The organism is Nocardia arthritidis NBRC 100137 (genome assembly GCF_001612765.1).
In the GTDB taxonomy this organism is placed as follows: Bacteria; Actinomycetota; Actinomycetes; order Mycobacteriales; family Mycobacteriaceae; genus Nocardia; species Nocardia arthritidis.
In genome coordinates this window covers 113,293-228,635 of sequence record NZ_BDBB01000002.1, presented here as the reverse complement: position 1 = coordinate 228,635, position 115,343 = coordinate 113,293, and the positions used below count along the sequence as shown (strand labels likewise).

The following is a 115,343-nucleotide window of genomic DNA, read 5'->3' as shown; positions in this document are numbered from 1 at the left end:
TTCATTCAAGCGCGGCCGGGAAGCCGGAGCGCAACCAACCAGGGGCTATGGCGCAGCTGGTAGCGCACCACACTGGCAGTGTGGGGGTCAGGGGTTCGAGTCCCCTTAGCTCCACAGAAATAGCAGGTCAGGCCCGGTCTAAGACCGGGCCTGACCTGTTTCATTGTGTCTGGCCCCGCGGTTACCCCGCGTTTTGGTTGGGTCGTGTTTCAGCGGCTTGCTCCCGCCGCCGGACCCGAAAACGATCGCCGTGTTCGAGCCCCGCGAGCTCGGCCCGGTGTTGCGACGGCGAGTCGCAAGTTCTTGTCACAGTTCTCCCGGACGCACTGTCCTAGTTGTCGACACCACATGAACACCTGTCGAGACGAGGTTCGATTATGGACATCAGCACGGGTCACGCCATCGAGACAATGGACGATCTGCGTCGCCATCTGCAGTGGGCGATCGAGCTCGAGCACGCGACCATACCGCCGTACATGTGCGCGCTGTATTCGCTGGAGCCGGGCGCCAATGCCGAAGCGGCACAGGTCATCAGCAGCGTATTCGTAGAGGAGATGCTGCACTTGGCGCTGGCGGCGAATCTGCTCAATGCGGTAGGTGGCGAGCCCAAGCTCGACGCGCCCGAATTGCTGCCCGCGTATCCGCATCCGCTGCCGCACGGCGATCGATCCGTACAAATACAGCTCGCGCCGTTCGGTTCCGAAGCCCTCGAATTGTTCTTGAACATCGAACGGCCCGCCTCGGCGGACGCGCTACCCGAATCCGACGGCTACCACACGATCGGGCAGTTCTACGCGGCCGTCGAACTCGGTCTCATCTCGCTGGTCGACACCCTCGGCGAGGATGCCGTCTTCTGCGGCGACCCCGGTCGGCAGATCAACGAGATGCACTTCAACAGTGGTGGCGGACAGGTCGTTCCGGTGCACGATCTGAAGTCGGCGCTGACGGCGCTGGCCGAGATCGTCGAGCAGGGCGAAGGCGCGGCGCGGACCGAGGTGTGGGACGGCGAGAAGGACGTCTTCCATCCCGATCGCGACGAGGTCGCCCACTACTATCGCTTCCTCGAACTGAAGGAAGGTAAGCGGTTCCAGCTCGGTGACACCCCGCAGTCCGGGCCCACTGGTGAACCGATCCTGTTCGACCCCAACAAAGTGCTGCCGATGCGCCCCAACCCCCGCACCGCCGACTATCCGGAAGGCAGCGCGGTCCGCCTCGCGCAGGTGGAATTCAACAACACCTACTGCCTGCTGTTGTATCTACTCGAGGACACCTTCAACGGCAGCCCGTCGCTGATGCGGGATGCGGTGGGGGCGATGTACGCGTTGAAGTCCCAAGCCCAAGCGCTCATGAAGATGCCCAGCGGTGACGGCCGCACCACCGCGGGGCCGACCTTCGAGTACGTAGCGCCGCAGGATCGAGCGTAATCGAACGGCCTCGGCACAAGCACTGTCACAAAATCACCGCCTGCCCTGTCCTTGATATAGCGGAGTTTCGCTGGCCCCGCGGCAACGTCCGAACGAAAGGAATGAGCATGAAGATCGTCGTCATCGGCGGTACCGGCCTGATAGGCTCCAAGCTCGTCGCACGACTCGGTGAGCACGGCCACCAGGCGGTTCCGGCTGCACCCAATACCGGCGTGAACTCCATCACCGGTGAGGGAGTCAAAGAAGCACTGCAGGACGCGAACGTGGTGATCGACGTTTCCAATTCTCCGTCGTTCGCCGACAACGACGTGATGGAGTTCTTCCGGACCTCCACGACGAACCTGCTCGAGGCCGCCGCCGCGGCCGGTGTCGGGCATTACGTCGCGCTGTCGGTGGTGGGTTCGGAACGGTTGCCGGATTCCGGGTATCTGCGGGCGAAGGTGGCGCAGGAGGAGTTGATCGAGGGATCGGGCCTGCCGTACTCGATCGTGCGCGCCACGCAGTTCTTCGAATTCGCCGGTGGTATAGCGGATTCCGCGACCGTTGACGGTCAGGTGCGGCTCCCGGGTTCCAGTGTGCAGCCGATCGCCGCGGACGATGTGGCAGCCGCTGTCGGCCGTACGGCGGCGGGCGAGCCGAAGAACGGCACCATCGAGATCGGGGGCCCGGAGGTCATCGCCCTCGACGAATGGATCCGCACCGTGCTGAGCGCGCGGTCGGATGCGCGCACGGTGGTCACCGATCCCGAGGCCCGGTATTTCGGGGCGGTGCCGCAGCGCGAGCTGCTGCCCGGCAGCGATGCGCAACTGGCGCAGACGCGGCTGTCGGAGTGGCTGACCAGCAACTGAACTGTTCGCGCGGGCGGCAATCGGCCCGCCCGCGCGAACTGCCCCTTCGGAAGGGAACGAATCGATGCTCACATCCGGCGAACGTCAGATCGCGACGTCGGTGCTCGTCGTCGGCACCGGCGGATCCGGCCTCCGTGCGGCGATCGAACTGGCCGAGCGCGGCATCGACGTCCTGGTGGTGGGAAAGCGGCCGAAGGCGGACGCGCACACCACCCTCGCTGCCGGCGGCATCAATGCCGCGCTGTCGACCATGGACGTCGAGGACAGCTGGCAGCAGCACGCGGCGGACACGATCACCGAAAGCTACCTACTGGCGCGGCCCGATACCGCCCAGGTCGTCGCCGAGAACGCCGCGCGCGGAATCGAGGATCTCGAGCGCTGGGGCATGCCGTTCGCTCGCGAATCCGACGGACGGATATCGCTGCGATTCTTCGGCGCGCACACCTACCGGCGCACCGCGTTCGCCGGTGATTACACCGGCCTCGAGATCCAGCGGACCCTGGTGAACCGGGCCGCGCAGCTCGGCATCCAGATCATCGATACCTGCTATGTGACCCGAATCCTGATGCGTGACAACGTGGTTTTCGGCGCCTACGGTTTCGATCTCGACAGTGGCGAGCGCTACGTGTTCCGAGCCGACGCGGTAATCCTCGCCGCCGGGGGGCACACCCGCATCTGGCGTCGCACCTCTTCCCGACGTGATGAGAACACCGGTGATTCGTTCCGGCTCGCAGTCCTCGCGGGCGGCCGGATTCGTGACCCGGAGCTCGTGCAGTTCCACCCGTCCGGGCTCATCGAACCCGAGAATGCGGCCGGGACACTGGTATCGGAAGCCGCACGGGGAGAAGGCGGCATTCTTCGCAACGCCGCGGGAGAGCGCTTCATGCGGCGCTACGACGCGGAACGCATGGAACTCTCGACCCGCGACCGGGTTGCACTGGCCGCCTATACCGAGATCAAGGAGGGTCGAGGAACCCCGAACGATGCTGTCTGGCTGGATGTTTCGCACCTGCCTCGCGAAACGATCATGCAGCGACTGCCGCGCGTCTACCAGACGATGTTGGAGCTGCAAATGCTCGACATCACTCGCGATCCGATCGAAATCGCGCCGACGGCGCACTATTCCATGGGCGGAGTGTGGGTTCGCTCCGAAGATCACGGTACCGGCGTCGAGGGCCTCTATGCGATCGGCGAGGCATCGAGCGGTCTGCACGGCGCCAACCGGCTCGGCGGCAACTCGCTGATCGAACTGCTCGTCTACGGCCGGATCGTCGGCGAGGCGGCAGCGCGGTACTCGGCCGAGCTGGTCGCACAGCGTCGGTCCCACAGTGCGCTCGTCGAGGCCCGCGCCGAGATCGATGAGCTGCTGGCGGTCGACGGGCAGGAGAACGTACGGGCCCTGCAACGCGCCGTGCGCGACACCATGACCGAGCACGCCGGCGTGGTGCGCGACGAGACCGGGATTTGGGCAGGCTTGGCCGAACTCGACGAGGTCGAGGATCGAATGACGAATATCGGCGTGCACCCCGACGCCGCCGGGTTCCAGGATCTGGCGCACGCCTTCGATCTGAAGTCCTCGGTGCTCGCGGCACGCGCCACCTTGGAAGCCGCGCTGGAGCGACGCGAAACCCGTGGCTGCCACAATCGGTCCGATTACCCTGACCTGGATCCGGCGCTGCGGGTGAACCTCGTGTGGTCCGGTCCCGGCAAGCTCGAACGCGAGGAGATCCCCGCGATCCCCGACGATATCGCCCGGCTCATGCGAGATGTATCGACGGAAGGCAAATTGGTCGAATGACGGCGTCGTGTGGGCGCACTCGACACCCGCTGTTCGGTGCTGCTCGCTCAGCGTGGTTGCTGTATGCCACGCCACCCGCGTACGGCTGGCGCGAGTAATGTCGTGGCAGATGGTGTCCGAATCGAGGCGGGGGATATGAATCACGCGATTGCCGGTGGCGCCGGAACGACCGCGCGATGAGCGGACCCGCGGGTACCGACCTGGGTAAAGCCGTCGACGATTTCTCCGCGCACAAGGGCCGGCTGTTCGGCATCGCCTACCGAATGCTCGGCACTGTTGCCGACGCCGAGGACATCGTCCAGGACGTCTGGGTGAAGTGGCAGTCCTACGCCGACCGCGATTCCGTGCGTGATGTGGAGGCGTTCCTCGTCACCATGACCACCCGGCAGGCGATCAATGCCACGCAGACGGCGCGGGTCCGCCGGGAAACCTATATCGGCCCGTGGCTGCCCGAGCCCGTGGACACCAGTGCTGATCCCTCGCTCGGCGCGGAGCGCGCCGCGGCATTGGAAACCGCGGTACTGGTCGTCCTGGAGAAGATGACGCCGACCGAGCGGGCGGCGTTCGTCCTGCGGGAAGCTTTCGACTACCCCTACGGCCGGATCGCCGAAGTCCTCGAAATCAAGGAACCAGCCGCGCGGAAGCTGGTGAGCCGGGCACGCCAGGCCATCGAGTCCGACCGGCAAGTATCAGTCGACACCGTGCATCAGCGTCGTCTGCTCGCTGCCTTCTTGAATGCCGCGCGCGCCGGTGAATTCGATGAACTCGAGGCGCTTTTCGCCACCGATGTCGCCAGCTACTCCGACGGCGGCGGCGCGGTGCGCAATGCCTCGCGCATTCCGGTATTCGGACGGACGCGCGTGGCGAAGTACGTGGCCGCGTTCGCCTCACACTTCTGGACGGGGGTCGCCATCGACTGGGTCGACGCCAACGGTCGCGCGTCGGTAGTGATCAGCCGCGACGGAGCCCCCATCGCCTGGCTCGGGGTCGGTGCGGCCGACGACGAGACGATCGACCGGCTCTACTGGGTGTTCAACCCCGCAAAGCTCGGTCATATCGCCCATGTCGTCGCTGTTCCGGGGGACTCCGCCGCGCCGTGAAACATCATCGGCCCCTGGTTCAGCGCCTGCGGCACCCACGAATGGCGATCGTCGAGAAAACCACGGTCAGCGTCACCGTCTACGTCAGCGCCGCTGCATTCGTGATGGTGAGCTGTGCGAGTCAAGGTTCAGATATGGTGCGACCGAGATCGTCTTTATTCGGGCCGACTGTTGACCTCGATCGATGCCGTAGTTGATTTTCTGGCCGTTCCGCACGGGCCCATCGGCCGGTTCATCAGCTTTCTGCGGCAGCCCGGCCGGCAGCGCGCCCGGAGAAAATGCAGCCACCGAGGAAGGTTCCTTCCAGCGGATCTCGGCTCTGTGGGATACCGGTCTGCTCAATCTTCGGTTCGAAAGGGGACCACAATTCGGCCCGCTGGGTCTGCCTGAAAGCCTCAGTAAGAGGCGGTTCGAGCCAGCGCTCACCCCTCAAGATCTGGCCGACGCCGGTGGTGCTGTCGCGGTGTACATCAGCTCGGCGAACTTCACCAACCTCGGGCCGCGCAAGGGATCGGCACCCCGGCTGGCTCTGACCGATCTGGGAGCGCGTCGCAAGGTCATCAACACTTATGACCGGATCCGTAGATGGTGGGCGATGGGCGAATACGTAGAGCGGTGGAAAGACGTTACATCCGAGGTGCCTGCGTACTTGATCGGTGTCACCGGACCGCCGGCGCGCCGTTGGGTGTGGGGAGCGATCAACCTGGACTCGAAGGGGTGGGGCGACTCGCGGGAGTCGGATGGTCTCTACGAGCTTCCGACAGTGATCGCTGGCGAGAAGGTGTCGGTCCGTGATCTCGATGCCGGCAGTCTTCGAGGCCGGCTCATCGCGGAAGGCGAGGTCGGCGGCCGGGTTATGGATAACGGTCGACGGCAGTTCAACAAGATCAGGGCTGAGTACTTCGATGTGATCCCGACGACGTAGAGGGCACGCGGTGTACACGTGTTGACCGCGCCTGGACGGATACCTCGGCGTTGGCGGACGCTCGTCGTGAACCCTCGGGCCTGACCCGGCGAACGGCGCCCGATCCGCCGAGGCCCGGGATGTCACCGATCATCGTGGAGCCGCACATCGACAGCGATCGTCTTCGCCGGACAGCTCGGCTGTGCTGACAGCAGTCTGACGATCTCGAGGAGCAATCTCGGCCGTCCCGATGGAGACTTGAGCTGGCCCCCCGATTACCCCGCACTTTCGTCGCCGAGATGGTGTCTGGTGCTGCCGATGGATGACCGCCCGCGGATCTGAGCGACATTGGCGACGCCTCGTGTTCCCCTGATCAGGCCCCCCTTTTGGCGTCGCTGCCAATCTCAGTCGTAGTGGATAGGGACGCTGCGGTGCCGTCGGTGGAATTTGACGTTCTGGCTACCGGTCATTGGGGTTAGATGCACGGCGCGGGGTCCCTCGACGGGGCCCGAGTGGAAGCCGTACTGCCCGGTCCTGGCCGAAGTGTCTGCAACTCGGAGTGTAATCCCCTGTCGCTGAATCTAATTCGCTGCAACTGACGCCGATCGATCTGGCCACATCTGTCGAGTATCGGAGGAGATCGTTGGTGTGGACGTTGAACTTCGATCCTCCCCGGCCCGATGAGCTCATGACGCTCTACGTGGGGGTCAGGGGTTCGAGTCCCCTTAGCTCCACAAAAACACTAGGTCAGGCCCGGTTTCTAACCGGGCCTGACCTGTTTTGTTTGGCCCGACCCCACGGAAACCCCACAGTTTGCATTCTGGTTTGTATCGGATGGCCCGGTGTGTCGGTTAGAGGCGCGTCGCGGTGTGGACGAGGTCGGCAACGGCTTTGGATCTGCTGTGTGGTGGCCAAGCGATGACGGTCGTGACGGCCGGTGCGTCTGGCACGGGCACGACGGCATGATCGTCGCGCAGCTGGGTTCGCAGCGACTCGGGCACGACCGCGCAGGCCAGTCCGAGCGCGATCAGTTGGAATAGTTGGGTATGGTCGCGCACCTGCGGGCCGGGGCCGTCCGGATAGCTGCCATCCCGTCCAGGCCAGCGGGGCAGGGGCAGGTTCGTCAGGGTGCTGACCTCGGCCAACGGCACATGCGCCCGGTTGGCGAGGGGATGCCCGGCAGGCAGGACCACGACCTGCTGTTCGGTGTGCAGATCCTCGGTGTCGAATCCGGCTGTCGTGTCGTAAGGCCGGTGGAGCAGAGCAACGTCGGCACGCCCGTTGCGCAGCAGACTTTCCGGCTGGCCCGGCCCGCACAGCATCACCTCGACTGCCACGGCGCCCGGTTCGGCGGCGTAGGCGTGCAGCAGCTTCGACAACAGTTCGCTGGACGCTCCGGCCTTGGTGGCCAGCACCACACCGGGATGGTCGGTCGCGGCACGGCGGGTTCGCCGCTCGGCGGCTTCGACCGCGTCGAGCGCGATCCGGGCCTCCCGCAGCAGCACCGCCCCGGCCTCGGTCAAGGCGATGGCGCGAGCGGTGCGGTGCAGCAGGACGACTCCGAGCCGCCGTTCGAGCTGCTGGATGGCTCGCGATAGTGGTGGTTGCGCGATCGCGAGCCGTTGTGCCGCCCGTCCGAAGTGCAACTCCTCGGCCACGGCGACGAAGTATCGCATCTCCCGCGTCTCCACCAGGTCATGGTATCCGGCGATGACCACGACCAATACCCGTGCGGTATCGCCGCCGACCCGATCGGTCTTGGACGCCGCACCCGCAGCCGCAGCAGGATCGGCGGTATGAGTGAACAGGCGATTGCGCTGGTGACCGGCGCGAACAAGGGAATCGGATACGAGATCGCCGCTGGCCTGGGCGCGCTCGGCTGGCGAATCGGTGTGGGCGCGCGCGATCGACAACGCCGCGACACCGCGGTGGAGAAGCTGCTCGCGGCCGGGACCGATGCGTTCGGTGTGCCGCTCGACGTGACCGACGACGCAAGTGTGGCCGCGGCGGCCGAATTGATCGCCGACCATGCCGGAGGGCTCGATGTTCTGGTCAACAACGCCGCGATCACCGGCGGTATGCCGCAGACACCGACCACGGTCGATCCCGCGACCGTGCGAGCTGTCGTGGAAACCAACGTGATCGGGGTCATCCGGGTCACCAACGCGATGCTCCCGATGCTGCGCGCCTCGGCCTCACCGCGGATCGTCAACATGTCCAGCAGCGTCGGCTCGCTCGCCCTGCAAACCACACCCGGCATCGACATGGGCCAGGTTCCCGCCGCCTACTTGGCCTCGAAGACCTTCCTCAACGCCCTCACCATCCAATACGTCAAGGAACTGGGTGACACCAACATCCTGATCAACTCCGGCTGCCCCGGTTTCACCGCCACCGACCTCAACGGCTTTCGCGGCGTCCGTACACCGCAACAGGGTGCGGCCATCGCGATTCGCCTCGCGACCCTGCCCGACGACGGACCGACCGGCGGATTCTTCGACGACGCCGGAACGGTGCCCTGGTGACGGGCACCCCGGCGCCCACCATTCCCGTCCGCGAGGTCAGCCGGGCGTCGTGCATCGGAGGAGAAGCAAGACCATGGCAAAGGCAGTCAGGTACGACGAGTTCGGCGGAATCGAGGTCTTGCGGGTCGACGATGTCGACCGCTGCGTATGCCACTGAAGGAGTTGCCCAACTTTCCGCCGCTGGCCCGGAGCAGGCTGCGGTGCTCGATGTTCATTACCTTCAGGGCCAGGTTGGGTGGCAAGGCCAGGTTGGGTGGCAAGAGGTCTTCTACGTCGAGGTTCGGCCGGATGTCGATTCGGCCGGTCGGCGAGTATGAAACGAGTACTTGCAGGCAGTGGCCGAATACAAGGTTCAAGGCAACCAGGCTGGTCGAGTCGCAGCGGTGGCCGTGTGCTTTCTCGGCGGATCTGGGTAACCGGTCGATGTTCTGTGACCGGCCCCCGTGCCGCTGCACCCGTTGGAGAAGCATCATGACTGACACGAATCTCTCGCACGCCTCGTCCACCGCGGGTCGGATCGCCCAGAACGACATGTTCGCGCGGTTCGCCCGCGCGGGCTACGTCATGTCCGGCCTGGTTCATCTGCTGATCGGCTACATCGCCATCCGGCTCGCGCTCGGTGGCGGGGGCAGTGCTGATCAGTCGGGGGCGATGGCCGAGCTGGCCGCCAAACCGGGTGGGGTGGTCACCCTTTGGATCGGCGTGGTCGCGTTTGTGCTGATGGCGCTGTGGCGGCTGGCGGAGGCGGTCTTCGGCAAGGCGTCCGAGCCGGGCTCCGGCAGCTTGAAGTCCGAGGCGTTCGACCGGGTCAAGGCGCTCTCGCTGTCGGTTGTCTACCTCGCGTTCGCGATCACCGCTTTCCGTTTCGCGCGGGGGAGCGGACAGTCGAGCAGCAGTCAGAGCGTCGGGCTCACCGCGCGTCTGATGCAACACACGGCGGGAACGGTCGCACTGGTCGTGGGCGGGCTGATCATCATCGGGGTGGGCGGCTACCACGTGTACAAGGGAGCGAGCCGGAACTTCCTCGACGACCTCCGAGGGACCCAGGGCGCCTTCGTGCGGCGGCTCGGCACCGTGGGATACATCGCGAAGGGACTCGCCGTCGCCGCGGTCGGGTTGCTGGTCATCCTCGCCGCGACGAAAGACGATCCGAACAAGTCCGCCGGGCTGGACGGAGCCTTGAAGACGCTCGGCGCACAACCCTTCGGCGTGGCCCTGCTCCTCATCGCCGGGGTGGGCATCATCACCTACGGGCTCTACAGCTTCGTCATGGCCCGCAGCGCCAAGATGTAGGGCCGGTCAACGCACCGCGGTCAGCAGTCGGGGTTGCCGCCACAGGTTGTCGAGTTCCTCGGGGAGGTCCGGGACCGACCGCCCGTAGGACGCGGCCAGTTCACTCGGACTGAAGCAGCGCACCGACCAGCCGTGGCCGGACAGCCACTGCGCGGGGTCGGCCCGCTCGTCGTCGTAGAACAGTTCGGCCGGGTCGATGTCCCCGAACGGGTTGCAGCGGTCGAAATACTTCGTCTCGACGCTCGCGAAGCGTTTGACGTCGACGCCCGTCACGAAGCTCTCCACGGCGAGGTGGCTGCCGGGTGCGGACAGCTCGTCGATGTGCTCGAACAACCTGTCCTGTGCCGCGCCGGGCAGATAGGGCAGCAGCCCCTCGGCCGACCATGCGGTGGGCTCAACCGGGTGGAAGCCCGCGCCGCGCAGGGCGGCAGGCCAGTCCTCGCGCAGATCCACCGATACCGTGCGCCGCTGGGCCTTCGGTCGTGCGCCGTTCTCGCTGAGAACCTTCTCCTTGAATTCCAGGACCTTGGGTTGATCGATCTCGAACACCGTGGTCGCTGGGGGCCAGTCGAGGCGATGCGCTCGCGCGTCCAATCCCGCCGCGACGATCACGGCTTGCCGAACGCCGTCCGCGACGGCCGACAGGAAGAACTCGTCGAAGAACTTGGTGCGCACGCCCATGAACCCGGGCACCAGCGGTGTGTCCGCGAGCCGGGAAGGGTCGGCCAGCAGCCCGGTGAAATGCGGATGACCTGCCGCCGCCACGAACAGCGGCGCGAATTCGTCCTGGATCAAAGGATCGGGAGAGGCCGCCTCCAGCGCGCGGAACGTCGCCACACCCAACGCGGTGAGCCCGACGCTACTGACGATGTCCCAGACGTCTCCATCGGTTCGCATAGCCGCACCCGCTTCCCGTCAGCCCACCGCGGCGGTCTCGTGTTCCATGACTTCGCTGGCCGCTCGTTCGCCGGAGCGGATGGCCCCGTCGATCCAGCCGCACATCACCGCGGAACTCTCCGTGCCCGCCCAGTGGATGCGCCCGCACGGCTCGCGCAGCGCATGGCCGAATTGCGTGAGCACGCCGGTCGGCGCGTGGCTGAGCATCCCGCCGCCGGAGTACCGCTCGGCGCTCCAGTTCTGTTCGACGTAGTCGACGGGTGAGCCCGCCTTGCGGCCGAACCGCTCGGCGAGTGCGCCGAGTACGGCGCTTCTGCGTTCGGTTTCGTCGAGTCGGCCCACCTGTCGTGCGATGGGCCCCTCGATGATCACGCACAGCACCCCGGGACGTCCGGTGTCCGTGCACGCGTCGATGGTGACCGTGGCAGGCGAGCCCGGGGCGACCGACTGTCCCGACAGGCCGTCGTCGCGCCAGAACGGTTCGTCGTACACGGCGGAGACCTTGATGATCGAGCCGCTCGGCATGCGCTGATGCAGGAACGATCGGTCTACCGGCAACATCGGCCGGTAGGAGATCTGGCCTGCGATCGCGAGGGGGACGGCCACGATCGCCCGGCGCGCGCGCACGGTCAGATCGGTCGCGCGGACCGTGACTCCCTCGTCGTCCTGATGGATGCAGCGCACCGGCTGTGACAGGTGAATCGAATCGCCGAGTTCGGCCGCCATCGGCCGGTAGATCGCGCCCATGCCACCGACCGGCCGCGCATCCTGCGCCGCGTCTTTGACGCCGAGGACGAAGCTCGGCCCGCCGCCGGATGCCATCTGGTACAGCACGAAAAGCAGCGACACCTCCGACGCCGCCGACGTGTAGCAGCCGGCTATGGCCGTCTCGAGCAGATCGTGCGCGGGCTTGGACAGCACATTGCCTTCCAGCCAGTGCGCCAAGCTGACCTGATCCCACTTGTCGGCCTTCTTCGCCGACCACGGCGCTTCCAGGGGAACCGACTTGCACATATGCCCCAGTTCGAGGAACACCGCGCCGAGGTTCATCGCCGCCCACGGGCTCATGGTCCACGGGATCGTGCCGGTGTAGCGGTGCTGCTTGCCGTCGACGACCATCATCGCCTCGCCGTCGGTGTACTGCTTGTAGCTCGGTACCCCGTACTCGGTCATCAGTGCCCGGACGCGGTCTTGGCCCGGCCCGATCCAGGCGCCGCCGAGATCGATCCACGACCCATCGTCACGCACTCGGGTGAACGTGCGCCCCCCGAGTCGGTCGCGCGCTTCCAACAGCGCCACCGATCGGCCCGTTTGTTTCAGCCGCAGCGCGGCCGTCAGTCCCGCGAATCCTCCGCCGATTACACAAAAGTCGACGTCTGTCATGGCGTGCCGTCCTCGTGTCGCAGTAGCGCGCACGGCCGCCGTGTCACCTGCGCTCGACCGGAGCTCTCAGCACAGCGGGTGCATTCGTCTTCGATCAGGTCTACGCGTCGAATCTCAGGCAATTCTATAGCAAATTGCACTGGCCGGTCATCTCTCGCCATTTGCCGTACGGACGCTCGGCAAGCTGCCTACGCTTCGGATCTTGTTGTCCGACCGCCTGGAGCCCTTTCGATGACGATGTCCCCGTCCTCCGCGCACAGCCACGCGCCGCATGGTTCGCCGATCGATACCGACGGCCCGCGGATCCCTTTGTACTCCGCTGAATTCGCCGCGGACCCGCACGCCGCTTATCGCGAGATGCGGGCGCGGTACGGCTCGCTGGCGCCCGTGGAACTGGCGCCGGATGTTCCGGCGACCTTGGTGATCGGCTATCACGCCGCCGTGCGGATCGTGAACGACCCGGAGCACTTTCCGGCCGACCCCCGCACATGGCAGCAGGACATCGCCGCCGACTGCCCGGTGCTGCCGATGATGCAGTGGCGGCCGAACGCGTTGCGGAATGCCGGGGCCGAGCATGCCCGCTACCGGCAGGCCAACCTCGCGGGCCTGGAGAAGATCGACCTGTACGGCTTGCGCGACACGGTCGCGCAACTGGCGACGCCGCTGATCAACTCGTTCTGCGCGGACGGGTCCGCGGATGTGGTGCGCCAGTACGCGTTTCCGCTCTCCTTCGCGGTGCTGAACGCCATGCTGGGTTGCCCAGCCGAGATCGCCCAGCGTGCCGCCACCGGCATGGCCGCGATCTTCGAGGGTGTCGAGGCCGAGCGCGGGAACAAGATGCTCATCGACTCGCTGGGGGAGCTGACCCTGCTGAAACGCGCCGAACCCGGGGACGACATCACCACGCGCATGCTCCGGCACCCGGCCGGGCTGAGCGACACCGAAATGGTGCACCAGCTGGGCACGCTGTACGGCGCGGGCATCGAGCCCCAGCAGAATCTGATCGTCAACACGCTGCTGCTGATCCTCACCGACGAGCGGTTCGGCGGCAGTGTGCTCGGCGGCAGCCTGTCGACCCGGGACGCTCTGGACGAGGTGCTGTTCAACGATCCGCCGATGGCGAACTTCTGTTTCAGCTTCCCGAAGCAGCCGATCCTCATCGACGAGGTCTGGTTGCCCGCCCATCAACCGGTCGTGATCAGCATCGCCGCCTGCAATACCGATCCCGCGATCCGCGCCGGACGATTCGCGGGCAACCGTGCCCATCTCGCGTTCGGCGGGGGTCCGCACGCGTGTCCGGCGAATTCGCTGGCCTACCTGATCGCCCAGGACGCGATCGATCAACTGCTCGACGCCCTGCCGGAGATCCGCCTCGCGGTACCGCCCGGGGAACTGACCTGGCGGCCGGGCCCGTTCCACCGAGCGCTGACCGCTCTGCCGATCGTCTTCCCGGAGTCTTCGCCGCTGCCGCTGCTGTGAGCGACGGGAAACAACCGGACGCGATCGGCGCGAGTGTTTCATTCGCTCGAACTTGTAAGTTAGGCTCGCCGAACTTATCCTCTGTGCATGAAGGTTCGGCTCCAGCGCGCGCTCGCTCGGTCTCCGCGTCGATGGGTGGCGGCAATGGCGGTGGGCGCCATGGCATGCGCACTCACCGCCTGCGCCGCGACGGAGGCAGGCGCTGACGACCGGCCGGTGGTGCTCACCACGTTCACGGTGCTGGCGGATATCGCCCGGAACGTGGCGGGCGAGCACCTGACCGTGGAGTCGATCACCAAAGCGGGTGCGGAGATCCACGGCTACGAGCCGACACCGGGCGACATCAAGAAGGCGTCCAAAGCGGATCTCGTCCTGGACAACGGGCTGAATCTGGAGGCGTGGTTCGCCCAGTTCGTGTCCGACCTGCGGGTGAAACACGTCGTGGTGAGCGAGGGCGTCGCCGCGCTGCCGATCCGCGAGGACGCCTACCAGGGCAAGCCGAACCCGCACGCGTGGATGTCGCCGCACAACGCTCAGATCTACGTCGACAACATGGTGCGCGCGTTCGGCGAACTCGACCCTGCCCACGCGGCCGATTTCCGCGCCAACGCGGAGCGCTACAAGTCCGAGCTGCGCAAGGTGCACGACGAATTGACCGGCACCTTGAACGCCTTACCGCCGAACGAGCGCGCTCTGGTCACCTGCGAGGGCGCTTTCTCCTACCTGGCCCGCGACGCCGGACTCACCGAGAAGTACATCTGGGCGGTCAATGCCGAGCAGCAGGCCACGCCCCAGCAGATCGCGTCGGCCATCGACTTCGTCCGAGGTCAGCGGGTGCCTGCGGTGTTCTGTGAGTCCACGGTGTCGGACGCGCCGATGCGCCGGGTGGTCGAAGCCACCGGCGCGGCGTTCGGTGGCGTGCTGTACGTCGATTCGCTGTCGGAGGCAAACGGACCCGTGCCGACCTACCTGGCGCTGATCAGGCACGACGCGCAGACGATCGGTTCCGCGCTGACGGGTCGCCGTCCATGAGCACGCCCGCGATCGAGGTGCGCGGCGTCACCGTCCGCTACGGCGAGGTCCCCGCGCTCGAGAATGTGGATCTGACCGTGGACGCGGGGCGGGTGTGCGGTCTCATCGGGATGAACGGTTCCGGCAAATCCACCTTGTTCAAGACGATCATGGGTCTCGCCCGGCCCGACCGGGGGACGGTGCGGATCGACGGTGGCGCCCCCGTGACGGCGCGGCGGGCGGGAATCCTCGGTTACGTCCCGCAGAGCGAGGACGTCGATTGGACTTTCCCGCTTTCGGTGCGGGATGTGGTGATGACCGGGCGATACGGGCGGCTCGGTATCACCCGTCGGGCGCGCAGGGCCGATCGGGAAGCCGTCGCGCAGGCGCTGGAGCGGGTGGAACTGACCGATCTCGCCGACCGGCAGATCGGCCGGTTGTCCGGCGGGCAGCGCAAGCGCGCCTTCGTGGCGCGCGGACTGGCGCAGGGCGCGACCGTCCTGCTGCTCGACGAGCCGTTCGCGGGCGTCGACAAGCGTTCGGAGGCCACGATCACCGCGCTGCTGCGCGAGCTCGCCGCCGACGGCGCCACCATCCTGGTGTCGACGCACGATCTGCACGCCCTGCCCGGCCTCGCCGACGAGGCGGTGCTGCTGATGCGGACGGTGCTCGCCCAGGGCAGCCCCGATGTGGTGCTGCGCCCGGAGAACCTGGCCAGGGCGTTCGGCCTGGATGTGATGAACCGGGTGTGAGCCCGGCCGAGTGTGGGACGGACGCATGAGCTTCACCGAAATCTTCATCGACCCCTTGCGTTACGAGTTCATGGTGCGCGCGCTTGCCACCACCGTGACCGCGGCGCTGGTGTGCGCGGTGCTGTCCTGCTGGCTGGTGCTGATCGGGTGGTCGCTGATGGGGGACGCCGTCTCGCACGCCGTGCTGCCCGGCGTGGTGCTGGCCTACATCCTCGGGCTGCCGTTCGCGGTGGGCGCGATCGTGTTCGGGTTCCTGGCGGTGGCGTTGATCGGCGTGGTGCGCGACACCAGCCGGATCAAGGAGGACGCCGCCATCGGCATCGTCTTCACGACGCTGTTCGCGTTCGGTTTGGTGCTCGTCTCGGTGACGCCGAGCCAGACCGACCTGAACCACATCGTGTTCGGCAACCTGCTGGGTGTGAGCCGCGCCGAGCTGATCCAGGTGGTGATCCTGGCCGCGATCACCCTCGCCGCGCTCGTCCTGAAACGTCGTGACTTCACCCTGTACGCCTTCGACCCCACGCACGCGCACGCCATCGGCCTCAATCCCCGGCTGCTCGGCACGGCACTGCTCGGCCTGCTGGCCCTCACCGCCGTGGTCGCCCTGCAAGCGGTCGGCGTGGTCCTCGTGGTCGCCATGCTCATCATCCCGGGCGCGACGGCGTACCTGCTCACCGACCGCTTCGGCCGGATGCTGATCATCGCCCCCACCGTCTCGGTGACCTGCGCGGTGGCGGGTCTGTACCTGAGCTACCACCTGGACACGGCTCCCGGCGGGATGGTCGTGGTGGTCCAAGGACTGTCCTTCACGGCCGTGTACCTGTTCGCGCCCCGTCAAGGCGTGCTCGGTCGGCGGATCTTCGCGGCACGTCGCGCGGATTCGGTGAGCGCTTGATCGGCGACAACACGCCGACCGAAAGGCCGAGTTCCGTGCCGTCAGGACTGGATGTCGTTGCGGCCGAGCGATTCTCGGGGAAGCGCGCGAGCTTCGCGGACGCCGGTCGCGGATGCCGCTCTTCAACCAGCGCGTCCCTGCCGTCCGCGCCTTCCGGGCGCCGATGATCTTCGATCGGGTCCGCGGTTCTCTGCTGGGCGGAGCGGTGGGGGACGCGCTGGGGTGGCCCATCGAATTCCTGCGGCTGGAGCAGATTCGGCAGCGCTACGGCGACGACGGGGTGACGGGCTTCCTGCCGCAGCACGCCGTGGACGCACCGCAGCAGATCACCGACGACACCCAGATGACGCTGTTCACCGCGGAGGGATTGCTGCGGTCGCAGCCGGGCGCCGATCCGGTGCCCGCGCTGCGCCGAGCGTATCTGCGCTGGTTGCAGACCCAGCGTCAAGAGGAGCCCGCGCCGCACGTCGACGGGTGGCTGGCGAGTCTGCCCTTCCTGTACGCGACGCGCGCCCCGGGGAACGCGTGTATGTCCGGTCTGAACCAGCAAGCGCGGGGATACCTCGCGCCAGCGCCGCTGGGCGAACCCGGTCCGGTGAACGCGCATTCGAAAGGCTGTGGCACGGTGATGCGGTCCGCGCCGTTCGGGCTGGCCGGTGTGGGGCCGGACCAGGCGTTCACCACAGCGGCACGGGCCGCGCAGCTGACCCACGGACATCCCACCGGATATCTGGCCGCGGGCGCGTTCGCTGGACTGATCGATCGCGTGGTGACCGGTATCGAGTTGCCGATCGCGGTGCGCGAGACGGTCGATCAGCTTCGGGCCCATCCCGCGAGCGCGGAAACCGTGGAAGCACTGTCCCGGGCGGTCGAGTTGTCCGAGGGGGCGGTCTCCGCCGAACAGGTGGAGCAGGTCGGTGAGGGGTGGGTCGCGGAGGAGTGCCTGGCCATCGCGGTCTATTGCGCTCTGCACGCGGCCAGGACCGGCGATGTGCGCGCGGCGCTGCTGCTGTCGGTGAACCACTCCGGCGATTCCGATTCCACCGGTGCTGTGGCGGGCAATCTGATCGGCGCCGTGCACGGCGTCTCGGGACTGCCGATGGAGTGGGCGGCCGCGGTCGAGGGGCGCGATGTACTGGTCCGGGTCGCCGACGATCTCGTCATGAACTTCGGTCTCGGCGACCGGGCCGCGCTCGCCCCGCGATACCCCCGCGACGAAGGTCTGTGACGACGATCAGGACGAGGATTCCTCGCGCACTGCGTTCTCCGCTCCCGTGCCGTCCGGTCGTCGGCACACCTCGAGCACACGGTCGCGCAGCCATCGGTGCGCCGCGTCCGCCTCGAACCGGACGTGCCATAGCAACGACACCGTCACCTCGGGAGCGCGGAAGGGCAGGGTGAAAGAGCGCATCCCACGCCGCAGGACCGTGGTGTGGCGCTCCGGAACCGTCGCGACCAGATCCGAGGATCTCGCCAGCGCCAAGGCGGCGCCGAAGCCGTCCACGACCGTCACGACCTCCCGCCGGTGTCCGGTGGGGTGCAAAGCCTCGTCGACCAATCCCTCGTCCAGTCCGCGCCGTGAGACGTGCACGTGCCGCGCGGAGGCATAGCGGGCCGTCGTGATCATCCCGGCCCGCAGCGGATGCTCGCTGCGCACCACCCCGATGAACCGGTCGGCGAACAGGAACGTGCTCGCGATGTCCGGAGGCAGCGCGCGCTCGATCACGCCGACCTCCAAGTCGACGCCGCCATCGCGCAAGGGACCGGTGTCCTTCTTCGTCTTCTGCACGAAGCGCAGCCGCACGCCCGGCGCGGCGCGGCCGACCTCGGCGACCAATTCGGGGCCGAACCGCTCCACGAAACCGTCGCTGCTGCGCACCGTGAAGGTCCTGGCCAGCCCGGCCAGGTCCAGCGTGCCGGCCGGCCGCAACACCGCTTCGGCCTCCCGGACCAGGTCGCGTACGCGGTCGCGCAGTTCCACCGCGCGCGGTGTGGGCGTCAGCCCGCGGCCCGCCCGCACGAGCAGCGGGTCACCGGTGGCCCGGCGCAACCGCGCGAGCTGGCGGCTCATCGCCGACGGGCTGAGCGCGAGCCGTTCGCCCGCCCGGGTGACGCTGCCCTCCTCGAGCAGGACATCCAGAGTGATCAGCAAGTTCAGATCGGGCCGAGCCATGCGCACACGATCGCACAAGCTCGTTCGTGACATGGCGTTCGGTGCACAATCGGCTTTCCATTTGTGCGCCTTCCGCCAGGTGGGGGCGGGACCTAGCGTCCAGGGAGACACCCCCGATCGAAGAGGTCAGCGTCGTGAAACCAGCTCAACCACTCGTGCGGACATCGCCCGTTCACCCTGCACCCTCGGCCCGGCCGCTGCTCGCGCTTTCGCTGTCGATGCTGCTGCCGTCGCTGAGTATCAGCATCGCCAATGTCGCGCTGCCCACCATGGCGGTGGCGTTCGGCGCTTCCTTCCACCAGGTGCAGTGGGTGGTGATCGCCTATCTGCTGGCCACCACGTCGCTGATCGTCGGCGCGGGCAGGCTCGGTGACATCACAGGTAGACGACGGCTGCTGCTCGTCGGCATCGGCGTCTTCACCGGCGCGACGCTGCTGTGCGGTCTCGCCCCGAATCCGGCCGTCCTGGTCGCCGCTCGGGCGCTGCAAGGAGCCGGCGCCGCGTCCATGATGGCGCTGACGATGGCCCTCGTCGGCGAAACCGTCCCGAAGGACCGCACCGGCAGCGCCATGGGTCTGCTCGGGACGATGTCGGCGGTGGGCACCGCGCTGGGTCCCTCGCTCGGCGGAGTCCTCGTCGCCGCGTTCGGCTGGCGCGCCATCTTCCTGGTCATCGTGCCGCTCGGGCTGCTCACGATCGTCCTGTCGATGCGCGCGCTGCCCGCGTCCGCGCCGGAGAAGAAACCCGGGCGGTCGCGTTTCGACGTCCTGGGCACGTTGTTGCTGGCTCTCACTTTGGGCGCTTACGCCGCGGCCATGACGATCGAGGGGAGGTTCGGCCCGCTCGGTATCGGGTTGCTCGGCGCGTGCGCGGTGTGTCTCGGTCTGTTCGTCGTGGCCGAGCGCCGGGTGGAGGCCCCGCTGCTCACCTTCGGCATGTTCCGCGACCCTGTCCTCGCCGCCGGTCTGGCGACGAGCGCCTTGGTCTCGACAGTCGTCATGACCACCCTTGTCGTGGGCCCCTTCCATCTCGCCCGTGCCCTGCATCTCGCGCCCGCCGTTGTCGGGTTGGTGATGTCGGCGGGTCCGGCGGTGTCCGCCCTAACTGGTGTGCCCGCGGGGCGCGCCACCGATCGCTTCGGCGCCGGGCCGATGGTGGTGGTCGGGCTCGGCGCCGTGATCGGCGGCACGACCTCGCTCGCGATGCTGCCCACCACCGCCGGTGTCATCGGATACGTGCTGCCGCTGATGATCACGACCTGCGGCTACGCACTGTTCCAGGCGGCCAACAACACGATGGTCATGAACGACGTCGCACCGCACCAGCGCGGGCTGGTGTCGGGCATGCTGAACCTTTCCCGCAACCTGGGCCTCATCACCGGAGCCTCGGTCATGGGAGCGGTCTTCACCTTCGCGGTCGGCGCGAGCGATGTCACCGTCGCCGCACCGGAGCAGGTGGCACGTGGTGCGCAGTGGACCTTCGCCGTCGCAGCGCTTCTCGTCACCTGCGGTCTGGTGATGGTTCTGGCGGTACGAGTGCGCAGCTCTCGTCCGCGTCGGCCATCGGACGCCGGAAAGCTCGATGGCGGGCATCGAGACCGCCGCGAATAACGCTGTCGAACAACGGTGCCCGCCCTCGGATCTGGGGCCTGACGGGGTTCGGCCTCGCGTGCTGTCCGGCAAGACGGGGTCGTCGGGGCTCCGCCCTGCGGGTAGCAGGGGGAGCGCTCGACGGCTTGAAAGAACCCTTATGCGCCCAGTGTGGGGGCCAGGTGCGGCCAGGAGTCGTGTAGGTCGGTCTCGAACTGGCCCCAAGTGTGCGAGCCCTCCGAGCGGTTGACGTGAATCGCCGGTAGCCCGAGCTCCTCGAGACGATCGGCGAAGGCCGCCGTGCAGGAACTCGCGATCGCCTCGATCGGCGGGAAGGGCAGACCGCGATCTATCGCGCCCGGAGTGCCCGAAGCGGCGGACAAGTAGATGGTTTTCCCGGCCAGCGCGGTCGCATTGGCGAAAGCGTCGTGTGCCCGCCAGAGCGCGTCGCCCGGCGATCCCCACATGTTGCCCGGGTTGCCCCCGCCACGGATGACCTGTGCGCTGACCATCGCCGCGCCCGCGGCGTCCGCGGCCCACGGGCACCCGCTGTAGGCCGCCACGGCGTCGTACACCTCGGGCGCCTGGATCGCGAGGTCGATCGCGGAGCCGGCGCTCATCGATACCCCGGCGATCGCATTGCGTCCGGTCGTCCCGAGTTCGGCGTCGAGCGTCGGCGGAAGTTCCCGGGTGAGATAGGTCTGCCACCGATTTCGTCCGACCGCCGGATCGTCGGAGCGCCAGTCGGTGTACATGCTGAAGGCGCCCCCGACCGGCATCACCACATTGACTCGCTTGTCGGCGAAGAACTCTCGCACATCCGTGTCGTCCCACCACGAGATCCCGTCGACCCCACCGCCGATACCGGTGAGCAGATACAGCGTGGGCGCGGGACCGCCCCCCGCCGCGCGAATCACCCGATTGGTGACCACCCGATCCATGGAGGGCGAGTAGACATCGATCTGCGAGACCGAGCCGCCGAGCGGAATCTGCCCCACCACGTGCGCGCGCGCCACCTCGGCTGCGGCGGGTGGTACGGCGAAGACGGACACTGCGACAGCGGTCGCCAGCGCGCTGACGAGCACGCCCAAATACTTCGAAGCACTCACTATTCCGTTGTACCCATCTGCGGCCGCGGCACTCATTGCGCCGTAACGCATCTCGGCGAGCTGACCGTCAAAGTATCGTGAGGTCAACTCTTTTCGATGACGCGTCAATCGATTTCGCGTCCCGCGCGGGCATGGCTCCGATCCGTCAGGCCACCGTGCGCTCCGAGACGCTCCCTGCTGAAAGGCTCTGGTCACGACCACCTCGTCGGGTGAATCGCAGGACACCGGCTGCCCACAGCGCCACGCCGATGTACAGCGCCTGCTCCGGGATGCGTGCCCACAGCGGTGTCGCGGGTGCGCCGTTGAACGGGATATCGGAGACGGCTGCGTAGATGTTGGCGGGCAGCATCACGACGAACAGGGCGGTGAGCCCGAGCCCCGCGGCCCGGCGGGTGCGTGTGCGGAACAGTCCCGCCGCGCCGAGTAGTTCCAGGACGCCGGTCAGATAGACCATCGCGCCGGGGAGCGGGACGACCGGCGGCACCATCGCGAGCAGATCGGCGTGGGTGGGAACGGGGGAGTTCGCGAACGCCTCCGGCAGGAAATGCGTTGTGCCGGTCATGATCAGCATCACGCCGAGGGCGTAGGCGGCGCAGGTGGGCCAGGCGGCGAACGCGCGCGCGCCGAGGGCGCCCGCCGTGCGCAGCGCGAGCAGGGTGGTCAGCAGAACGATGAGGGTTTCCATCATGCCTCCATGGGGACGGTCCGGCCGGGCGCCGGGGTCGTGGTGGATCGGATGAGCAGGTAGAGCAGGTAGAGCAGGACGCCGAGCGGCGCGAAGAGGATGGTGAGCACGAGCAGCGGGCTGATCAGCAGCGATGGCAGGCCGCGGGTGCGGCTGTCGGAGAAGATCCAGCGCCCGAGGAATAGGTCGAAGGCCACGAAGTGCGCCCAAGCCGCCGCGGCCCCGGAACTTGCCCCGAGTACCGCCCGCAGCCCGGCCAGTTCCGGGCGGATGAGCGCCGCGGCGAACGCGCCGAACTCGGGCACGACCAGTGTCGCGTAGACGATCAGGGACGGGAGGCAGATGAGCGGCGAGGCGACGAGCGCGGCGGTCCTGCGCCATGTCGGCGCGAGGATCATCAGTGCCCAGAACGGCGCCGCGAACCAGAAGGTGAGGTCGAAGAGCAGTTCCGTCATCGGTTCGCACCTGCCGGGAATTGCTGCGCCGCAAGGTGTTTCGGTCGCAGCGCGGTGGCCGTGAACGCCATCGCGCCGAGAGTGGTCGCAGCGAAAGCCGCCAGGGTGGCCGCGTCGGGGTGGACCACCGACTGCCCGCGCAGCGCCTGCCAGGTCAGCACCGTGAGCAGCGCCGCGTAGGTCGCCGCGGCGGTCACGACGAGCGTTCGCCTGGTCTGCGCGGAGCGCAAGGCCGGGATCCGCCGCGATCCGTATTCGAGGGCGAGCAGCACCAGCGGAATCACCTGCAAGGCGTGCATTCCGAGAAAATGCGGGACACGCAGATCGCCGCCCACCGTGCTCCAGCCGAGCAGGGGCAGTCCGGGGCCGCCGTCGGCAAGCCCCACGGTATGGGCGCCGCTGATCGAACCGCCCGCCGCCCGCTGCTCGGGCGTTGCCCTCACCATCAGCATCCCCAGTGCGGCGCCCGCGAGCGAGAGCGCGGCACCGTACCGGATCGCCGCGTTGCGGGCCGGGTCGGTCGCCGGGTCGGTGAACAACGCTGCCGACGCGATGAGGGTGGCGAACCAGACCGCCACGATGGACGACCCCATGACCTCCCACAGCGCCGCGTTCAACGGCGTCGTGAAATTGAAGTGGCTGGTCGTCCCCCGCACGATCTGGGTGGTGATGACGATCAGTTCCACCGCCAGGCCGAGCGCCGCCACCGTCCCCGCCCACCAGGCGATGCGCCGCCATCGAGTGAGCTGGGCGAGCAACCACGCCCAGGTCACGGCGTAGATCAGCACCGAAAGGGCGAACTTGGCGGACTTGGCCCAGATCGGCAGCCCGGTCAGGGTGCGGTCGTCGACGATCATCCCCCCGATCGACCAGGCGACCAGCAGCGCCATCGCCACGGCGAGCAGCATCAGCGGCCGATGCCAGGAGAGTGCGGGGAAACGCGGGAAGGGGGCGGTCACGACAGGTCGGCCTTTCCGGAACTCAGACTATCGATAGTTGCACTATCAGTAATGATTATGGATAGCTGTACTATCTACTGTCAAGCAGCCGAACCAGTCCGAGGAGTCCGATGCGGATCGCCGAACTCAGCCGCGTCAGCGGCGTCCCCTCCGCGACGATCAAGTACTACGTGCGCGAGGGGCTGTTGCCCTCCGGTGTGCGAACCCATCGCAATCAGGCCGAATACAGCGATGCCCACGTCAGCAGGCTGCGACTGATCCGGGCGCTGGTCGACATCGGCGGTGTGTCCATCGAAGCGGCGAAGGAACTTCTCGCGGCGCTCGACAGCGGCAGCCTGTCGGCGCGGGAGTCGCTCGGCCATGTGCAATATGCGCTGGGCGGGCGGAGGTCGCAGGTGGGTGACGAGCAGCGGGAGGCCGCCGCGCAGGACGTCGCGGCACTGCTGGATCGGCGCGGCTGGCGGATCCACGACGACAGCCCGGCGCGCAGCACCCTCGTGGACGTCTGCGCCGCCCTGCGTCTGCTCGGCCACGACGACGTGGTCGCCGCGATGGACGACTACGCGGGCGCCGGCGAAGCCATCGCCGCCACCGACATCGCCCTGGTCCGCAACCAACCCGGCCTGGAACAGATGACCGAAACCGCTATCGTCGGAACGATTCTGGGCGACACTCTGCTCGCCGCGCTGCGCAGGCTGGCGCAGGAGCATCTCTCCAGCACGCTGTTGCCGCCGGAAGGCTAGGCGGACCGCGCCTCCGGCGAGGTTTAGCCCGGCCTTCGCGCGGCATGCCGGAAAGAGGAGCAACCCGAGGCGAAAGGAGAGTCGCTCATGACCGATCAGTTGGATGGAACGCGCGTGCTGATCATCACGTCCAACACTGGGGTGGAGCGGGACGAGCTGTTGGTGCCGCGCGACGAACTGCGCAAGCGCGGCGCGCGGGTCACCCATGCGGCGCCGAAGCGGGAAGAGGTGCAGACGTATCGGCACGACACGCAGAAAGATGCCGTCGTGCAACCGGATGCGTCGCTGCACGAGGTCTCGGTGGACGATTTCGACGTGCTCGTCGTGCCCGGCGGCACGGTGAACGCGGACAAGTTGCGGGTTACCGACCGGGCGATCGAATTGGCCAAGGAGTTCGCGGGCGCGGGCAAGCCGATCGCCGCGATCTGTCACGGCCCCTGGCTGCTGGTGAACGCCGAGCTGGTGCCGGGTAAGACGCTGACCTCGTACTTCTCGCTTCGCGCCGACATCGTCAACGCGGGCGGCGATTGGGTCGACGAAGCGGCGGTGCGCTCTACCGAGGACGGGTGGACGCTGCTCACCTCGCGCAACCCCGGGGATCTCCCCGATTTCGTGCACGCCATCACGCGCGAAGTGGTTCCTGCCTCACGGTGACCCGGCGATCTCGCCGGTTCCGTTGCCCGGCAGTTGTTTTCGCGGGTCTATCACGATGCCGAGATCGCGCAGGCGGTTGTCGATGAGCAGCCAGCACTCGGTGGTCAGGCGGTCGACGAGGGCGGTCTCGGTGGTGTCGTGGTGCTCCAGCCACCAGCGCACCGAGGCGTCGACCAAGCCGAGCAGTGCGACCACCACCCGGTCCGCGGCCAGTGGGTCGGCCCCGAAATCCGGCAGGTAGCGCGCCGCCGCCGCGGATATCTCGGCGGCGAAAGCGCTTCCACCGACGCGCGGCTCGTTGCGGCCGCGCCGGTAATCGCGTCCGACCAGGAAGCGATAGAGATTGGGATGTTCGGCTGCCCACCGCACGTGCTGGGCCAAAGGCGCGCGGATGATGTCCAGCGGTGTACCGTCCACGGCCAGTTGCGCGCGAATCCGTTCGGTGAGGTCCCGGTGCGCGTGCCGGGCGACCGCTAGGTCGAGTTCCTCTTTGCTGGCGAAGTGCCGGTAGACGTGCGTGCGGGCCAATCCGGCCCGATCGGCGATCCGGCCGGTGAGCGCGTGCGGGCCGTCCTCCTCGATCGCCGCGATCGCTGCTTGCACAATGGCGCGGCGACGCTCGTCCCGGCCGGGCCGGCTGCTGGTGGACCGTCGCGCGTCGGCGGTGTCCACCCAGGGTTGTCGTGCCACGCGGCTCAGCGTATCCGTCGGCCGATCAAGTGGTACACCTTGTACCCGGCAGTCGATTGGTACACACTGTACCCGTAACTGTCGGTATCAGACTTTCGCAAGGACACACCCGATGACGACCTACCGGTCCGCCTGGCTCGACGACGACCTGGACGCCCTGCGCGAGCTCGCCCGCTCGTTCTTCGCGAAGGAGTTGACGCCGAACATCGACAAGTTCATCGAGCAGCACCACGTCGACCGTGACTTCTGGATCAAGGCGGGCGCGCTCGGCCTGCTGTGCGCGTCGATCCCGGAGGAGTACGGCGGGGGCGGCGGCACCTTCGCGCACGAGGCCGTACTCATCGAAGAGCAGGCCAAGGCGTTCGACACCTCATGGGGCGCCACGCTGCACAGCGGCATCGTCGCGCACTACCTGCTGCACTACGGCACCGAAGAGCAGAAGCGGCAGTGGCTGCCGAAGATGGCCAGCGGTGAGGTCGTCGGCGCGATCGCCATGACCGAGCCCGGCACGGGGTCGGACCTGCAGAACGTGAAGACCAAGGCGATCCGCGATGGCGACGAGTACGTGGTGAACGGCTCCAAGACCTTCATCACCAACGGCAGCCAGGCCGACCTCATCATCGTGGTCGCCAAGACCGACACCAGCGAGGGTGCAGGCGGCATCTCGCTGGTTCTGGTCGAGGCCGACCGGCCGGGCTTCCGGCGCGGCCGGGTGCTGGACAAGGTCGGTCAGAAGGGGCAGGACACCTCCGAACTGTTCTTCGAGGACGTCCGGGTTCCGGTGTCGAACCTGCTCGGCACGCAGGAGGGCCAGGGCTTCGTCCAGTTGATGCAGCAGCTCCCGCAGGAGCGGCTGATCATCGCCGTCGGGTCGGTGGCCGGGATGGAGGCCGCGCTGGAGGTGACGCTGCGCTACACGAAGGAGCGGCACGCCTTCGGCAAGCCGCTGTTCGCGTTCCAGAACACGAAGTTCACCCTGGCCGAGGCGGCTACCGAGACCCGAGTGGCCCGCGTCTTCCTGGACGACTGCATCGCACGGCATCTGCGCGGGGAACTGGACATCCCGACCGTCGCCATGGCCAAGTGGTGGACCACCGATCGCGCCATGTCGGTGGCCGACGACTGCCTCCAGCTGCACGGCGGCTACGGCTACATGACCGAATATCCGATCTCCCGGATGTGGACCGACAGCCGGGTGCAGAAGATCTACGGCGGCACCAACGAGATCATGAAGGAGATCATCGCCCGCAGCCTCTGATCGGGTGGCCGACGGTGTTGGCGCATTGCCAACACCTTGTCGGTGCGCCGGCCCGGGGGCCTACGCTTCGGTGAGGTCCACCGAGGTGGCCGTAGCAGAGACAACGAGGTGCTGGCCACCTCCGGCGTGAAGGGACGATTGCGATGAGCGACGTCGAAACTCCTCCGTTCAAGGACATCGTCAACGGGGCACTGGAATTCACCATCCCGATCGCGCACAAGATGGGTGTGCAGGCGGTGGAGGTGCGCCGCGGTTTCGCGGCGACCTCGGTGCCCGCGGAGGGCAACGGCAACCACTTCGGCGTGATGTACGCCGGTGTGCTGTTCACCGTCGCAGAGATCCTCGGCGGCGCGATCGCGGTCGCGACCTTCGACAACTCGGCGTTCTATCCGCTGGTGAAGGACCTGCGCATCTTCTTCCGCAAGCCGGCCAGGACCGACGTGCGCGCGGAGGCGACGCTGTCGGAGGAGGAGATCGCGCGCATCGGCGAAGAGGCGGCCGCGAACGGCAAGGCCGACTTCACGTTGCGTGCGGTGGTCACCGACGCCGACGGCGTGGTCGTCGCGGAGACCGAGGGGCTCTACCAGTTGCGGGCGCACGGGAAGTAGTCCGAGTCGTTACGTGCGGTGGTGGACACGGCCGCTGCCGTGCCCGGCTGGTGAACCGGTCAGGGTGTTGCTCGGGCGGGGCCGCGGAGGCGAAGAGACTCTCGTCTCCGCGGCCAACGGCTATAACGCCTGTTCCGCGCCATTTTCGCCAGGTCGGCGTGAGCACGTGGGCGATCGCGCGATGCATGCGCCGAGCCCGGTGTTCAGGTCACGGATCGCTTCCGCGCCCCGAGCCGTCGTCGCCTGGGGCGCAGCGCGGAAAGTGGCTGGTAGCGAAGATAACGAGTCGGTCGCTGGGGCCGCCTATGCGGCGCGCGGTGCGGTTGTCTGCCTACTACCGCAAGTCGTGGACCTGGGAAAATGCGACTCGTTTCACGATCTAATCGTGATCTCGAACACATAACGTAAGCATTACGGACGTACGATATGGCGTATTTTCCGCCGATCGACCTGCGGGAATGGCTGGGAGTCTCGACCAAGGGTCAAACATAGCGGCACGTTATTCGAACGTGATCTGCCGCGACATCTCCGCTAACGTCGGTGACGGCTCGGGGCAACACCGAGATCGAACTCGAATCGCAGAACGCCGGAAACCCTGTCCCGCGGTTCGAGTGTCCACAACCTTCCTGGGGACAGGGGCGCGGCGATATACGCCGAGCCGGTGGGCGCAGGCGGGGAATCTCATGTCGCATAACCGTAAATTCACCACTCGTGTTCTCGGCTTCACCGCGGCCATCGGCGCTTTCGTCGCCGTGCCGTTCGGCCTTTCGACCGCCACCGCGTCGGCCCACAACTGGGACGCCGTCGCACAGTGCGAGAGCAGTGGCAATTGGTCCACCAACACCGGTAACGGCTTCTCCGGCGGCCTGCAGTTCACCCAGAGCACCTGGGAGGCCAACGGCGGCTCCGGCAGCCCCTCCGGCGCCAGCCGCGAAGAGCAGATCCGCGTCGCCGAGAACGTGCTCGCGACCCAGGGCCCGGGTGCCTGGCCCGTGTGCGGCGCCTACCTCTGATGCGCCACCGGCGCCTACCACTGAGTTTCGGTAGGCGCCGGGCTAATTCTCGGCGGTAAATGCCGGGCGGCGATTATGTCTTATCGCCACAATCGCGCCGGACAATTCAGCGTCGAATTGTCCGGCCCGAATTCCAATTCACCGAACGCGGATTCGCGTGCTACTCCCGATGACGGATCCGCGCTTCGGTCGCTGTCGGGTAACGGTGCTCACGCGCGCCACAGCTGGTCACCGGCGCGGGACAGCACGATGTTCGGCACCACCGCGTTGCGGGACAAGCGGGTGATCGCCAGCACCATCTCGGCGATGTCGCCGGTGGTGAGCATGGCGGACCGGTCGAGCACCTCCCGCTTCCACGCGGTCATGTCGGTGTCGACGTAGCCGGGAGACACCGCGGTCGCACTGACGCCGTTCCCGGACTCCTCCAGCGAAACCGTCTCGCACAGCGAGATGAGCGCCGCTTTGGTCGCGCCGTACGCGGCGAGGCCCGCTTCCCCGGCGACGCCGGTGATCGACGCGAGCGCGACGATCTTCGCGCCGCGCTCACGGTCGGTGCTCGCGCTCTTGCGTAGCAGCGGAAGAGCCGCCTGGATCAGGGTCGACGGCGCGCGGAAATTCACATCGAGCATGCGCTCGTACGCCTTCGCGGGCAGGTCGGCCACGGCGCCCGCCGTGCCGGTGCCCGCGCTCATGACGAGCACGTTCATCCCACCGAAGCGTTCCTCGTGTGCCTGCGCCAGGGCGCGCACCTGATCGAGGTCGGTCATCTGCGCGACCACCGTGTGCACGTCGGCGCCCGTCTCCTCGCGCAGGCGGGCCGCGGTCTGCTCGAGAGTTTCGGGCGTGCGCGCGGCAAGGGTCAGATGATAGCCCTCGCCCGCCAAGCGGCGCGCCACCTGCGCGCCGATACCGCGCGACCCGCCGGTGACCAGTGCCGTGCGGGCGCTCATCCGAGGCGTTCGACGATCGTCGCGTTGGCCAGACCGCCCGCCTCGCACATCGTCTGCAGGCCGAAGCGGCCGCCGGTCTGCTCCAGGTGGTTGACCAGCGTCGACAGGATGCGGGTGCCGGAGGCGCCCAGCGGGTGGCCGAGGGCGATGGCGCCGCCACGGGGGTTGAGCTTGTCCGGATCGGCGTTCACCTCCTGCTGCCAGACCAGCGGCACGGGCGCGAACGCTTCGTTCACCTCGTAGGCGTCGATGTCGTCGATGCTCAGTCCGGCACGATCGAGCGCCTTGCGCGTGGCCGGGATGACGGCCGTGAGCATGAGCAGGGGATCGTCGCCCACCACGGCGAACGAATGGAAGCGGGCGCGCGGGCGCAAGCCCAGCTTCACCGCCGCCTCCTCGCTCATGATCAGCGCGGCGGAGGCGCCGTCGGTCAGCGGCGAGGAGTTGCCCGGGGTGATCGACCACTCGATCTCGGGGAAGCGCGCTGTGTACTGATCGTCGACGAAGGCGGGCCGCAGCTTCGCGAGGCTTTCACCGGTGGTGGCGGGCCGGATGGTCTCGTCGGCCGTCAGCGTGCCCGCGGCGACCAATTCGTTGTCGAAACCGCCGGCCGCCGCGGTCTCTGCGGCGAGCCGATGCGAGCGAGCCGCGAACTCGTCGAGCGCGGCGCGATCGAACTTCCACCGCGCGCTGATCACCTCGGCCGCGATGCCCTGCTGGATCAGGCCCTCCGGGTACCGGTGCGCGAGCGGGCCGCGATTGGCGTCCTTGCCCTGGCCGTTGGAGAACATAGGCGCCCGGCTCATCGACTCCACACCGCAGGCGATCGCGATGTCGTAGGCGCCCGCGATGACACCCTGCGCCGCGAAGTGCGCCGCCTGCTGGCTGGACCCGCACTGCCGGTCCACCGTGGTGGCGGGCACCGACTCCGGGAACCCGGCGGCCAGCGCGGCGGTCCTGCTGATGTTGAACGCCTGCTCTCCGCTCTGCGTGACGCATCCGCCGACCACGTCGTCCACCAGGGCGGGATCGAGGTCGCTGCGGGCGATGAGTTCGGCGAGCACGCCCGCCAGCAGGGTGGCCGGATGCACCTCCGACAGGCCGCCGCCTGCTTTGCCCTTACCGGACGGTGTACGGACGACATCGACGATGACGGCGGACCTCATAGCCCTCTCCGATCAGTTAAGTTAACTGCCATTCACGCTTAAGTTAACACAGATTCGCTACAGGCGGGTGGCGCTCTCGTGGGTTGGGGCGTCGTCGTGACTGCGAGGGGGGTGCCGCGGTCGAAGCCCGCGAGCACGTCGGTGACCCGGTGTGCGCGGCCTGTCAGGCCGCGGTCAAGCGCAGCATCGAGCGCGCACCGCGCTGGAACTCGAAGTCCACCTCGGCGATGTCTGTTCGAATTCCTGTGTCGTGCAACGTCTTCCGAAGGCGATCCAGTAAATCGTCCAGCGGCCCGCCCGCGTGATCGACGAGTGGAAACACCCGGACACTGCCGCGGCTCAGCCGCGCCAGTTCCCGCAGTGCCGCCAGGTGGAAGTCGAAATCCAACCGGTCGGCGTAGGTGAACAGCAGATGCGAGCTCAGCACCAGGTCGAAGGCGCGATCGGGGAAGTCGAGGGCGGGCAGGATGCCGAAGCGGTAGCGCCGGGGGTTGTGGTGCAGATCCTCGGCGAACCGCGCCGCGGCGGCTCTGCGCATGTCCCGATGGCCGTCGAGATCGCCGTAGAAATCCCAGACGTAGCGGTGCGCGTCGGCCGCGGTGTGCGCCGCGCCGTGCTCGAGTTCCGTGGCGGCCAGAGCGGTCAGCTCCGCGGCGGGCATCCGGTAGACCGGATCCACCGCGACCACGCGCGCGCCGAGTTGGGCCGCCTCCGCAGCGAAGCTCGCGGCGCCACCGGGGCAGTCGAGGATGTCGCCGCGCAGGTCGTCGTCGGTGAGCGCGAACATGGCCCGGTATTCGCTCAGCGATCGACCGGTCAGCAGGTAGCCGCCCGCCTCGATCGAGTCGTGCTCGTCTTCCATGCGTCGGACGGTAGCCACGACCGGTGCGCGGTGCGAACGAGTTTCCCGTCTAGGGCTTGCCCTCGCCGACCGGCCGGACGGGATACAGGCGCTGAATCGTCAGCGCGGCCGCCAGTAACCGTGAATCGTGCGGATCGGTGGGATCGATGCCGGTGAGTTCGGCGACGCGGCGCAAGCGATAGCTGAAGGTGTTGGGGTGCACGTGGATCTCGGTCGCCGCGGCTTTGCGGTCGGAGCCGTGGCGCAGGTGCGCGTCGAGCGCCTCGAGCAGGTGCGGACTGTCCAGAATGGGGGCGATGCGCTCGGCCAGCCGTGCACGCGCGGTACCCGGTCTGGTGAGCTGGTATTCCAGCAGCAAATCGTCGAGCCGGTAGACGCCCGCGGGCCTGCCGAGCAGCCGCGCGAGTTCGGCGAGGTCGGTGGCTTCCTTCGCGGTCTGCGCGATGGCGTCCTGCGGCACGGACGCGTATTCGGCGAGGAACACCGGAGCCCCGAGGTGTTCGGTCAGTTCCTCGGCCAGCCGACGGTAGCGTGTGTCGTCGAGTTCGGCGTCGGAAGCGCTGGGCAGCAGAGCGATTCCGGTCCAGCCGTCGAAAGTGGCCAGTGTCGTGGTGCCCGCGAGGGCGTCCAAGGCGCGGTGCAGCAGCCGGATGCGCCGCCGCCCGACGAGCGTGGCGACCGTGCTCGGCTGGTCGTTGTGGCGGATGTGGATCGCGAGCACCGTGTAGTGCTCGGCCAGTGTGGTGTCCGCCCGCGCCGCCAGTTCGGCGGCGGGCAACCCGTGCAGCAGCGCCGAGCACAGGACGCGGCGCGCCTCCCGTTCGGCGTTGTAGATGGATTGCTCGACCTCGGTGTAGGCCTCCACCACCGTGATGTTGATCTGCATGAGCAGATCGAGCAATCTGCTGCCGATCAGGACGAGTTCGTCGAGTTCTTCGCGGGAGGCCAGCGCGGCCGCCTCCTGGAGCACCGTCTGCGCGGAATCGTGGATGGCCTCGATCAGCACGGGCAAGGGGAACCGGTCCTCGGCATGCCGCTCGGCCACCGGAGCGACGAAGGTCGCGACCTCGGCCTGGGTGAAGCTGCGCTGTTCGCCGATCGCCTGGAGCACCGCGCGGCCGCAGGCGTAGATCGCCGGAAGCACCTCGGCCGTGAAATGACCCTCCGGCAGGTCGGCGGCCGGCGGGGTGGTGCCGAGGCCCGCGGCGAGCATGCGCTCGGCGATCTGGGGCCAGCGAGTCAGCAACCGGGCGACGAGCGGGGCGTCTCCGGCCACCGGGGACAACACGACGGACATGGGCCGATTGTTTCCGACCACACAAACTGGCGGCAAGGCCACGGGCGCGGTCGCCCGAATTTTGGCTCGCGCGCCAATATTCGGGTCGAATGTTCTCCTCGAGGTGCAGTGACACCGGCCCGGAGAGCGCCCTACATTCGAAAAGCGGCTCGTAGATATGGCCCCGATCACATCTCCCTCCGAATGTGGCGCGGGATACATTCGGAGGCGGTGCTCGCCGCTCCGCCGAGTCGCGTTCGTTCGGTGCGAATGAAAGTGAACTCGATGTTGGCAATGATGCACAACGCTCGGCAGGCGATTCTCGGGGCCGCGGTGATCGCAGGGGTGACAATGGCGACCGCGCTCGGCGGCGGGATGGCGCACGCACGAGAGGAGATCGAACCGACCCAGCAGGCGCTCGCCGATTACATCAGCGCGGGCCTGAACCCCGCCCCGGACGGCAGGCAGCCGCGCGCGATCGTGGACACCGGCAGTTCGTCGGGATGGGCGACCAGCGTCGCGTCCGACGCTGCCGGCGAAGGTCCTGAGATGTCGGCGTATCTGGCCGCGTTCGGCTACGGACTGACCCATCCCGACGCGGCTCCGCCCGGCGCCAACCGCTGGAACTGCATGCCGTCCGCCGAACACCCGCGGCCGGTGGTGTTGCTGCACGGCACCTGGTTGAACGCCTACGACACCTTCTCCTCGCTGTCGCCGCGGCTGGCGCGCGCCGAATTCTGCGTGTTCGCCTTCAACTTCGGGCGATCCGGTCTGATGCAGGGCGGTGGGCTCGGACCGATCCTGCCCGGGCGCTTCGGGGTGGGGCGGATGGAGGATTCGGCGGCGCAGTTGCGGGACTTCATCGATCGTGTGCTGGGCGCGACCGGCGCGCAGGCGGTCGACATCGTCGGGCATTCCCAGGGCGGCACGGTCGCCAACCATTATCTGAAATTCGAAGGCGGTCAGGGCAAAGTGGGCAAGCTGGTGAGTCTGGGCGCCACCCACCACGGCACCTCGCTCATGGGCATGGCGACGCTGGGCCGGATCATCAACAACTTGGGCGTCGATATCCTCGGGTTCTACGAGCCGCTGGTCGGCATCGCCAATATCCAGCAGGCGGTGGGCTCGTCGTTCTATGCCGGCCTGAACGCGCAGGGCGACACCGTGCCCGGCGTCGCGTACACGGCGATCGGCTCCCGGCACGACGAGGTCACCAACCCCTATCAGTGGACATTCCTGCAGGCGGGGCCGGACGCGACGGTGGACAACGTCACACTGCAAGACGGCTGCGAGCAGGATATATCCGACCATCTGACGATGATGTATTCCCCGCGGGCGGCCTCGATCGTGCTGCACGCGCTGGATCCGGTCGCGCACCCGTCGCTGGAATGCACCTTCAATCCGTGGATGATCGGCGGCAACGGCAGCTTGTGAACCACGCTGTCACTGCATCGACGCGAGAATTCGCGAGCGCTTGATTGGCGTGCGAGCCAATTCTTTTCCGGCCATCACATTGGTTGGGTGGAATACGGGCAACTGTCGTCGGCACGGCGGAGCCCGCGATCACGGCCGTGCCCTCGGAAAGGAAATCCGGATGAGTGTGGAGCTCGAATGGGACGGCGGTCCGGTGCCGCCGGATCCGGCGGCGTTCTCGCATCGGCCGATGTTGCCCGAAGACGATCCGTTCTATGTCCCACCGCCCGCGGTCGGGCGCTTGCGCCCCGGCGCGATCGTCCGCACGCGCGCGGTGGAGATCGGATTCTTCGGCATTGTGCCGCAACGTATCTCGGCTTGGCAGTTGCTCTATCGCACCTGTGATCTGCGTGGTGTGCCGGAGGTCGCGGTGACCACGGTGCTGCTGCCGTGGGGCGCGGATCCGGCCGAGCCGCGCCCGCTGGTCTCCTTCCAGTGCGCGATCGACGCGGTCGCCTCGAAATGCCTGCCGTCGTATTCGCTTCGGCGCGGAGCGCGGGCGGCCGGATCGATTCCGCAGCTCGAGCTGCCGCTGATCGTCAGCGCACTGGCACGGGGCTGGGCGGTGTCGGTTCCGGATCACGGCGGAACTGCCGGCCGGTTCGGGGTGGCCAGGGAGCCGGGATATCGCGCGCTGGACGCGGTCCGTGCCGCCCTCGCCTTCCTGCCGTCGGGTCTGGATCCGGCTACACCCGTTGCCCTGTGGGGATATTCGGGCGGGGGATTGGCCACGGCCTGGGCCGCGGAGGCGGCCGCCGAGTACGCGCCCGAGTTGAATGTCGTCGGCGCGGTGGCCGGGTCGCCGGTGGGTGATCCGGCGGCCGCGTTCGTGCGGCTCAACGGCACACTCTTCGCGGGCTTCGCCGCCGTCTTCACCGCCGGACTGCGCCGCGGGTACCCCGAATTGGACCGCATGCTGCGCGCCCACCTGGACGCGCAATATCTGGGCTGGCTGGCCGAGACCGAGACCACCGCGACGTTCCCGCTGCTGTATCGCTTCGCCCGGCGCGACATCGACGAACACAGTGGCGCGGGGCTCGCCGCCATGATCGCGCAGGACGGGTTGCAGCGGATTCTCGACGACATCCACCCCGGTCGCCGGGCGCCCGCCATGCCCATGCTCGTGCTGCAAGGCGTGCACGACGAGGTGATCGCGGTCGCCGACGTGGACGGCCACGTCGCGCGCTACGTCGAAGCGGGCGCGCACGTGCGCTACCTGCGCGATCGGCTCAGCACCCATCTGTTGTTGCAGTTCCTGGCGCTGCCGGTGATGATCGACTGGCTCGCCGGTCGCTTCACCGGCCGCGAGCTGCCCGCGGCCGGTACGCAGACCCGATGGTCGCTCGCCTTCGCCGGTCCGGCGCTGAGCGGTCACCTCGGTTTCGCGGCGCTGCTCGCCCGCATGTGGCTGGGACGGCCGATCCGTGGAGCGCGCCCGCCGGTGATGGCGCGCCCGCGCCGCCGGCCGGTCCGCTCCGCCGCCCTCCGCAATCCGTTGTCCTGACCTCTGGTCGCGTCGGCGAGTGCCGCTGAGCTGGCCTGATCCCGCACCGGCACGCCGTGCGGACGAGATTCGGGTGTCGCCTCACAAAGGTGTCCGTTTTGCTCTAGCGTGAGCACGGTTGGTGCCGAGAGGGGTCGTGGATGCGTAGCGGGATGCTGAGTGTGGCGCAATTGCGGGACCGGGTCGACACCGGCGAGATCGACACGGTGCTGGTCGCCATGACCGACATGCAGGGGCGGCTGCAAGGAAAGCGCTGCGCGGCACGCTATTTCCTGGACGAGGTGGTGGCGCACGCCACCGAGGCGTGCGGGTACCTGCTCGCGGTGGACGTCGACATGACGACGGTCGACGGTTACGCGCTGTCGTCCTGGGAGACGGGGTACGGGGACGTCGTGCTGCGACCGGATCTGCATACGCTGCGGACGACGCCGTGGTGGCCGGGCACGGCGCTGGTGCTGTGCGACGTCGAGCACGTGGTGCCGGAGGGACGGCCCGTGCCCGCTTCGCCGCGTCAGGTGCTGCGCAAGCAGCTGGACCGGCTGGCCGAGCGCGGCCTGCACGCGTTCGTCGGCACCGAGCTCGAGTTCCTGGTGTTCGACGACAGCTACGAGGCGGCCTGGAACGCCGGCTATCGCGGGCTGACGCCGGCCAACCAGTACAACGTGGACTACTCGATGCTGGGCACCGGGCGGATCGAACCGTTGCTGCGCCGCATCCGCAAGGAGATGGACGGCGCCGGAATGTATGTCGAGTCGGCCAAGGGCGAATGCAACCCCGGCCAGCACGAGATCGCCTTCCGGTACGACGAAGCCCTGGTCACCTGCGACAACCACAGCATCTACAAGACCGGCGCGAAGGAGATCGCGGCCCAGGAGCGGCGCAGCGTGACGTTCATGGCGAAATACAATGAACGCGAGGGCAATTCCTGCCATATTCACCTCAGCCTGCGCGATCACGCGGGCGAGCCCGTGTTCGCGGGTGACGGTGCGGACGGCATGTCGCCGCTGATGCGGCATTTCATCGCGGGCCAGCTGGACTGCCTGCGTGAGTTCACCTACCTGCTGGCGCCGAACATCAACTCCTACAAGCGGTTCGCCGCCGGTAGCTTCGCCCCGACCGCGATCGTGTGGGGGCGGGACAACCGCACCTGTGCCATCCGCGTGGTGGGCGAGGACCATTCGCTGCGGTTCGAGAACCGGGTGCCCGGCGGCGACGTGAACCCGTACCTGGCCGTGGCCGCCCTGATCGCGGCGGGACTGCACGGCATCGATCGCAAGCTGCCGCTGGAGCCGGAGTTCCACGGCAACGCCTACCACTCCGAACGCCCCCGGGTGCCGCGGACGCTGCGCGAAGCGGCCCAGCTGTTCGCCGGCAGCACGGTAGCCCGCGCGGCCTTCGGTGATGATGTAGTTGAGCACTACCGCAACGCGGCGCGGGTCGAGCTGGACGCCTACGACGCCGCGGTCACCGACTGGGAGCGTATCCGTGGTTTCGAACGACTCTGAGGTCGCGGGAGCCCGTCCCGTGATCGGCCTGCCCACCTATGTGGAGCGGACCCGGTTCAACGCATGGGACCTGCCGAGCGCGGTCCTGCCGCACGCCTACGTCGAGATGGTGGCGGCCGCGGGCGGCATCCCGGTGTTGCTGCCGCCCGCGGGCGCTGTGCGTCCCGAGCTGGTGCGGCGGCTCGACGGATTGGTGCTGACCGGCGGCGCGGACGTCGATCCCGCTCGCTACGGTGTCTCTTCGGCGGGGATACCCGGCTACACCAGGCCGGACCGCGACGAGTCGGAGTTCGGCCTGTTCGAGCTGGCCAGGGCCGCGGGCCTGCCGATTCTCGCGGTGTGCCGCGGCCTGCAACTGGCGAATGTCGCGCTCGGCGGCACGTTGATCCCACATCTGCCCGACGTCGTCGGTCACGAGGAGCACTCCGGCGTCGAGGGCGGGTTCACCGCTACCCGGGTGCTGACGATCGCGGGCAGCCGGGTCGCCCGGCTGGCCGGTCCGGAGCTGAAGGTGCACTGCCACCATCATCAGGCCGTCGACCGGCTGGCCGAGGGCCTGACCGCCACCGCGTACGCCGCCGACGGCACGATCGAGGCCGCGGAATCCACCGACGGGTCGTTCCTGGTCGGTGTGCAGTGGCATCCGGAGGCCGACGTCACCGATCGCCGGTTGGTCCGAGCGCTGGTGGTAGCGGCGGAGACTTATGGAAGGGAGCGCGAACGGTGACGACAGCGCAGGTGGTCAATCCGGCGACCGAGCAGGTGGTCACCACCGTGGAACTCGCCGGGGAAGCGGAGACCGACGCCGCCATCGCCCGCGCACAGCACGCCGCGACCGCGTGGCGCGAGGTGGCGCCGGGGGACCGGGCGCGATTGCTGCGCCGGTTCGCCGAGGTGGTCGAGTCGGATCTGGAGCACCTCGCCGGGCTCGAGGTGGTCAATTCCGGGCACACCATCGGCAACGCACGATGGGAAGCGGGCAACGTCCGCGATGTCCTGCACTACGCGGCCGGGATGCCGGAACGCCTGCTGGGGAACCAGATTCCGGTGGCGGGCGGGGTCGACATCACCTTCCACGAACCGCTCGGTGTCGTCGGGGTGATCGTGCCGTGGAACTTCCCGATGCCGATCGCGGCATGGGGCTTCGCACCCGCGCTCGCCGCGGGCAACACCGTCGTACTGAAACCCGCCGAGGTCACGCCGCTGACCGCCCTGCGGCTCGGCGAACTCGCGCTCGAGGCGGGGCTGCCCGAGGGCGTGTTCCAGGTGCTGCCCGGCAAGGGGTCGGTGGTGGGGCAGCGCTTCGTCACCCACCCGGCCGTCCGCAAGGTGGTGTTCACCGGTTCCACCGAGGTCGGCACGCAGATCATGGCGGGCTGCGCGCGGCAGGTGAAGCGGGTGACGCTGGAATTGGGCGGCAAGAGCGCGAACATCGTCTTCGCCGACGCCGATCTGGAGCGGGCGGCGGCGACCGCGCCCTACGGCGTCTTCGACAACGCCGGGCAGGACTGTTGTGCCCGATCGCGCATTCTCGTGCAGCGCAGCGTGTTCGACCGCTTCCTCGAACTGCTGGAACCCGCGGTGCGCGGTGTGCGGGTCGGTGACCCGGCCGACGAGTCCACCGAGATGGGCCCGCTCATCTCGGCCGCGCACCGCGAGCGCGTCGCCGCGTTCGTGCAGCCGTCCACCGAGGTCGCGTTCACCGGCAGCGCGCCCGACGGACCGGGCTTCTGGTATCCGCCGACCGTGGTGCTGCCCGGGGCCCCGACCGACCGGGTGCTCACCGAGGAGGTGTTCGGCCCGGTGGTCGCGGTGCTCCCGTTCGAGGACGAGGCCGACGCGCTGCGCATCGCCAACGACACGAATTACGGCTTGTCCGGCTCGATCTGGACCCGGGACGTCGGACGGGCGCTGCGCGTGGCCCGCGGTGTGGAGGCGGGCAACCTGTCGGTGAATTCGCATTCTTCCGTGCGGTATTGGACGCCGTTCGGCGGTTTCAAGCAGTCCGGGCTCGGACGCGAACTCGGCCCGGACGCGGCGCTGGCCTTCACCGAGACCAAGAACGTCTTCCTCGCCACGCAGTGACACCCGCACATCCGACAGGAGATACGTTGCAGCGCTTACAGGATCGAGTCGCCGTCGTCACCGGCGGCGGGAGCGGAATCGGTCTGGCCACGGTCCGTCGCTTCGCGGCGGAGGGGGCGAAGGTCGTGGTCGCGGATATCGACGCCGGGACGGGTGCAGCGGCCGCCGAGGAAGTCGGCGGGCGGTACGTCCAAGTGGACGTCACCGAGGAAGCGCAGGTGGAGGCGCTGTTCCAGACCGCGGTCGACACCTACGGCGGGCTGGACATCGCGTTCAACAACGCGGGCATCTCCCCGCCGGAGGACGACTCGATCCTGACCACCGGCATCGACGCGTGGCGGCGCGTCCAGGAGGTCAACCTGACCTCCGTGTATCTGTGCAGCAAGTACGCCATCGGGCACATGCTCGAGCGCGGCAAGGGCTCGGTGATCAACACCGCCTCCTTCGTCGCGGTGATGGGCGCGGCGACCTCGCAGATCTCCTACACCGCCTCCAAAGGCGGTGTGCTGGCGATGAGCCGGGAACTGGGAGTGCAGTTCGCCCGCAACGGCATCCGGGTGAACGCGCTGTGCCCTGGACCGGTGAACACCCCTCTTCTCCAGGAACTGTTCGCCAAGGACCCCGAGCGCGCCGCACGGCGTCTGGTACACGTTCCGCTCGGCCGGTTCGCCGAACCCGAGGAGATCGCCGCCGCCGTGGCCTTCCTCGCCAGCGACGATTCCTCGTTCATCACCGCGTCGCAGTTCCTGGTCGACGGCGGTATCGCGGGCGCGTACGTGACGCCGCTGTAGGACCGGGGCCTATTTCGGCGCTCCCAATCGGGCGCCGCCGTCGACGCGCACCACGATTCCGGTCGTGAACGAATTCCCCATCAGGAATTCGATCGCCTGTGCCACGTCGTCGGCGGTGCCGACGCGGCCGACCGGTGTGGCCGCGGCGATCGAGTCGAAGACCTCGGCGCGCGCGCCGTCGGGCAGGAAGCTCCACCATTCGGTGTCGATCACGCCGGGGGAGACCGCGTTCACGCGCAGCGGCGCCAGTTCGACGGCCAGCACCGGAACCATCGCTTCCACCGCGGAATTCACCGCGGCCAGCGCCGCGGTGGCGGGCATCGAGCCGCCCGCCGAGGCCGCCGACACCAGCGTGATCGAACCGCGCTCCGCCAAATGGGGCAGCGCCGCCTGCACCACGGCGGTATGCGCGAGCAGTTTGCCCTCGACGTGCTCGCGCAGATGGTCGAGCGCCAGCTCGCGGAACGGTGTCGTGCCCGACGGTCCGGTCACGGTGACCACCACATGGTCGATCGGCCCGAGTCCGGTGAAGAACCGGGCCAGCTCGGCCTCGTCACGCGCGTCGACGGTCCGGCCGGTGACGTTCTCGCCGAGTTCGGCGAGTGCGGCCTCGAGCCTGCCCGCGTCGCGACCCGCGATGACCACGTCGTGCCCTCCGGACGCGAGCCTGCGCGCCGCGGCCAGGCCGATGCCCGACGTTCCGCCGACGATGACGACTCGGTTGCGCACAACATCCTCCTGATTTTCGAAGCTCTGTGTCTCGAAAACATAATCGAGGCACGGTGTCTTGTAAAGTGTCGGCATGACCGGAACCCGCGGCCGTCCGCGCAGCGAGGACACCAGGCGCGCGATCCTGCGTGCCGCCCTGGAACTGTGTGAACGCGACGGCTATCAGGACCTGACGATCAAGGCGATCGCCGACGCGGCGGGCGCGGGCAGGCAGACGGTGTACCGGTGGTGGCCGGACAAGGCCTCGGTGCTCATGGAGGCGCTCGTCGGGCTCGCCGAGGAGAACCCGGCTTTGCGGGTGCGCGCCGAGTCCGCCGACGTGCTCGCGGAGGTCGAAAGTCTGCTCACCGCGACCTACGAACTGGCCCGCAAGCTGACGGGGCAGGCGCTGGTCGGTCTGATGGCCGATGCGCAGCGCGACTGCGCACTCTCGAAGCGATTGCAGGAGACTGTAATCGGGCCACGGCGTGCCACGCTGCATACGCTGCTGCGTCGGGGCGTGGACAACGGGGAGTTCACCGAGGTGGTGCCGTTGGATCTCGTGGTGGATTTCGCGTTCGGAGCCATGTGGTATCGGCTGTTGAGTCGGCACGCGCCGGTCGACGGTGCGCTGGCGCGAGAGGTCGCGGTCGGTATCGCCGCCATGCTCGGCCGGGAGTGATCGCGCCGCCGGTCGCCGGGCGACCGGTGTGTCGGTCACGAAGCCGGGACCGATAGCCGTAGTCGCCGCGAGTTGTTGTGATAGACATCACAATTGGCCGCTTAGTGGCAGGTCAGCGCGACCGCTTGGGTGCGTTTCTCGGGTCCGCGACTGTTTGCCGGGGGCTGATCCTGGGTATCGGTCTGTTTCGTGCCACACCTTCGGTTCTCGTAGCCCGAGGTGGAACGAACCGAGGTCCGTGGACGGACTGGAGAGGACGTGCACGTGACCGACCGGACATCGGAGAGTTTCCCGCTGCGGCGTTCCGTGGCGGCCTCCGCCATGGGCAACGCGACGGAGTGGTTCGACTACGGCGTCTACGCCGCCACCGCGACCTACCTGACCGATGCCTTCTTCCCCGGGGAATTGGGCACGCTCGGCACCATGCTCGGCTTCGCCATCTCGTTCGTCCTGCGGCCGCTCGGCGGCATGGTGTGGGGACCGCTCGGTGACCGGATCGGCCGCAAAGCCGTGCTGGCCACCACGATCCTGCTCATGGCCGCCGCCACCGGCGCCATCGGCGTACTGCCCACCCACGCGTCCGTCGGTGTGCTGGCCCCGGTCCTGCTCATCCTGCTGCGGGTGGTGCAGGGCTTCTCGACCGGTGGCGAATACGGCGGCGCCGCCACGTATCTCGCCGAATGCGCAAGCGACCGCAAACGCGGTTTCCTCGGCAGTTTCCTGGAGTTCGGCACGCTCGCGGGCTTCGTCGGAGGCTCCGCGACCGTGCTGGTCTGCCAGCTCGCGCTCGGTTCGGACACCATGCACGAGTGGGGCTGGCGCATCCCGTTCTTGATCGCCATCCCACTCGGCCTGACCGGCTGGTATCTGCGCGCCAAGCTGGAAGAGAGCCCGGTGTTCACCGAAGTCGCCGAGCACAAGCATCCGCCCGGTGGCCTGCGCGAAGTGCTGACCACCTACCGGCGCGAGACTCTCACACTGGCCGGACTCGTGGTCGCGCTGAACGTGGTGAACTACACGCTGCTCACCTACCAGCCCACCTATCTGCAGAACACCATCGGTATGGGGGAGTCGGCCACCACCGCGATGATGCTGCTCGGGCAGCTGGTGATGATGGTGGTGCTGCCGTTCTTCGGCAGGCTCTCCGACACCGTCGGCCGCCGCCCGATGTGGTTGTTCTCCCTGACGGGTCTGGCCGTGCTGGCGGTGCCGATGTACTGGCTGATGGGGCAGGGCACCGCGTGGGCCATCATCGGCTTCATCGTGCTCGGGCTGTTGTACGTGCCGCAGCTGTCCACCATCAGCTCGACCTTCCCCGCGATCTTCCCGACTCATGTCCGCTACGCGGGTTTCGCGCTCGCCTACAACGTCTCCACCGCGGCCTTCGGCGGCACCGCCCCACTGATCAACGAGGCCGTCATCGAGTCAACCGGCTGGGAGTTGTTCCCCGCCCTCTACATGGTCGGCGCCTCCCTGATCGGCCTGCTCGCCTGGAACTACCTGCGTGAAACCGCGGGGACCTCGCTGCGTGGCACCGAGGTCCCCGATGCGGGCGAACCCACCCCCGACCCGGACCTCCCCGCCCAGCCCGCATTCTGAGCCACTTTTCGCGAAACCGGCGGGGCGACGAGTGGCTACTGGGTGGCGGACCAGACGGTGACCGAGGCTGTGTAGGCATGGAGCGCGTTGTCGAGGGCCACTCCGGTGATGAAGGCGGTGCGGCCCGCGGCGGTTCTGACGCAGTAGGCGCTGTCCGTGGTGACCGGTAGGGTTTCGGCGCCCTGGGTGGAGATGAGTTCCGAGCACTGTTGCCGGGTGGGTTGCCCCGAGGTGGTCCACAGGGCGAGAGTGGGCTTCGTCGTGAAGAATCCGCCGCCGAGTCCGTAGAGGGTGGCTCCGGAGAATTTGCCGATGGACTCCCAGTCGTAGCTGACCCAGGCGCTGGCGCCGCTGTTGCTCGACAGGACCCGAGGCGGGACGGAGTCCAGGTCGAGGTAGGTCAGGTTGATCGTGCCGGACCAGCGGACCTCGGCGGCCGACGCGGTCGTCGAGGTCGCAGGCAAGGAGGAGAGGGGCGGGGGAGCCTTCGGGCTGTCACCGCGCGTGGTCTGCTGAGCCGAGGTCGAGGCTCGCGCGGCGGAATCCTCGTCTTCGCTCTCGTCGGTGAACTTCTCCACGGCCAGAACGATCAAACCGGAGACGATCGGGAACAGCAGCGTGGTGAGAATCGTCCCGGAGTGGCGCCGGATCCAGCTCTTGGGCTCGGTGGAGTCCTGCTGCCGAGGCGGGTCTGTCTCGCGCGCATTCTCTTCGGGAGCGTCGTCCCCCATGGAGAAACCCGCCTCCTACGGCTGCTCGGTTCCGAATGCCTGACGCTTGCCCGGTGCAGGCCCCGGCCGGTGATCATGGTTGTCGAACCGGCATCAATTGTCAATGGGGGCAATGGTTCCGGCTTGCGGACAGGCCGATGCGGCAGCGACTCGCGGCGAGCCGGGCCGGTGAGCGGTTCGTATGCCGCCCGCACGGCCGGGACGACTCGGTCACGTGAATGACTCGTCGTCATCCTCCGGCCAGCCGTCCTCGATCACCAGGCGACCGTCTCGCAGCGCGATCGCGTACTGGCCGGCCACCAGGTCGGCCGGGTAGGTCGGCCAGTAGGAGACCGCCCCGGTGGGTTTGTCGATGACGCAGACCGAACCGCCGACGATCACCGGCGGGCTCGCCGGATCGGCCTGCGGCGGGCGGGGGAAGGTGGCGACGGCGACGAAGCAGGTGTCGAACTCGGTCAGGTGGTAGGTGATTGCGCGATCGGCATAGTCGCCGTTGGCCAAGTGGTGGTCGGCGATCCGGTGTGCTTCGGTCAGGTCCACCGGTGTGGTCGCCTCGGTCGGGTAGGCGTGGATGTCCATGTGTCGATGGCAGCTGGGGAGTGGCCGCCTGCTCCTTCCGGGTCTCTGGATAGCACGGTGGCGGCTCGGCGCAAGCCGGTTTCCGGTCAGTCGAACCGGATGGTGGACAACATCTTGCGGGCCAGGGCCTCCGGATCGGAATCGGCGGCCAGTGATGAATTATGCAGTGCCCCTTCGCGCCACAGCGAAGCGAAGCCGTGCACCAGCGACCATGCGGCGAGTTGGGTCGCCTGCTGCCGGTCGTGACTGTGTCCCGGTTGGATGTCCGAGACGCCGGAGCGCAGCGCCAGCGCGGAACGTTCGCGCGCGGCGCGCAAAGCCGCGTCCTCCGCGTGCAGGAGGCTGTGCCGGAACATCACGTCGAAATGTCCGGGGTGCTCGCGCGCGAAGCGGATGTATGCCACCGCGACCTCGCGGAAGTCCTCGCCTGCTCGCGCGAGCTGTTCGGCCAGCAGCTCGAAACCCTCGGTGGCCAACGCGGTGAGCAGTCCGGCTCGATCGCCGAAGTGGTGGGCGGGCGCGGCGTGTGAGACGCCGGCGTGCCGGGCCAGGTTGCGCAGCGAGAGCGCGTCGACGCCGTCGGCGGCGATCCGTTCGGCGGCCGCGGTCAGCAGCGCCGCGCGGAGATCTCCGTGGTGATAGCCGTCCTTCGCCATACCTCGATGGTGACCGACCATCTAGACATTGACAAGTTAGCGGTAGCGGATTTAATCTTTCCAGTGTCAAGATATGCTTTCGATGTTCAGGAGACCCGATGGCCCCGCTGGTTGTCCTCGTCGCCGTCACCGCCCTCGCCCGGCTCATCGGCCGGCTGACCGGCAGCGGCTGGCTCGATTCGTGGGCGCACGCGACCGCACTCGGGCTGGCCGCGATGCTCGTCCTCACGGCGAGCGCGCACTTCCTCCAGCCGCGCCGCGACGCCCTGATCGCCATGGTGCCGCCGCGGCTGCCGAACGCGCCCGCGCTGGTGACGCTGACCGGCGTCCTGGAGTTGGCGGGCGCGCTCGGCGTGATGATCCCGGCCACCGCCGACCTGGCCGCGACCTGCCTGATCGCCCTGCTTCTTGCCCTGTTCCCCGCGAACGTCCGCGCCGCCCGTGCCGAACTGGGCATCAAGACCATGCCGCTGCCGCTGCGGGGTCTGGTTCAGGTGCTCTTCATCGCGGCCTGCGTGGTCGTCATCCTCGGGTGAATATGGCGAAAGACCCGCTCGCGCATCTGCATTCGATGTGCGAGCGGGTCTTTCGCGTGGTCGGAGTTCAGTTGCCGCGCAGTGCCTTCGCGATGGTGCGGCGCATGAACGGCCGCGCCAGATCCTCGGGCAGGTTCGCCCAGGCCAGGAAGAACCGCGTCAGAGGGTCGAGGGCGATGTGGTGATGCCCGCGTTCCATTCCCCGCACCGCGGCCTCGGCGACCCGTCGGGCCGACATCGGCTCGATCGATCCGGTGATCGCCTTGGTCTCCACCGGCTTTCGCTGGTTCTCCATCGCCAGCCCCGGCGTGTCGGTGTCGGCCGGATAGATCACCGTGACGTCCACGCCCTGCGGCTCGACCTCGTAGCGCAGGCACAACGCCAGCTGGCGGATACTCGCCTTGGTGGGTCCATAACCGGTGTAGCCGGTGATCCCGAGAAACGCCGACGTCGAGCTGACCAGCAGGATCTTTCCGCCGCCCCGCCGCACCATCCCCGGCAGCACCCGGCGCACCGCGTGCACCGCGCCGAGATAGTTCGCCGACATCTGCACCTCGAACTCGTCGGCGTCCACTTCGAGGAACCGTCCGGGCAGGGTGAGTCCCGCGCAGCAGGCGATGACGTCGCAGGACCCGTTGCGCTGCTCCAATTCCGTGATGGCCGAATCGAGTTGGTCCGGACGGGTCACGTCCGCGACGGCCCGGTCCGCACCCAATCGTTTCGCGGTGTCGCGCAGCGGAAGCTTCCGGCGCGCGATGATCGAGACCTGCGCGCCACGCCGCGCGAAGGCCTCCGCCACCGCGGCGCCGATCCCTTCCGATCCGCCGGTGACGATGACGTGCTTGCCGACCCAGTCCCTGACCCGTGCCATCCCGGTGACCCTCAGGCCCGGCTCGCGGTGACGATATCGGCGATCCGATCCCGCCACATCAGGTAGGTGCCGGAGGTGCCGTCGTCGGGGAGGTCGTCGAGCGAACTCTCGATCAACGCGTCGGTCTTCGCGACGCTGGTCCCGCAGAAGACCTGCGCCGCCGCCTCGCTGTGCTCGTTGACGCTGTTGGTCTGCTGCCGGATGCGCGCGACCATGGCCGAGCCCAGCGACAGCTGCGGCCGGAACGCACCGGCCACGTCCCAGAGCTCCTCCATGGCAGCCGGTTCCACGCCGCCCGCGAACGTGACGGCGATGCCGACGCCGCTCCACAGATCGGCGTGCCGCTTCGGGTCGAACTCGCCGATCAGGCGCACGACGCCGGCCGGATTGCCGCCGCCGATGAACCACAGCGCGCGGCCCATGCCCTGATCGGCGATGCGCTTCAGGTTGTCCCGGTCACCGAGCCAGCCGGGGTAGCGGGTCTGGACGTGCTTGTCCCGCACATAGCGCTGCATCTGGAAGAACGCCTTGTAGAAGCCATACCCGTCGATGGCCAGCCAACGGAACAGCGGGTGCTGCGGGAACAGCTTCTTCCAGCGGAGCTTCGGGATCTTCGCCATCGCGAGGCCGACGCCCACGTACATGGTCAGCGCGTAATCACTGGCCGGGCCGTCGATCAGATCGGCGGCGCGCCTGCCCGGCGACAGCGAGTCGATCGCGGTGAGGCCGACCGCCGCGCCTTCGTAGGCGAACCCGCGGTACTTCGGCGGCACCTGCAGCAGCGCGGCGATCAGTTCGTCGTTGTCCGAGCTGCGGACCGCGGAGTCGATACCGCCGACCAGGTGCATGGTCACCTGCTCGAGTTCCAGCGCGGTGTGCTGGTCGGGCTGTTCGAATCCGCTGAGCACCATGCGGACACTGGCCGGACTGGGGACGAAGAGGGCCGCGCGCAGCGGACCCAACGGCGAGGGCATGGGGTTCTCCAATCGTCGGGGGAGGAGTCTCGGGCGCGGTGCAGGCGCGCCGTGGGGGGGCGACGCACACCGGGATCAGCGGGGGATCCAGCGAGACGGACGTGAACGCGTTGGCGGTCATGCCGTGCGGCCGTGGCCACCCGGTGGTGACCACGGTGACACCGGTGGTGAAAGCGCCGAGCACACCGCGCGGCTCGGCGCTGTCGGTCATGAGCGGGCCGCCTCCTTCGCGGGCTCGGGTTCGCGTGCGATGTCGGCTTCCAGGTCGTCGGCCACCACGGGCTGCTCCACGGCCGGCGTCGCGCCGCGCTGCCCCCACCACTCGGCGATGCCGCGCGCCCACCAGTAGACGCCGCGAGCACCGCAGACGACGACCAGCGCGATGAACAACCCGTAGGAGATGTGCAGCGCGGTGACGACGCCGTACATGATGCCGACCGAGGCGCCGAACATGATCTGCTGCTTCTTGCCCGACGGCGTGGTGCCCGGGTCGGTGACCATGTAATTGGTGAACAGGACGAACGCCAGGCCGGTCATCACGCTCAGACCGCCCAGGATCGAGATGTTCGGTTCGATGAGCCCGCGCACGATGGCCTGCAGCGCGAACGCGCCCACCCACGCCATGATCAGCGGCATCTTCAGCGTCAGCTTGGCGTTGAGCATGGTGCCGGTCATCAGCAGGCCGAGCACGATGAGCGCGTCCGCCGGGCCCGTGATGTATTCGGTGAAGTGATACGGCGGCGCCACCGCGATCATTGGGAACACCAGGAAGCACACCACGACACCGAAGTTCGACGGGTTCATGAAGTGGCGCATCTTGCCGTTGATCTTGGCGCGCAACACCCACTTGGTGCCGACCGCGACCACGATGCCGAAGATGACCGGCCACAGCTTGTCGTGCGCGAAGGTCAGGAAGTTGAACGCCAGACCGGTGATGTGCGCGGGCAGCAGGAACTCGAACAGCCCACGCGGCCCACGGCCCCGGAATGCGGGCGGCCGCTTGTACGCCCATGCCGCGAGGACTTCCAGCCCGATCTCGGTGGAGTACGCGGTGGCCAGCGCGATGAACGGCCAGAGGAACGGCTGCTCGAAGCCGAGCAGCGGGAATCCGATCAGGTTGAAGATCGTGATCGAGATGGCGAAGTTGCGCAGCGCCAGGTAGCGGGGGTCTTTGGCCGCGGTGGGCTTCTCCACCCATTCCTTGGCGAACTCGGTGCCCGAGCGCTGTATCGAGGAAATGCGTTCCGCGGTGGTCGTGGGCGCGGCCGAGCCGTTGCCCTCGGGCCCGGCGCCGTTGGCCGCGGCGCTTCCGTTGCCGTCGGCCGCCGGGGTTTCGTGATGGCCGTTCGAAGCGACCTTCGCCTCGTCCGGATCCTTCTTGTCGTTGTCGCTCATCGCTGCTTGACCTCCTGCGCGTCCGAGGCGAGGTTCACGGTGTGCCAGCCCGGCGCGAGCTGGAGGGTTTGGTCGTGCGGGGTGCCGTTGGTCTCCCGCCAGCGGAGCACGACGTTCAGCGGGGCGGCCGGGTCGACGTCGCCGAGGCCGATGTGCACCTCGGTGGCCCGCTTCCCGGTGTGCCCGCTGCCGCCGTCGAGGTGGCTGGTGAGCAACCGGCCGTCCGCGGTGCGGACCTCGACCTGGGCGTCCACCGCGGGAACGCCCTGCGTGGGAAGACCGGCGATGGTGTTCGTGGTCGCTGTGCCCTCCCAGGCCTGCTTGAACAGCTTCAGGCCGAGGAACCGGCCGTTGCCGGCCTTGTTGTTGTGGTAGAAGGTCGGATCACCCCATTGCCGCGCGACGGCGAAGCTCAGCGCGCCGTTGCCGGAGGTGTCGCCCACGGCGATGCCGCGCGAGGGGACGGGGGTGTCCATGCCGAGGGCATGGGTGAGGTTGGCGAATTTGCCGTCGTCGCCTCGGCTGAAGAAGCCGACCGGATTGCTGCCCGCCAGATCGGCGTCCGCGCCGATGATCGGCCAGGACCACGGGTACTTGGTCAGGTTGTCGTTCATGGTGCCGAGTTCCTGGATCTGCGGCCACCGGTTGGTGTCGCCCTTGATCATGCCGGTGGCCTGGACCACCTCGTTACGACCGTCGTTGTCGAAGTCGTCGATCTTGGCGTCCCAGCCCCAGGTCTCCCAGGCCAGGCCGACGTCGGTGGCGCGATTCTTGAACGGGGCGACGCCCTCGGCCAGCTGACGCGCCGCGTCGGCGGTGTCCTTGGCGGTGTTGTAGAAGGCGAAGTGGCCCTCCATCAGCGCGAAGCGTACGGCGATGTTGCTGACGAACAGGTCCGGCATGCCGTCGCCGTTCAGGTCGCCGAAGTCCGCGGCCATGCCTTTGTCCGAATCGTGGCCCATGACATACGACTTCGGCTCGGTGATGCCGCGCTCGCCCTCGGCGAAACCGAAGCGGATTTGGCCCGGTGTCGACCGGTTGACGAACAGGCGGTCGCGCCCGAAGTCGTTGGCCACGTACAGCTCCGGTAGCTGATCGCCGTTCAGGTCCGAGGCGGCGGCGGCCAGCGCCCATCCGGTGTCCATGCCGATCGGGAACGGGTTGGCCACCTCGCGGTAGTCGGCGGTCGGGTCGTTGCCGGCGGCGGCGGAGGCCAGCGTGAAGATCCGATCCTTGCCGCCGTTTCGCGCGTTGGACAGCGAGTCGGTCATCCACAGCGCGAGCTGGCCCTCCTTGGAGAGCACGTCCATATCGTTGAAGTACTGGCCCAGATAGATGTCCGGCTTGCCGTCGCCGTCGAAGTCGGAGACCGACACCGCCGCGGTGATCCAGCGCTCACCCTCGTAGTGCCCGTCCGGGGTGTTCGGAGAGGGAACGATGTCGATCGGGCGGAATGCCTTGGCCTCCAGACGGGTCGCGTTGGCGCGCTGCAGGTACAGGATCGGCGTTCGGCCGTAGTAGGAGACCAGCGCGTCCATCCGGCCGTCACCGTTGAAATCGCCCGGGATGCAGCCCGACGGGACGGTGGAGGAGTCGACGGGCAGCGGCTTGGGGTCGAGGACGAACGGCTCGTACCGGCCGGTGTTGCTGTCCGGCGTCGGGGTGAGGAAGGCCGTGTCCGAGCGAGGATCGACCACGCACAGATCGTCGGCCAGCCGGTTGCCGTCGAAGTCGTTCATCGCGATCGCCGCGCCCACCGAGGAGATCCAGGCCGACAGGTGCTTGTACGGCTCCCGCAACTCGCGGATCTTGCGATCGGTCGGCAGCCCCTTGGGCAGCGCGATCGGCATCGCGGTGAAGTCGAACTTGCTCGCGATCGGCCCGCCCGCCTCGTCGTAGGTGGGCAGCAGCGCCGACCGCGCGGGAATGAACAGCGAGCCCATCAGCAGCAGGGCCACCCCGGGGACCACCGCTTTTCGGAGGAGGGATCGGTTGATGGGAATTTTCACGAGTGCTGCTCCTCATGGGCGAGAGTGAATTGCTGTCCCGCGGTGTCCGCGAGTCCGTCGAGCACCTCGCGCAGCGTGGCCAGCGCTTGGTCCATGTGCTGCTCGGTGTGCCTGCAGTTGATGAAGAACCGCAGCCTTGCCTCCCCGGCCGGGACGACCGGGTGGGTGATGGCGTTCACGCTGAAGCCGCGTTGCAGCATGGCGAGCGACGCCAGCACGGCGGGTTCGTCGGCGCCGGTCATGACGGGGATGATCGGCGAATCCTCCGACGGGCCGAGGTCGAAGCCGTATTCCTGGGCGCGGCGGTGAAAGTACTCGCTGTTGTGCCGCAGCCGCGCCACCCGTTCCGGCTCGTCGCGCAGTACCTCGAGCCCGGCCAGCGCGGCGCCGATGGCCGAGGGAGCGGGCGCGGCGGTGTACATACTCAATCCACCCGCGACGTACTTGAATCCGTCGACCAGTTCACGGTTGCCCGCGAGGTAGCCGCCGACGCTGCCGAGCGCTTTGGACAGGGTGCCCATCCAGACGTCCACGGCGTCGCCGGGCAGGTCGAACAGCTCGCGCACGCCGTGCCCGGTGGCGCCGAGCGTGCCGAACGAATGCGCTTCGTCGATCATGATCGAGCAGTCGTAGCGCCGGGCCACCTCGATGATCTCGGGCAGCCGGACCACGTCGCCGTCCATGCTGTAGAGGCCCTCGATGATCACCATGGCCCGGTCGAAGCTGCGCCGGGACATCTTGAGGATCGTCTCCAGCGACTCGGGATCGTTGTGCCGGAACGAGACCCGCTTGCAGCGCGACCACTCCGTGCCGGAAACCACGCTGTGGTGGATCAGCGCGTCGCAGACCGCGAGATCGCGCTTGCCGAGCAGGAATCCGACCGCGGCGGCATTGGTGAGGTAGCCGCTGGCGGTCACCAGGGCTGCGTCGGTGTCGTAGACGCGGGCGATCTGGGCTTCCAGCTCGCGATAGATCGGCAGCTCGCCCGCCACGATCCGGACCGCGGCGGCGGAGGTGCCGTACTGATCGATCGCGTCCTTGGCGGCCTGCCGTACCCGCGGGTCGGCGGCCAGGTCCAGGTAGCCGAAGCTGCTGAAATTCACCACATCCCGGTCGGCCATCCTGGTCACCGCACCGCTGACGCCCTCGTGCGGCAAGTAGTACGGGTTGACCAGACCGACCTGTTCGACCCAGGCGTCGAACCGCCCGAACCGCTGCCCGGCCTCGAGCACGCCGGGGTGATCACGGAACGACGTATGGGCGACCCCGCGCGGCGCGCTGTGTCCGTTGGCGGTGGTCGCGGTGGCGGACGCGTTCGTGGTCCGGGCGCCGTTGGTCGCGGGCGCGGCGGAGCCGGTCTCGCCGCTCGCGTGCCTGGCCAGCAATGCGCGGGCCAGCTCCCTCGGGTTGTTGTCGGTCATTCGTCCTCGCTCCTCGCCGCGCGCTCTTCTTCTTGGGCAATCTGCTCGGCAATCCGCGCGCCGAGCCCGCGCAACGTCAGTCCGATCACGGCGAGCACCGACAGCTGAGTGCCGAGCACCTGCACCACGCGGGCGCCGAACTCCATGCCCATCAGCGAGTCCATGCCGAGTTCGGGCAGCGGGGTGTTGAGATCCACCGTCTCGGCGTCGACGCCGAGCACCGCGGCGAGCTGTTCGGCGAGCAGGTAGGCCACCACCTCGCCGCGCTGCTCCAGGCCCAGCTGGAGGATTTCCGCCCGCAGCGCACCCGCGCCCGACGCGCCGCCGCCCGCGGCCGCCACCTGGTCGGCGAAACGCGGCGTGCGGGTGGACGGGCGATGCGCCAGCGCCCACTGGCTCCAGTCCACGTCGAACAGCACGATCTGCGGCAGGTCCAGCCGCAGGCACTCGCCGAGCAGATCGGTGGCCACGTCCATGTCCACCGAGCGGTAGCCGGTCATCTCCGCATACCGGCTGACCGCCTCGTAATCGGCCATCCCGCCGCCCCCGCTCATGAAGCCCCAGTTCACCGCCAGCGCGGCGGCGCCACGGGCGCGGCGGGCGGCGGCGATCATGTCCAGCACCGAATTGGCCGCCGCGTAGCCGAATTGGGGCGAGATGCCGACGATGCTGCTCGCCGAGGAGAACAGCACGAACATGTCGAGTTCGATGTCGGCGGCGGTGACGGCGGTGTCCAGGTTGACCGCGCCCGCGACCTTGGGCCCGAAGATCTCCGCCAGCGACTCGGCGGTGATCTGCGGGACCTCGAGGTTGTTCACCACGCCTGCCGCGTGGAACACCCCGCGCAGCGGATGCCCGCTCGCCTGGATGCGCTCGACCAGCGCCGCGACGGCGTCGTAGTCGGACATGTCGAGGCGCTCCTCGACGACTTGCGCACCGGCGGCGCCGAACTCGGCGATCGCGGCGCGGGCCGCGTCCGTGGTGGCGCCGCTGCGCCCGGCCAGCACCAGCCGTCGCGCGCCGTTGCGGACCAGCCAGCGCGCGGTGGCCAGGCCGAACGCGCCGAAACCGCCGGTGACCAGGTAGCTGGCGTGCGCGTCGATCGGCAGACCCGGTCGTTTTGCCAGCACGGTCGGTTCCGGTTCGCGCAGATCGAGCACGACCCGGCCGATCTGCTTGGACCGCACCACGGTTTCGAACGCCTCAGTGGTGGATGCGAGTGCGAACGCGGTGTAGGGCAGGTAGTCGTAGGTGCCGTCGTTCAGGGCGTCCATCGCCCGGCGTGCCGCGCGGCGGACCAGCTCGGGGCGCACCGACAAGGCTCGGTCCATGTCCACGGCGAAGAACGACAGGTTCCGGTCGAACGGGCGCAGGTCGATCGCGCCGCCACCGTAGATGTCGGCCTTGCCGATCTCGATGACCCGGCCGAACTCGGCGGCCACCCGCAGGTTCTGCTGGAGGATCTCGCCGGGGGAGGAGTTGTAGACCACGTCGACGCCGCGTCCGCCGGTCAGCGCGAGCACGTCGTCGACGAAGCTGATCGACCGCGAGTTGACCACCTCGTGCGCACCCGCCGCCGTGGCCACCGCGCGGCGCTCGTCCGAGCCCGCCGTCGCGATCACCCGCGCGCCGAGGCGCACCGCCACCTGGACCGCGGCCATGCCCATGCCGCCCGCCGCGCCGTGGACCAGCACCGTCTCACCCGGTTGCAGGTGCGCGAGATCGCCGAAGGCGAATTCGGCGGTGAGGAAGGGCAGCACCGAGCTGGAGTGGCACGGGTCGAGCACCGTGTCCGGGTAGTCGAGCGGCATCGTGGCGCCCTCGTCCGGCCGGAGGGTGACATGCCGCCGGACCAGATCCCTCGCGCACACCGACATCTGGTCACCGACGGCGACCTCGGTCACGCCGGGGCCGACCCGCTCGACCACGCCGAATCCGTCCATGCCCAGTTCGGTGCCGAAGTATGTTCCGGCCAGCTCCTTTTCGGTGAGCACACCGAGCGCCTTGAGCGCGTCCTTGTAGTTGAGGCCCACCGCGTCCATCCGGATCTCGACCTCGCCGGGGCCCGGCGCCACGCGGTCGACCGCACGCCACGCCAGATCCGACAGCAGCCGCGAGCGCGGAATCTCCAGGCGGAACGAGCCTTCCGGGTCGGTCAGGGGCGCGGACTCGTCCCAGACCGCCAGGTGCTCGCGCAGTGATTTGCGCAGGTGCAGCGCCCAGCACGCGCCCGCGCGCAACGCGACCTCGTCGGCGCGTCCGTCGCCGAGTACCTGCTCGATGATGTCGGCGGCGCGCGTGGCCGGTTCGGTGTCGACCAACCGCCAGTGCACCGCGGGTTGCTCGTTGCGCAGTGTGCGCCTGGCGCCGGTGAGCGTGGCCTGCGCGGGATGCGCGAATGTGTCGATCGGCAGGCAGAACGCCTGTTCGGTGACCACCACCGCGCGCACTTCGGCCGCCGTGGCGTCCTCCTCGCCGACCACCAGTTCGCCGACCGCCTTGGCGACAAGGGCGAGCCCGTAGGCGTTGGGCACCGCGTCCAGCTCGGCGCCGGACACCACGACGAGCCGGCCGCGCGTCACGCCGGGCCGCTCGTGAGCCGCGCGCAGGGCGGTGCGGACGCGATCCGAGGCGCCCGCCTCCTCCGGTTCGAGGGTGAGGATCTCCGAGGAGGCGCGGGCGCTGGCGATTTCCTTCGCGCGCTGGGAGACGGTGCTGCCGAGACTGACCACGAGCAGGAACTCGTCCCCGCCCGCGGGTTCGTCGGCGGTCGCGGTGTCGTCGACGATGGACCACACCGGCTCGTAGAACAGGCCGTCGAGCTGCTCGTGCAGATCCGGCTCGGCCGCGAGGCTGGTGAACCGCACCCCGGAAAGCGTGAGTGCGACTGCGCCTTCCGGTGCGGCGACGGTGATATCGGCGCACAGCGGATCACCGTTCACCCTGCGGACCAGCACCACGGCCTGATCGGGCAACGGCCCGGTCAAGCGGACCCCGGCGACCGAGGACGGCACCACCACGCTCGCGCCGCGCGCGGTCTGGGCGTACAGGGCGGCGAAGCACTGCAGCGCGGCGTCGACCGCGGCGGGATGGGCCAGGTGCGGCAGACTCGGCGCGCTACCGGCCAGCGGCGTGAGATCGAGCCGGGCCAGGACGGAATCGGCGCCGACGCGGGCGTCGGTGATCAGCCGGAAGCTCGGCCCGTAGGCCAGGCCGTGCGCGGCGAGGCCGTCGTAGAGCGTCGCCGCGCTCACCTCCACCGCGTCCGCCGCCGGGGTGAGGTCGATGCCGCGAGCGTCGACGTCCGCTTCGATCAATCTGCCGTGCGCGTTGACCGTCCAGGTGGTCGCGGCGGCGGCGCGCGAGCGCAGGGTGAACCGGTGGGTGGTCTCCTCGACGGTGAGACGCAATACCGGCACGTCGTGCTGTCCGATCACCAAGGGCGCGACGAACTGGACCGACTCCAGCCCGAAGGAGGTGCGACCGGTCCGCACCGCGACGGCGCTGAGCGCGGCGTCCAGATAGGCCGCGCCGGGCAGCACGATCGATCCGTCCACGACGTGATCGGGCAGCCACGGCAACGCGGCCACCGACAGCTCGACTTCCCATTCCGGCGCGGACGCCGCGGTGCGCTGGCCGAGCATGACGTAGCCGTCGACGGCGCCGACGCGGTCCGCCTCGATCGCCGGGTCCTCGGTCCACAGCGTGCGGCGCTGCCACGGGTAGCGGGGCAGATCCAGATGCGCGGCGGGCGTTTCCGCCGCACCGGGCGCGTGCGTGGTGTCCAGCCCGCCCACCTGGTAGAGCTCGCCCACCGCGCGCAGCAGGTTGTCGTGGTCGTCGGCATTGCGCGAGAGGGTGCTGATCGCCGCGCCGTCGAGACCGCGGCGCACGAACGCCTCCTTGATATTGCCGCTGAGCACCGGGTGCGGCCCCACCTCGAGGAAGACCCGGTGGCCCGCGTCGAGCAGGCTGTCCACGGCCGCGCCGAACCGCACGGGCTCGCGCACGTTGCGGCACCAGTACTCGGCGTCCCACTCGGGCCCGGACAGTTCGCCGCCGGTGACGGTGGACCAGATCGGCACCTGTGCGGGTCGCGGCGCGAGGCCGGCCAGCACCGTGGTGAGGTCGCCGAGAATGGGGTCCATCAGGTGGCTGTGGTAGGGCACCTCGACGCGCAGCGCTTTGGCGAAGATGCCTTCTTCGGTGAGTTCGGCTCGGATACGGTCCAATTCGGCCAGGTCACCGGACAGCGTCACCGCGGAGTGGCTGTTGATCGCCGCGACGCTGACGCCCGGCACGCCCGCGAGGCGCTCGTCCAGTTGCTCTTCGGACAGGCCGACGGCGAGCATGCCGCCGGTGCCCGCGGTGGTGGCCTGCAACCGGGCGCGGTGATAGCTCACCAGCAGCGCGTCGCGCAGCGACAGCGAGCCGGACGCGTAGGCCGAGGCGACTTCGCCGACGCTGTGGCCGACCACCGCGGCGGGGTGGATGCCCAGTTCGGCCAGTTCGGCCACCAGCGCGGCTTGGACCAGGAAGTTCGCCGGTTGCGCGTACGCGGTCCCGGTGATCCGCGACGCCGCTTCGGGGCGCAGGAGTTCCTCGACGATCGACCATCCCGCGATCTCGCGGAAGATCTCATCGATCGTCCGCGCCGCGGCGGCGAAATGCCCGTCGTCCTCGAGCAGGCCGCGTGCCATGCCCCACCACTGCGGGCCCATGCCGCTGAACACGAACACCGGCTGGGTGGATCCGTCGGTCAGCGCGCGGGCCGGCGACTTGCCCGCGCCCACGGCGAAATCGGCCAGCTGGGAGCGCAGGTCGTCGGTGTCGCGGTAGGCGAACGCGGCGCGCAGCGGATGGTGCGCGCGCTGCACCCACGCCGCCTCGGTCACCGCGTCGACGGGGGCGGTCTCGGTCAGGTCGTGCAGTTGGGTGGCCAGCGTGCGCAACGCGGTCTCGTTGCGGGCCGACAGCGGCAGCACGGTGATCGGCCCGCGCGCGGACTGTTCGGCGGGCGCGGGCGCTTCGGGCGCGCGGGTGAGGATCGCATGGGCGTTGGTGCCGCCGTAGCCGAAGCTGTTGACCGCCACCGCGGCCCGCCCGTCGTCGTTCGGCAGCGGCTCGGTCTCCAGCGGAATGCGTATCCGCAGTTGATCGAACTCGATTTCGGGATTCGGGTTGTCCAGCCGCAGTTGCGGAGCGATGACGCCGTGATGCAGCGTCAGCGCGGCCTTGATGACGCCCGCGACGCCCGCGGCGGCCTCGGTGTGCCCGATGTTGTTCTTCACCGAACCGACCGGCAACGGTTCGTCGCGGCCGTCGACCGCGCCGTACACCGCGCCCAAGGCGGCCAATTCGAGCGGGTCGCCGACCGGTGTGCCGGTGCCGTGCGCCTCCACATAGCGGATGTCGTGGGCGTCGACGCCCGCCAGCCGGCGCACCCGCCGGGCCAGGGCCTCCTGCGCGGCCGGGTTGGGTACCGGGATGGCCAGCGTGCGGCCGTCCTGGTTGACGCCGCTGCCGCGCACCACCGCGTAGATCCGGTCGCGATCGCGCACCGCCGCCGCCAGCGGCTTCAGCACCACGGCGCCGGCGCCCTCGCCGCGGCCGTAGCCGTCGGCCGCCGCGTCGAAGGACTTGCAGCGGCCGTCGACCGCGAGGAACCGGCCTTTGCACATGGAGATGAACGCCTCGGGCCGCAGCATCGCGTTGGCGCCGCCGACGATCGCCGTCTCGCATTCACCGGATTCCAGCGCCAGCACCGCCTGATGCAGTGCGACCAGGGAGGAGGAGCAGGCGGTGTCGATGGTCATGGTCGGTCCGAGCAGATCCAGCAGGAACGCGATGCGGGCCGACAGCAGTGTGTGCGAGGAGCTGGTCGGGCTGTGGCTGTTGATCGAGGCCCGCGACATCGAACCGCTGCGCACCAGCGCGTTGTCGTTCATGAAGCCGCCGACGAACACGCCGACCTCGCGACCGCCGACCCGGCCCGCCATCCCCGCGTCGTCGAGCGCCTCCCAGGCGACCTCGAGCAGGAGCCGCTGCTGCGGGTCCATGATCGACGCCTCGCGCTGGGAGATGCCGAAGAACTCGGCGTCGAATTCCCACAGCGACTGGGTCAGGAATCCACCATGCCTGGTGTACATCCGGCCCGGCGCGTCCGGGTCCGGATCGTAGAACTTCGCGAGATTCCAGCGATCCGCCGGTACCTCCACGATCCCGTCGCCCTTGCGCACGACGAGATCCCAGAACGAGTCCGGCCCCTCGATGCCGCCCGGAAAACGGCAGCCGATACCGACAATTGCTACATTGGGCATGCAAAATCCCCTGATGCTCAGGTATTCGAAATCGCAGACGTTTTCACGTCGGCGTCGTCGAATCAGCGTGGAGACAACCGGAATCGCGACGCCGGTATGCATGTTCGGCCACGAGCGTCGTCCGGAGATGAAGTGGTTCCGCGGTAGGAGGTCAGTGTCCACCCATGGTAGGAGGCCCGATTCGCGAAGGTCAATAAGGAATCGTGCGGGCGTCGACCGAAAAGCATTGCGCGGTAGGCAATGCCAACCGCATCATCAATGCAGTTCAGGGTGGGTATGACGAGATTATTCTCCTGTTATTACACAGTTATGACCTGGCTGAATCAGGCCGAATTACACCGTTATTCCGATGTTATTCCAGAGTATTCGGCACCAGGTATCCGGAAAGTGTTGAGCACGCGCCGCATTCGTGGCTACGATGGCTCGTCGAATACGCACCGGCGAAAGGCGATGGGCGTGGATCCGTACAACACCGGGCAGTTCCGTATCGAAGCGGAGGCCGAACCCATCGAGAGCCCTGCGTGGCTGCTCGAGTTCACCGAGCAATACATCGCCGGGTGGAACAGCGGGGACGGTGCGGCGGTCGCGAAGTGCGTCACCGAGGACACGATCTGGCACGACCCCTCGCTGGACGCGCCGGCACACGGGCGGGCGGGTGTGGAGAAATTCGTCACCGACACGGTGCGCTCATTCCCGGACGTCGCCTATACCAATCCGTTCCCGCCGACGCTCGCCGCGGACAACCGGATCGCCCTGGTGCCGTGGCGGATGACCGGCACCCATCTGGGCCCGATCGACCCGCCCGGTTTCGGCCCCACCGGCAAACGAATCGACCTGCTGGTCATCGACGCGTGGCAGTTCCGCTCCGGGCTGATCTGGCGCAGCCAGGCCACCTGGGATTTGACGGAGATGCTGCTGCAACTGGGTCTGATGCCGCCGCGCGGAAGCGCCGCTGAGCGCGCGATGGCACGCGCCCAGCGGTTGCGGTCCCGGCTGCCGTTCTGACCGGTACCCGGCTGCCCGGGGTTCAGTCGCCGAACAGTTCGGCGAAACGCTCCACCGCGAGCAGGGCCGAGGCGCCGACGGTCTCCAGTTCGGCGCCCATGCCGACGAGAAGATTCACGATCGCGGGCACCAGTACTTCGAGTAGGCCGTCGTCGCCCAGGTGGCCGGCCATCTCCAGCTGGACGAAGCCGAACAACCCCATCCACAGCTGTGCCGCGGCCGAACGGACGTCGGGAGTGTCGATCAGTCCCGCGTCCTGTGTGCGTTGCACCGCGCCGACCACGTGGTCGAAGGTCTCCGCGTAGTGCTCGAACTCCGAATCGTGCCCGGCCACGAGGACATTGCCGCGGTTGATCTTCATGTCGATGCGTGTGCCGGTGCCGAACATCAGCTGGAACAGCTCCGGCCTGCGCTGGGCCTCGTCCCGGAACACCAGGCCGAGCACGAGCAGATCGGTGATCGGCTCCTCGCTCACCCCGGCCGCGTTCATCCGCTCGGCCAGCTGGGCGAAGCCGGCGGAGCCCGCCGCCCGGATCAGCCCGGGCATGCCGCCGAAGTTGGAATACACCGCCATCGTGGAGACCCCGCACATGCGCGACACGCGGCGGACGGTGAGTGCGTGCAAACCCTCGGTGGACACCACCTCGACGGTCGCGTCGATCAGGCGATCGCGCAGCGCGGTGTTCATCGTGTCCGTCCCCGCCGGGCGCACGGCTAGTTCAGTTGTTCCGGCAGTTTGCTTGCTCATCGCTTCCGTTTCCCCCGCGCGGTCACGCCGTGACGCATAGATCCGTTGGTGCGCTGTCTTCGGGAAGGCGGTACCGCCGCTCGACCGAGGGTGCTCCGGTCGTGGCCACCGCGATGGCCGCGGGTCTCGGGGCGGTGGATCGCGGCCGGAATGGTCGGCCGTGCCTCGGCCGTGCCGCGGCGGTGATGTCTATTCCGATCGATGCACCATCGATTCGCTCGGTCCGGAAAGCTGATCGTGGTTCATCGCGCACAGAAATCTCCGTTCTTGCCGCACGAACGGGCGGGCAGAGCATGAGGGGGAGCCGCGTTCGCGGGCTACGAAGAGTAGGCGCACCCGCCGGAGGTGCGTGTCGGAGGTGGGTGTCGTCACCGAAACTCTATGTTATACAGCGTTACATCCACAGGCGAACGGCCAAATGTTCCGCGTTGATTCCCATTCGCTGCGCGGCGCTCGACTGTGGCATCCGGCGACCGAGGTGGCGAAGTTCCGGACGCGCTGACAATCGCGCTTCGTTTCCGCTCGATGCCAGGCGCACGATGTCGCAAAGCGGACAAATGGGGCATGCGCTCTATGGGCGGAAGTGTTTCTCGCTTATTTGTCATCAACCGGCTGCCGCCGACGCTCGATCCGCGCGGTCATGAACGCCAGACGGTATCGTTCACTTGGTAAGTTTCGTGGGTGGGGAGGCCGATGTCGTCATCGCTCTCGGGAGTCGTCGCGTGGCCGGTCATCGGTTTCGTCGCCGCCGTGCTGGCGGGCCGGTGGTTGCTGGTACGCGACACCATCGTCGACAAACTGCTGAATCAGCTGTTCTTGTGGGGCTTGCTGAGTCTGCTGCTGTATCGCTGCACCATGACGCCCGGCATCGCGAGCCTCGCCCATCAGCTCTCGCTCGGCTGCACGGTGATGGCGTCGATGTGCCTGCAAGGCATCGTCCGCATCTGGGCCTTCGACGTTGACCCGGCGGCGGTACGGCGCAGGCACCGCGTCTGCTGCGTGCTCGCGGCCGCGGCCACCGGCGCGATCCTGCTGGCGGGCACGGCGGCGCGGCAGGAAGGCAGACTCGTCGACCTGACCCTGGATGCCGAGGGATTGGTGATGTGGACCGCCTTCGGTCTCCCGCTGCTGGTGAACGTCTCGCTGCTGGCCCGCATGTGTCTGCGTGAGCTGCGGGCGGGCGGTATCGGCCTGGCGGAGAAGCTGGTGTGCGGCCTGATGATCTGGGCGGCAACACTTTTCGGTGTGAACCTGGTGCTGTCGACGGTGCGGGCGATCAGCGGATGGCAGCGCTGGGGTACGCATCTGATCCGGATCGAAGCGACGGTCACCATCTGTCTGGCGATCGACGCGACGGTGATCGCCATTCCGCTGATCCGGTCGCTGCTGGCCACGGCGGAACTCGATCGAGCAGGACGATCGTGCCGCAGGCTCCGTCCGCTGTGGCGGGATCTCACCACCGCCGTCCCGGAGATCGTGCTGCGGCCGGCCGCGGGGGAGCGGGCCGACCCGGGGACCCAGCTGTTGCGGATGACGGTGGAGATCCGGGACGCTCTGCTGCATCTGGGCCGCTACGCCCCGGCGCACGGGGCATCGGCCGAGTCGGGATGTCCGATGACCGACTACGCGCAGCAATTGGCGTGCGCGGCGGTCGCGCGACAGGAGGGCTCGGCGCCGATCGGATCGACCTCGGCCCGGCTGCCGGTGCCCGCGGCGGATTTCGACGCCGAGCTGCGGCAACTGCTCGATCTGGCCCGCGTGTGGCCCGCGGCCCGCGCGGCGGCGGGCGAGGGTCCCTGTGGTCGTCGGCTAGAGCACCGCTTGGGTCTGGGTGACCTTCGCGACCAGTTTGTCCGCGTCGTCCCGGATCACCGTCTCCACCACGATGAACGAGCGTCCGGCATGCAACGGCATCGCCGACGCGATGGCATGTCCGGAGCGAACCGCGCGCAGGAAATTCGTCTTCGATTCCACCGTGGTGGTGCCCTGCTTGCCTTCCGGCAGGTTCAGGAACGCGCAGACCGCGCCGGTGGCGTCGGCGAGCGACATCAGCACCCCGCCGTGCAGCATGCCGCCCAGCGTGCACAGCGATTCGTCCCAGGCCAGGCGGCTGCGGACCAGCTCGGGCCCATGGGCGAGCACCACGACGCCGAGGCGTTCGGTGAACGGCATGGTCTGGTGGAACAGCTTGGTGCCGGTCTCATCGATCATGGCCGTGATCTTGCCTGCCGCCGGTCGTGGAGTCGATTACTTCGCGGGTAGTCGCCGGCCTGCGCCCCGTTGCCCGATGGAGACCTGCACATCGGTTTCGTATCGGTCCGCGGTCGGTGAAACGCGGCGACGGCTGGCGGGTATCAGCTCATGAACCCGATGAACAGGAGAAACGCGATGACCGGACTCCAGCCGTTCTATCGGCAAGTGCAGGCCCACTACGACCTCTCCGACGAGTTCTACGCGCTGTTCCTCGACCCCACCATGACCTACAGCTGCGCCTACTTCGAGCGACCGGACATGACGCTCGAACAAGCACAGCGCGCGAAGATCGATCTGGCGCTCGGCAAGCTCGACCTGCGGCCGGGGATGACCCTGCTGGACGTCGGATGCGGGTGGGGCTCGACCATGCTGCGTGCCGCCACCGCCTACGGCGCGCAGGTGGTGGGGCTGACACTCAGCCACAACCAGTACGCGTACGTCACGGACAAGATCGAACGCGAGCGCATCGCGGGCGCGCGAGTGCGGTTGCAGGGCTGGGAGGAGTACGACGGCGAAGCCGATCGCATCGTCAGTATCGGCGCCTTCGAGCACTTCCGGCGTTCCCGCTACGAGACATTCTTCGAACGATGTCACCGGATGCTGCCGCCGGACGGCAGGATGTTACTGCACACGATCGTCGCGTACACGCTGAAAGACTTGCGGCGTTTGGGCATTCCGGTGACCCGGGAAGACGCGCTGTTCCACATCTTCATCAAGCGGGAGATCTTCCCCGGCGGGCAGCTACCGCACCCCGCCGAGGTGACGCGCCTGGCCGGCCGCGCGGGGCTCGGCACGGAAAGGATCCAGGAGCTGCGGCCGCACTACGCGCACACCCTCGACTGCTGGGCCGAGGCGTTGCGGGCGCAGCGGGACCGGGCGATCGCCCTCGCGTCCGAAGAGGTCTATCAGCGATACCTGAAGTACCTGACCGGGTGCGCGCGGCAATTCCGCGACGGCCGCATCGACGTCATGCAGTTCACGCTGGTCAAATGAGCGTCGGCCGGTTCAGCTCAGCCGTGCCACCAGAGCGTCGGGCAGGTGGGGGAGCGCGAGATCGATCACCCGCCACGGCCACCCGGGCACACACGCCCGTCGTTGCTCCTTCTCGATGGCGGCCACCATCGAGGCGACGCCTTTGTCCAGGGGCGCAACCATTCGCGCGTCACCCGCTTTGGCCGCCATGTCGGTGGCGATGAAACCCGGCAACAGCGTGGTAACGGCGATCGGCGACCGCGCCAATTCGGTGGCCAGTGCGGCACCGAGCGCGGCGAGGCCCGCCTTGCTCGCCGAGTAGGCCGCCTTCTTGCCGGGGAGTCCACGCACCGCGCTCATGGATGCGACGAGCACCAAGTGGCCGGCCTGCTGCGCGCGGAAGATCTCGAGCGCCGCCTCCGCCTGCGCGAGCGCGCTGACGAAGTTCGTCGTCGCCGTCGCGAGGTTCGCGTCGGCCCGTCCGCTGCCGATGGGCGCTCCCTTGCCGATTCCGGCGTTGACGATCACGCGATCCAGGCCGCCGAGTTCGTCGCGCAGTTCGCCGAAGACGACCGGCACCGCGGCGTGGTCGTCCACGTCGAGGGCGCGCACTGCGACGGTGACTCCCGGATGCGCCGCCACCAACTCGTCGCGCAGCGCCGTGAGTGCGTCCAGCCTGCGGGCGCACAGCGCGAGATCGCGGCCCTTGCCCGCGAAGTCGCGCGCCATGGCGGCCCCGAGGCCCGCGCTCGCGCCGGTGATCAGAATCCTTTTCCGCGTCATGCGGCTGACCCTAGCCTTTGTTGAACGCGAGTCAATACGCCCGGAGGGACGCGCCGCTCGGTCAGCCGCCGAACGAGCCGGTCGGCGGCGGTGTCGGCAGCAACCGCCACGGCCCGCAGTTCTCGGTCTTGAACCCGATGTCGGTCGGCTTGATCTCCACCCGGACCGGACCGAGCCGCGTGTAGTTGTTGGCGAGGATGTACTGCATGTTCGTGTTGTCGCCCTCCACCTTCCACAGCCTGCGCCAATCGCAGGCGTAGGCCGGGTCCGGGGTCCCGGGCGCCTCCCAGATCCCGGGGACGATATCGACGCCGACCAGATAGACGCCGTCGTGCGGCATGGTGTTCGCGGGCTCGGCCGCCGCCGTCCCCGCCGCGAGCAGAGTCACCGCGCAGCTCATGGCTCCCGCGAAGAGGAGTGCGCTTGCACGCATACCGGTTCTCCTTGACTTGTACTACCGCCGCGTCCACGGTCGTCGTGCTCCCGCCGCGCGGCCGACCCGGGAGATCCCCGCATCTCCGCGGCAACGAATACCAGAACCGACCCAGTGGTGTTCCCGAAATCCCGTAATCCGCGCGAATTCGTCTCGGGCATCGCCCGGTTGCGGCGCGGTGGGTCGCGGGTACGAACTCGAGTCCCGTCACGCTTTCGCCGGGCGAGCGGCCGACGACCTCCCCGGTGGCGCAGCTACCAGGTGTGCTTGCTCCGCCCTATCGAACGGTGATTACCGCGTAGATCGTGCGTGACCATGACAATCAGCAAGTCGCCGACGATTTCGGCGTGCCGTTCGGTGTGGCGCGGAGCGGAATGCACTACGCTCTGCTACCTCTGCGCAAACTGACCGAGCGAGCCGACGGCCGGGTGTCGCGCATGCTGTAACACTTCGATCACGCAACTTGCTTTGCTGATACACACGTTGCCAGAGTTAACCATTGGGTTTGGTGTTACAAGTGGGAAGGGAGGGGTGCTCCGTCCCGGAGCGCCGACCGCACTATGAAGCCAAGCATCATCAAGGCAGGGATCTGTACCGCCGTCACAGCCGCGGTGACGGTGACGCTGTCCGGGTTGCTCCCGATCGCCGCGCAAGCGGCGCCGTCGGCGCTGGACATGTCGCAGAAACTCGTGGGCAAGACCGTATTCCTCGACCCCGGACATCAGGGGTCGAACCATTCCCAAGACTTGGCAAGACAGGTCAGCGATGGCCGCGGCGGCACCAAGGACTGCCAGACGACCGGCATGACCACGATGAACGGCGTTCCCGAGCACACCATCACCTGGAATGTCGCCCAGGTCGTCAAGACGTCGCTGGAGACACTCGGCGCCCACGTGGTGCTGAGCCGCCAGGACGACGTGAACTGGGGCGGCTGCGTCGACGACCGGGCCCGCGCGGCGAGCCAGTCCGGCGCGGACGTCGCCGTGAGCATCCATGCCGACAGCGCGCCCGCGCAGGATCGCGGATTCCACCTGATCATTCCGGAGCTGCCGATCCCGAATCTGATCGTCGATCAGGCTCAGTCGGGAGCGGGTCTCGCGGCGTCGAAATCGGTGCGCGACGCCTATCGCGACGCGGGCTTCCCGCCCGCCAACTACGGCGGCGTGGTGGACGGTCTGCAGACCCGCAGGGACATCGCCGGGCCCGCGCTGACCACCGTTCCGCTCGTCTTCCTCGAGATGGGCAACGGCGCCAATCCCGAGGACGCGGCGCTGCTGGAGACACCCGACGGGCAGCTCAAGCACGCCATCGCGCTGACCACCGGAGTGGTCGGTTACCTGCTCGGCGCGCCGCAGCCGGGTATCTCGCCGGATCAGCAGGCGGGCCAGACCACTCCGGAGGGCACGTCGCTCGACCGTCCCGCGGTGGCGCCTGGAACGCCGCAGGGCCAGACGGATCCGGCTACTCCCCAGGCGCAGACGAACCCGGTGGTGCCGCAGGCGCAGACGATTCCGGCGGTGCCGCAGAGTTCGACGACTCCCGGTGTGCCGCAGAGTCCGGCGGCCCCCGCGGTGCCGCAGGCGCAGTCCGTTCCGAGCACCTCGACGCCTAAGCCCGCGCCCGGCACGGCGACACCGCAGTCATCGGGCACGCCCGCGGCGCCGAATACACCGGGCACCTCCGGAACCCAGTCGCCGGGCACGCCGAACGCGCAGCAGTCACCCGGGACCGCCGGGGGCAACGCTTCGATCATGGAGTTGCTGATGCCGTTGGCGAAGATGCTCGGCCTGGACGACAACGCGATCACCACGGAGCTGATCAACCTCGGCTACAGCCTGGCGGGCATGCTGCTGGGCTCCTCGAAATAGTCCGCATCACCGAACCCCCGGACGCCATCCTCACCACCTCGAGGGTGGCGTCCGGTCTTTCCCGCGGCGCACTAGGGTGAGCGGAATGGCTGACCGGATTCCTGTTGTGCTCGTCGCGGGGTTTCTCGGTTCCGGAAAGACCACGCTGCTCAATCACTTGCTGCGGGACAACCGGGGGACGCGGATCGGGGTGGTGGTCAACGACTTCGGGGCGATCAACATCGATTCGATGCTGGTCGCCGGGCAGGTGGACGCCATGGTCTCGCTCGGCAACGGGTGCGTGTGCTGCGCGGTCGATGTCACCGAGCTGGACGAGATGTTCACCAGGCTCACGCAGCCGAAGGCCGGAATCGACGTGATCGTCGTGGAAGCCAGCGGCTTGGCCGAGCCGCGCAGCCTCATCCGGATGGTGGTCGGCAGCGATAATCCCCGCCTGCGCTACGGCGGCCTGGTCGAGGTGGTCGACGCCGAAGAGTTCCCGGGCAGCAGTACCCGCCACCCGGAGCTGCGCACGCATCTGCGGCTGGCCGATCTGGTGCTGGTCAACAAGGCCGACCGGGTTGCGCCCGAGCAACTCGCACGGCTGCGCGAGGACATCGCGGCGCTGGTCGGTTCGGTGCCGGTGTACGCGACCACCTACGGCCGCATCGATCCCGGGCTGCTGTTCGACCGACCACGCCGCACCCGCCCGCTGGTGGCCGAGCAGCTGAGCTTCGATGAACTGCTCGTCGAGCACGACCACGACGATCACGCCGGGCACCGTCATCTGCACGACGACTACGCCAGCGTCTCGTTCGCCAGTGAACGAGCGCTGGACCCACGCAAGTTGATCGGCTTCCTGGAGGATCCGCCGCCGGGATTGTTCCGGGCCAAGGGGTTCGCCGCCTTCGGGGTGGCCGACGAACGCAGGAAGTTCGTCCTGCACATGGTCGGCCGCCACATCGTCTTCGAGCCAGGCGGCTGGTCGCGCGGCGAAGCACGAGGCGCGCAGCTGGTGCTCATCGGGGCCGGGCTGCACACCGATACGACCCTGGCGCGGCTGCGCGACACCGTGTACGACGCCGCCGAACCACTCGACGCGCAGAGCATGCTCGGCGTGTGGCGCTATACACCGCACTGAAAGGCGTCAGATTGGCGCGTTTGTTCGCGACATGTCGCGTTCGGTGCTGGTGACAGAGCAGTCTTTTCATGAGACTGAATGCGTGTCCGCCGGTCCGCGGGCACTGGGAGCGTACTGCCGCCCGCGGCGCCGCTCGGCAGCCGATCCGTGACCGACCGAATCGTTCTGCGACCGATGGGAGTTTCCCGTGTCAGATTCCATGGAGAGCGCCACCGCGTACGTCATCGAGGCGCTGGAGGCCAAGGGCACCGCCACCCGCGATGACTTCGACGTTCCCGCGATCGTCGCCGAGACCCACGCGATCGCCAACAGCTGGGATTTCCGGGCGATCGAGGACGCGACGTTCTGGTCGATCGCCGCGCGTTTCCTCAGGCCGTGAACGTCCGCTCCACCCACTCGGCGCGATGCGCGGGGGTGGCCAGCGACCACCGCCGGGCCGCTCGCCGCATCGATCCCGGGTCGGAGTAGCCGAGAATCTCGGCCTGGCGCGACGGGCTCAACGGGCCGGTGGCCGTCGCGGCGATCAGCCGCGCGCCGCGTGCCCGATCCAGCTCCGCGCGCCAAGTGGTGCCCGCCTCTCGTAACCGCCGCTGGAGCGTGCGGGGGCTGGTGGCCAGCCTGCGCGCCACCCGCTCGAGGGACGCGTCGCCCTCGTCCAGGCAGTCCGCCAGCGCGGCCGCCACACGCTCCGGCCAGGCGGTGGACAGCGGCGGCGGTGGCGGAAGGGCGGCGGCCAAGGGCCGCAAAATGCCGGCCAGCACCGGATCGCTGGTGGTCAGCGGCAGATCCATATCCGAGGCGCGGAAGGTCATGGCGTCCACCGGCGCGGCGAACTCGATCGCGGTGGTGCCGAATACCTCGATGAAGGTGTCGGTCTTGGCGGGTGCGCGCTGGCGCAGCGAGACCCGCAACGGGGCCAGCGGTTCGCGCACCACGCGCCGCGCGCGGCTGAGCACCGCGCTCAGGCCCCACAGCTGGGTGAGATCGCGGCCCCGGCCTTCCCCGTCGATCATGTCGAGATACAGGGTGACTTCGTCGTCGTTCTCCGCGACCAGGTCGAACCGATGGTTGGTGGTCACCGCCGTGACATACGGCCCACAGGTCGCCAATCCGGCTCCCAGCGTCGGGGCCGAGGAGAACAGGTAGTCGTAGAGACCCAGGCAGGTGAGCTCGTAGCGGCTCGCCACGTTCAGGGCGACATCCGGGTCGCCGAGCTCGTGTTCACCGATCTCCCACAGCCGGGAGAACATCTGGCTGGGCAGGTGCAGCTGGTCGCCCGCCATGGTCCACTCCGGCAACCCGGATTCGCGGAGCAGCCGGTCACGGTCGACGCCGGCCGCGGTGAGCTGCGAGATGACGAACCGGTGGAGCAAGACCTGGTCGGTTCCCACGCCGACACGCTATCCCGGCGGTGTTGATTCGTCATGAGATTCATGTCACGGTCAGGTCACCCGCAGGCGTTCACCCATTCGGACAGACCGTCGGCGAACAACTGCCGCTTCCAGATCGGGACTTCGTGCTTGATCCGATCCACCAGTTCCGAGCACGCCGCAAACGCCGCGCCCCGATGCGCCGCCGCCACCGCGACGACGATCGCGCGGTCACCGATGCCGAGCGAGCCGACGCGATGCACGGCCGCGACCGGCAAACCGTGCGCCGCCGCCAGTTCCGCGCAGACGGTGCGCAGGAAGCGTTCCGCCTGCGGGTGCGCGGAGTATTCCAGGGCCGAAACGGCCTGCCCGCCATCATGGTCGCGGACCTTCCCGGTGAACACCACGACCGCGCCGTAGTGCGGTCCGCAGACCGCCTCCTCGACCTCCGCGGGGTCGAGCGGCTGGTCGCTGATCCGGGCGAGCCGGACCGTGGCCTCAGCCGTTGTCATGACTTCCACCTCCGGCGACTTGTGCGAGCAGATGATCCAGCAGCGGTTCCAGCACCGCGATGCCGTCGCGGACGCCACCCGGCGATCCCGGCAGATTCACCACCACCGAGCGCCCGGCCAGCCCCGCCACACCGCGGCTCAGCGCCGCCAGCGGGAATTTCGCCGTGCCGCGCTGCCGGATCGCCTCCGCCACACCGGGGAGTTCGCGGTCGAGCAAGGCGAGGGTGGCCTCCGGGGTCCCGTCGGTGGGGGACGCGCCGGTCCCGCCGGTGCTGATGACGAGCGCCGGTTCGAAGCGCAACGCGTCGGCCAGGCCGAACTCGATCTCGGCGTCGGCGTAGACCAGCGGGCCCCGCACCGCGAAGCCGAGTCCGGCCAGCCAGTCCGCCAGCACCGGACCGGTGGTGTCCTCACGGGTCCCCGCCGCCACACCGGTCGACGCGACCAGCACCACGGCCGACCGTGGTTCCTCGTCGAGTTCCGGCTCGGCGTACTCCGAGATGTCCGGCTCGGTATCCGCGTCCTCGGGGGACAGGTCTTCGTCGGCGGAAGGCGGGATCGGGCCTTCGTCGGCCGGGCGCTCCCAATGTCCGCGTTTGCCGCCTTCTTTGGTGAGCAGCCGCACGTCGGTGAGCGTCGCCGCGGGGTCGACCGCCTTCACCATGTCGTGCAGGGTGAGCCCGGCGACCGCGACCGCGGTGAGCGCCTCCATCTCCACGCCCGTGGGACCCTTGGTCTTCGCGGTGGCCTCGATCGTGATGGCGGTGTCGGTGAAACCGAACTCCACTCGCACCGACGACAGTGCCAGCTGATGGCACAGCGGGATCAGTTCGGAGGTCTTCTTCGCCCCCGAGATGCCCGCGATGCGTGCGGTGGACAGCACATCCGCCTTCGGCATGTCGTCGGCCCGCACCAGCGCGACCACCTCGGCCGTGGTGCGCAACTCGCCTGCCGCGACGGCGATCCGGATGGTGTCGCTCTTCGCGCTCACATCCACCATGCGGGCGCGGCCTTCCCGGTCGAGATGGGACAACTCGCTCATAAGGACCACACTCGCACAAGCGCTCCGGCGGGCAGCGCGGTGACCTCGGCGGGCACATCGATCAGCACGTCGGCCCACGCCATGGCCGCCACGAGATGCGAGCCGGGACCGGAGACCACCTCCACCGCCCTGGGCTGTCCGTGCGCCGGCGATTCCCCCGGATGGGCGCGGATGAGTTTGCCGCGCAGGAATTGCCGTTTCCCCTCCGGCGAGCGCGGCACGGCGTCGACCAGAGGAAGCTCGTAGGTGTCCACCTCGGGCAGACCGGCGAGACGCCGCAGGATGGGGCGGGCGAACACCTCGAACGACACCATCGTGCTGACCGGATTGCCGGGAAAGCTGAGCACCGGCACCCCGTCGACCACGGTCAGTCCCTGTGGGCCGCCCGGTTGCATCGCGACCGAGCCGAACCGCCCGCCCATCGGCTCCAGCACGTCCTTGACCACCTCGAAGTCGCCCTTGGACACGCCGCCGGAGGTGAACGCCAGATCGGCGTTCTCGGTCGCCGCCGACAGCAGCGCGCGGAAGCGCGCCGGATCATCGGTGCTGTGCGCCACCGAGACGACATCGACGCCGTTCGCCGCGAGCGCCGCGGCGAGGGCGACGCCGTTGGAGTTGTAGATCTGTCCAGGACGCAGCGGCTTTCCGGCCGCGACCAGCTCGTCGCCGGTGGTGATCACCGCGGCGCGCACCGCACGGAATACCGCCACCTCGGGCAGGCCGACGGCGGCGAGGGCGGCTACATGCCGGGGAGCGAGCATGGTTCCCGCCCGCACGAGCAGATCCCCGGCGCGGACGTCCGTCCCCGGTTCCCGCACGAATTCGCCTGCGCTGCGCCCGCGTTCGATGGTCACCGTGCCGTCGCCCACGTGGGTGTCCTCCACCGGCACGACGCAGTCCGCGCCGGGCGGGATCGGCGCACCGGTCATCACCTTCATCGCCGCGCCCCTCGGCAGCGGCGCGCGGCCCGCCGCGCCCGCCGCGACCACGCCGGTCAAAGGCAGGGTGACCGGGGCGACCAGCACCGATTCAGCGCGTACCGCGTAGCCGTCCATCGCGGAGTTCCGGAACACCGGCAGCTCGATCGGCGAGCGGACGTTCTCGGCCGACTGCCTGCCCAGCGCCCGCGGCACCGGGACGGACTCGACCGTGCGCGCGGCCAGTGGCCGCAGCAGCTGTTCGATGCTGTCGCGGTAGTCGTCGACGGGCCTGGCCGAGACGCCGGCGGGCCGAGGGTTCATGCGAGTCAGCCTAACGCCCGATCCGGGCGGTTTTCCGCCTCTGTCGCCGCGCCCCGGTCCGTGCGCAGGTCGCGCGGTGCCGCGCTCGTCCCCGGCGCCGGCCTCACCGTCGATTCGCGCCCGCGGTGAGCCCGAGGTGGGCATTCCGCCCGCAGCCGAATCGGGACAGGCGGTCATAATGGACGTGTGACTCTGGTCGAGATCGGGATTCCCGCGGTGCGTTCCGGGCGTCCCTCGCTCGCCGGCCGTCCCGACACCCCCTACTTGCTGGATCGTTTCGGACGCGTCGCCCGCGACCTACGCGTATCCATCACCGAGAAGTGCTCGCTGCGCTGTACCTATTGCATGCCGGAGGAGGGGCTGCCGGAGATTCCCCGGCACGAGCTGCTCACGGTGGACGAGATCGTGCGTCTGGTCCGCCTCGCGGTGCGCGAGCTGGGGGTGCGTGAGGTCCGCTTCACCGGGGGCGAGCCGCTGATGCGCCGCGAGCTGGAAGAGATCATCGCGGGCTGTCACGCCGAGGTGCCGCAGGTCCCGCTGGCCATGACGACCAACGGCGTCGGGCTCGAGCATCGCGCGTTCGGCCTCGCCGCCGCGGGACTGCACCGGGTGAACGTGTCGCTGGACACCGTGGACCGGGCCGGTTTCGCGCGGCTGACGCGCCGCGACCGCCTCGAATCGGTGTTCGCGGGTGTTCGCGCCGCGCGTGCCGCCGGACTGGCGCCGATCAAGGTCAACGCCGTCTTGATGCGCGAGACCCTCTCCGGCGCATCGGATCTCCTGCGCTGGTGCTTGGACGAGGGTTGCGAACTGCGTTTCATCGAGGAGATGCCGCTCGACGCCGACCACGAGTGGGCCCGCGCCAACATGGTCACCGCCGCCGAGCTGCTCGACGTGCTCGGCGCCCGGTTCGGACTCACCGAGGCCGGCCGCGCCGATCCGTCGGCCCCCGCGGAGAAGTGGCTGGTCGACGGCGGCCCCGGCACCGTAGGGATCATCGCCACCGTGACCCGCAAGTTCTGCGACACCTGCGACCGCACCCGCCTCACCGCGGACGGCATGCTGCGCTCCTGCTTGTTCAGCGACCAGGAATTCGACCTGCGCCAGGTGCTGCGCTCCGGCGCGGGCGATGACGAGGTCGCGACCCTCTGGCGCGGCGCGATGTGGAACAAATGGGCAGGTCACGGCATCGATGCCGAGGGCTTCGTCCCCCCGGAGCGGACGATGGGAGCCATCGGTGGTTGAGATCCGCTATTTCGCCGCGATCGCCGACGCCGTCGGCAAGGACAGCGAAACCCTCGACTTCCCGGCCGGAGCGACGGTGGCCGACCTACGCGCCGCCCTGTCCGCGACCTACGGCCCGGACCTGGACAAGATGCTGTCGGTGTGCGCGTATCTGATCGGCGACGAGCTCACCCGTGATCCCGCCGCCGCGCTGAGCCCACGCGTCGACGTCCTGCCACCCTTCGCCGGGGGATAACCCGGCACGGCGTGCGGCGGCCTTACCCGCACCGGCGGGCACGCCGCCTCAGCCGATGACTTCAGGCGCGGCGGCCCAGGTGCTCAGCGCCACCAGGTGTCCAGCGGAGTCACCGGGACGGTGCGCTTGTGCCGAGTGTTGCGGAAAATGCCCTCCAGCCGCTCGGCGACCTCGGGGGTCACCTCCTTGCCTTCCAGGTAGTCGTCGATCTCGCTGTAGCGCAGACCGAGCGCCTCCTCGTCGGGCAGGGCGGGGCGGTCGTCTTCCAGGTCCGCGGTGGGCACCTTGGACCAGATGCCGGCGGGCGCGCCGAGCTCCTGGAGCAGGGCCGCGCCCTGGCGCTTGGTGAGACCGGTGAGCGGGGTCAGGTCCACACCGCCGTCGCCGTACTTGGTGAAGAATCCGGTGACCGCCTCGGCCGCGTGGTCGGTGCCGATCACGAGCAGGTTCTCCTGCCCGGCCAGCGCGTACTGGAGCACCATGCGTTCGCGCGCTTTGATGTTGCCGCGCACGAAGTCCCGCAGCTGGTCCACCTGCAACGCGGACGCCGCCTCCGCGGCCGCGGCGCTCGCGCTGGGCCGGATGTTCACCACGACCTGCCGGTCGGGCCGGACGAAGGACAGCGCGGTGAGCGCGTCGGCCTCGTCGGCCTGCACGCCGTGGGGCAGCCGGACGGCGAGGAAGGTCGCGTCCACGCCGTCGGCGCGCAGTTCCTCGACCGCGAGCTGGCACAGCCTGCCCGCGAGAGCGCTGTCCTGTCCACCGCTGATGCCGAGAACGAAACCACGTGCGGGAGTGGCGTTCAGATAATCCTTGAGGAAATCGACCCGGCGGCGGATCTCTTCCTTCGGTTCGATCGTGGGCTGGACGCCCAATTCACTGATGATCTGTTCGCGCAGGTTCCCCATGGCGCCCGAGTGTACTGGCGATTCAGCGGCTGACAACGCGCCGGACGACGTCCTCCCAGTTGTCGCCGATCTGTTCGCGGGTGTAGCCGAGCACGTGCATCTGATGCATGACCAGCGCCGCGCCCAGCATCGCCAGCAGCCAGTCGGCGACGAGCGGGACCTCCCCGGGCACCTCGGCCTGCCGCAACAGCATCGCGACGTGCGCGCGCAGCAATCCGTAGGGCGCACCGGAATACCGGTCACCGGCCTCGCCGAGCTCGGCGGCGCGGTGCAGTTCGCCTTCCACTTCGATGTCGAGGAGCCTGGCCCGTCCGAAGGCGACCAGTCGTTCCACCGGAGGTGCGCCGGGGCCGAGCGGCGGCGGGCCGAAGATGAACGACTCCTGGTACTTCTGCTCGGAGTGGTCCAGCAGGGCGAGCATCAGGCCGGACCTGCTGCCGAACCGGCGGAACACCGTGCCTTTGCCGACCCCGGCGCGTTTGGCCAGCGCGTCCATGGTGAGACTGTCCACGCCGTGCTCACGCACCAGCTGCTGCGCCGCGTCCAGCAGCAACCGGCGATTGCGTGCGGCATCGGCGCGCTCGGCGGGCTCCGAGGTGCCGGGCAGCGGGGCGCCGACGTCGAGCAGCCGACCCCGGTGTGGTGAGGAGGCGTCGGATGTGGGGTAGTTCACAGCGCTCACGCAGGCTCCGCGGGAAGTAATCGGACCATGGTCCGGTTGGTGTGTGGTGAACGTACGGACACCATCTAATTCAGTACACCAGGAGTGTTCATGAGCCAGACCCGCATTCTCGCACTCGTCGGCAGCCTGCGCGCCGCCTCGGTCAATCGGCGGCTGGCCGAGGCCGCGGCCCACACCGCGCCGGAGGGCGTCGAGGTCGGCCTCTATGACGGACTCGCCGACATCCCGTTCTACAACGAGGACATCGACGTCCCCGGCTCGGTTCCGGCGGCGGCCCAGGCGCTGCGCGACGCGGTCGCCGAGGCCGACGGCCTGCTGGTGGTCACTCCGGAGTACAACGGCACGTTGTCGGCGGTACTGAAGAACGCGATCGACTGGGCCTCTCGCCCGTATGGCGCCGGCGCCATCAAGGGCAAGCCCACCGCCGTGGTGAGTGCGTCGATCAGCCCGAACGCGGCGCAGTGGGCGCACGGCGACGCGGTCAAGGCGCTCGGCGTAGCGGGCGCGCGAGTGGTCGAGTCCGCGCACCTGCACTTCGGTGTCATCGGCGAGCGCTTCGGCGCCACGCATCCGCGCGACGACGCCGAGGCGCTCACCCAGCTGGCCGCAACCGTGCGCGAACTGGTCGAGGCCACCCGGGGCGAATTCGCGTCGGTGTAAGCTCCATCTCCGGTCTGGGACGAGGGTCATCGCTGCGGGCGCAGCGGTGGCCCTCTTCGTTTGCCGATAGGTTTGCTGTAGGTATGCTGATGCGCCGAACAGTGATCTGCGCCACTGTTGGATCCGGGGGTGAATCGAGCGTCCTGGTACTTCTCTCGATGGAATTTCATCAATGTGACTCGCTACATGTCGTGTTGTAGGAATCTGTCGGCCACTAGGTGTAGTGTCTTCGCTACTGGAAGACGGTGAGAGGCCCCACCCGGTAGGAGTCGGTCACGCGTGGCTGATCAGGGGATTCGAGTCCGGCTCCAGAAGTTTGCGCAGCATGCGTCGATCGTGTATTGCAACGGATCTCAGGCTGTGGATCAGGCACAAGGAGAGAGGGACATCAATGACCGTCACCGTGTACACCAAGCCCGCTTGCGTCCAGTGCAACGCCACCTACAAGGCTCTCGACAAGGCCGGGGTGGACTACGAGGTCATCGACATCTCGCAGAACGACGAGGCGCGTGACTACGTGATGGCCCTGGGCTACCTGCAGGCGCCGGTCGTGGTGGCCGGAGACGATCACTGGTCGGGCTTCCGGCCCGACCGCATCAAGTCGCTCGCGACCGTGGCGGCCTGACCCTCCACCACATCCGAGGTGCGAGTGCCGGCGGTCCGCCGCGGCACTCCCGAGAAAGAGGAAGGCGACCATGCCGGAGACGACGGCGCTGGTCTACTTCTCCAGCGCTTCGGAGAACACGCATCGTTTCGTCGAGAAGCTGGCGCTGCCGGCGACTCGCATACCACTGCACACCGCCGACTCGCTGCGCGTAGACGAACCGTACGTGCTGATCGTCCCCACTTATGGGGGCGGTCGGCACGTGCTCGGGGGCGATCGTTCCGACAAGGATTTCGTGCCGCGGCAGGTCGCGAAGTTCCTCAACGATCCGCACAACCGGGCGCTGCTGCGTGGCGTCATCGCGGCGGGGAACACGAACTTCGGCGACACCTTCTGCTATGCGGGCGAACTGATCGCGCGCAAGTGCGGCGTGCCGTACCTGTATCGCTTCGAACTCATGGGAACCGCTGAGGACGTCGAACGCGTCCGAGAGGGATTGGGATTGTTTTGGCAACAGCAACGACAGCACCGACCGGAAAAACAGCTCGCTTAGAGCAGCCCCCGGTCCGTGGCGGCGACGCGGGCGAGGTCCTCGACTACCACGCCCTCAACGCGATGCTGAACCTGTACGGTCCGGACGGCGAGATCCAGTTCGACAAGGACCGCGAGGCCGCCAACCAGTACTTCCTGCAGCACGTCAATCAGAACACCGTCTTCTTCCACAACCTGGACGAGAAGCTCGACTACCTGGTCGACGAGAACTACTACGAGGCGGAAGTCCTCGAGCAGTACAGCCGCCAGTTCATCAAGAAGCTGTTCAAGCAGGCCTACGCCAAGAAGTTCCGGTTCCCCACCTTCCTCGGCGCCTTCAAGTACTACACCTCGTACACGTTGAAGACCTTCGACGGCAAGCGCTACCTGGAGCGGTTCGAAGACCGGGTGTGCATGGTCGCGCTCACCCTCGCCGCCGGTGACGAGGCGCTGGCAGGCCGGCTCGTCGACGAGATCATCGACGGCCGTTTCCAGCCCGCCACCCCGACCTTCCTGAACTCGGGCAAGAAGCAGCGCGGCGAGCCGGTCAGTTGTTTCCTCCTTCGCATCGAGGACAACATGGAGTCCATCGGGCGCTCGATCAACTCCGCGCTGCAGCTGTCCAAGCGCGGCGGCGGTGTCGCGTTGCTGCTGAGCAACATTCGCGAGCACGGCGCGCCGATCAAGAAGATCGAGAACCAGAGTTCGGGCGTCATCCCGATCATGAAGCTGCTCGAGGACTCGTTCTCCTACGCCAACCAGCTCGGCGCGCGCCAGGGCGCGGGCGCGGTCTACCTGCATGCCCACCACCCGGACATCTACCGGTTCCTGGATACCAAGCGGGAGAACGCGGACGAGAAGATCCGCATCAAGACGCTCTCGCTGGGCGTGGTCATCCCGGATATCACCTTCGAGCTGGCCAAGAAGAACGAGGACATGTACCTGTTCTCGCCCTACGATGTGGAGCGCATCTACGGCAAGCCGTTCGCCGACATCGACGTCACCGAGAAGTACCACGAGATGGTCGACGACAAGCGCATCCGCAAGTCGAAGATCAAGGCGCGCGAGTTCTTCCAGACCATCGCCGAACTGCAGTTCGAGTCGGGCTACCCGTACATCATGTTCGAGGACACGGTGAACCGGGCCAACCCGATCGCGGGCAAGATCACCCACTCCAACCTGTGCTCGGAGATCCTGCAGGTCTCCACACCGTCGGAGTTCAACGACGACCTGTCCTACGCCAAGGTGGGCAAGGACATCTCCTGCAACCTCGGCTCGCTGAACATCGCCAAGACGATGGACTCGCCCGACTTCGCGCAGACCATCGAGGTGTCCATCCGGGCGCTGACCGCGGTGTCGGACCAGACCCACATCTACTCGGTGCCGTCCATCGAGCAGGGCAACAACTCCTCGCACGCGATCGGTCTCGGGCAGATGAACCTGCACGGCTACCTGGCGCGCGAACGCATCCACTACGGGTCCGAAGAGGGCATCGACTTCACCAACATCTACTTCTACACCGTGGTCTACCACGCGATCCGGGCGTCGAACCGGATCGCGATCGAGCGCGGCGCGTACTTCGGCGGCTTCCCCGAATCGAAGTACGCCAGCGGCGAGTACTTCGACAAGTACACCGATCAGGTGTGGGAGCCGAAGACCGATCGCGTCCGGCGATTGTTCGCCGACGCGGGCGTGCACATCCCGACCCAGGACGACTGGCGTGAGCTGAAGGCCTCGGTCATGGAGCACGGCATCTACAACCAGAACCTGCAGGCGGTCCCGCCGACCGGGTCGATCTCCTACATCAACCACTCCACCAGCTCCATCCACCCGGTGGCGTCGAAGATCGAGATCCGCAAGGAAGGCAAGATCGGGCGCGTCTACTACCCGGCGCCCTACATGACCAACGACAACCTCGAGTACTACGAGGACGCCTACGAGATCGGCTACGAGAAGATCATCGACACCTACGCCGCGGCCACCCAGCACGTGGACCAGGGCCTGTCGCTGACGCTGTTCTTCAAGGACTCCGCCACCACCCGCGATCTCAACCGCGCCCAGATCTACGCCTGGCGCAAGGGCATCAAGACCCTATACTACATCCGGCTGCGCCAGATGGCACTGGAGGGGACCGAAGTCGAAGGTTGCGTCTCCTGCATGCTGTAGTCCTCGGTAGCGGATACGGTGGCCTCCCGCCGCACGGGACACGCCACCGTATCCGCGCTGGGAATCGTTGACGCCATTACCGATCAGCTGCCGCTTCCCCGGCAACCGGCTGGCGCTCGATCGCCTCGAAGATCCCGATGTCGGTCTTCTGCTGCCATTCGGGAAGCTGGTCCCACGGCGCGAGGTATCCCGGCTTCGGATCAGGGATGTGCGCGTAGATCTGGCCGATCCAGCAGATGGCGACGAACTGGCCTTTCAGTTCGGGACTCAATCGAGCCGCGGCGCCATCGGTCGCCTCGAGGAACTCGACCACTTGGCGGTAGACGGCTGCCGCACTGGCGCGCTCCCACTCCGGCGTGCTCTCCCATGGGGAGATGTAGCTGTCCTTCGGCGTCCCTGGGTAGTGCTCGGTAACACCGGTGATTCATGCATTACGGAAGAACTTGCCGCCATGATCGTTGTCGCTGCTCAACAGTGCTCCTCGTTAGTGGCTGGGTGACGCTGCCAACGTAGTGATCTGATGTTCGAGATGGTCGATGTGCCTGTCGCCGCGTAATCTGGACAGCCGTGTGCTGAGCTGGCCGAGCCGTCGCCCTAGGTAGCCGGATCGGGTGCGGCGAGCAATGTCCACAGCCGTCCCGCCGTACCACACTGCCTGCACCGGATCGTCGCGCAGTGCCCCGGCCCCAGCGAGGTCGATCAAGACGCCGGCACGCCGCCGGGTCGACAATGGCCGGTGCAGCAGTGGCATGAGAATATTTTCGGCGCGTTCGGGGCGGTCCAGTTGGATGAGACAACTGGCTTGCTCTTCGTCGATCCGATCACCGGAAAAACGCAACCATCCGACTGAGGATGTAGTGGGCACGTGGAGGACACCCCGTGCGGTGTCGAATGCCTGCTCGCACCCATAAGCATCACCGAGCCCAGCAAGGACCTGGGCACGGACACTCGCAACCCAGTGACTTGTGGGCAGTGCAGTGTCACCGCGCCGCGCGATACCCGCTGCTTGTTCGACAAGCGGCAAGGCGTCGCTGAACCGATTCTCGATGAACCCTATGTAGGCATGACGGGTCAATGCGCATGCCCACAGGTCATAGGCACGAGCGTCAGCGGCGAACGTCCCGGACAATGCGTAACAATGCGCCGCCTCTCCGAGATGGTTACTGTCCAGCAGGATTTCGCCGGTGAGCTGAAGAACATCGGCGATCAGTTCGTACTGGCGGTGGTGCAACGTTGTGGTGCGTGACCGGCGAAGCCCTTCGATCAGCAGGCACAGGTGGTTATGCACTGCGCTGAATACCGTGACTTTCGTTTCCGATTCACCGTAGGTCTTCCACAGTTTCTGGTTCATCGAGGCGCAGTCATCCAGGACAGCGGCATCCACATGACCGGTAGCGGCCGCAAATGCCACGTGGTCCCAGTCGATGGTGGAGGGCATCGCGAGTGTGGTCGTGGCGATGCTGAGCAGACGCAACAACTCGCGGCGTTCCACATCCGAAATCTCCGTGCGTGGCGTGCCGCCAGGAAGGCGGAGTGGCTCCGATCCACAGTAATAGGGGTGCTCGACCTGTCAGGCGGCCCCAACTCGGCGTCGAATGGCACGGTCGCTGTTATTACAGACTGAGTTGATCTCAGCGGCGTGGTGGCCGAGGGCCTTCGATAGGGCGACGACCGGTGCCGCTCCCGCCACGCCGACTCTCCCTCGGCCACTATCTGCTCGAAGCGAGCGCGGTCCTCGGGTGTCGCGCGCCGCTCATAGGTGGTGTCCAGGATCGCCTGCATTCGGGACCGCGGCTTCACCGCACTCAAGCCGGTGCGCCAGTTGGCGACTGTGGTGGTTTCGACGCCCAATAGCGCGACGAACTCGCGGATCGAGTGGCGCATCGCTTCCTGAAGCACAGCCGCCTCGAAACCTGTCCACTCTCGCGCTCGCACCATCGCCTTGCCTTATTTTTGGACGCTGACCTGCGCAAATGCCTACGCTACGCCCACAGTACCCCAACAGCGCGCGGTTACAGCCGAAACCGCCTGTGGGCCAGAGTCGAAAGCGGTACTCGGTGTCGGGCAGACGCCGTAGCCCCGACCGGCGCGCTGGCCGCCAGAGTGGCAGGCCGGTGGTGAAAGCCCCCGGCACCGGGTATCGCCCGACCTTTGCCGCACCGGATCGAAAGAGGCACTGCGATGCCAACCAGCTCCTGCGATGAATCTGCCCACCGGGTGCCGAGCGTGCCGTTCACCGTCTCACAAGCGCACACGGTGATGCGCTATCACGTGGCCTGTCGAGCAAAGCGCTGCCCGCGTAAGGCTGCTGCACTCCAAGTTCTGGTCGACGCCGGCCGGGTGGTGCCCTCCGCGACCATTCCCGGTGATGTGGCGTGAAGCCACCCAAACGTATTCGGCACATCCACATCGAATCCGGCGTACTGAGTCTGGGCTACCAGGCCGGTGCGGAACAGGCGCAGAACGTGGCTGACGCGCTGACACAGAGATTCCCGGACCTGGCGGTCACAGTCGATGACGACGTGCACGCTGATCTGCCGCCCCTGCCCTGCGTGGCTCTTTGGGATTGAGCCACCGAGACCGAGCGTCCTCCTCATTGATCGAACCTCGAAGGGACACCCATTCGTGCCGTCGAATCCTCAGTTCTCGAAGAAGTTCTTTTTCGGGTTCACCTCGAGCCTGCCTATGGCCCTCGCAATTCCATCGAATATGGTGGGCCCTCGACCATTCACCGGTAACAGTTCATCCGATGTCGATCCGGCGCCGGTCAGCCCGCAGGAGAGCGAGCGGGCATGATGACACCACCCCCTCCGGGTGACAGCACATTCGTGCGTGCCGACGGGATACTCGCGGAGTTCATGTGCCGGGTTCACCTTCTGGATTTGACCGTCGAGCGTGCCGGGAGCTGCGGGATATCCACCGACACCACCACCCAGACGAGTGCGTGGTGCACCTGGAGGCGGCCATCCTGCTACTCGATGAGGACGGCTCGTGATGGCGCGGCTCCCCTACGGAGCCGGTTGCTGACCCGGATGTTCTCCGCACTCATCCATATTCTCTGGCCCGTTTCGGTGCTTCTCACTACCGTGCTGAGCTAACGGATCGGTAGGTGGTGGGAGACGGTTCGTACGGACAATCGTCACACCGTCAGCTTCTTCCGGCGTCATAGTGAAGGTACGTATCCGACAGAAGGAGCGTCAGGCGATGACAGCGGGGAGGGCGGTCCCTGGCTGCCGAGGTGGTCGGCTCGAGTGCCAAGGGAATGGCTGGAAAATCAAGCGCACGGCGATTTTCCGAACGATCGCCGATCGGAGATGGAGGCCGCGACAGACGCGATCGAACGAGTGGTGATGTCGCCCACGGCTGCGGATCGCGCGAGTACCGACGCGGACACGGAGATATTGCCTCGGGTGCGGGACATCGTGCCTCCGATGCGGGCGACGCCGATACGACGGCCACCGTGGGTGTAGAGCGTCAGGCTCGACGGCCGGTCCGCCGAAGTCATCATTCGCCATTGCCCTGCCGGGCCACCGTCAATGGGCGGTTGGCCAGCTGCGACTGGAATATGCTGGGCCAGAGACGATCCGGTAGTGATGGGAACGACAATGACCGATCTCGGCGGCCACGGTAAGCCGCTCCGTCCGATTCACGACGCGAGCGTGCCGAGCAGCGCGCGAATATACGACTACGTGCTGGGCGGCAAAGACCACTATCAGGTGGATCGGGACGCGGCCGAGAAGGTCATCGCGGCGTTTCCCACCACCCGGGTCGCGGCTCGGCAGAACCGGCTCTTCATGCACCGTGCGGTGAACGCGCTCACCGCGATGGGCGTGACCCAGTTCCTCGACATCGGCACCGGCATCCCGACCGAGCCGAACCTGCACCAGGTGGCGCAGGCGCCGACGCCGGACGCGCGGGTGGTCTACGTGGACAACGACCCGATCGTGTTGTCCCACGCCCGCGCCTTGCTCACCGGTACGCCGGAGGGTCGCACCGCCTACGTCGACGCCGACCTGAAAGATCCCGCGGCAATCCTGTCCGCCCCCGAACTCCTCGACACCCTGGACCTGAAGCGTCCGGTGGCGCTGAGCCTGGTCGCCGTGCTGCATTTCCTGTCCGACGAGCAGGACCCCTACGGAATAGTCCAGACGCTGCTCGGCGCCCTCGCGTCGGGTTCGTTCCTCGTGGTCTCGCACATCACCGCCGACCTCGAACCGGAGATGATGACCGAGGCCCTGAACGTGTACAGGCAGAGCGGGGTGTATGCCCAGACACGCACGCGAGACGAATTCGCCCGATTCTTCACCGGGCTGGAACTAATGGACCCGGGCATCGTCGTCTCCAACCAATGGCGCACCCACGGTGAGTCACCGTCCTGGCTCGACTCCCAAGTGAACTGCTGGAGCGCGGTGGGCCTCAAGCGGTGATCCGGCCGGGCCGGGCGTCCATCACAAACCGGATGCCGTCTGTGATGGATGGAGTGTGTTTTGGCGTCCACTGACAGGGGTGGATCGGCTCAGTGACATTCCGCCCAAACATATTTCAAGCACAAGCCTCGCGTCAACAGTCGGTTGACAGAACCATCAATGGCTGAGAACATGGCAGCCATCGCCACATGTGGGGTACAAATTGCTGGGGGGTGAGGTCGGATTACGCGACACCGTGGGCCTGGAGAGTCATGGTCGAACGTGGGCGAATCGCGGGATGTCATTCTCTTGACATCGAACTCGCACTACGCCATATGAGCCGGGCGTCCTTACTATCTGTGCACGATGTGGGTGGTGTCGTCAGTAGAAAGTATTTGGTGACGTTTCAATGGGACTGCAACCGCTGTGCCGGACGTCGGAGAGGGAGACTATATGGTTTCGAATCTTTACTCGTATGGCGATGATCCGAGTGTCCAAGATAGAAGCGATGTCGCAGATAGGGATTCTTTTCAGCCGCCGCAGAAGTCTTCCTTGGTGAAGGTGGAGATAGGTGGCGATCGCCTGCCTACAAGAATTACGCTCGCTCGCGGTTGGAAACAAGCCTTCGACGCGTCGCAATACGGTCTGTCCATCATGGAGGCGTATCAATTCGCACGCTATGAATTGATGATGCGTTATGTTGAGTCCGGCACTGTACCGGAGTCGACTCTCCCATCTCTCCGTGATGTCACACCTCTGCTGTTGCGGACGCGCACTTACGAAGAATATCGCGACTTGTATGATCGGCTGTATTCAGAACCAACTTTCACCGTTTACGGTCCCGGATACAATGAATACGATGAGCCCGCGTTGACCGTAACCGCGACGCTCTCCGAGCTCGTTTCCGTTGAGATCGATCCGAACTGGGCGGGGGCGATCGATTCGAACTTTATTGCTCAGGACATCGTCGCATGCTGTGATCAGATTCGAGCTAAAAAGCCCAGATGGGTCAGAGATATTTATTTGGACCAAGAATCTGATCGTGAATTGGCGGCTCGCCTCGTCAGGCATGAACAGCGATTGCTGAGGAACGAGTTCTGATGACTGATGGCATGAAGGCGGAGTTGGACCGCCTGGAGAGCGCATCGAAGGCTTGGATAAACGATGTGGCTCCTGGGTTGCGCAAGGCGGCTGCATCGATCGACGAGCTGAAGTACTCATCGCTGCAATTCGGTCCACTCTTCATTTTGGCCTGGGAAAACTACAGTAGAGCTGCCGCGTACATTCAGGACCGTCTCAATGAAGCTGCTCCCGCCGCTGAACAGATCGGTAGCGCGCTGCGCAGGGCAGTGGTCAGCTTCGATGAGCAGCAGGTCGAACAGAAGCAGAGCTTGGAGAAGCTTGCGGGAGAAATGGACTTCTCTATCTGATGGGTGCGAATCCGACGATAGATCAATTGACGGCAATTAGTGACGAGTTCACCAGAAAAGTAGATGAAGTAAAGAAGTTGCCGGGAAAGCTGAACGACAAGTTCGATGACCTCAAATGGGTTCTGCCCGGGGCCTACATCGCGTTGACCGATACAAGGGATGCGATGCAAGAGGATTTGAAGACTCTGATCTCGAAGCTCGGTGAAGCGGTCGAGGGGCAAGCTGCTCCGGTGTTGTTCGTGGGATATGCGGCAAAATGGCAACAAGTCGGCGCTGCCGTATCTGCTGTCAACAATATCCAGAACAAGCCGGACGTGAACCTCGAAGGCTACTGGGACGGCAGCGCCTACAAGGCGTTCAAGGCATCGCAAACGTATCAGTCGGCAGCCATGTCCAAGGCGACAGAAATGTGCGAGCAGGTGCATGAGCAGCTTCTGACTATCGCGGAGGAAGGGAGGATACTGTACAAGCAGATCATCGACAAGCTGGGAACATTGCTCGCTAATGCGGCTGTTGCCATCGGCGAATCCGCGACCGCTGTCGGGCTGGTCTGGTCGATAAACAATTTCAATGATGCGATAGTTACCGCTGTTGAGCTCGTCGTCGAGGCAATGACCAGCTTCCTAGAGTTGCAGGCAAAGGCGATGATCGCCTCGAATGAGCTCGCGAATATCATCAATCATCCGGCTGGATTTTTTCCGGATGCCGAAGGAAAAGATCGCTGGCCCAGTCCGCAGACCGATGGATACGATAATAAAGACGACAATTGGAAACTGGACGGGGACAGCTGAGATGCATCGTTCTGCTGGACATCGGTTGCTGAGAGCTGCGGTGGTCGCGTTGATCGCGGCCGGGTTCTCGACAACGGTTGGGTGCGGCTCTGAAAAAGTAGGGAACCCAACGGCGAAGCCGAGCTCCTCCGTCGCGACTGCGACAGCGCCGACCGAATGTGTCGAAGTCCCCGTGTGGGATTATCGGGAAGATGATGAAAAGAAATTAACGGCGAGGTTGGTGCAATTAGCGCTTCCGGCAGGAGCCTGCTTTTTCGCGGTGGATACAACCGACCTAGCGGAGCAGCCCGGTAAAATCTCGGTCCGAGTCGATCTCACCGTGCCGAATTCAATCGGTCCCGAAGATTTACGGGCGGTCGCCACCGATATCGCCCATCTTGTGAAAAAAGACGAAGTCGCGCAGCGGACGGCTGTCCTGAGGGTCACCAACTGGGGATTTGCAAAGCCGAAGTATCGAGACCACCTCTTCGACGAGAACTTCCTGCTCCACCCGTGGGACGGCTCGCCGTCCCGGCAGGCTGAGATGGCGCTGTGGAAAGTTTTCGAGCAAAAATGACCGCGCATTGCGAGGTGGCTGGCCACAATGGAGCGGACAGCCACCTCGGTGTGAGGAGTCGGATCACTACGACGCCGGCAAATCAGGGAGCACTTCGCGTTCGAAGAGTTCGATGCCCGAGGTGTCGTAGGCCGATTCGGGGAAGTTGAAGACGGCGTAGCCGAGGCCGAGATCGCGGACCTTGGTGAGGTTGTCGATGATCTGGTCCGGAGTGCCGGTGGCGGCGCCGCTGTTGTAGAGCTGGTGGAAGTAGGACTCGGCCGCGTCGGTGCCGATGACGGGTCGCACCGCCGCTTCTCGCTGAGCGCAGCCGGGCTGGTCCGACCGCCATCGCGGTCGATGCGTCGTGCGGTGTCGACGAACTCGGACCCAGGAGAGCCCGATTCCGCTCGGTGTGGAGCGGCTTGGGTCACAGTGCGCTGTCGTAAGGTGATCATCGTTCCCGAAGCCATGTAAGCTGCACGAGGACGTTTCCTGTCCGCGAGATGTTGATCCGAATGGTGCGGATATCCGAGATCCGCGGCGACGACGAGAGGGAGGTGGGGTAGCGATGCGCAGCGAACCTCCCAGTCGAAGGCCGCGCGGCGCCGCCCCTTCGCATTCCTGATCAGGTCGCGACGGCAGGGGCCGGCGCCCGCGGTGTGAATTTCGCGCTCTCCGTTCACTCACGCATGTGCTGAGGTCCTCTCATGTCGCAGACCGACATCATCGAAGTACGTCCGACGCTGTCCGAATCCCTCCAGGACATCGTCGATACCCGTCGCGTGGACGCCGCGCTGGACTGGCTCGGCAACCATCCGCCGCACGTCATCGCCGATCAGCTCGCCCGCATGGACGCGGTGCGAGCCGGGATGGCGTTCCGCCTGCTCGACAAAGACCTGGCGCTGGCCGTCTTCGAGGAACTCGAGCCGGTGGACCAGCAGCAGATCCTGCAGGGGCTGCGCGATCAGAGCTTTCGTGACCTGGTCGAGGGCATGGCGCCCGACGACCGGGCCCGCATGCTGCGCGAGGCGCCCGCCAAGGTGGCCAAGAAGGCGCTGGCCGGGCTGAGCCCACGGGAGCGGCGGATGACCGCGAGTTTGCTGGGCTACCCGGAGGGCTCCGCCGGGCAATTCATGACGCCGGAGGTGGTGGCGCTGCCGCGCGATCTCACGGTGGCCGAAGCGCTCGGCATGGTGCGCGCCAAGGGCGGCAACGCCGAGACGGTGTACACGCTGCCGGTGGTCGATTCGGGCAGGCGGCTGACCGGCATCGTCGAACTGCGCGAACTGGTGCTCAGCAGGCCCGAGACAATGGTGTCGGAGCTGGTCGTCACCGAGCCCGCCTTCGCGCGGGCCACCGATTCCGCGGAGAAGGCCGCCCGCCTGATGCGCGAGACCAACGACATCAACCTACCGGTGGTGGACAGCGAGGACCGGCTGGTCGGGCTGCTCACCATCGACGACGCGGTCGAGGTGATCGAGGCCGCCGACAGTGAGGACGTGGCGCTGCAGGCGGGCTCGGCGCCCTGGGAGGGCCACTACATGGCCGCCGGAGTGTTCCAGCTGGCGCGCTATCGCGCGCTGTGGCTGCTGCTGTTGCTCTTCGCCGCGACGCTGACGGTGAGCGTGACCGACTTCTTCGAGGGCACCTTGCAGCAGGCGGCGCACCTGGCGCTGTTCATCCCGCTGCTGATCGGCGCGGGTGGGAACGCGGGCGCGCAGGCCGCCACCGCCTGCGTGCGCGCGGTCGCGGTCGGCGAGGTCAAGGCGTCGGACCTGTTGAAGGTGATCTGGCGGGAATGCCGGGTCGGCCTGGTGCTCGGCTCGCTGCTGGCCTCGGTGGGCTTGGCGATCGGCGCCCTGTTCGTCGGTCCGCGCATCGCCCTGGTCGTCGGCATCACCTTGGTCCTGATCTGCGGCTGGGCTGCCACCATCGGCGGCACCATGCCGCTGCTGGCCAAGAAACTGCGCATCGACCCCGCGGTCGTCTCCGCTCCGATGGTCACCACCCTGGTCGACGCCACCGGCCTGATCATCTACTTCACGACGGCCAAGCTGGTCTTGGGGATCTGATGTCGGCGAACGAGGGGCCGACCGCCCCGAAGGTAGGGAAATCCTGGGCTTCATGCGAATGAATCCCGCTCGGCGGCACCGGATCACGATGTGATCCGGTCACCGCAGAAGGTAGCTCGAGCCCGGCTCCGCGGTGGCGAGGCCGGGCTCGGTCAGCTCAGAACTCCCAGTCCTCGTCCTCGGTGTTGACCGCCTTGCCGATGACGTAGCTCGAGCCCGAACCGGAGAAGAAGTCGTGGTTCTCGTCGGCGTTGGGGGACAGGGCCGAGAGGATGGCGGGGTTGACCTCGGTTTCGTCCTTGGGGAACAGGCCCTCGTAGCCGAGGTTCATCAGTGCCTTGTTGGCGTTGTAGCGCAGGAACTTCTTGACGTCCTCGGTGAGGCCGACCTCGTCGTAGAGGTCCTGGGTGTAGTCGACCTCGTTGTCGTAGAGCTCGAACAGCAGCTCGAAGGTGTAGTTCTTGAGTTCGTCCCGCTCGGCTTGGGTGACCAGCTCCAAGCCTTTCTGGTACTTGTAACCGATGTAATAGCCGTGGACGGCTTCGTCCCGGATGATCAGGCGGATCATGTCGGCGGTGTTGGTGAGCTTGGCCCGCGACGACCAGTGCATCGGCAGGTAGAAACCGGAGTAGAACAGGAAGCTCTCCAGCAGCGTGGAGGCGACCTTGCGCTTGAGCGGATCGTCGCCGTTGTAGTACGACAGCACGATCTCGGCCTTGCGCTGGAGGTTGCGGTTCTCCTCCGACCAGCGGAACGCCTCATCTATCTCGCGAGTGGAGCACAGCGTGGAGAAGATCGAGCTGTAGCTCTTGGCGTGCACCGACTCCATGAACGCGATGTTGGTCAGCACCGCCTCTTCGTGCGGGGTCAGCGCGTCCGGGATGAGGCTCACCGCGCCTACGGTGCCCTGGATGGTGTCCAGCAGGGTCAGGCCGGTGAAGACCCGCATGGTCAGCTGCTTCTCGTCGGCGGTCAGGGTGTTCCACGACGGGATGTCGTTGGAGACCGGCACCTTCTCCGGCAGCCAGAAGTTGCCGGTCAGCCGGTCCCAGACCTCGGCGTCCTTTTCGTCGGGCACCCGATTCCAGTTGATGGCCGACACCCGATCGATCAGTTTCATCCTGCCTCCACGCCTTTCCCGAGCACGCTGCCGTCACGGAATGTCTACCCTCGGAACACTACTCCTAGTGGCTGACATGTCCGCGTAGCACAACACCTTGTGTCACCGCGACACGCGTCCTACGTGCGGAAGAACGCCGGGGCGCGCCGCGCGCGGCCCCCTATTGTGCGGTACGCGCCTTCTGGCGACTACATCGGCACCGGTGGGCCGATTGATCACTGAAAGTTTGCCAGAAGGTGTCACGTAAGGCGGGTGCGCCGGGCTGACGACGCGGCACACCAGGTGTGGATGCCTGCCTCCGCTCGGCCGCGAAAGCGTTGCCGGGCTCGCTGACCCTTTTGTTTCCCCGGCGCGCCGCTACGGCGGCAGTGCCGCAAGTCACCGCCGCCCGGGGACCGATCCCGCACCCCGAGCCGCGTCGACGCGTGGTTGTCTGCCTGGGCCGCATCGATCATGGGAGCGGCTACGCCTGGTCCGGCATCTCGTGGCCGACCAACGCCCGGCCGAAGAGTCCGTGGCGGGCGGGCGCAGGACCGATCGCTACCGCGGAGGCCGGCCGCCGGGTGCGCCGCCGCCGGGCGGCCGCCCACCGGGCTGCGCGGAACCATTGCCCGACTGCGTATTCTGCGATTTCTCGGCGACGCCCACAGTGAGCGAGACGCGCAGCCCGGAGGACGGCGCGCCCGTCGCGGTCGCCAGTTCGGCGTCCCAGCCGTCGCCGAAGATGCCGTCGGAGGCGAGCGAGACCTCGGCCAGATTGGTGACGCTGCGCGCGTAACCGGAGTCGTAGGCGAACACCGCCTCGCAGGTGTCCTGGGGCAGCGCGATCTGCGAGGTCAGCCGCGCGTTCTGGCCCGCAACCGCGGTCTCCAGCGAGTCGTAGACCTCGAAGTGGATGTGCGGCCACCGGCCGGAGTAGCAGGCCGGAAAGATCGACGTGAAGCTCACCTTGCCGTCGGCGCCGGCCACCTGCACACCGCGCAGGTAGTTCTGCTCGGTGACACCGCTGCTGTAGAGGGAGTAGTTGCCGTCCCGGTCGCAGTGCCACACGTACACCGCCATGCCCGCTCCCGCTGCGCCGCTGTTCGCCAGATCGCGCAGCGTGAGTTCGAGCGTCATCGGAACGCCCTGCGCGACGCCGGAGTACGAGCCGAACGAGCTGGTGATGTCGCTGCGCACCACCCCGGACTCGATGAGGACGTTGGGTCCGTTCGATCCGTCGCCCGGATACGGGCCCTGGGTTTCCTGCGGAGCGGCGGTGACGCCGCCGGATTGCGCGGTGGTCGCCGACGCGGTCTCGGTCGTGCCGGCCGTCGTGTCGTTCGATCCCGACGCGCAGCCCGCCGCGACCGCCGCCGCGCCCGCGGTCGCCCCGAAGAAGAGCAGGGCACGGCGCCGGGACACCATCACCTTCATATCGTGTGTGAGGCCGAGATCGTGCTCGTGCACCTCATCGCGCCGTGCGCCCACCGTCTGTCCTTTCGTTCGCCGACATCGTCTTGCACGACGTTAGGAACGGGCGCTCATGTCCGGCTGGGTTCGTGCTGGGAGTTCGCTGTGAGCCGGGGTCAGCGCCTGCTGGCCCGGCGGTAGCCGATGGTCGCGGGCACCGCGAACAGGACGATCGCGCCGATCGACCAGACGACGGTGAGGGTGAGCGGCCGGGCGAGCGGCCCGCCGAAGGCGAGCGCGCGCATGGCGTCGACCCCGACGGACAGGGGTTGGTTGCGCACCACCGGCTGCACCCACTTGGGGAAGGCGGCCAGCGGAACGAAGCCGGTGCTGAAGAACATCATCAGGGATGTGAGGATCGTGATGCCCTCCACCAGCGTCGACTTCGCGGTGAACACGGCGACCGAGGTGACGACGGTGGCGAAGGCCAGGCCGAAGAGCACCGGGACGAACAGGAAGACGATCGCCGCCGCGACGCCCTGGTGGAAGCGGAACCCGAGCACCGAGCCCACCAGCACGACGGCCACAGTGCAGACGAAGATGCGGCAGCCCTCGGCGAGCACCCGCGAGGCCAGGCCGGAGGCGCGGTGTACGGGCAGTACCCAGAAGCGCGCGAGTAGGCCCGCGTCGCGTTCGCGGCCGAGCAGCACGCCCCCGGCCACCGCGCCGGACAGCGCGCCCACCAGGGCGACCATGGGCACCGAGCCGTACAGCGCGCTCTCGCCGGTGAACTTCCGGATCTGCCCGCCGATGACGGTGTTCAGCATGATCAGCAGCAGGCACGGGATGATCAGCGTCTCCAGCAGGGTGACCGGATTGCGTGCCCAGCGCAGCAGCAGGCGCTGGGTCTGGATCAGCGTGTGCGCTATCAGCGCAGACACCGACATTTCCGAGCCGGTCCACGACTCGTGCCTGTGATCGGCCAGCAGTGCCATCACGCCCTCCTCGAGCTCAGCCGCAGCGACAGTGGGACGCAGATGATCAGGATGGCCAGCGCCCACGCCACCGGCGGTCCGAGCAGCGACAAGCTCACCTGGCCCGCGTTGGGTCCGCTGTCACCGGCGAACGCCCGCAGGCCGATGGCCCACTGCGACACCGGCTGGTTGCGCACGAACGGCTGCACCCATGCCGGGAACTGGTCGGCGGGCGCGATGCCGGTGGACAGCATGCCGAAGATCAACGGCGGCAGTACCAGTGCCTGCGCGGTCGCCTCCGGGTTGCGCGAAACGGTGCCGATCACGTCTCCGGCCCAGATCAGCGCGAGCCCGATGAGCAACGAGAACAGCACGAAACCGATCGTGTGCGCGGCGCCGAGGTAGAAGCGGAACCCGATGACGTGGCCGCAGATCAACGCGGTGATCAACGCGATGACCAAGCGGAAGATGTTGCCCGACAGGCGCGCCGCGACCGGCACCAGCGGGCCGATCGGCATCGCGCCGAAACGCCGGTTGAGCCCGGCGACCGAATCGGTGGCGGCGCGGAAGGCTGCCGAGACGGCGGTGAACGCGGCGGCCTGCAAAATCACCAGCGGCATCATGTACTGCGCGTAGCTGCTGAAGCCGGTGCCGATCACGGTCATGATGATCTTCAGCGGAATGTAGAAGCTGGCGGTGAATGTCGCCGGCGCCAGCACCGAGGTGAGCACCTCGCCGCTGCGCACCGAGGGCGTGACCAGCCGGCTGGTCAGCACCCACCACTGTTGCGGCCGCAGCGGCGCCGCACGGGTCTGGCTGAGCCAGGTCGCCGCCGTCACGACACGACCTCCCGCTGCGCGATCTCCGCCGTCGTCGCCAGATGCCCGGTCAACTGGAGGAAGACGTCGTCGAGCGAGGGGCGGCGCAGTGCGACATCCACGAGGTCGACGCCCGCGCTGTCCAGGCGGCGCAGCGCCTCCAGCAGTGTCTTCGCGCCGTCCGGAGCGGGTATGGCGATCCGATCGGAATCGGGACCCAGCGCGTCCCGATTCTCCTGCGGCAGCAGCGGACCCAGGGCCGCGGCGATGGCGGGCAGGTCTCGCAGGTTCAGCGGCACGACCTCGCAGTAGCTGCCGCCGGTGCGCGACTTCAGCTCGTCGGCGGTGCCCTGGGCGATCACCACGCCGTGGTCGATGACGATGATCCGGTCGCTGAGCGCGTCGGCTTCCTCCAGGTACTGGGTGGTGAGCAGGGTGGTGATACCCGCCTTCTTGAAGCCGGAGACCAGATCCCACACGCCTTGCCTGCTGCGCGGATCCAGCCCGGTGGTCGGCTCGTCCAGGAACACCACATCGGGCCGGACGACCAGACCGCAGGCGATGTCGATGCGCCTGCGCATACCGCCGGAGTAGGTGCCCACCCGGCGGCCCGCCGCGCGCTCGAGATCGAACTCGGCCAGCAGTTCGTCCGCGCGGGCGCGCGCGGCCCGCTTGCGCAAGCCCATCAGCCTGCCGAACATCACCAGGTTCTCGTAGCCGCTGAGCATGTCGTCCAGCGCCGCGTACTGCCCGGTCAGCATGATGCTGCGGCGCACCGCCGCGGGATCGTCCACCACGTCGTACCCGGCGACCGTGGCCCGGCCGCGGTCCGGCCGGATCAGTGTCGAGAGGATGTTCACCGTGGTGGTCTTGCCCGCGCCGTTCGGTCCGAGGATGCCGAGCACCTCGCCCGGCTCGGCCGCGAAATCGACTCCCCGCAATGCCTTGACCGCGCCGAAGGATTTCTCGATCCCCTCGACGACGACGCCTTGATCGGAATTCATCCTCGGCCTCCCAGATGTGCATCGAGCACGCGCGCGATGACCGGCAGCACCTGTGGCGCCGTCAGTTCGTCGTGGGTGACCTCGATGTCGTGATTGATGATGTCGCCGGTCACGTACGGCCGCCAGCCGTCGGGACCGAAGATGTCGGAGGTGTCGACGGTCGCGCTGAAGTACACGATGTCGCCGTCGTACACGGGTCGGCGGTATCCGGTTCTGGTCCGGGCGGCGGCGTTGTAGGACCCGGCCATCCGCTCCAGCGTGGCGGCGTCGATCAGCGAGACCCCGCCGAGCCGTTCGCGAATCAGCTCCGCCGCCTGCTGCGCGGTCGCGTCCGCGGGCACGTCGTGGATGCCGAACACCGCGCCGAAGCTGTTCACGAACGAGCCCGCGGTGAGCCGCTCGATGCTGTCGCCATCGATGTCGGCGGTGTCGGCGTCCAGCAGCGCGACCACGCCCACCTCGGCTCCCGCGGCCTTCAGCCGCACCGCCGCCGCGTGGGCGATCAGGCCGCCGAACGACCAGCCGAGCAGGTGGTACGGCCCTTCGGGTTGCAGGGTCCGGATCTCCCGCACGTAGCGATCGGCGAAGTCCTCGATCGAGCGCGCGGGCGGTTCCTGGCCGCCGAGGTCGGGCGCTTGCAGCCCGTAGATCGGGCGGCCGGGCGCGAGCGCGTCGGCGAATCCCAAATAGGTCCACGACATTCCGGACGACGGGTGGATGCAGAACAGCGCGGGTTGCTCGCCGCCGAGCCGGATCGGCAGCACCACGTCCAGACCGAGCCCGCCGGCGGCCGGGACGGCCGGCGCCGCCGTGGCCGCCGCTTCCTCCTCGGCGGCGGTCCGTGCCGCCGGGGTCTGGGCGAAACGAGCCGCCGCGCGCAATGCGCCGATCCACAGATCGGCCAGCTCGGCGACGTCGTCCTGGTCGAGCAGGGTGGACGGGAAGCCGAAACTCGCCCGCAGCCGGTCTCCGATGACGACGGCGTTGACGTCGATCGCCGATTGCAGGGGTACGCCGGGATCCTCGGCCACGTGCACGTCGCCGAGTTCGTCGGTCGGCAGCCAGCCCAGCCCCTCGAGCCCGGCCGGGATATCGCCGGTGGAGTATCGGCCGAGGTAGTTGAAGCCGACCCGCCCCGGCAGGCGTTCCGGGAGCTGCCGCGCGGTCTCGGCGTTGAGATAGCGCAGCAAGCCGAAGCCGATTCCTTTGTCCGGCACCGCCAGCAGTTGGTGTTTGACGGCGCGGATCGCCGCGCCCAGCGCGGGCCCGCCGCCCAGCGCGTCATCGATGTCGATTCCGGCCAGGTCCAAGCGCACCGGGTAGATGCTGGTGAACCAGCCGATGGTGCGGGAGAGGTCGGCGCCGGGCACCACTTCCTCCTGGCGGCCGTGACCTTCCAGGCGCACCAGCGCGGAGGGGTCGCAGGCCCGCCAGCGCACCAGCGCCAGCGCCAAGGTGGCCAGCAGCGCGTCGTTGACGCTGCCCTGGAACAAGCGGGGCAGGGTGGTGAGCAGCGCGGTGGTGACTTCCGCGGACACCTCCCGCTCGACCATGCGCAGTGCGCCGGTCCGGTCGATGGCGGGATCGAGTTCCCGGCCGCCGATCACCGGGTCGGGTGCGGCGAGCACGTCGCGCCAGTAGGCCAGTTCGGCGATCCGCTGCGGTGAGCGCGCCTCGTCGGCCAGCGCGTGGGCCCACCGGCGCATCGAGGTACCGGTCTCCGCGAGCACCGGGGTGTTCCCGGCCGACACCTGTGCCCACGCGGCCACCAGGTCCGGCACCAGGATGCGCCAGGACACGCCGTCGATCGCCAAGTGGTGCGCCAGCACGATCAGCCGGCCGGATCCGGTGCGCGCGCCCGCGTCGCCCACCGGGTCCAGCCAGATGAATTGCAGCACCGTGCCCTCGGCGGGATCGAGCCGGTCGGCGGCGGCGTCCAGCTCGGTCATGGCGAACTCGTGCAGTTCGATCGGGTCGAGGGTGGTGAACTCGATGCGGTGCAGCAATGCGTCCACGTCGACCGACCCCGGCGCGCCGGCCAGCAGGCGCGGCCCGTCCTCGCCGTCGGTCACCAGCCGGACGCGCAGCATGTCGTGCCGGTCCACCGCGGCGGCGAGCACCGCGACGATCTGCGCGCGCTCGATACCCACCGGCAGCTCCAGGACCGCGGTCTGGGCGAAGCGATCGTAGTTCCCGCCGCGCTCCAGCATGTAGTGCGCGATCGGCGGGAGCGGCAGCTCGCCGACACCGCCGCCGGGCAGTTCGTCCAGGGTCACCGCGGTGCCCGCCGCGTCGGCGGCCGCGGCCAATGCCGCCACCGTGCGGTGCTCGAACACCTGCAGCGGGGTGCAGGTGATGCCCTGCTGCTTGGCTCGCGTCACCAGCTGGATCGCGAGGATGCTGTCGCCGCCGAGCGCGAAGAACGAGTCGTCGGCGCCGACTCGCGCCTCCCCGAGCAGTTCGCCGAAGATCGCGGCCAGCTGCTGTTCGGTCGGCGTTTCCGGCGCGCGGTACGCGGTGCGGTCGGCGAGGAACTGCGGTTCCGGCAGTGCCTTGCGGTCCAGCTTGCCGACCGCGTTGAGCGGGATCTCGTCCAGCACGACGAATGCCGTGGGCACCATGTAGCCGGGCAGGATATCGGCGGCGAAGGCGCGCGCCTTCGCCACGTCGAGCTCGTATCCGGGTGTGCGAACCAGGTAGGCGGCCAGCGCGGTCGCGCCGGTGGGGCCGGGCACGCCGAGCGTCACCGCGAAGTCCACGCCCTCGGCCCGGCCGAGCACCGCGTCGATCTCGCCGAGCTCGATGCGCTGTCCGCGCACCTTGACCTGGAAGTCGGTGCGGCCCAAGTACTCCAGTTCCGGGCCCGCGTCGCCGCGGACCCAGCGCACCAGGTCGCCGGTGCGGTACAGCCGCTCACCCGGCGCGCCGAACGGGTCGGCGACGAAGCGAGCGGCGGTCAGGCCCGGCCGCGCGTGGTAGCCGCGTGCCAGCGCCGGTCCGGCGAGATACAGCTCGCCCGCCACGCCGAAGGGGACCGGTCGCAGCCGGTCATCGAGAACCAGCGCTTCCGTGCCCTGCACCGGGGTGCCGATGGACACCGGGGCGCCCACCTCCAACGGCGCCGAACCCGTCGCCCAGATGGTCGATTCGGTGGGGCCGTACAGGTTGACCATGCTGCGCCCGGTCGCCCAGCGGTCGACCAGTTCGGCCCCGACCGCCTCGCCTGCCACCGCGAGCACCCGGACGCTGGTCACCTCGGCGGGATCAAGGGTTGCCAGCGCGGACGGGGTGATCACCAGGTGGGTGACCTGCTCGGCGGCGATCAGCTCGGCCAGCGCGCTGCCGCCGAACACCTCCGGCGGTGCGACCACCGACGCGCCGCCGGAGCCGAACGCCATGATCGCCTCGAACACCGACGCGTCGAAGCTCGGTGACGCCACCTGCAACACCCGGGAGTGTTCGTCCACACCGAGTGAAGCCTGTTGCGCCGCGACGAGATCGGCGATACCGCGGTGGGAGACCGAGACGCCTTTCGGCGTGCCGGTGGAGCCGGAGGTGTAGATCATCCATGCCGCGTTGTCCGGCCGGACGGGTGCGAGCAGTTCGCTTTCGCGCAGTGGGCTGCTGCTCGCGGCGCTCCAGCGTTCGACGACGGCGAGGTCGTCGAGCACCAGCCAATTCGTGCTGTCGGGCAGCATCGGCCGGAACGCGGCCAGGGTCAGGCCCAGTGCCGCGCCGGAGTCGGTGAGCATGTGGTCGATGCGCTCGACCGGGTGCTTCGGATCGACCGGAAGGAACGCCGCGCCCGCCTTCGCCGCGGCCCACATCCCGGTGAGTAGTTCCGCTGAGCGTGGCAGACCGAGCGCGACAACGGTTTCCGTCCCGGCACCCGACTCGAGCAGGACTCGGGCCAGGCGGTTGGCGTGCGCATCGATCTCGGCGTAGGTGGTGATGTGCCCGCCGACCACGAGGGCGACGCGATCCGGGTACCGCCGCGCCGTCTCGCTCAGCAGGTCCGGCAGGGTCACGGCCGCGACGGACGCGGGCCCGCGCACGGGCACCAGTGTGGCGAGTTCGGCCTCGTCGAGGATGTCGATATCGGCGATGCGAACGTCGGGCCGGGAAAGCACCGTCGTGAGCACGCGCCGCCACCGGGCGGCGAAGGCGGCCGTCGTCGCCTCGTCGAACAGATCGGTGGCGTAGGTCAGCACGGCGTCGATGCCCGCCGGACCGCTGTCGGCGAAGCGCTCGCGCAGATCCAGGGTCAGGTCGAACTGGGAGGCGTCGCGCTCGAAGTCCTCGACCTCGAACCGCAGGCCGGGCAGTTCCAGCACCGGTTCGACGAAGTTCTGCATCGACAGCGAGATTTGGAACAACGGGTGGTGCGCGGTCGATCGCGCCGGATCCAGCACTTGGACCAGCCGCTCGAACGGCACATCCGCGTTGGCGAAGGCGTCGAGGTCCGCGGACCGCACGGTGTCCAGGAACGCCGCGAAGCCCGCTGCCGGATCGACCGGGGTGCGCAGCGCGAGAGTGTTGACGAACATGCCGACGAGCTGGTCGAGCGCCTCCTCGCCGCGTCCGGCGACCGGGGTGCCGATCAGCACGTCGTCGGTGCCGCCGAGGCGGGCGAGCAGGACCGCGAGCGCGGCGTGCACGACCATGAACGGGCTGACGCCGTGCGCGGCGGCGAAATCCACCAGCGCCCGGTGCGTCTCGCCGTCGACGGTGAAGCCGAAGTCGGCGCTGTGCATGGTCTGTACCGCCGGGCGCGGCCGGTCGGCGGGCAGTTCCAGCACATCGGGCGCGCCCGCCAAGCTCTCACGCCAGAAGCCGATCTGCTGGGCCGCCAGCGATTCCGGGTCCGTTTCGTCGCCGAGCACCTCGCGATGCCAGAGTGCGAAATCGGCGTATTGCACCGGCAGCGGGACGCGGGTGGCCTGCCCGCCGCAGGCTCGCTCGGAGTAGGCGGCGACCAGGTCGGCGGCCAGCGGTGCCATCGACGCGCCGTCCGCGCTGATGTGGTGCACCACCAGCACGACGACGTGCACCGGCGGCGTGGCGGCCGAGATCTCCTCGGGGCCCGCGGTATAGCTCGACGTCACCGGCGCGGTCCCGGCTACGGGCCCGGACGAGACCGGCGCTTCGCCCACCGCAGGAGCCGACGACACCGGTGCCGCACTCGCGGCGGGCTCGGCGCCCCCGTGGACGCGGAACAGGCCCACCCGCAACGGCGGCTGGGCGGCGAGATCGAAGCCGGTTCCCGCCAGCTCGGTGATCCGTCCGCGCAGTGCGGCGCCGTCCTCGGTGTCGACCACCGGCATGGCGGGCACGGCCACGTCCGCACCCACCACCACCTGACGCGGCCCCTCCGCATCCGCCGGGTACAGCGTGCGCAGGCTCTCGTGCCGGTCGACCACGTCGACGAGCGCGGCGCGCAGCGCCTCGACGTCCAGATCGCCGGTGAGCCGCAGCGCCACCGCGATGTTGTAGGCGGGTGAGGCCGGATCCATCCGGTTGAGCACCCACATCCGCTGCTGCGCGGGGGACAGCGGAACCCGATCCGGCCGGATGCGTGGTGCGAGGGCGAACCGGCCGTGCGCCCCGCCGGTGGCGGGTACAACCCGGGCGGACAGCTGGGCCACGGTCGGCGCGTCGAACAGATCGCGCAGCGCGACCCGCGACCCGAGCGCCGCGTTCACCCGCGCCACCACCTTCGTCGCGCTCAGCGAGTTGCCGCCGAGCTCGAAGAACGACTGGTCCACGCCGACGCGCTCGCGATCGAGCACCTCGCCGAACACCGCGGCCACCGCCTCCTCGACCGGCGTGCTGGGCGCGAGGTAGGGCCGGTGGCTCTCCGCGAAGTCCGGCACCGGAAGGGCTTTGCGATCGAGTTTGCCGACCGGGGTGAGCGGAATCGAGTCCAGCACGACGAGGTAGCCCGGCACCATGTACCCGGGCAGCTCGGCGGCCACCCGCGCGCGCAGCCGCTCGACGTCCAGTCGCACGCCTTCGGCGGGCAGTACGTAGGAGACCAGCACGGTGGTCCCGGCCGGGCCAGTGCGCCCGATGGTCACCGCGTACTCGACCTCGTCGTCGCGGGAGAGCACCGCGTCGATCTCGCCCAGCTCGATGCGCAGGCCACGGATCTTGACCTGGAAGTCGCTGCGGCCCAGATATTCCAGCTCGTAACCGCCGTCGTCCTCGACCCAGCGCACCATGTCACCGGTGCGGTACATCCGCTCGCCGGGTTCGCCGAAGGGGTCGGCGACGAACCTGCTCGCGGTCATCTCGAACCGGTTGAAGTAGCCACGCGCCAGCGCCGGGCCCGCCAGGTACAGCTCACCGGGCACCCCCACCGGCACCGGACGCAGCCAGGCGTCCAGCACCACGGTGGCGGCGCCGCGGATGGGTCCGCCGATCGTGATCGGCTCGCCGGTGCGGAGTTCGCCGGGCCCGGTGGCCCAGATGCTGAACTCGGTGGGGCCGTACAGGTTCACCATGCGCCTGCCCGGTGACCACCGCTCGATCAGCTCCGGCGTCGCCGCCTCGCCCGCGACCGCGAGCACGCGCAGGTGTTCCAGGCCGGTGGGTTCCATGGTGGCCAGCGCCGAGGGCGTGATCACCGCGTGGGTGACGCGCTGGGCGCGCAGCAGGGTTTCCAGTTCCGTCCCGCCGTAGACGTCCGGCGGCGACACCACCAGCCTGCCGCCCGCGCCGTGGGCGATGAGCAGCTCGAACACCGAGGCGTCGAAGCTGGGTGAGGCCACCTGGAGCACGCTGGCGGTGGGCGCCAGCTCAAGCGTCTCCCGTTGCGCGGCAACGAGATTCGCGATTCCACGGTGGCTGAGCAGCACCGCTTTCGGCTTGCCGGTGGAGCCGGAGGTGTAGATCAGGTACGCCGTCTGGTCCAGATCGATCGGCCCGCCGCGCTCCTCGTCGGTGATCGGCGCTTCGGAAACCGTCATCACCCGCCGGATGGTGTTGAGGTCGTCGAGCAGCAACCAGTCGATCGTGCCGGGCAGCGTCTCGCCGGTGGCGGTGACCGTCACGCCGATCGGGGCCTTGGAGTCGCTGAGCATGTGCTCGATGCGTTCCACCGGGTAGTTCGGGTCCAGCGGCGCGAAGGCCGCGCCGGTCTTGGCCAGCGCCCACACGGCGATCACCGATTCCAGCGAGCGGGTCAGCGCCAGCACGACGAACACCTCGCGCCCGACGCCGCGGCGCAGTAGCACCCGGGCGTAGCGGTTGGACCACGCGTCGAGCTCGCCGTAGGACATGGTGAGCTCACCGGCGGTGATCGCGATCGCGTCCGGATCGATCCTCGCGCCCGCGCTGAGCAGTTCGGGCAGCGTGGCCTGCGGCACCGACTCCGGGCCGCGCACCGGCACCAGCGCGGCGCGCTCGGCGTCGTCGCAGTACTGCAGCTGGGAGACCAGCGCGCGCGGGTTGTCCCCGAGCTGGGTCAGCAGCCGGACGAAGCGATCCAGCAGCGGACGCGCCTCCTGCTCCGGAAGCTGGCCGGCCATGTACTTCAGCGTGATCCGCAGCGTGTCGCGGCCGTCGTCGCCGCGCAGCGGGATCACCATCAGATTCAGCGGATACGGCGTCGCGTCGGTGCCTTCCACGTCGAGCACCCGCATGCCCGCGATGTCCAGCGCCTGCGACAGCGCTTCGCGATCGATGGGGTAGGACTCGAACACGGTGAGCGTGTCGAACAATTCGGCCAAGCCCACCGCCTGATGGATGGCGGCGAGTCCGACGTGCTGATGGTCCATCAGGCGCGCTTGCTCGGACTGCACGCGTGCGAGCAGGTCGGCCACCTTCTCTGCCGGATCGAGCCGCACCCGCACCGGCAGCGTGTTGATGAACAGGCCGACCATTTCCTCGACCCCGGCCAGTTCCGGTGGACGCCCCGAGACGGTGCCGCCGAACACCACGTCGGTGCGGCCGGTGAGCATGGCCAGCAGCATCGCCCACGCGGCCTGCACCAGGGTGTTCACCGTCGCGCCCGCCTCCCGGCCCGCGGTCTCCAGCCGGGCCACGGTGTCGCGGGACAGGTCGACGGAGATCATTCCGGTTTCGGTCGATTCGATCCCGGCGAGGGTGGGCACCGCGCGGGTCGGCGTGTCGATGCCGGCCAGCGAATCGGTCCACGCCGCGAGGGATGCGGCGTCGTCCCTGGTCGCCAGCCAGGTGAGGAACTCGCGGTAGGAGTGCGCGGGTGGCAGGGCCGCGGTGTCACCGTCGGTGACGTAGAGGGTGAGCAGTTCGCGCACGAGCAGCGGCGTCGACCAGCCGTCGAGCACCAAGTGGTGGTTGGTGAGCACGAAACGGTAGGTGTCGGGGGCGATTCGGATGAGTGTGCAGCGCAGCAGCGGGGGACGGGTGAGTTCGAACCGGGTGCGGGCGTCCAGCGCGACCAACCTGTCGAGTTCGCCGGCGCGTTCCTCCGCGTCGGCGATGCCGGTGAGATCCACTTCCCGCCAGTCGATCTCGGCGTCGGCCAGGACGAGCTGACGGGGGCCGTCCTCGGTCTCGGCGAAGGCGACGCGCAGGTTCTCGTGTCGGGTCACCAAAGCCTGTGCGGCGCGGCGCAACCGGGCCCCGTCGACGGTGCCCGCGAGGGTGAGCAGCGACTGCACCGTGTAGCCGTCGGCGGTGTCGGAGTCGTACAACGCGTGGAACAGCAGCCCGTACTGCAGCGGCGAGAGCGGCCACACGTCGGCGAGGTCGGGGTAGTCGCGCTCCCAGGCGTCGATCTGCGCCTGGGTGACGGCGACCAGGTCGAAGTCCGACGGCGTGCGTCCGCCCGCGCTTGCGGATCCGGCGTGCCCGGCCAGCGCGCCGAGCGCTTGCCCCCACAGCGCGGCGAGTTCGCCGAGATCCGCCTCGTCGAAAAGTCGTCCGGCGTAGGCCCAGGTCACCTCGAGGCCGGCGTCGGTGAGCACGGCGTTGATGTCCACCGCGGCGGCCAGCGGCGCGCGGTCGTCCTGGGTGGCGGCGAACCGGCGCGGCAGCCACGCCTGGGCCTCCCCGCCGGTGGACGCGCGGCCGAGGTAGTTGAAGCTGATCTGCGGGGTGGGCGCGTCCGCGAGCGCCGCCGCGGTCTCCGGGACCAGATAGCGCAACATGCCGTACCCGATGCCCTTGTCCGGCAGGGTGCGCAGCTGTTCCTTGGTCGCCTTGATCGCGGCGCCCGCCGCGGCCCCGCCCGCGAACGCATCCGCCACATCGATGCCGGTCAGGTCGATCGCGGCGGGGTAGATGCTGGTGAACCAGCCCACCGTGCGCGCGACGTCCGCGCCCGGCACAACGGTCTCCGAGCGGCCGTGACCCTCCAGGGTGAACAGCGTGGAGGTACGTCCGCGCCACCGCGCGAGCGCCAACGCGAGTCCGGCCAGCAGCACGTCGTCGGCGCCGCAGTGGAACCGGTCCGGCGCGGTGCTGAGCACCGTGTCCGCGACATCCGGCGGCACGACGGTGGACAGATGCGCCACGGTGCTCACCACATCGAGGGCCGGGTCCATCGGCGCCGACCCGAGCGCGGGGTCGGGCGTGGCCAGAACGCGTTGCCACAGCGGCAACTCGCCCGCGCGGGTAACCGCGTGCTCGCGCTGTCCGTGCGCCCAGCGCCGGAAGGAGGTGCCGACCGGCGCGAGCTCGCCGCCCAGCGCGGCGGTGGCCAGATCCGGCAGCAGGATGCGCCAGGAGACGCCGTCGGTGACCAGATGATGCAGCACCAGCCACAGCAGCGGCGCCGCGCCTGAGCGGTCGATCCACACGAAACGCGCGACCACGCCCGCCTCCGGGTCGAGGTGGTCGGCGGCGCGCTGCAACGCATGCTCGCAGGTTGCCTCCGCGTCCGCGCCCGCGGTCACGACCTCCAGCAGGGCGCCCGCGTTCACCGCACCGGCTTCGGCGACCACCCAGCTCCACCCGTCACCGGTGCGGCGCAGCGTCGAACGCAACAGGTCGTGCCGGTCGAGCAGTGCTTGCAGCGCCGTGACGAGACCGGCGTGCTCGATACCGGGGGGCAGCTCGATCAGCACCGCCTGGGCGAAGCGCCGCCAGGTGTCACCGTCCTCGAGCATCGCGTGCACGATCGGCGTGAGCTCCACCTCGCCCACCCCGCCGCCGGGCAGTTCATGCACCACCGCGCTCGGGACTTCGGTGGCCACCGCGGCCAGCGCCGCGACGGTCTTGCGTTCGAAGACATCTCGCGCGCCGAATCCGAGTCCGGCCGCCTTCGCCCGCGACACCAGCTGGATCGAGACGATGCTGTCGCCGCCCAGCGCGAAGAAGCTCTCGTCGACACCCACCGATTCCAGGCCGAGCACCTCCGCGAACAGTGCGGCGAGCGTCTCCTCCCTCGGCGTGGACGGCGGCCTGCTCGTCGTCGTGCGCGCGCCGAATTCCGGTGCGGGCAGCGCCTTGCGGTCCACCTTGCCCAGCGGCGTGAGCGGCAGTTCGTCGAGCACCATGACCACGGCGGGAACCATGTAGGCCGGAAGCGATTCCCCGGCGGCGGCTTTCAACGCCTCGGGATGCAGCTGCGCTCCCGGCTTCGGCAGCACATACGACACCAGCGCGGTGGCGCCCGAACCGGTTTCGACGCCGAGGGTGAGCGCGAAGTCGACGTCGGGATGCCGCTGCAGGGCGGCGTCGATCTCGCCGAGTTCGATGCGGAACCCGCGCACCTTCACTTGGAAGTCGCTGCGTCCCTGGTACTCCAGTTCGACGCGCCCGTCGTTGTATACCCAGCGCACGAGGTCGCCGGTGCGGTACATGCGCTCGCCGATCGCGTACGGATTCGCGACGAAACGATCGGCGGTCAGCCCGTTGCGCCGGTGGTAGCCGCGGGCCACACGGGGGCCGGCGAGGTAGAGCTCACCGGTGGTGCCCGGCGGCAGTGGACGCAGCCACGGGTCGAGGACCACGGCCGCTACGCCGCGGGCCAGACCGCCGATGGTGACGGGGCCGTCCGGCGTCAGCGGGGCGCTGAGCGTCACGGTGATGGTGGTCTCGGTGGGGCCGTAGCCGTTCAGCAGAGTCCGGCCCGACCATTTCGTGACGAGTTCGGGCGGGCAGGCGTCACCGCCGACGATCACGGTGCGCAGATCGGGCAGGGTCGCCGGTTCGAGCGATCCCACGACGGCCGGGGTCACGTTGAGGTGGGTGACGCGGTGGGCGCGCAGCACCCGGGCCAGCTCCTCGCCCGCGTACGCCGCGGGCGGCACCACGGCCAGCGTCGCGCCCGCGGCGAGCGTGACCAGGATTTCCTCGACCGAGATGTCGAAACTCGGCGATACGGCATGGGCGACAACGGAACTCGCGTCGACGCCGAATCCGGCGCCGGAACTCGCCACCAGGTCGGCCAGCCCTCGGTGCGGCACGGCCACGCCCTTGGGGAGTCCGGTGGAGCCGGAGGTGTAGATGATGTAGGTGACCTGGTCCGGGTGCACCGCGGTGATCCGCTCGGCGTCGGTCAGCGGCGCCGCGTCCCGCTCGGCCAGTTTCCGCTCGGTGTTCTCCTCATCGAGGATCAGCCAGGACACCCTGCCCGGCAACGCCTTTCGGGCAGATGTGATCGTGATTCCCGCGACGACTCCGCTGTCGCCGACCATGTGCTCGATCCGGTCGGCCGGATAGGTCGGATCGATCGGCACGAACGCCGCGCCGGTCTTGACCACCGCGATCGTCGCCAGGACCGACCGGAGGGACCGCGGGATCGAGATCGCCACCGTGCGCTCGGGTCCGGCGCCCGCGGCGATCAGCACCCGGGCCAGCCGGTTGGTGTAGTCGTCCACCTGCCGGTAGGTCAGCGCGGTCTCGTCTTCCACGAGCGCGGTCGCCAGCGGGTCACGGGCCGCGCCCTCGGCGAGGATGCTCGGCAGCGTCCGTGCCCTCTCGCCCAGCGGCCCGCGGGCGGGAGCGAAGTCGGTGCGCTCGTCGTCCGACAGCACCGACACCCCGGTCAGCGGCGCGTCCGGCCCCGCGGCCAGGAAGCGGTGCAGGAACGACAGGAAACGGCGATGCTGCCCGGTCAGCTCGGCGTCGGAGTAGAGGTTGCCGTTGGCCTGGAAGTCGATATGCGTGCTCTCGCCGCCGACGCCCGGATACAGGTTGACGAACAGATCATCGATCAATCCGGAGGTCAGCACGTGCAGCCGTCCGGTGACCGGGCCGAGCTGGATCCTGGTATCGACCATCATCAGGTTCACCGTGGGGCCGAACGACCCGGCCTCGTCCATCGGCCAGCCCAGATCCCGGAAGATATCCTCCTGCCGGTAGCGCTGGCGTCGCAGCGCCCCGGTCAGCTCACCCTGGGCCGCCCGGATCACGTCGCCGACCGTGGTGGCCGGCGTCAGCCGCAGCCGCAGGGGGACGACATTGGCGATCATGCCGCCGGAACGGCGCAGCGTCGCGGTGGTGCGCGCGGAGACCGGCAGGCTCAGCACGACCTCCGGCGAGCCGGTCATCGCGGACAGGTACGCGCCGAACGCGGCAACCACGGTCGGCGCGACACCGGAGGAGAGCTGCTCGGCGACGGCGTCCAGCAGTCGCGCGGTCTCGGCGGGCAGCGCGCCCGCGACCCGGCTCGGATGCCCGTCCACGCCCGCGGTGCGCCCGGCCAGGCTCACCGGATCTGCCATCCCGTCCAGATGCGCCAGCCAGTGCTCCCGATCCGTGGCGAACCGCTCCGAGCTGCGGTAGGCCAGATCGGCCTCGACGATCTTGCGCAGGTCCTCGGCCTTCGCCGGTGGCGCTTCGCGGCCCTCCACGGCGGCGTTGTACAGCTCGCCGGTGCGCTGCACCATGGTCAGCGCGCCCATGCCGTCGAGCACGATGTGGTGGATGCGCGAGTACCAGAACCAGCGCTGCGCGCCGACGCGCAACATCGCGATCCGCACCAGCCGGTCGCGGGTCAACTCCAGCGGTGCCTCGTACTCCGCGCGCATCCACGCGCGCGCGGCCGCCTCCGGATCGGGCTCGGAGCGGAAGTCGAGCGTTTCCAAGCTGTCGTCGAGGGTGGTGTCGACGAACTGGAACGGATGCCCCTCCACTTCGATCAGACGGAGGTAGCCGGTGCCGAACTCGCGCCCGGCCTGCCGCGCCGAGCGCGCCAGCAGGTCGAGATCGATCGGTCCGTTCAGTTCGACGAACTGGGCGATGGAGATCGGAGTGTCACCGGCGACATGCTGGGCGAACCAGATGCCGCGCTGGGCCGCCGACAGGGCGAAGGCCCCGTCGGGGAGCGCTGTGTCCGAATCTTTCACCGAAAGGGAAGGCTGTTTCATGACGTGTCCTACGTTCTGACCGTGGTCGGGCTACCCGGCGAGGACCGCCCGCAGCCACCGCGGTAGCGGTAGTACCTGCCGCCGCACAGCACGCGGCACCTCAATTCTGAACCGGCGTGGTCGGCGCTGCGGGGGTATTGCGCACACTGCGCGACCCGAACATCGCTGTTCGGGTCGCGTTCGGAGGGGTATGCCCGCTCAGGCGGCGGCCGGCAGAAGATCCAGGTCGGCCGCGCGCAGCGGTGCGGCGGAACTGGTCAGGTAGCGCTGCAGGGTGGAGCGTTCGTCCAGCACCAGCCAGGTGATCCGGTCCGCGCGCTCGGGCTGCTGGTCCTTCGTGGTGATGCCCACCGGGGTGCCGAGCGCGTAGGAGCCGTCATCGGTGACCGGGACGGTGACGGCGCCGATCTTGGTGGCGGCTCGCTCGGCCACCACGGACTCGATCGGCTGGTCGATCGCCACCGCGATACGGGTGCCCGGTCCCGCGCCGATGCGCAGCAGCAGCCGGGCCAGGCGGTTGGACCAGCGATCGAGCTCGGCGTAGGTGAGGTTGCAATCGGCGGTGGACACCACGACCGCCTGCGGGTCGACCTCGGCGACGGGCTGTGCGATCGGCAGGGCGTACAGGTTGTCGGCGAGCGAATCGGTCAGCGTGTGCATGTCGTGTCCTCGAGAGTCGATTGAGAGGTTCTTGGCGTACCTCTGAATCTCGTCCTCGAAGGGGCTTTCCGATAGCAACCCCAGCGCTGGTCCGCGCACTCCCAGGGTGGGCGAAACCGCACCCAAGGGGGTGGGCAGCGGTCAGTCGGTCACGTAGCCGTTCAGCGTATTGCGCAGATCGGTGAGCAGGGCGCGGGCGGCGGTGAGGCCATCGCCGTGCCAGACGCTGTCTTCCACGGCGAACACCCGGCGATCGGTGGCGGCGCCGAGTTCCTTCCACTCGTCGGTGCGCAGCACCGCTTCAGCGTGTTTCTCGCCCTCCGGGCCGGCGAGGATCACGTAGATCAAATCGCCCTCCACCTTCGTGGCGAACGCGTCCTCGTGCACGTCGAACGAAGCGCCGCGCTGAGCCGAGGGACGCTGCACGCCCGCGTCGGCGAGCACCTGGCCGGAGAAGCTGTCGCCACCCTGCACCCGCTCGGCGTCGGCGGTGAACCTGACGACCGACGCCTGGGTCTGGCCCGCCGCCAGCGCCATACCGGTGTCGCGCGCCTCGGTGCGGTAGTTCTGCAGCGCGGTCTCCGCCGCGCCGCGACGCCCCAAACCCGCCGCGTACGCCGCGAATTCGGCCTGCCAGCTATCGCTCGAGCCGACCAGCACCGTCGGGGCGATGGCCTGCAGCGCCGCGAAACTCGCCGACTGCGTGGGGATCTCGCCCAGAATCAGGTCGGGGCGCAGGCTTGCGATCCGCGCCGGGTCGGGCTGCGCGGCGGTGCCTACGGCGGGGATCTTCAGCACGCCGGTGCCGAGGTAGGCCGGCTGCGGGCTGGGCCCGTCCATCGTTACCGTGCCCACGACTCGCTCCCACAGACCGAGTGCGCAGACCGCGTCCAACGCGGAGGTGCTGAGCACTACGACGCGCTGCGGGTCGGCGGGCACCTCGGAGACGCCCGCCGCATGGGTGACGCTGCGGATGGCCTCGCCCGCCGGATCCGGTGCGCTCGGCAGCGCGCATGCCCGGGTGGTGTCACGCTCGAGTCCCACCACGCCCGCGCCCGCGATATTGGTGGTGGTGCGCACGATGGAGGCGGCGTCGTCGGTGGTGCCGCCGCACCCGGCCACGAGGAGCGCGGCGCACCCGGCCACGACCGCCCGAAACCGGTGACCCCCCACGCTGTTGCGGGACCGGACCGCGCGAATTCGGCCGCGTACATGCAAAACGTCGCTCACCGGCATGCGAGTGAGGGTACATGTCGGCGCCGGTCGTCCCTTGGGTGAGGTCGGAGCCGTGGACGTCGGTGTGCCAGGTTCGGGGCAGCGGGTTCGTCGGTCCCGCTGCCCCGCTGTGCTTTCCGCTGCATGCCGCTCGTGTTAATGTTTCAGCGAGGTCGCGGACGGGGAGTTACGCGACGCAACGAGGGGGAATAATGAGAGTGCACTTCAGTCGGCTCGTGCTCGTTCTTTCGATCGCTGCCTGGACTTTGGCCGCCGGTGCCGCGGCGTATGCCACGCCGCCGCCGGGTTCGTCGTTCGACTACAAGAAGTTCACCGCCGAGATGGCGGCGTGCGATGCGGACGGCAGCACGATGAGCGACAATCACATCCTATACGGCGCGGTTCATCCCAACGGCTCCAAGATGCAGCTGCGCTGCTACGCGCTGCGCCACATGATCGACGGTGGCCATGATCCATTTCTCAACCCGCAAGCATTTCTGGACTGCGTCGACCGTCTGGTGAGTTTCGGATTTCCCCGAGACGGAAACAAGCCCGGCCACAAAGTGAATATTCTTCAGTACCACGGCACGAGTAGCAGGGCGAAACTCGCCTACGACACGAACCGCGGCAACGACATCCTGACTGTCTATACTGAGCCGCGGGACAACGAGTGGTTCGCCTGCGCGACCATGTAATTCACTCGAACGGGGTGCGGAGATGGGCATACGACGGCGCGAGTTGGTCGCTGCTGCCAGGCAGGGGGAGGACTCTGTCGAGGATCCACTCGTGCGATTGCGGCTCGACCTGACCGAGATGGTGCGTTTCTGCGGCCGGGTATATTGCGGTGAATCCTCCAGTTACGCGCTCGCGGTCCATGCTGTCCGTGCCCGGCACGCCGGCGGAATCGTCACATCGCGGGACGGATACACCGCATTCGAACGGCTGCGATCGGAGGCGCTGGACAGCGTGGCCGATGAAATCGCGGGGCTGGATGCCGACGCCATCGATTTGGCGAGCGCCGACCGGATAGCCGACGGGTTGATGCGGTTCTTCCAGCAGAGAAAAGTATTCGAACGTCCGATGGCGGGAGTTTTCCTGATCTGTCTGAACGAGGCCTACGCTGTCGCCGGACAATACCGGAATCCGTATCTCGGAGCGCGGAACATCGCGGAGATGAGGTTGTTCACCGATCCCGAAGACGAGCAGTTCGTCGCGTTGTGCGACGAATTGACCACGAGATTCGAAGAATCCGCCGGTGCGAATCCGGTGGTTGTCGAGAGGATCGAATCAGCTATGGCGGAGTTCGCGCGCGCGAATCCGGTGTGACACCATCGATACCGGCCCGCACGGAATATCTCGGCGAACACCGGATCCGTGCGGGCCGTTCGGCTTCAGGCCCGGTTGCCGCCGATGCTGAAGCGGGCGCCGGTGGCGTCGGTGACCGCGGACATGCGGCCGTAGGGGGTGTTCTCGGGCGGGGAGAGTACCGAGCCGCCGAGTTCGACGACGCGTTCGACGGACTTGTCTACATCGTCGGCGCCGAAGTAGATGGTCCACCCCGCGGGGGCGCCCGCGGGCAGGAATGCCGAGGCGTCCATGACCCCGCCCAGCATCGGGCTCTCGGCGTGGATGGTGGAGTAACGGAACTCAGGAGCGTCGGAGACGGTGAAGACGTCCGACCACCCGAAGACTTCCCGGTAGAACGCCAGCGAGGCGGCGTAGGCGCGGGTGTGCAACTCGAACCAGGACGGCGCGCCCGCGTGGTCGCGCCACTGGCCGCCCGATATCAGGCCCATGGCTTCGAACCCGGGGAACGTCCCGGCCTGCCAGATGCCGACGCCCGCGCCTCCGACGTCGCCGAGCACGGCCATCGTGCCCAGCTCGCCCACCGCCATCGGCGGCACGACCAGCGATGCCCCCGCCGCAGTCGCCGCGTCGGCGGTGGCCCGCGCATCCGGACTGGCGAGATACACCGTCCACTGCTCCGGGCTGTCGGTGTCGCCGGGCATCCTGGCCATCGCGCCCGCCACCGCGCGCCCGTCCTTGCGGAAGGTGACATACCCGCCGAACTCCTCGCCCGCGCTCTCGGCGGTCCAGTCGAACAGGTCGCGGTAGAACGCGATACTCCTATCGAGGTCGGAGGTGTACAGATCCACCCAACAGGGATCGCCGGGCTTGCGGCTATTCGGTGTCGTCATCGCTGGTCTCCTGGCTGAGAGGGAAGTCGTGTCACCGATACAGACGGCCGCCGCCCACGGAACTCATCGGTGACACGGAACGCCCCGGCCCGCCGCGTACGCTATGAAGGAGCAAGCGGCGGCCGCTCGAACGCCAGCCACGAGAGCGCCGCGAACAGGCCGCGCCGCAGGCGCCGCCAAACAAATACGACAGAGAGTAGGACCCGTTCGGTCGGCTCGGGAGGCGCGGGTTTACGATTCGAGGAGCGCAAGCGAACTGTCGTCTGTCCCGACACGGGGATGGATGCGATCAGCGGAGCCTGCGGAGCGAATTGAAGGCACCTTTCAGGAGGATCAGTGACTGCCGTAGAGCCCCAGCCAGTCCCTCAGTTGGAAGCGACTCGGCCTTATCCGGCTCGGACCGGGCCGAAGGGCTCGTTCATCTACAAGATGGTCACCACCACGGACCCCAAGGTCCTGGGTGTCATGTACCTGACCACGTCGATGGGCTTCTTCCTCATCGGTGGCCTGATGGCCCTGCTGATGCGCGGTGAGCTGGCCAGGCCGGGCCTGCAGTTCCTCTCGACCGAGCAGTTCAACCAGCTGTTCACCATGCACGGCACGATCATGCTGCTGTTCTACGCGACCGCGATCGTGTTCGGCTTCGCCAACATCATCCTTCCGCTGCAGATCGGCGCCCCCGACGTCGCCTTCCCGCGCCTGAACGCCTTCAGCTACTGGCTGTACGCGTTCGGCGCCAGCATGGCGACCGCGGGCTTCATCACCCCGGGCGGCGCGGCGGACTTCGGCTGGACGGCGTACGTGCCGCTCACCGACATCCTGCACTCGCCCGGCGTCGGCACCGACCTGTGGATCCTGGGCCTGGCGGTGTCCGGTCTGGGCACCATCCTCGGTGGCGTGAACATGCTGACCACCGTGGTCTGCCTGCGCGCTCCCGGTATGACCATGTTCCGGATGCCGATCTTCACCTGGAACATCGCCGTCACCAGCGTCCTGGTGCTGCTGGCCTTCCCGCTGCTGACCGCCGCGCTGTTCGGCCTCGCCTACGACCGTCACCTCGGTGGCCACATCTACGACCCCGCGACCGGCGGCATCCTGCTCTACCAGCACCTGTTCTGGTTCTTCGGCCACCCCGAGGTGTACATCATCGCGCTGCCGTTCTTCGGCATCGTCTCGGAGATCTTCCCGGTCTTCTCGCGTAAGCCGATCTTCGGTTACACCACGCTGGTCTACGCCACCTTGGGTATCGCCGCGCTGTCCATCGCGGTGTGGGCGCACCACATGTACGCGACCGGCGCGGTGCTGCTGCCGTACTTCTCGTTCATGACCTTCCTCATCGCGGTCCCGACCGGTGTGAAGTTCTTCAACTGGATCGGCACCATGTGGCGCGGTCAGCTCACCTTCGAGTCGCCGATGCTGTTCTCCATCGGCTTCATCGTCACCTTCCTCTTCGGTGGTCTGTCCGGCGTCATCCTGGCCAGCCCGCCGCTGGACTTCCACGTCACCGACTCGTACTTCGTCGTGGCGCACTTCCACTACGTGCTCTTCGGCACCATCGTGTTCGCCACCTACGCGGGCATCTACTTCTGGTTCCCGAAGATGACCGGCCGGATGCTGGACGAGCGCTTGGCGAAGTGGCACTTCTGGACGACCTTCATCGGCTTCCACACCACCTTCCTGGTCCAGCACTGGCTGGGCGCCGAGGGCATGCCGCGCCGCTACGCCGACTACCTGCCCGGCGACGGCTTCACGACGTTGAACACGGTCTCCACGATCGGCGCCTTCGTGCTCGGCGCGTCGATGCTGCCGTTCCTGTGGAACGTCTTCAAGAGTTACCGCTACGGCGAGGTGGTCACGGTGGACGACCCGTGGGGCTACGGCAACTCCCTCGAGTGGGCCACCACCTGCCCGCCGCCGCGGCACAACTTCTACGAGCTGCCGCGCATCCGCTCCGAGCGCCCCGCGTTCGAGCTGCACTACCCGCACATGGTCGAGCGCATGCGCGCCGAGGCCCACGTGGGCTGGGGCGCGGGCAAGCACGCGACCGAGCTGCACGAGCCGAACGTCCTGGCGAAGTAGGGCGTTTCCGCGCCCGGGGCAATGGACGGGCGACGTCCGGCCCCGCCGTAGGATGCATCGCGACGAGTGTGCACCCGCTGGTCACCAGCGGGTGCACACTCGTTTGTGGAGATCAGTACGCACCGTGCGTTGCGACAACGACGTCCAGCACAGCGACGGCGAACATCGAACATGGAGCGCATCAGTTGGCCGACACCACCGTCCTCGTCACCGTCACCGGACCCGACCGCCCCGGTGTGACCTCCGTGCTGCTGGCCGCCATGTCCCGGCACCACGTGAGCCTGCTGGACGTGGAGCAGGTCGTGATCCGGGGCAGGCTGACCCTGGGCGTCCTGGTCACCTGCCCGACCGACGCCGAGGCGTTGCAGGACGAACTCGAAGAGGCCATGAACACCGTCGGCATGCACGTCGACGTGGAGGTGGGCGCGGCGATCGGCAGGCAGCCGATGTCCACGCACGCGGTGGTGATCCTCGGTAGCCCGGTCACCGCGCGGGCGTTCAGCGCGGTGTCACGGCAACTGGCCGCCTTGGGCGCCAACATCGACACCATCCGCGGCATCGCCGACTACCCGGTGACCGGCATGGAGCTGCTGGTCACCGCGACCGACTCCGGCCCGGACACCGACTCGCGGCTGCGCACGGCGCTGGCCGAGGTCGCCGTGGCCGAGCAGGTGGATGTCGCGGTGGAGCGGGCCGGGCTGGCCCGCCGGGGCAAGCGGCTGATCGTGTTCGACGTCGACTCCACGCTGATCCAGGGCGAGGTCATCGAGATGCTCGCGGCGCACGCGGGCGTGGAGGACGAGGTCCGCAAGGTCACCGAGGCCGCGATGCGCGGGGAGATCGACTTCGCCGAATCGCTGCGGCAGCGGGTCGCGACGCTGGCCGGGCTGGACGAGTCGGTGATCGAGGAAGTGGCCGACCGGATCGAGCTGACCCCCGGCGCGCGCACCACCATTCGCACCCTGCGCCGGATCGGTTTCCGCTGCGGCGTGGTGTCGGGCGGCTTCCGGCAGGTGATCGAGCCGCTGGCGCACGAACTGGAGCTGGACTTCGTGCAGGCGAACACGCTGGAGGTCATCGACGGCAAGCTGACCGGCCGCGTCGTCGGCGAGATCGTCGACCGTGCGGCCAAGGCGACCGCGCTGCGCAAGTTCGCGGCCGAGGCCGGGGTGCCGATGGAACAGACCGTCGCCGTGGGTGACGGCGCCAACGACATCGACATGCTCAACGCCGCGGGGCTCGGGGTCGCCTTCAACGCCAAGCCCGCGCTGCGCGAGGTCGCCGACGCCGCGCTCTCGCATCCGTACCTGGACGCCGTCCTGTTCATCCTCGGGGTCACCCGGCACGAGGTGGAGGCCGCCGACGCCAGGGACGGCCTGCTGCGCCGCGTTCCCCTGGGGTGAGCGGTCCGGAACCTAGCACTCGGACTACACGCGGCCTGCCGCTGCGCAGATCGCCGCTCGGTAGGCTCGCCGCGAGTTGATCATTCGCCGATCGGAGGACAGGTGCATGGAGTCGCGGCCGATGTCACCCCGTTGAAGTTGGAGTACACGCGTCCGTGGGACCAGGGCTTGGCACCGGCCCGGACGTTTTCGTTGACGATCGAGGTGTAGTGATGACGCGCATTCCGGAATGCGGCGCCGAAGTCGGGCGCGGCGCAGAGCTTTCCACGGCCGCCCCGCCATCCGACCTCGCCGCGGCGACATCGGATATCGCGACATTCCATACCCGGCACGCTGAGCTGGCGCGCGGCTACCACGGCGCGGGCGATCCGGACGACCCCGCCATGGTGCAAGCGATGCAGATGGTCCTGCACCTGCCCAAGGCCGATCCGCCCCCGCGCAGCGCGCTGCTGGCCGCGGCCGCGGCCGCGGCGGTGGCGCTGTGCCTGGACGAGCGGGTCGGGCCCGGCGGTGAGTGGGAACAGCCGTATCTCGCATGGAAGCGGTCGCGCATTCGCAAGGTGGCCCGGCGTGCGCGCGGCGCACAGTGGCAGGCGACCTGCGCGGTGCCGGGCGTCACCGTCGAGATCGACGGCGCGCAGGCGCGCGCGTTGGTCCCCGGACCGGTGGGCGAGGTCGATCCGCGGATCAAGCGTCTGCAAATCGGCGGCACCGATCTCGAGCACGACGCTCCCGAGCCGCCCGATCCGCTCCTGCCGGTGCTGTGGGTGAACGCCGCGCTCGGGATGACGCTGGGCAAGACGGCCGCGCAGGTGGGTCACGCGAGCATGCTGCTGGCCGGTGCGCTGCCGGTCGAGCACGCGCTGCGCTGGGCGGAACTGGGCTTCAGGTGCGCGGTGCGCGAAGCCGACCCGCCGCGCTGGGCGTCGCTGGCCGCGCAAGTGGCCGAGGGCGGTGCGGTCGCCGTGCGCGACGCCGGATTCACCGAAGTGGCGCCCGGCTCGATGACGGTGATCGCGGTGCCCGCCCGATCCTGGTGAAACCTCCTGCGGCGACCCCCGTCGTGGGCGTGTCGGTGAGGCGGCCGACGCGGCCGTGACGGCGGCGTTCCGGCGTAGATCCGACCGACCGGCTCGGTTTTCCCTCCCCGCGTTGGCAAGTGTCCCCTCAGGTGGGCCAAGATGGAGCGCGTGCCGCAACCGGATCCCGATCTGCTCATCGATTTCACC

General features: G+C 68.1%; 97 protein-coding genes, 1 tRNA gene and 2 pseudogenes (1 of these 100 running past the window's edge). 54 read left to right on the top strand and 46 right to left on the bottom strand.

Annotated features, from left to right (window positions below; translation table 11 throughout):
• Window positions 1–41: 41 nt before the first annotated feature.
• The 5 genes from NA8_RS02345 to NA8_RS02325 all read left to right on the top strand — a co-directional run bounded on the left by NA8_RS02345 (window position 42) and on the right by NA8_RS02325 (window position 5,170).
• A tRNA-Ala gene (locus tag NA8_RS02345) sits at window positions 42–114 on the top strand.
• Window positions 115–377: 263 nt separating this feature from the next.
• Window positions 378–1,424, top strand: a complete 1,047-nt coding sequence (locus tag NA8_RS02340) for a ferritin-like domain-containing protein (RefSeq protein WP_157106477.1) — start codon at window positions 378–380, stop codon at window positions 1,422–1,424.
• A 107-nt stretch (window positions 1,425–1,531) separates the two neighbouring features.
• Window positions 1,532–2,272, top strand: coding sequence for an SDR family oxidoreductase (locus NA8_RS02335; protein WP_063048671.1), 741 nt, complete (start codon window positions 1,532–1,534; stop codon window positions 2,270–2,272).
• Between the two features lie 64 nt (window positions 2,273–2,336).
• Window positions 2,337–4,070: an L-aspartate oxidase gene (locus NA8_RS02330; protein WP_063048670.1), complete on the top strand. Its 1,734-nt coding sequence runs from the start codon at window positions 2,337–2,339 to the stop codon at window positions 4,068–4,070.
• 176 nt (window positions 4,071–4,246) lie between these two features.
• On the top strand, window positions 4,247–5,170 hold the full coding sequence (locus tag NA8_RS02325; protein WP_063048669.1) for an RNA polymerase sigma-70 factor: 924 nt from the start codon (window positions 4,247–4,249) through the stop codon (window positions 5,168–5,170).
• A gap of 235 nt (window positions 5,171–5,405) precedes the next feature.
• Here NA8_RS02325 and NA8_RS35870 read toward each other — a convergent pair.
• Window positions 5,406–5,477: pseudogene (locus NA8_RS35870) on the bottom strand (hypothetical protein); the annotation flags it as partial.
• A gap of 156 nt (window positions 5,478–5,633) precedes the next feature.
• Here NA8_RS35870 and NA8_RS35865 point away from each other — a divergent pair.
• Entirely contained in the window at window positions 5,634–6,095 is a 462-nt protein-coding gene (locus tag NA8_RS35865) for a hypothetical protein (RefSeq protein ID WP_063048668.1), read from the top strand.
• Window positions 6,096–6,925: 830 nt separating this feature from the next.
• On the opposite strand, the gene NA8_RS02315 is transcribed toward NA8_RS35865, so the two are convergent.
• Window positions 6,926–7,765, bottom strand: a complete 840-nt coding sequence (locus tag NA8_RS02315; protein WP_063048758.1) for a LysR family transcriptional regulator — start codon at window positions 7,763–7,765, stop codon at window positions 6,926–6,928.
• Window positions 7,766–7,870: 105 nt separating this feature from the next.
• Here NA8_RS02315 and NA8_RS02310 point away from each other — a divergent pair, with 105 nt between their 5' ends.
• Window positions 7,871–8,596: an SDR family NAD(P)-dependent oxidoreductase gene (locus NA8_RS02310; RefSeq protein ID WP_063048667.1), complete on the top strand. Its 726-nt coding sequence runs from the start codon at window positions 7,871–7,873 to the stop codon at window positions 8,594–8,596.
• Between the two features lie 471 nt (window positions 8,597–9,067).
• Window positions 9,068–9,889 (top strand): DUF1206 domain-containing protein, encoded by an 822-nt coding sequence (locus tag NA8_RS02305; RefSeq protein WP_063048666.1) that lies wholly within the window; start codon window positions 9,068–9,070, stop codon window positions 9,887–9,889.
• Window positions 9,890–9,895: 6 nt separating this feature from the next.
• On the opposite strand, the gene NA8_RS02300 is transcribed toward NA8_RS02305, so the two are convergent.
• Window positions 9,896–10,786 (bottom strand): class I SAM-dependent methyltransferase, encoded by an 891-nt coding sequence (locus tag NA8_RS02300; RefSeq protein WP_063048665.1) that lies wholly within the window; start codon window positions 10,784–10,786, stop codon window positions 9,896–9,898.
• An 18-nt stretch (window positions 10,787–10,804) separates the two neighbouring features.
• Window positions 10,805–12,169 carry a flavin monoamine oxidase family protein gene (locus tag NA8_RS02295; RefSeq protein ID WP_063048664.1) on the bottom strand — a complete coding sequence of 455 codons (1,365 nt, stop codon included), beginning with the start codon at window positions 12,167–12,169 and terminating at the stop codon, window positions 10,805–10,807.
• A 231-nt stretch (window positions 12,170–12,400) separates the two neighbouring features.
• On the opposite strand from NA8_RS02295, the gene NA8_RS02290 reads away from it, so the two are divergent.
• The 5 genes from NA8_RS02290 to NA8_RS02270 all read left to right on the top strand — a co-directional run bounded on the left by NA8_RS02290 (window position 12,401) and on the right by NA8_RS02270 (window position 17,534).
• The gene (locus tag NA8_RS02290) at window positions 12,401–13,648 is read left to right on the top strand and encodes a cytochrome P450 (protein WP_063048663.1); all 1,248 of its coding nucleotides are present in this window, start codon (window positions 12,401–12,403) and stop codon (window positions 13,646–13,648) included.
• 159 nt (window positions 13,649–13,807) lie between these two features.
• A complete protein-coding gene (locus tag NA8_RS02285) occupies window positions 13,808–14,680 on the top strand; it encodes a metal ABC transporter substrate-binding protein (protein WP_281198943.1) in 873 nt (290 codons plus the stop codon).
• Window positions 14,677–15,411 carry a metal ABC transporter ATP-binding protein gene (locus tag NA8_RS02280; RefSeq protein WP_063048661.1) on the top strand — a complete coding sequence of 245 codons (735 nt, stop codon included), beginning with the start codon at window positions 14,677–14,679 and terminating at the stop codon, window positions 15,409–15,411. The genes NA8_RS02285 and NA8_RS02280 overlap by 4 nt, the downstream gene beginning before the upstream one ends.
• 25 nt (window positions 15,412–15,436) lie before the next feature.
• Window positions 15,437–16,306, top strand: coding sequence for a metal ABC transporter permease (locus tag NA8_RS02275; RefSeq protein WP_063048660.1), 870 nt, complete (start codon window positions 15,437–15,439; stop codon window positions 16,304–16,306).
• 112 nt (window positions 16,307–16,418) lie between these two features.
• The gene (locus tag NA8_RS02270) at window positions 16,419–17,534 is read left to right on the top strand and encodes an ADP-ribosylglycohydrolase family protein (RefSeq protein ID WP_245663639.1); all 1,116 of its coding nucleotides are present in this window, start codon (window positions 16,419–16,421) and stop codon (window positions 17,532–17,534) included.
• Window positions 17,535–17,540: 6 nt separating this feature from the next.
• Here NA8_RS02270 and NA8_RS02265 read toward each other — a convergent pair whose 3' ends face one another.
• Window positions 17,541–18,479, bottom strand: a complete 939-nt coding sequence (locus NA8_RS02265) for a LysR family transcriptional regulator (protein ID WP_063048756.1) — start codon at window positions 18,477–18,479, stop codon at window positions 17,541–17,543.
• A gap of 218 nt (window positions 18,480–18,697) precedes the next feature.
• Here NA8_RS02265 and NA8_RS02260 point away from each other — a divergent pair, with 218 nt between their 5' ends.
• Window positions 18,698–20,089 carry an MFS transporter gene (locus NA8_RS02260; RefSeq protein ID WP_084466450.1) on the top strand — a complete coding sequence of 464 codons (1,392 nt, stop codon included), beginning with the start codon at window positions 18,698–18,700 and terminating at the stop codon, window positions 20,087–20,089.
• A 137-nt stretch (window positions 20,090–20,226) separates the two neighbouring features.
• Here the strand turns inward: NA8_RS02260 and NA8_RS02255 are convergent, their stop codons facing one another.
• The 4 genes from NA8_RS02255 to NA8_RS02240 form a co-directional block, all read right to left on the bottom strand.
• Window positions 20,227–21,177: an alpha/beta hydrolase gene (locus tag NA8_RS02255; RefSeq protein ID WP_245663638.1), complete on the bottom strand. Its 951-nt coding sequence runs from the start codon at window positions 21,175–21,177 to the stop codon at window positions 20,227–20,229.
• Between the two features lie 145 nt (window positions 21,178–21,322).
• The gene (locus tag NA8_RS02250) at window positions 21,323–21,865 is read right to left on the bottom strand and encodes a DoxX family protein (protein WP_174550023.1); all 543 of its coding nucleotides are present in this window, start codon (window positions 21,863–21,865) and stop codon (window positions 21,323–21,325) included.
• Entirely contained in the window at window positions 21,862–22,317 is a 456-nt protein-coding gene (locus tag NA8_RS02245) for an ABA4-like family protein (RefSeq protein ID WP_063048657.1), read from the bottom strand. Before NA8_RS02245 ends, NA8_RS02250 begins: the two co-directional genes overlap by 4 nt.
• Window positions 22,314–23,276 carry a hypothetical protein gene (locus NA8_RS02240; protein ID WP_218019382.1) on the bottom strand — a complete coding sequence of 321 codons (963 nt, stop codon included), beginning with the start codon at window positions 23,274–23,276 and terminating at the stop codon, window positions 22,314–22,316. Before NA8_RS02240 ends, NA8_RS02245 begins: the two co-directional genes overlap by 4 nt.
• Window positions 23,277–23,386: 110 nt before the next feature.
• Between NA8_RS02240 and NA8_RS02235 the strand changes: the two genes are divergently transcribed.
• Window positions 23,387–24,019 carry a MerR family transcriptional regulator gene (locus NA8_RS02235; protein WP_063048656.1) on the top strand — a complete coding sequence of 211 codons (633 nt, stop codon included), beginning with the start codon at window positions 23,387–23,389 and terminating at the stop codon, window positions 24,017–24,019.
• 87 nt (window positions 24,020–24,106) lie between these two features.
• Entirely contained in the window at window positions 24,107–24,673 is a 567-nt protein-coding gene (locus NA8_RS02230; protein ID WP_063048655.1) for a type 1 glutamine amidotransferase domain-containing protein, read from the top strand.
• On the opposite strand, the gene NA8_RS02225 is transcribed toward NA8_RS02230, so the two are convergent.
• Window positions 24,665–25,363 (bottom strand): TetR/AcrR family transcriptional regulator, encoded by a 699-nt coding sequence (locus tag NA8_RS02225; RefSeq protein ID WP_063048654.1) that lies wholly within the window; start codon window positions 25,361–25,363, stop codon window positions 24,665–24,667. The genes NA8_RS02230 and NA8_RS02225 overlap by 9 nt on opposite strands.
• A gap of 112 nt (window positions 25,364–25,475) precedes the next feature.
• On the opposite strand from NA8_RS02225, the gene NA8_RS02220 reads away from it, so the two are divergent.
• From NA8_RS02220 to NA8_RS02210, 3 genes are all read left to right on the top strand, one after another.
• Window positions 25,476–26,621, top strand: coding sequence for an acyl-CoA dehydrogenase family protein (locus NA8_RS02220; protein WP_063048653.1), 1,146 nt, complete (start codon window positions 25,476–25,478; stop codon window positions 26,619–26,621).
• 143 nt (window positions 26,622–26,764) lie between these two features.
• Window positions 26,765–27,229, top strand: a complete 465-nt coding sequence (locus NA8_RS02215) for a PaaI family thioesterase (RefSeq protein WP_063048652.1) — start codon at window positions 26,765–26,767, stop codon at window positions 27,227–27,229.
• A 683-nt stretch (window positions 27,230–27,912) separates the two neighbouring features.
• Window positions 27,913–28,242, top strand: a complete 330-nt coding sequence (locus NA8_RS02210; protein ID WP_063048651.1) for a transglycosylase family protein — start codon at window positions 27,913–27,915, stop codon at window positions 28,240–28,242.
• Between the two features lie 209 nt (window positions 28,243–28,451).
• Here the strand turns inward: NA8_RS02210 and NA8_RS02205 are convergent, their stop codons facing one another.
• From NA8_RS02205 to NA8_RS02190, 4 genes are all read right to left on the bottom strand, one after another.
• Entirely contained in the window at window positions 28,452–29,192 is a 741-nt protein-coding gene (locus tag NA8_RS02205; protein WP_063048650.1) for an SDR family NAD(P)-dependent oxidoreductase, read from the bottom strand.
• Window positions 29,189–30,358 (bottom strand): thiolase family protein, encoded by a 1,170-nt coding sequence (locus tag NA8_RS02200; protein ID WP_063048649.1) that lies wholly within the window; start codon window positions 30,356–30,358, stop codon window positions 29,189–29,191. Before NA8_RS02200 ends, NA8_RS02205 begins: the two co-directional genes overlap by 4 nt.
• A gap of 163 nt (window positions 30,359–30,521) precedes the next feature.
• Window positions 30,522–31,220 (bottom strand): hypothetical protein, encoded by a 699-nt coding sequence (locus tag NA8_RS02195; RefSeq protein ID WP_063048648.1) that lies wholly within the window; start codon window positions 31,218–31,220, stop codon window positions 30,522–30,524.
• A gap of 49 nt (window positions 31,221–31,269) precedes the next feature.
• A complete protein-coding gene (locus tag NA8_RS02190; RefSeq protein ID WP_063048647.1) occupies window positions 31,270–32,517 on the bottom strand; it encodes a PucR family transcriptional regulator in 1,248 nt (415 codons plus the stop codon).
• Between the two features lie 273 nt (window positions 32,518–32,790).
• Here NA8_RS02190 and NA8_RS02185 point away from each other — a divergent pair, with 273 nt between their 5' ends.
• From NA8_RS02185 to NA8_RS02160, 6 genes are all read left to right on the top strand, one after another.
• Complete coding sequence (locus NA8_RS02185; protein ID WP_063048753.1) at window positions 32,791–33,930, top strand: esterase/lipase family protein; 1,140 nt, start codon at window positions 32,791–32,793, stop codon at window positions 33,928–33,930.
• Between the two features lie 160 nt (window positions 33,931–34,090).
• Window positions 34,091–35,473 carry a lipase family protein gene (locus NA8_RS02180; protein ID WP_063048646.1) on the top strand — a complete coding sequence of 461 codons (1,383 nt, stop codon included), beginning with the start codon at window positions 34,091–34,093 and terminating at the stop codon, window positions 35,471–35,473.
• Between the two features lie 140 nt (window positions 35,474–35,613).
• Complete coding sequence (locus NA8_RS02175) at window positions 35,614–36,978, top strand: glutamine synthetase family protein (RefSeq protein WP_084466449.1); 1,365 nt, start codon at window positions 35,614–35,616, stop codon at window positions 36,976–36,978.
• On the top strand, window positions 36,959–37,705 hold the full coding sequence (locus tag NA8_RS02170; protein WP_063048644.1) for a gamma-glutamyl-gamma-aminobutyrate hydrolase family protein: 747 nt from the start codon (window positions 36,959–36,961) through the stop codon (window positions 37,703–37,705). Before NA8_RS02175 ends, NA8_RS02170 begins: the two co-directional genes overlap by 20 nt.
• Complete coding sequence (locus NA8_RS02165) at window positions 37,702–39,063, top strand: aldehyde dehydrogenase family protein (protein WP_063048643.1); 1,362 nt, start codon at window positions 37,702–37,704, stop codon at window positions 39,061–39,063. Before NA8_RS02170 ends, NA8_RS02165 begins: the two co-directional genes overlap by 4 nt.
• Entirely contained in the window at window positions 39,060–39,854 is a 795-nt protein-coding gene (locus NA8_RS02160) for a 3-oxoacyl-ACP reductase (RefSeq protein WP_439957358.1), read from the top strand. Before NA8_RS02165 ends, NA8_RS02160 begins: the two co-directional genes overlap by 4 nt.
• Window positions 39,855–39,863: 9 nt before the next feature.
• Here the strand turns inward: NA8_RS02160 and NA8_RS02155 are convergent, their stop codons facing one another.
• Window positions 39,864–40,583 carry an SDR family oxidoreductase gene (locus NA8_RS02155; RefSeq protein ID WP_063048641.1) on the bottom strand — a complete coding sequence of 240 codons (720 nt, stop codon included), beginning with the start codon at window positions 40,581–40,583 and terminating at the stop codon, window positions 39,864–39,866.
• A 73-nt stretch (window positions 40,584–40,656) separates the two neighbouring features.
• Between NA8_RS02155 and NA8_RS02150 the strand changes: the two genes are divergently transcribed.
• Together NA8_RS02150 and NA8_RS02145 are read left to right on the top strand one after the other, a co-directional pair.
• Window positions 40,657–41,244, top strand: coding sequence for a TetR/AcrR family transcriptional regulator (locus NA8_RS02150; RefSeq protein WP_063048640.1), 588 nt, complete (start codon window positions 40,657–40,659; stop codon window positions 41,242–41,244).
• Between the two features lie 321 nt (window positions 41,245–41,565).
• On the top strand, window positions 41,566–42,843 hold the full coding sequence (locus tag NA8_RS02145) for an MFS transporter (protein ID WP_063048752.1): 1,278 nt from the start codon (window positions 41,566–41,568) through the stop codon (window positions 42,841–42,843).
• Between the two features lie 35 nt (window positions 42,844–42,878).
• Here the strand turns inward: NA8_RS02145 and NA8_RS02140 are convergent, their stop codons facing one another.
• The 3 genes from NA8_RS02140 to NA8_RS02130 form a co-directional block, all read right to left on the bottom strand.
• Window positions 42,879–43,574, bottom strand: a complete 696-nt coding sequence (locus tag NA8_RS02140; protein ID WP_063048639.1) for a hypothetical protein — start codon at window positions 43,572–43,574, stop codon at window positions 42,879–42,881.
• Between the two features lie 210 nt (window positions 43,575–43,784).
• Window positions 43,785–44,153, bottom strand: coding sequence for an SUKH-4 family immunity protein (locus NA8_RS02135; RefSeq protein WP_063048638.1), 369 nt, complete (start codon window positions 44,151–44,153; stop codon window positions 43,785–43,787).
• A gap of 86 nt (window positions 44,154–44,239) precedes the next feature.
• On the bottom strand, window positions 44,240–44,809 hold the full coding sequence (locus NA8_RS02130) for a TetR/AcrR family transcriptional regulator (RefSeq protein WP_063048637.1): 570 nt from the start codon (window positions 44,807–44,809) through the stop codon (window positions 44,240–44,242).
• Between the two features lie 98 nt (window positions 44,810–44,907).
• On the opposite strand from NA8_RS02130, the gene NA8_RS02125 reads away from it, so the two are divergent.
• Window positions 44,908–45,345: a DoxX family protein gene (locus tag NA8_RS02125; RefSeq protein ID WP_063048636.1), complete on the top strand. Its 438-nt coding sequence runs from the start codon at window positions 44,908–44,910 to the stop codon at window positions 45,343–45,345.
• Window positions 45,346–45,412: 67 nt separating this feature from the next.
• Here NA8_RS02125 and NA8_RS02120 read toward each other — a convergent pair whose 3' ends face one another.
• The 6 genes from NA8_RS02120 to NA8_RS02095 all read right to left on the bottom strand — a co-directional run bounded on the left by NA8_RS02120 (window position 45,413) and on the right by NA8_RS02095 (window position 58,335).
• On the bottom strand, window positions 45,413–46,216 hold the full coding sequence (locus NA8_RS02120) for an SDR family oxidoreductase (RefSeq protein ID WP_063048635.1): 804 nt from the start codon (window positions 46,214–46,216) through the stop codon (window positions 45,413–45,415).
• Window positions 46,217–46,227: 11 nt separating this feature from the next.
• Window positions 46,228–47,190, bottom strand: a complete 963-nt coding sequence (locus tag NA8_RS02115; protein WP_063048634.1) for a DUF1702 family protein — start codon at window positions 47,188–47,190, stop codon at window positions 46,228–46,230.
• Between the two features lie 207 nt (window positions 47,191–47,397).
• Window positions 47,398–48,585, bottom strand: coding sequence for an RnfABCDGE type electron transport complex subunit D (locus tag NA8_RS02110; RefSeq protein ID WP_063048633.1), 1,188 nt, complete (start codon window positions 48,583–48,585; stop codon window positions 47,398–47,400).
• Entirely contained in the window at window positions 48,582–50,594 is a 2,013-nt protein-coding gene (locus NA8_RS02105) for a CRTAC1 family protein (protein WP_218019381.1), read from the bottom strand. Before NA8_RS02105 ends, NA8_RS02110 begins: the two co-directional genes overlap by 4 nt.
• On the bottom strand, window positions 50,591–52,015 hold the full coding sequence (locus NA8_RS02100; protein ID WP_063048632.1) for an aminotransferase class I/II-fold pyridoxal phosphate-dependent enzyme: 1,425 nt from the start codon (window positions 52,013–52,015) through the stop codon (window positions 50,591–50,593). The genes NA8_RS02105 and NA8_RS02100 overlap by 4 nt, the downstream gene beginning before the upstream one ends.
• The gene (locus NA8_RS02095; RefSeq protein ID WP_063048631.1) at window positions 52,012–58,335 is read right to left on the bottom strand and encodes a type I polyketide synthase; all 6,324 of its coding nucleotides are present in this window, start codon (window positions 58,333–58,335) and stop codon (window positions 52,012–52,014) included. The genes NA8_RS02100 and NA8_RS02095 overlap by 4 nt, the downstream gene beginning before the upstream one ends.
• A gap of 456 nt (window positions 58,336–58,791) precedes the next feature.
• Here NA8_RS02095 and NA8_RS02090 point away from each other — a divergent pair, with 456 nt between their 5' ends.
• Entirely contained in the window at window positions 58,792–59,340 is a 549-nt protein-coding gene (locus tag NA8_RS02090; protein WP_157172847.1) for an ester cyclase, read from the top strand.
• Window positions 59,341–59,362: 22 nt separating this feature from the next.
• On the opposite strand, the gene NA8_RS02085 is transcribed toward NA8_RS02090, so the two are convergent.
• Entirely contained in the window at window positions 59,363–60,088 is a 726-nt protein-coding gene (locus NA8_RS02085) for a TetR/AcrR family transcriptional regulator (protein WP_084466446.1), read from the bottom strand.
• A 693-nt stretch (window positions 60,089–60,781) separates the two neighbouring features.
• On the opposite strand from NA8_RS02085, the pseudogene NA8_RS35655 reads away from it, so the two are divergent.
• Window positions 60,782–61,840: pseudogene (locus tag NA8_RS35655) on the top strand (MAB_1171c family putative transporter); the annotation flags it as partial.
• Between the two features lie 57 nt (window positions 61,841–61,897).
• On the opposite strand, the gene NA8_RS32360 reads toward NA8_RS35655, so the two are convergent.
• Window positions 61,898–62,299, bottom strand: coding sequence for a PaaI family thioesterase (locus tag NA8_RS32360; protein ID WP_084466444.1), 402 nt, complete (start codon window positions 62,297–62,299; stop codon window positions 61,898–61,900).
• 177 nt (window positions 62,300–62,476) lie between these two features.
• Here NA8_RS32360 and NA8_RS02075 point away from each other — a divergent pair, with 177 nt between their 5' ends.
• Entirely contained in the window at window positions 62,477–63,334 is an 858-nt protein-coding gene (locus tag NA8_RS02075; protein WP_157106474.1) for a cyclopropane mycolic acid synthase family methyltransferase, read from the top strand.
• Window positions 63,335–63,346: 12 nt separating this feature from the next.
• On the opposite strand, the gene NA8_RS02070 is transcribed toward NA8_RS02075, so the two are convergent.
• A complete protein-coding gene (locus NA8_RS02070) occupies window positions 63,347–64,096 on the bottom strand; it encodes an SDR family oxidoreductase (RefSeq protein WP_063048627.1) in 750 nt (249 codons plus the stop codon).
• Window positions 64,097–64,157: 61 nt separating this feature from the next.
• Window positions 64,158–64,529, bottom strand: a complete 372-nt coding sequence (locus NA8_RS02065; RefSeq protein ID WP_063048626.1) for an Rv1352/Rv1906c domain-containing protein — start codon at window positions 64,527–64,529, stop codon at window positions 64,158–64,160.
• 305 nt (window positions 64,530–64,834) lie between these two features.
• Here NA8_RS02065 and NA8_RS33380 point away from each other — a divergent pair, with 305 nt between their 5' ends.
• The 4 genes from NA8_RS33380 to NA8_RS02050 all read left to right on the top strand — a co-directional run bounded on the left by NA8_RS33380 (window position 64,835) and on the right by NA8_RS02050 (window position 67,896).
• Window positions 64,835–64,975 carry a hypothetical protein gene (locus NA8_RS33380; protein ID WP_157106473.1) on the top strand — a complete coding sequence of 47 codons (141 nt, stop codon included), beginning with the start codon at window positions 64,835–64,837 and terminating at the stop codon, window positions 64,973–64,975.
• Between the two features lie 114 nt (window positions 64,976–65,089).
• Window positions 65,090–66,397 (top strand): N-acetylmuramoyl-L-alanine amidase, encoded by a 1,308-nt coding sequence (locus NA8_RS02060; protein WP_063048625.1) that lies wholly within the window; start codon window positions 65,090–65,092, stop codon window positions 66,395–66,397.
• Between the two features lie 85 nt (window positions 66,398–66,482).
• Window positions 66,483–67,517 carry a CobW family GTP-binding protein gene (locus NA8_RS02055; RefSeq protein WP_063048624.1) on the top strand — a complete coding sequence of 345 codons (1,035 nt, stop codon included), beginning with the start codon at window positions 66,483–66,485 and terminating at the stop codon, window positions 67,515–67,517.
• A gap of 187 nt (window positions 67,518–67,704) precedes the next feature.
• The gene (locus NA8_RS02050; protein ID WP_063048623.1) at window positions 67,705–67,896 is read left to right on the top strand and encodes a hypothetical protein; all 192 of its coding nucleotides are present in this window, start codon (window positions 67,705–67,707) and stop codon (window positions 67,894–67,896) included.
• Here the strand turns inward: NA8_RS02050 and NA8_RS02045 are convergent.
• From NA8_RS02045 to NA8_RS02030, 4 genes are read right to left on the bottom strand one after another with little or no spacing between them, the layout of a single operon-like run.
• The gene (locus NA8_RS02045; RefSeq protein ID WP_063048622.1) at window positions 67,886–68,908 is read right to left on the bottom strand and encodes an AraC family transcriptional regulator; all 1,023 of its coding nucleotides are present in this window, start codon (window positions 68,906–68,908) and stop codon (window positions 67,886–67,888) included. The genes NA8_RS02050 and NA8_RS02045 overlap by 11 nt on opposite strands.
• Window positions 68,909–68,964: 56 nt before the next feature.
• A complete protein-coding gene (locus NA8_RS02040; RefSeq protein WP_040868740.1) occupies window positions 68,965–69,399 on the bottom strand; it encodes a molybdenum cofactor biosynthesis protein MoaE in 435 nt (144 codons plus the stop codon).
• Window positions 69,386–70,441 carry a bifunctional molybdenum cofactor biosynthesis protein MoaC/MoaB gene (gene moaCB, locus NA8_RS02035; RefSeq protein WP_063048621.1) on the bottom strand — a complete coding sequence of 352 codons (1,056 nt, stop codon included), beginning with the start codon at window positions 70,439–70,441 and terminating at the stop codon, window positions 69,386–69,388. The genes NA8_RS02040 and moaCB overlap by 14 nt, the downstream gene beginning before the upstream one ends.
• A complete protein-coding gene (locus tag NA8_RS02030) occupies window positions 70,438–71,682 on the bottom strand; it encodes a molybdopterin molybdotransferase MoeA (protein WP_063048620.1) in 1,245 nt (414 codons plus the stop codon). The genes moaCB and NA8_RS02030 overlap by 4 nt, the downstream gene beginning before the upstream one ends.
• Before the next feature lie 186 nt (window positions 71,683–71,868).
• Between NA8_RS02030 and moaA the strand changes: the two genes are divergently transcribed.
• Entirely contained in the window at window positions 71,869–72,927 is a 1,059-nt protein-coding gene (gene moaA / locus NA8_RS02025) for a GTP 3',8-cyclase MoaA (protein ID WP_063048619.1), read from the top strand.
• Window positions 72,920–73,162: a MoaD/ThiS family protein gene (locus NA8_RS02020; protein ID WP_062969538.1), complete on the top strand. Its 243-nt coding sequence runs from the start codon at window positions 72,920–72,922 to the stop codon at window positions 73,160–73,162. Before moaA ends, NA8_RS02020 begins: the two co-directional genes overlap by 8 nt.
• An 83-nt stretch (window positions 73,163–73,245) precedes the next feature.
• Here the strand turns inward: NA8_RS02020 and nadE are convergent, their stop codons facing one another.
• Together nadE and NA8_RS02010 are read right to left on the bottom strand one after the other, a co-directional pair.
• Complete coding sequence (nadE, locus tag NA8_RS02015; protein ID WP_063048618.1) at window positions 73,246–74,070, bottom strand: NAD(+) synthase; 825 nt, start codon at window positions 74,068–74,070, stop codon at window positions 73,246–73,248.
• 22 nt (window positions 74,071–74,092) lie between these two features.
• Window positions 74,093–74,698, bottom strand: coding sequence for a TetR/AcrR family transcriptional regulator (locus tag NA8_RS02010; protein ID WP_063048750.1), 606 nt, complete (start codon window positions 74,696–74,698; stop codon window positions 74,093–74,095).
• Between the two features lie 144 nt (window positions 74,699–74,842).
• On the opposite strand from NA8_RS02010, the gene NA8_RS02005 reads away from it, so the two are divergent.
• The 4 genes from NA8_RS02005 to nrdE all read left to right on the top strand — a co-directional run bounded on the left by NA8_RS02005 (window position 74,843) and on the right by nrdE (window position 78,713).
• Window positions 74,843–75,412 (top strand): NAD(P)H-dependent oxidoreductase, encoded by a 570-nt coding sequence (locus NA8_RS02005; protein ID WP_063048617.1) that lies wholly within the window; start codon window positions 74,843–74,845, stop codon window positions 75,410–75,412.
• A gap of 391 nt (window positions 75,413–75,803) precedes the next feature.
• On the top strand, window positions 75,804–76,037 hold the full coding sequence (nrdH, locus tag NA8_RS02000; RefSeq protein WP_063048616.1) for a glutaredoxin-like protein NrdH: 234 nt from the start codon (window positions 75,804–75,806) through the stop codon (window positions 76,035–76,037).
• A 70-nt stretch (window positions 76,038–76,107) separates the two neighbouring features.
• Window positions 76,108–76,569, top strand: coding sequence for a class Ib ribonucleoside-diphosphate reductase assembly flavoprotein NrdI (nrdI, locus tag NA8_RS01995; RefSeq protein WP_063048615.1), 462 nt, complete (start codon window positions 76,108–76,110; stop codon window positions 76,567–76,569).
• 62 nt (window positions 76,570–76,631) lie between these two features.
• On the top strand, window positions 76,632–78,713 hold the full coding sequence (gene nrdE, locus NA8_RS01990) for a class 1b ribonucleoside-diphosphate reductase subunit alpha (protein ID WP_245663648.1): 2,082 nt from the start codon (window positions 76,632–76,634) through the stop codon (window positions 78,711–78,713).
• Between the two features lie 76 nt (window positions 78,714–78,789).
• Here nrdE and NA8_RS34810 read toward each other — a convergent pair whose 3' ends face one another.
• Together NA8_RS34810 and NA8_RS01980 are read right to left on the bottom strand one after the other, a co-directional pair.
• Window positions 78,790–79,026 (bottom strand): hypothetical protein, encoded by a 237-nt coding sequence (locus NA8_RS34810; protein ID WP_245663637.1) that lies wholly within the window; start codon window positions 79,024–79,026, stop codon window positions 78,790–78,792.
• Between the two features lie 171 nt (window positions 79,027–79,197).
• Window positions 79,198–80,205: an NsdA family TPR-like regulatory protein gene (locus tag NA8_RS01980; protein ID WP_063048613.1), complete on the bottom strand. Its 1,008-nt coding sequence runs from the start codon at window positions 80,203–80,205 to the stop codon at window positions 79,198–79,200.
• A gap of 883 nt (window positions 80,206–81,088) precedes the next feature.
• Here NA8_RS01980 and NA8_RS01975 point away from each other — a divergent pair.
• The 6 genes from NA8_RS01975 to NA8_RS01940 all read left to right on the top strand — a co-directional run bounded on the left by NA8_RS01975 (window position 81,089) and on the right by NA8_RS01940 (window position 85,896).
• Window positions 81,089–81,283, top strand: coding sequence for a hypothetical protein (locus NA8_RS01975; RefSeq protein WP_063048612.1), 195 nt, complete (start codon window positions 81,089–81,091; stop codon window positions 81,281–81,283).
• 1,023 nt (window positions 81,284–82,306) lie between these two features.
• Window positions 82,307–83,140 carry an SAM-dependent methyltransferase gene (locus tag NA8_RS01960; protein ID WP_245663647.1) on the top strand — a complete coding sequence of 278 codons (834 nt, stop codon included), beginning with the start codon at window positions 82,307–82,309 and terminating at the stop codon, window positions 83,138–83,140.
• 432 nt (window positions 83,141–83,572) lie between these two features.
• The gene (locus NA8_RS01955; protein ID WP_157106472.1) at window positions 83,573–84,220 is read left to right on the top strand and encodes a hypothetical protein; all 648 of its coding nucleotides are present in this window, start codon (window positions 83,573–83,575) and stop codon (window positions 84,218–84,220) included.
• The gene (locus tag NA8_RS01950; RefSeq protein WP_063048607.1) at window positions 84,220–84,549 is read left to right on the top strand and encodes a hypothetical protein; all 330 of its coding nucleotides are present in this window, start codon (window positions 84,220–84,222) and stop codon (window positions 84,547–84,549) included. The genes NA8_RS01955 and NA8_RS01950 overlap by 1 nt, the downstream gene beginning before the upstream one ends.
• On the top strand, window positions 84,549–85,340 hold the full coding sequence (locus tag NA8_RS01945) for a hypothetical protein (protein ID WP_157106471.1): 792 nt from the start codon (window positions 84,549–84,551) through the stop codon (window positions 85,338–85,340). Before NA8_RS01950 ends, NA8_RS01945 begins: the two co-directional genes overlap by 1 nt.
• Before the next feature lie 40 nt (window positions 85,341–85,380).
• Window positions 85,381–85,896 (top strand): hypothetical protein, encoded by a 516-nt coding sequence (locus tag NA8_RS01940; protein ID WP_157106470.1) that lies wholly within the window; start codon window positions 85,381–85,383, stop codon window positions 85,894–85,896.
• A 66-nt stretch (window positions 85,897–85,962) separates the two neighbouring features.
• Here the strand turns inward: NA8_RS01940 and NA8_RS01935 are convergent, their stop codons facing one another.
• The gene (locus NA8_RS01935) at window positions 85,963–86,184 is read right to left on the bottom strand and encodes a hypothetical protein (RefSeq protein WP_063048604.1); all 222 of its coding nucleotides are present in this window, start codon (window positions 86,182–86,184) and stop codon (window positions 85,963–85,965) included.
• A 401-nt stretch (window positions 86,185–86,585) separates the two neighbouring features.
• On the opposite strand from NA8_RS01935, the gene mgtE reads away from it, so the two are divergent.
• Window positions 86,586–87,950 carry a magnesium transporter gene (gene mgtE / locus NA8_RS01930; protein WP_063048603.1) on the top strand — a complete coding sequence of 455 codons (1,365 nt, stop codon included), beginning with the start codon at window positions 86,586–86,588 and terminating at the stop codon, window positions 87,948–87,950.
• A gap of 157 nt (window positions 87,951–88,107) precedes the next feature.
• Here mgtE and nrdF read toward each other — a convergent pair whose 3' ends face one another.
• The 8 genes from nrdF to NA8_RS01890 form a co-directional block, all read right to left on the bottom strand.
• Entirely contained in the window at window positions 88,108–89,070 is a 963-nt protein-coding gene (nrdF, locus tag NA8_RS01925; protein ID WP_062969550.1) for a class 1b ribonucleoside-diphosphate reductase subunit beta, read from the bottom strand.
• A 540-nt stretch (window positions 89,071–89,610) separates the two neighbouring features.
• Window positions 89,611–90,486: an intradiol ring-cleavage dioxygenase gene (locus NA8_RS01920; RefSeq protein ID WP_157106489.1), complete on the bottom strand. Its 876-nt coding sequence runs from the start codon at window positions 90,484–90,486 to the stop codon at window positions 89,611–89,613.
• 152 nt (window positions 90,487–90,638) lie between these two features.
• The gene (locus tag NA8_RS01915; RefSeq protein ID WP_063048601.1) at window positions 90,639–91,457 is read right to left on the bottom strand and encodes an ABC transporter permease; all 819 of its coding nucleotides are present in this window, start codon (window positions 91,455–91,457) and stop codon (window positions 90,639–90,641) included.
• A complete protein-coding gene (locus NA8_RS01910; protein WP_063048600.1) occupies window positions 91,457–92,275 on the bottom strand; it encodes an ABC-2 transporter permease in 819 nt (272 codons plus the stop codon). The genes NA8_RS01915 and NA8_RS01910 overlap by 1 nt, the downstream gene beginning before the upstream one ends.
• Window positions 92,272–93,258: a daunorubicin/doxorubicin resistance ABC transporter ATP-binding protein DrrA gene (locus tag NA8_RS01905; RefSeq protein WP_062969554.1), complete on the bottom strand. Its 987-nt coding sequence runs from the start codon at window positions 93,256–93,258 to the stop codon at window positions 92,272–92,274. The genes NA8_RS01910 and NA8_RS01905 overlap by 4 nt, the downstream gene beginning before the upstream one ends.
• Entirely contained in the window at window positions 93,255–106,559 is a 13,305-nt protein-coding gene (locus tag NA8_RS01900) for a non-ribosomal peptide synthetase (RefSeq protein WP_063048599.1), read from the bottom strand. Before NA8_RS01900 ends, NA8_RS01905 begins: the two co-directional genes overlap by 4 nt.
• 198 nt (window positions 106,560–106,757) lie before the next feature.
• Window positions 106,758–107,219, bottom strand: a complete 462-nt coding sequence (locus tag NA8_RS01895; RefSeq protein WP_063048598.1) for an AMP-binding protein — start codon at window positions 107,217–107,219, stop codon at window positions 106,758–106,760.
• A gap of 141 nt (window positions 107,220–107,360) precedes the next feature.
• The gene (locus tag NA8_RS01890; protein WP_084466442.1) at window positions 107,361–108,455 is read right to left on the bottom strand and encodes an ABC transporter substrate-binding protein; all 1,095 of its coding nucleotides are present in this window, start codon (window positions 108,453–108,455) and stop codon (window positions 107,361–107,363) included.
• A gap of 191 nt (window positions 108,456–108,646) precedes the next feature.
• On the opposite strand from NA8_RS01890, the gene NA8_RS01885 reads away from it, so the two are divergent.
• Both NA8_RS01885 and NA8_RS01880 read left to right on the top strand, forming a co-directional pair.
• A complete protein-coding gene (locus NA8_RS01885; protein ID WP_169810441.1) occupies window positions 108,647–109,129 on the top strand; it encodes a hypothetical protein in 483 nt (160 codons plus the stop codon).
• A gap of 91 nt (window positions 109,130–109,220) precedes the next feature.
• Window positions 109,221–109,760, top strand: coding sequence for a hypothetical protein (locus NA8_RS01880; RefSeq protein WP_157106468.1), 540 nt, complete (start codon window positions 109,221–109,223; stop codon window positions 109,758–109,760).
• Window positions 109,761–109,825: 65 nt separating this feature from the next.
• Here NA8_RS01880 and NA8_RS01875 read toward each other — a convergent pair whose 3' ends face one another.
• A complete protein-coding gene (locus NA8_RS01875; RefSeq protein WP_063048595.1) occupies window positions 109,826–110,632 on the bottom strand; it encodes a VOC family protein in 807 nt (268 codons plus the stop codon).
• 336 nt (window positions 110,633–110,968) lie between these two features.
• On the opposite strand from NA8_RS01875, the gene ctaD reads away from it, so the two are divergent.
• The 4 genes from ctaD to NA8_RS01855 form a co-directional block, all read left to right on the top strand.
• Window positions 110,969–112,711 (top strand): aa3-type cytochrome oxidase subunit I, encoded by a 1,743-nt coding sequence (gene ctaD / locus NA8_RS01870; protein ID WP_084466441.1) that lies wholly within the window; start codon window positions 110,969–110,971, stop codon window positions 112,709–112,711.
• 185 nt (window positions 112,712–112,896) lie between these two features.
• Window positions 112,897–114,114, top strand: coding sequence for a phosphoserine phosphatase SerB (serB, locus tag NA8_RS01865; RefSeq protein ID WP_063048593.1), 1,218 nt, complete (start codon window positions 112,897–112,899; stop codon window positions 114,112–114,114).
• Window positions 114,115–114,326: 212 nt separating this feature from the next.
• Window positions 114,327–115,154 (top strand): aminoacyl-tRNA hydrolase, encoded by an 828-nt coding sequence (locus tag NA8_RS01860; RefSeq protein WP_084466440.1) that lies wholly within the window; start codon window positions 114,327–114,329, stop codon window positions 115,152–115,154.
• A 141-nt stretch (window positions 115,155–115,295) separates the two neighbouring features.
• Window positions 115,296–115,343, top strand: partial view of an ABC transporter ATP-binding protein gene (locus NA8_RS01855; protein ID WP_063048592.1) — the 5' portion only. It continues 786 nt past the right edge of the window; the window shows 48 of its 834 coding nt (coding positions 1–48); its start codon is at window positions 115,296–115,298; the stop codon falls past the right edge of the window.

Bases quoted from the DNA above. Each gene is read 5' to 3' on its own strand.
- NA8_RS02125 (WP_063048636.1), top strand. From the start codon at position 44,908: ATGGCCCCGCTGGTTGTCCTCGTCGCCGTCACCGCCCTCGCCCGGCTC.
- NA8_RS02135 (WP_063048638.1), bottom strand. From the start codon at position 44,153: ATGGACATCCACGCCTACCCGACCGAGGCGACCACACCGGTGGACCTG.
- NA8_RS02325 (WP_063048669.1), top strand. From the start codon at position 4,247: ATGAGCGGACCCGCGGGTACCGACCTGGGTAAAGCCGTCGACGATTTC.
- NA8_RS02175 (WP_084466449.1), top strand. From the start codon at position 35,614: ATGCGTAGCGGGATGCTGAGTGTGGCGCAATTGCGGGACCGGGTCGAC.
- NA8_RS02120 (WP_063048635.1), bottom strand. From the start codon at position 46,216: ATGGCACGGGTCAGGGACTGGGTCGGCAAGCACGTCATCGTCACCGGC.
- NA8_RS02250 (WP_174550023.1), bottom strand. From the start codon at position 21,865: ATGATGGAAACCCTCATCGTTCTGCTGACCACCCTGCTCGCGCTGCGC.
- NA8_RS01895 (WP_063048598.1), bottom strand. From the start codon at position 107,219: ATGCACACGCTGACCGATTCGCTCGCCGACAACCTGTACGCCCTGCCG.
- NA8_RS02100 (WP_063048632.1), bottom strand. From the start codon at position 52,015: ATGACCGACAACAACCCGAGGGAGCTGGCCCGCGCATTGCTGGCCAGG.
- NA8_RS02335 (WP_063048671.1), top strand. From the start codon at position 1,532: ATGAAGATCGTCGTCATCGGCGGTACCGGCCTGATAGGCTCCAAGCTC.
- NA8_RS02195 (WP_063048648.1), bottom strand. From the start codon at position 31,220: ATGGAAGACGAGCACGACTCGATCGAGGCGGGCGGCTACCTGCTGACC.
- NA8_RS32360 (WP_084466444.1), bottom strand. From the start codon at position 62,299: ATGATCGATGAGACCGGCACCAAGCTGTTCCACCAGACCATGCCGTTC.
- NA8_RS01950 (WP_063048607.1), top strand. From the start codon at position 84,220: ATGACTGATGGCATGAAGGCGGAGTTGGACCGCCTGGAGAGCGCATCG.
- NA8_RS01945 (WP_157106471.1), top strand. From the start codon at position 84,549: ATGGGTGCGAATCCGACGATAGATCAATTGACGGCAATTAGTGACGAG.
- nrdF (WP_062969550.1), bottom strand. From the start codon at position 89,070: ATGAAACTGATCGATCGGGTGTCGGCCATCAACTGGAATCGGGTGCCC.
- moaCB (WP_063048621.1), bottom strand. From the start codon at position 70,441: ATGAGCGAGTTGTCCCATCTCGACCGGGAAGGCCGCGCCCGCATGGTG.
- NA8_RS02245 (WP_063048657.1), bottom strand. From the start codon at position 22,317: ATGACGGAACTGCTCTTCGACCTCACCTTCTGGTTCGCGGCGCCGTTC.
- nrdE (WP_245663648.1), top strand. From the start codon at position 76,632: ATGCTGAACCTGTACGGTCCGGACGGCGAGATCCAGTTCGACAAGGAC.
- NA8_RS02310 (WP_063048667.1), top strand. From the start codon at position 7,871: ATGAGTGAACAGGCGATTGCGCTGGTGACCGGCGCGAACAAGGGAATC.
- NA8_RS02295 (WP_063048664.1), bottom strand. From the start codon at position 12,169: ATGACAGACGTCGACTTTTGTGTAATCGGCGGAGGATTCGCGGGACTG.
- NA8_RS02055 (WP_063048624.1), top strand. From the start codon at position 66,483: ATGGCTGACCGGATTCCTGTTGTGCTCGTCGCGGGGTTTCTCGGTTCC.
- NA8_RS02340 (WP_157106477.1), top strand. From the start codon at position 378: ATGGACATCAGCACGGGTCACGCCATCGAGACAATGGACGATCTGCGT.
- NA8_RS02180 (WP_063048646.1), top strand. From the start codon at position 34,091: ATGAGTGTGGAGCTCGAATGGGACGGCGGTCCGGTGCCGCCGGATCCG.
- NA8_RS02210 (WP_063048651.1), top strand. From the start codon at position 27,913: ATGTCGCATAACCGTAAATTCACCACTCGTGTTCTCGGCTTCACCGCG.
- mgtE (WP_063048603.1), top strand. From the start codon at position 86,586: ATGTCGCAGACCGACATCATCGAAGTACGTCCGACGCTGTCCGAATCC.
- NA8_RS02220 (WP_063048653.1), top strand. From the start codon at position 25,476: ATGACGACCTACCGGTCCGCCTGGCTCGACGACGACCTGGACGCCCTG.
- NA8_RS01900 (WP_063048599.1), bottom strand. From the start codon at position 106,559: ATGAAACAGCCTTCCCTTTCGGTGAAAGATTCGGACACAGCGCTCCCC.
- NA8_RS02190 (WP_063048647.1), bottom strand. From the start codon at position 32,517: ATGTCCGTCGTGTTGTCCCCGGTGGCCGGAGACGCCCCGCTCGTCGCC.
- NA8_RS02140 (WP_063048639.1), bottom strand. From the start codon at position 43,574: ATGGGGGACGACGCTCCCGAAGAGAATGCGCGCGAGACAGACCCGCCT.
- NA8_RS02150 (WP_063048640.1), top strand. From the start codon at position 40,657: ATGACCGGAACCCGCGGCCGTCCGCGCAGCGAGGACACCAGGCGCGCG.
- NA8_RS02060 (WP_063048625.1), top strand. From the start codon at position 65,090: ATGAAGCCAAGCATCATCAAGGCAGGGATCTGTACCGCCGTCACAGCC.
- NA8_RS02285 (WP_281198943.1), top strand. From the start codon at position 13,808: ATGGCATGCGCACTCACCGCCTGCGCCGCGACGGAGGCAGGCGCTGAC.
- NA8_RS02115 (WP_063048634.1), bottom strand. From the start codon at position 47,190: ATGCCCTCGCCGTTGGGTCCGCTGCGCGCGGCCCTCTTCGTCCCCAGT.
- NA8_RS02290 (WP_063048663.1), top strand. From the start codon at position 12,401: ATGACGATGTCCCCGTCCTCCGCGCACAGCCACGCGCCGCATGGTTCG.
- NA8_RS02095 (WP_063048631.1), bottom strand. From the start codon at position 58,335: ATGCCCAATGTAGCAATTGTCGGTATCGGCTGCCGTTTTCCGGGCGGC.
- nrdH (WP_063048616.1), top strand. From the start codon at position 75,804: ATGACCGTCACCGTGTACACCAAGCCCGCTTGCGTCCAGTGCAACGCC.
- NA8_RS02070 (WP_063048627.1), bottom strand. From the start codon at position 64,096: ATGACGCGGAAAAGGATTCTGATCACCGGCGCGAGCGCGGGCCTCGGG.
- NA8_RS02230 (WP_063048655.1), top strand. From the start codon at position 24,107: ATGACCGATCAGTTGGATGGAACGCGCGTGCTGATCATCACGTCCAAC.
- NA8_RS01885 (WP_169810441.1), top strand. From the start codon at position 108,647: ATGAGAGTGCACTTCAGTCGGCTCGTGCTCGTTCTTTCGATCGCTGCC.
- NA8_RS02130 (WP_063048637.1), bottom strand. From the start codon at position 44,809: ATGGCGAAGGACGGCTATCACCACGGAGATCTCCGCGCGGCGCTGCTG.
- NA8_RS01860 (WP_084466440.1), top strand. From the start codon at position 114,327: ATGACGCGCATTCCGGAATGCGGCGCCGAAGTCGGGCGCGGCGCAGAG.
- NA8_RS02275 (WP_063048660.1), top strand. From the start codon at position 15,437: ATGAGCTTCACCGAAATCTTCATCGACCCCTTGCGTTACGAGTTCATG.
- NA8_RS02300 (WP_063048665.1), bottom strand. From the start codon at position 10,786: ATGCGAACCGATGGAGACGTCTGGGACATCGTCAGTAGCGTCGGGCTC.
- nrdI (WP_063048615.1), top strand. From the start codon at position 76,108: ATGCCGGAGACGACGGCGCTGGTCTACTTCTCCAGCGCTTCGGAGAAC.
- NA8_RS02205 (WP_063048650.1), bottom strand. From the start codon at position 29,192: ATGAGCGCCCGCACGGCACTGGTCACCGGCGGGTCGCGCGGTATCGGC.
- NA8_RS01915 (WP_063048601.1), bottom strand. From the start codon at position 91,457: ATGGCACTGCTGGCCGATCACAGGCACGAGTCGTGGACCGGCTCGGAA.
- NA8_RS01905 (WP_062969554.1), bottom strand. From the start codon at position 93,258: ATGAATTCCGATCAAGGCGTCGTCGTCGAGGGGATCGAGAAATCCTTC.
- NA8_RS01955 (WP_157106472.1), top strand. From the start codon at position 83,573: ATGGTTTCGAATCTTTACTCGTATGGCGATGATCCGAGTGTCCAAGAT.
- NA8_RS02270 (WP_245663639.1), top strand. From the start codon at position 16,419: ATGCCGCTCTTCAACCAGCGCGTCCCTGCCGTCCGCGCCTTCCGGGCG.
- NA8_RS01875 (WP_063048595.1), bottom strand. From the start codon at position 110,632: ATGACGACACCGAATAGCCGCAAGCCCGGCGATCCCTGTTGGGTGGAT.
- NA8_RS02200 (WP_063048649.1), bottom strand. From the start codon at position 30,358: ATGAGGTCCGCCGTCATCGTCGATGTCGTCCGTACACCGTCCGGTAAG.
- NA8_RS02280 (WP_063048661.1), top strand. From the start codon at position 14,677: ATGAGCACGCCCGCGATCGAGGTGCGCGGCGTCACCGTCCGCTACGGC.
- NA8_RS02085 (WP_084466446.1), bottom strand. From the start codon at position 60,088: ATGAGCAAGCAAACTGCCGGAACAACTGAACTAGCCGTGCGCCCGGCG.
- NA8_RS01890 (WP_084466442.1), bottom strand. From the start codon at position 108,455: ATGCCGGTGAGCGACGTTTTGCATGTACGCGGCCGAATTCGCGCGGTC.
- NA8_RS02305 (WP_063048666.1), top strand. From the start codon at position 9,068: ATGACTGACACGAATCTCTCGCACGCCTCGTCCACCGCGGGTCGGATC.
- NA8_RS02145 (WP_063048752.1), top strand. From the start codon at position 41,566: ATGGGCAACGCGACGGAGTGGTTCGACTACGGCGTCTACGCCGCCACC.
- NA8_RS02215 (WP_063048652.1), top strand. From the start codon at position 26,765: ATGAGCGACGTCGAAACTCCTCCGTTCAAGGACATCGTCAACGGGGCA.
- NA8_RS02040 (WP_040868740.1), bottom strand. From the start codon at position 69,399: ATGACAACGGCTGAGGCCACGGTCCGGCTCGCCCGGATCAGCGACCAG.
- NA8_RS02265 (WP_063048756.1), bottom strand. From the start codon at position 18,479: ATGGCTCGGCCCGATCTGAACTTGCTGATCACTCTGGATGTCCTGCTC.
- NA8_RS02260 (WP_084466450.1), top strand. From the start codon at position 18,698: ATGCTGCTGCCGTCGCTGAGTATCAGCATCGCCAATGTCGCGCTGCCC.
- NA8_RS02030 (WP_063048620.1), bottom strand. From the start codon at position 71,682: ATGAACCCTCGGCCCGCCGGCGTCTCGGCCAGGCCCGTCGACGACTAC.
- NA8_RS01960 (WP_245663647.1), top strand. From the start codon at position 82,307: ATGGGAACGACAATGACCGATCTCGGCGGCCACGGTAAGCCGCTCCGT.
- NA8_RS02235 (WP_063048656.1), top strand. From the start codon at position 23,387: ATGCGGATCGCCGAACTCAGCCGCGTCAGCGGCGTCCCCTCCGCGACG.
- NA8_RS02185 (WP_063048753.1), top strand. From the start codon at position 32,791: ATGATGCACAACGCTCGGCAGGCGATTCTCGGGGCCGCGGTGATCGCA.
- NA8_RS02110 (WP_063048633.1), bottom strand. From the start codon at position 48,585: ATGAGCGACAACGACAAGAAGGATCCGGACGAGGCGAAGGTCGCTTCG.
- NA8_RS02075 (WP_157106474.1), top strand. From the start codon at position 62,477: ATGACCGGACTCCAGCCGTTCTATCGGCAAGTGCAGGCCCACTACGAC.
- NA8_RS02330 (WP_063048670.1), top strand. From the start codon at position 2,337: ATGCTCACATCCGGCGAACGTCAGATCGCGACGTCGGTGCTCGTCGTC.
- NA8_RS01920 (WP_157106489.1), bottom strand. From the start codon at position 90,486: ATGAAGGTGATGGTGTCCCGGCGCCGTGCCCTGCTCTTCTTCGGGGCG.
- NA8_RS02005 (WP_063048617.1), top strand. From the start codon at position 74,843: ATGAGCCAGACCCGCATTCTCGCACTCGTCGGCAGCCTGCGCGCCGCC.
- NA8_RS02065 (WP_063048626.1), bottom strand. From the start codon at position 64,529: ATGCGTGCAAGCGCACTCCTCTTCGCGGGAGCCATGAGCTGCGCGGTG.
- nadE (WP_063048618.1), bottom strand. From the start codon at position 74,070: ATGGGGAACCTGCGCGAACAGATCATCAGTGAATTGGGCGTCCAGCCC.